Here is a 115343-nt window from a genome sequence, read left to right on the forward strand (position 1 = left end):
GTCGATTTCCTGCGCTCGACTTGCATGTATTAGGCACGCCGCCAGCGTTCGTCCTGAGCCAGGATCAAACTCTCCAAAGAATTTGATATAGCTCTTTAAAAATGACGAAGCTTGCGCTTCATTCAAACATTGTAAAACGTTTTTTGCCTCATCGTTCAGTTTTCAAAGTTCGTCTGCCGCTCTTGGCGACTTCATTAATTTATCACGTCGTCTATCTCCGCGTCAACAACTTTTTTCACAAATTGTTTTACTGAAATAATCTTTTGCCGTGACAACGTTTATAACTATAATCTCTATTTACCACTTCGTCAATAGAAATATTACAAAAAAATAAAAAAGGTCGAGCCCCCGTCATGAGGCCCAACGCTTCAATCTTTCGCTAGCGGCACATAGCCCGTCCGCTCCACCAATGTCTGCCCTTCTTCAGATGTCATCCAATCTAAAAACGGCTTATGCGTTTCATAGTTCTCTTCTGTCGTGATGGCATAAAATTCAGAAGTGATCGGATACGTCCCGTCAGCGATGGTTTCGACCGTTGGAGCGATTCCATTCACTTGAAGTAATTTAATGTCGTGATCTTCGACCATCTCGGTCGCATAGAAGCGGAAAGAGAACCCAATCGCATTTTTATGATTTGTGTATGCGGCCGTCTGTTCGATAATACCGCCCATACCTTCCGGGACATCTTCAACGGGTGCAGCCATTAATTTACGATCACCCATCACCCGCTGCAAGGCCGTCTGGCTCCCGCTTCCTTCTGGACGTTGGAAGGCTCGAATCGGATCATTCTCGCCTCCGACCTCACTCCAATTATCGATGTCTCCGGCATACACTTGTTGAATCTCGTCTAATTTAAGCGAGTCAACTAGATTGTCTTCATGTACAAAGAAGACAAACGCTTCGCGCCCGATTGGTGTCATGTTGAACTCCACACCTGCCTTCTTAGCCGCGGCCACTTGAAGATCTGATGGTCCGGCGACAAAGATGATGTCCGTTTTCCCTTGAATCAACCGATCATACGCTTCTCCCGTCGTCGTCGAGACGACAGGACTCTCCTCCGTACTATACGGATTATATTCGTCAGAAGGATAAACCGCTTCGACAAAAGACGCATACAGTGGATAGAGTGCCGTAGCACCATCGAGGCGTGGGAGATTTGAATCGATTTTAAACGAAGATGGCGCATCGAGCTTAGCTAAATCGGATTCCTCTTTAAACGGTTGATAGTCAAACAACTCAACACCGCGTTCTTCAATCCGCAAACCTTCTGTATACACGTAGTACCCTTTCACTGAACCGAAGAACACGACTCCAATCACGGTTCCAATCAATCCGACTCGTTTGAGTTGCCCCTTCGTTAACGACGAGAAGTCATATAGCGCCATAATGAGAATTAATAAAGCGGCAACGTACCAAATTGTCCAAAGGATCGGGCGTCCTCCTGCAATCGGATTGCCCATCGTAAAGAGTGCTGTAAAGACCGATATGACTGCGGTCACAAGCACAATCAACACACTACCGAATATAAACTTGACGATTTTCATCTGATTCGACTACTCCATTCGCTTCTATATAGTTAGGCGATCTCATAGGCGATGGCTTCGACCCCAACACCTTTTGTCGGTCGCGCGACCGAACGGACATATCCTTTGCGGACAAGGAACCCGACGATGCTACCTAGGTCGACTTTCAATGCTTGCAAGTTCGGGTGTTCCATTAATTCCGAGAACGGCCACGGTTCGTCGCGTTGTTGCATCGTTTGCAGTAGCAGAAGCGTGCCCGGCAACACTTTTGATTGAATCAAATGTTCCATTCCGATAATCACCAAGTGAATCCGTTGTTCAAGCGACTCATGTCCGCTCACGAGTTCCTCGTGGAGTTTATATATTTCTAAATCGAGTGTGCGTACTTGTTTCCATAATACGATTTCAGGATGAATCCCGGCCTCTAAGACCGATAATCTGGCCAAATGAGTCAAGGCATGATGAATTTGGGTGAAGGCGTCTTGGTGTTCCTCTTGCAAAAATAAGCTTCGGCCGTCTTCAAAGCGTCGCAGCAATTTCGCAAAAGCAAGCGATAGTTGCAGACGTTGCTCATCGTTTGAGAAATTACGAAGACGTTGTCGCAAGTCTAATAAAAACGTATTTCGTTCAAACAACACCATTCCATCTTCAATCCAGTGGATGGCCCGGCGATTCTCGTTCATCAAAATCCAGCGGTCCATCATCGAATCACTCACCAAATGGAGAATGATTTTTTCTTGTCCGACCTGATAGTGTTTCACTGTCCAGAACGGTTCTTCTTTGGCTTCAATCACAATCAACAACCGGTCCGATTGGTCGGTCAACGGATCGCGTGGTCGTTTCTTCTTCACTTCGATGATGCCAAGCGTCGTCTTCAAGGCTGCATATTCCGAATAGATCGTGCGTGTGGCATACTCCATAGTCACCTTGATACCTTCTTTCTATATGATGAACTTCAAACGTCCACCCAATAATCTGATACGAAAATGATTCGCCTTCTTTTAAAATTCTCCTGCCAGCGATTGTATGAACTTCTCACGATCGAGCAGATGAGCTATAGTAAAGACAGACATGGAGGGATTACGAAATGAAAAAACGGGGGAATAAAATCAACCGCGCTCGAAACCTTGCGTTGTTGCTCGTCTTTGCGGGAATCGGGGTCATGTATCTCGGCCTGTTGGCGAAAAGCATCACATGGCTGATGATTATTTTCATGTTGCTCGGCTTCGTGATGGTGTTATCGAGTTCAGCGCTCTACTTTATTATTGGGATGGCATCCACAAAAGCCATCGTCGTCACTTGCCCGAATTGTGAGAAACAGACAAAGATGCTCGGTCGGGTCGACTTATGTATGCATTGCGACGAACCGCTCACGATCGACCAATCGCTCGAAGGTAAAGAGTTCGACGAAAAATATAACAAACGCCAATCACATTCACACGAATAAAAAAACATCCTCAGGCAGAGGATGTTTTTTTAATGTTTATGCGCTTGTTCAGCTTGGCACGCCGGGCATGTCCCGTATACTTCGAGACGATGGCGGTCGACTTTGAACCCAGTCAATTGAGATGCGACCGATTCGATTTCATCGAGGACCGGGTAGTTGAAGTCAACGACTTTCCCACACGCATCACAGATGATGTGGTAGTGACGCGACGTCACGAAATCAAACCGGCTCGATGCGTCTCCGTAATTCATCTCTTGGACGAGACCGACTTCTTTAAAGACGCGCAAGTTGTTATAGACGGTAGCGACACTCATGTTCGGAAATCTCGCCGAAAGTGCCTTATAAATGTCATCCGCTGTCGGGTGACTGTGCTCCGTGACGAGGTACTCCAAAATGGCCTGGCGCTGAGGCGTCATTCTGACTCCATGTTCTCGGAGCGACTGAACAGCATGGTCAAGCATTTCGCTTCCCACGTCAATCCCTCATTTCTTCTATAGAATTCATTCGAAGTGTTAGTAGTAATTAACCTATTTCTTACATAGTAATCTTTATAAATAGTGTACTGATTTCTGGAACGGTCGTCAAACGTTGAGCTTAAGCGGTTGACGGCTGTGATACAATAAGTGCGAATTTGTAAAAGGAGGCAATACATATGGCAACATCATCTACACGCAACAATTCAGACGTTTTGTATACCGACGCCTTGACGCATATCGTCGGCGGGGTCAACAGCCCTTCCCGCTCATTCAAGGCAGTCGGCGGAGGTGCACCCGTCTATATGGAAAGAGGAGACGGCGCCTATTTCTATGACGTCGACGGCAATCGTTATATCGACTATTTGGCGGCGTACGGTCCGATTATCACGGGCCACGCCCATCCGCATATCCATAAAGCGTTAATCGCGGCTTCGTCTAAAGGACTCCTTTACGGGACACCGCATGCGCTTGAAGTCGAGTTCGCGAAAAAACTAAAGGCGGCCATCCCGTCAATGGACAAGGTCCGTTTCACCAACTCGGGGACCGAGGCGGTCATGACGACCGTACGTGTCGCCCGTGCTTACACGGGACGCGAACTCGTCGTCAAATTCAGCGGTTGCTATCATGGCCACTCGGACTTGATGCTCATCGCAGCAGGCAGCGGACCAGCCACGCTCGGCTCACCAGATTCGGCCGGCGTCACACGGGCCACGGCGAAAGAAGTCATCACCGTGCCGTTCAATGACGTCGAGGCGTTCCGAGACATGATGCGCGAATGGGGCAGTCAAATCGCCTGTGTCCTCGTAGAACCGATTGTCGGAAACTTCGGCATCGTCGAGCCGAAACCTGGATTCCTCCAGGCCATCAACGACATCACCCATGAACATGGCGCCCTCGTTATTTACGACGAAGTGATCACGGCGTTCCGCTTCACATACGGCAGTGCCCAGCAAGTATATGGCATCGAGCCGGATATGACCGCCCTCGGGAAAATCATCGGCGGAGGCTTGCCGATTGGTGCCTATGGAGGTAAAGCTGAAATTATGGAAACGGTCGCTCCGCTCGGTCCAGCTTATCAGGCCGGAACGATGGCCGGTAACCCGGCATCGATGGCAACAGGGATTGCTTGCCTCGAAGTACTCGAGCAACCGGGTGTGTATGAAAAGCTTGACGCGCTCGGTGCCCAGCTCGAGGCCGGGATTCGTGAAGCCGCTAAAACACACGGCGTGACCATCACATTGAACCGTCTAAAAGGCGCACTTACGGTGTACTTCACGGACGAGGTCGTGACCGACTATGAGGGAGCCGAGAAGTCGGACGGTGAAGTGTTCGGACGCTTCTTCAAATTGATGCTCGAGAACGGTGTCAATTTGGCCCCTTCTAAGTATGAGGCTTGGTTCTTGACGACTGAGCATAGCGAGACAGATATCGAAGAGACGATTGTTGCGGTAAACCGCGCCTTCGCCCAACTATAAGTAAAAGGAGATGCCGCGGCATCTCCTTTTTGATTACACCGAAGGTCGGATCCACAACTGGTCGTAGCGTGGATGTCCGAATATATCGACCGGCACGTCGCCTAGAAAACTCGGGAAGCTCCGCTCCCGCTCGACATGGTATAGCGGAATGACGAGCGCCGCTTCCGTCAAATAGCGTTCCACCTCCCGATGGAGCATCGGCCAAGCGCTCATATCGGTTTGACGGTAGCGGTCCATCATCGTTCGGAGGTCCGTTTCATGTGCGACGAGCTTGCCGACGAGCGACAGTTCACTCGTCAAAAAGGCGAGAAACGCCAAATCCAAGTCTTCGCTCATCATCTCCCCGCATAAAATCAAATCGGCTCGGCGAAGTGTCTCCTCTTGCAGTAAACAACTGAGCGCATACGTCTCCGTCTCGACGGTGAAACCGGCAGCCCGCAACTGTGATGCGACAAGCGCAGCGTCTTCCGTCGCCACGTCGAACGGCAAGTGTAATAGTCGAAGCGGACGCTTAGAACTCTCGCTTGGCTCGGCCAGTGAAATCGGGCGACTCGTTTCCGGGAAGAAGCCGTGGGCCACTTGATGACGTTCTCCCCCCAAATCGACGACCGCTTGTTTATCGATCGCCCGTTGAATCGCGCGTCGCGTCGCCATATCCTCTTTCAGCCAGGAGTGCTGTAAGTTGAACATGAGATAACGAGCCCCGGCCTCGGCAATCCATTTCACGACGCTATGATTGTCCCGCGCGCTCCATTTGGCGTGATCTGCTTCCGAGAACGTGACAAACTCAACCACGTCCAATGACGGACGGGGGCGCAACCCGCGCTCGAACGCCCGTAAACGCACGACGTCGTCGGATTGTTTCTCCAATTTGAAAGGCCCCGTCCCAACAATCCCTTCTGCTCCTTCATACGTAACGGATGCCGGTGTTTGAGCAAGCAAGCGCTCGATGTAGGCCCGATGTGCTTTCGTATAGAGGTCGACCACATACGGTGCGGGCGAGTCGACCCGATCAATCGGTGCGAACAACCAGACTTGTTTGCCGCGAGCCAAGAGTCGGCTCAATGAGTAGACGACGTCTTTGCCCGTTAACGTCATCCCGTTGTGGAAAGTGATCCCTTTACGGATGTAACAGCGAAATCCAAATGGCGTCTCCTCCATATGATGGGCTAGCGACGGTTGAACCGTGGTCCCGTCCCATTCGAACAGGCGGTCGAAGACGTGACGCGATAACGACGCCTCCATCGCGATGTGGATATCAAGCGGATCAAGTGACTCGAGTGTCCGCGTCCTCGGGAAAATAAAACGGTCTTCTTCCGTCTGTTCGAAACCAAATCGGTTCCAAATCCGCGCTTGGATCAGTTCCCGTAATGCGGGTGGCCAATCCCACTCCAACCATTTGGCCGCCTGCGCCATCGTAGCCTCAGAAAATGAGGTTACGACCCACGCCTGGAGCGTCTCGTCAAAGTCCGACTGAAAACGAAGCATCGATTCATGGCCGCGCCCTTTGCCGGCTTGATAGGTCACCCAGCCCATCGTTTCCCACGCCTTGATGTCGCGCTTCACTTGCTTCTCGCTATAGCCGACCACCTCGACAGCTTGCCGGAGTGTCACATCCATTCGACCCGCTTGTAACGCATGGCGATAAATGGCCACTAGTTTTGCATTCATGTCATTCCCCCTAAAAGTGGACATGTCCAAATAATTTGTCTCTTTTTACCAAGTGTAGTCCACGTTTAAAGTAGTGACAAGGAGGTGCTCACATGAAATTCAAAGATTTCCCAACTAACGTCCGACTTCGACTCGTCTGTGGATTTTTCATCCGCATCGTCGGCTCGGCCATCTTTCCATTCATGGCTTTATATTTTTCAGAAGAACTCGGTAAAATCGCTGCCGGGATCATCATGACGGCATTCGTCATCGTCGGGTATGTCACCGGCTTGTTCGGTGGGTACTTCTCCGACCGCTTTAATCGCAAGCACGTCTTACAGATCGGCCAACTCGTTCAAATCCTCTGCTTCATCGGGATGACAGTCGCGATTCACCCATCGAACAACTGGGCATTCGCCGTAGCCATTTTGTATTTCGGTCACGCCGTCGCCAACGGCTTGAACTATCCGGCGCTCGAAGCAATCGTGATCGACTCGATGGACCCATCGAATCGAAAAGCGATTTATGTATATGATTATTGGCTCGTCAATTTAGCGATCGCCGGCGGTGTCATGCTCGGCGGTGCGTTCTATCGCGACTACCGGTTTGGTTTATTTATCGGGATGACGCTCGTGTTGACCATTACAACGATCATCTTGCAACGCTATCTCGTCGATTCACATCAAGGCAACCGGTCGACGCCATCCAACCCGATCGTCGGCGTGATTCAAAACTACCGGATCGCCTTGAATGACCGACGCTGGATGCTGTTCGTGCTCGGCAGCATGCTCGTCTTCTCGACCGAGTTCCATATGGCGAACTATATCGGCGTTCATTTGGCCGAATCGTTCCAAGAACGTGCGATCATCGGTGTGCCGTTTGACGGGGTCCGAATGATGGCGTTCATGCAGCTCGAGAACACATTGCTCGTCGTCGCCATCACGTTCGCCGTCACCGCCTTTGTGAAACGGTATCGGGAGAAACACGTTTTCTTCATCGGCTTGTCGCTCTATATCACGGCGTATGCGGCCATCACATCGATGAACTCATTTCTGATTCTCGCCGTCTTGGCCGTCGTCTTCACGGTCGGCGAGTTGCTATACTCGCCAATCCGCCAAGTGAAGCAAGTCGACCTGCTCGACCCAGAGCGTCGCGCCTCGTACCTCGCTTTCGGTGGACTCACGTTCCATGGGGCCAAACTTGTGGCCGCTGCTGGCATCGTCGTCGGGGCGTTCATCGGACCTGTGTTCATGAGCGGCTACATCTTCTTGTTCGGGGCGCTCGGTGCGTATCTCTATTATGTCTCGCTCTATAAAATGGAATCGGCGCGCCAGCTCGCCGCGTGACGTTTGAACGAACGCTGGAACGGAAACAACCAAGAGTGAAGGAGGCGAACCAAATGCCAGCCATTGTCTTGTTTGATGGAGACTGTAACTTTTGTGACGCCAGCGTCCAATTCATCTTGAACCGGGACACCACCGGGAACTTCCATTTTGCCTCGCTACAAGGTGACGCCGGCAAGACGCTACGCGAACGTCACCGCATCAGCGACTCGGTCGACAGCATCGTCTTGATTCGTGACGGCGTGCCTTATATCAAATCCGACGCGGCCATCCGGATTGCAGAAGGATTGGATGGGATGTGGCGATGGCTCCGGTTCGTGAAAATCGTCCCAAAACCGATTCGCGACTTCGGCTATGATGTCATCGCCAAGCATCGTTACGAATGGTTCGGACAAAAACAGACGTGTAAACTGCCGACACCGGAAGAACGAAGCCGGTTTCTCGATCAACAACCAAAACCGCCGACTCGATGAGTCGACGGTTTTTTTAGTCCATACACGTCAAGTACGTCCAATGGCACTCCGGCATCGGATTGCCCATGAAACTGACACCGAGGTCATCGGCCCGGTGAATCGTCGTCCACGGGGCATCCCCGACTTGAAGATACACTTCATGGTGCGGCGATTGCGTATGACTACCGGACAGTTTGAACGTGGCAGTGTCCTTCAATTGTGCGACAATCGTGTACTTGATGTCCGGCGCGATGACGAGCGGATTGCCGACCGAATGGTGCAAGCGGTATGCGGTCCGCCCCCGGTCAATATCGATATCGTCAAGATACACTTGATCGACCGAAGCGACATCTTCTCCTGTTAGTTGATGACGGGCGTTGTATCCGCGCGTCACTCCGGCATCTTTTTTGATAGAGACGATCGGAATGTCGTGCATCCCTTCGACTTTCACTTCCGTCCGCGTCCGATAGTCGTTCGCATGAACGTTGTATGGTCGTCCATCCCCTTCAAAATAAGGGTGAGGCGACAATAAGTTCGGATTTTTAATCATCGGCGGACGAATGAACGTCTGGACGCGAAGCTGAATCTGATTGACCGTCTCCAAATCAGGACGGAGCGGACTGACGAGAAAATACATGACGAACAGTTCTTTGTCGCGCCGCGTGTCCGTCTTCAATTCTTTGGCGAGTGACATTGCTTTGCCGACAGCGTGAATGAGACGCGTCCCCGGTTTCGCGTCTCGCTTCACCGGGCGGAGCGCCCGAACTTCATACATCGTCGGTTCGTGTAGCGGTGTGTCGTCCAAATAGGCGTTCCCGACGACCTCGGCGATTCGTCGTCCTTGTCGATAGATCGCATACGTCTCGACGTCAGGAATCGGATCCCATTGGAGATGGGTACCGGTCGACGCGACGACGGCCGATGTGAGATGTCGATTCCAATACAAATCATCGCTCGGGTCGACGGCGGCCGTATACACTTTCGCCACTTCCCCTTGCTCATCCGTGAGACGATAGGCGACTTGCTCTCCGACGGCCGTCTCATGGTCGACATAGTGCTGGTCGGTCCCTTCATACACATACTTCCCGTTCCGCGTAAGCCGGACCTTCCCCTCCACTGACCACGTCAGCTCGAGCGCGTCCTTAAGCGGTTTTACTGTGATTAAACCTTCCCCGTTCATCATTGGACTCTCCCCCTTTTGGCATGTCGTTTCTTCATTCCCGTCTCACTGTCAAGGAAAACAAAAAAAGGCCCCGAGTCTCCTCGAGGCCGCGTCTCATTCGACGACTGCCAAATCTTGAATCATATACAAATCGTAATAGGCTCCGCGGCGACGCATCAGTTCTTCATGCGTCCCGGTCTCCATAATTTGTCCGTTATCGACGACGACAATCTTATCGGCATCGGTGATGGTCGACAATCGGTGCGCGACGATGAGCGTCGTTCTCCCTTTCGTCAAACGCGCGAGCGAATCCTGAATCATTGCCTCACTCTCAAGGTCCAGCGCACTCGTCGCTTCGTCGAGAATAATGATTGGCGGATGTTTCAAGAAGACACGGGCGATGGCAAGCCGTTGTTTCTGACCGCCTGACAGTTTGACACCTTTTTCCCCGACCGGCGTATTGTAGCCATCCTGCAAGTTCGAGATGAACTCATGTGCGTTCGCTGCTTTCGCGGCGGCGATCACATCTTCGTCACTCGCTTCCGGATTCCCCATCCGGATGTTCATCGCGACCGATTCACTGAACAGAACCGAATCTTGCATGACCATCCCGATTTGATCGCGCAGAGCCCGCAATTTGAAATCACGGACGTCGGTGCCATCAATTTTGATGCTACCCGACGTGACGTCATAAAACCGTGGAATCAAGCTGACGAGCGTCGACTTTCCGCCACCGGACATGCCAACGAACGCAACCCGCTCTCCAGAGCGAATATGCAGGTTGACGTCACGGAGGGCGCGGGTACCGTCTTTCTCGTACGCAAAGCTGACCTGATCGAGTTCGATGTCGCCTGCCGTTTTCACGGGAACGAACGCACTCGATTTTTCTTCGATGTCATACGGCTCATCGAGGAACTCGAAGACCCGGTCCATCGAAGCGACCGACTGCGTGAGCGTCGTCGCCGAGTTGACGAGACGGCCGAGCGGTGCGTAGAGACGATCGATATACGCGATGAAGGCGACGAGTGTCCCTAGCGAGACATCCCCTTGCAGGACGAGCCAAGAAGCCGATGTGAAGATTAAGATCGGGGCGATGTCCGTAATCGTCGAGACGACGACGTACGTCTTCGCGTTCCACCCTGTATGACGGAGCGCGGCCTTCAAGAAGCCACCGTTCTGTTCTTCGAACGCCTTGTTCTCATACGGTTCGAGGGCGAAGCTGCGGATGACGGCCATCCCGTTGACGCGTTCGGTCAAATGACCTTGAAGGTCCGCAAGAGCGGCCGAGCGTTCCCGCGTAAGCCGGCGCAATCTTCCGTAGAAGTAGCGGACGGCGATGGCGTAGAACGGGAGCGGCAAGACGGCGATGAGCGTCAGCTGCGGGTCAATCGTATACATGATGGCGATGGCAATCAAGATGGTTACCATGTCGAGCCAAATGTTCATCAGACCGGTGATGACGAAGTCTTTCGTCTGTTCGACATCGTTGATGATGCGCGAGATGATCTGTCCCGTCTTATTGTTCGAGTAATACCGAAGTGACAACTTTTGGACGTGGTCGAACAATCGGTTCCGGACGTCGAACAAGATCCGCGTCGCCGCCCACTGTGCCAAATATTGGCGCAAGTACTCAATCGGCGGCTTCAAGACGAGGAAGATGAAGAAGACGATGCTGAACAACCAGACGAGCTCGGTATAATCTCGCGCCGGTTCCGGATCTGTCAAATAATTATCGATGACATATTTATAGAGCAGCGGTAACCCGAGCGGAATCGAGAATTTCAAAATCCCGACGAAGATGGTCAGCGCAATCTGTTTCTTATACGGTTTAACGAACTGTAAATAACGTTTAATACTACCCATTAGTTCCTCCTTCAAGAAAAAAAGCGGAGATGAGCAATCATCTCCGGTAACGTGCTTCGTATTCGCGATACCATTCATCGACGAATGTTGGGTTGAACGGCCCTTTCCGTCCTCGAATCCAGTTAATAAGTTCTTGAACGTTCTGTTTCAAGATTCGATCAATCGCTTTCGGATAATTCATCTCGCGACGATGCCGCTCATATTCATCCTCATCTAAAATCGTGTACGACATATCCGGGAACACCTTGATGTCCAAATCGTAATCGATGTACTTGATGGCACGTTCTGCCCCATCGAACGTTGTCGGCGAACCTAGATTACAGTAGTAGTAAATCCCATCTTCGCGAATCATGCAGATGACATTGAACCAAAACTCAGATGAAAAGTAGCAAATTGCCGGCTCACGTGTTCTCCATTGCCGGCCGTCTGACTCACTGACCATGATGCGGTCATTGAATCCGATCATATCCGTTTTTGACGACTGAAGGACGAGCGTTTCTTCCCAAACGCGATGCAAAGTTCCGTTGTGCTTGTAGCTCTGTATCTCGATCTTGCTACCTGCTTTGGGAAATAAGCTCATAAGCTCCTCCTTTCCGCTATGATGCTATACAATTCTCATATTTAATTATAGCGACTTTCAGAACCAATGAAAAAGGAAATCTCTTATTTTCACGAATTTAGTGTTTTTTGGAATGCCTCGGCTCGCGCTTTGAACATCGGCCGGAGCACGAAGTACTCGACGAGGACAGTCGGCACGTAACTGTCGAACGTGACCTCATCGACCATAACGGCTTGCCCATCCACTTGTTCGACACGGTGGACGTGACTGAAACGACGGAAAGGAAACGGCAACTTTACGCCTTGATCACAAAAGGCACGGTCTCCAGCCAATGTGATGGCGCTATTCCAAGGCAAAGAGACCGGCCCAACCCCGATACGGAGCTGAACGACGTTCCCCTCGACCGAAGCCCCATCTCCAACGAGCGTCACTTTCGGGAAGGACGTCAGTTTTGATAAGAGCGAAGCGTCTTGAAGCAACGTCCATAATGTGTCCACAGACGTGTCGAATGGTGTTCGTACGTCAAACTGTCTCATCTTTCGCACCTGCCATCTGCTCTAATTTTTGTTGGGCGACCGATACCGTCACCACGTCGCGTGCCTCTTCGTCGAGCCAAGCCCACTCGCCGTCCGGTAGCGTCTCGACCTCGTATAAGTCGATGTACCAGACGATATGGGAAAACACATGTTTCACTTGTCCAATATAGGTTCCGTTTAACTGTTCCCCCGTTCCGCGGTCTGTAAGCGGATATTGCCACATTCCAGCGAGAAGACCGGCATCCGGGCGCTTCACGTATGCGGTCCGGCCGTCCTGGCGACAGTAGAGCGCATCATACATCTCAATCCGAGCCGCCCCTTTTTTCGTCTTGACCGGGAGTTCATCTTGAACGTTATGGGTATAAGCATAACAATCATCTTGAACGGGACAGAGCGAACACATCGGGTTTTTCGGCGTACATACCGTCGCCCCGAGCTCCATGATGCCTTCGTTAAAGTCTGAGGCATGCGCCGGGTCCATGAGTCGTCGCACGACTTGCTCGAACAGTTTTCGCGTTTTCGGGACGGCGATGTCGTCATAAATCCCGAATTGACGGGACATGACGCGCATGACGTTGCCATCGACGGCCGGTTCCGGCTGATTGTAGGCAATCGATAACACCGCCCCAGTCGTATACGGTCCGACACCTTTCAGTTTTTCGAACCGTTCTTTTTCCTCGGGGACAATCCCGTCGTACACGGCAACGACTTCTCGGACGGCTTGATGAAGGTTTCGAACCCGTGAGTAATAACCGAGTCCTTCCCAATATTTGACGACCTCATCGGGTTCGGCCGCTGCCAATGCCTCAATCGTCGGGAACCGCTCCATGAAACGGTTATAGTATGGGATAACGGTATCGACGCGCGTCTGTTGGAGCATGACTTCGCTCACCCAGACCCGATATGGATTTTTTCCGTGACGCCATGGCAAATCACGCTTTTCGCGATTGAACCACGTCACTAAATTTGTGTTAAATTCTTGAATATTATAATTTGTGAACAATTTATCAACATCGAGCATTTTGTTTCCCCTCGTTTTAAAAATATTGTATGATGTAGTGGATTAAAATATGCGGTTTTTCTACTTTTATGGAGGTGCTGAAGCACATTGGATACTGCTACTCACATTGGGATGGGACTAGGTTTAAGTGCAATCGCGACACTCAGCCCGGAGGTGTCAGGCGACGCACAAATGTTTCTAGCCATGACAGCGACGGCGCTCGTCGGCTCACATGCTCCGGACTTTGACACGGTCTTCAAACTAAAAGGAAATAGCACGTATTTACGCCAGCACCGCGGTCGTTCACACGGAATAACCGCACTACTCGCCTGGCCGATCATCGTCAGCGCCGTCATCGGACTCGCGCTTGGCGTCAACCCCGCTTCATTATGGGTCATGGCACAAATCGCCGTGTTGTTACACGTCACGGTCGACTTGTTCAACGCCTACGGGACGCAGGCTCTTCAACCGTTTTCAAAAAAATGGATTGGCTGGGGCGTCATCGGGACGTTTGATCCGTATTTGTTCTCTGCCTATTATGGGGCATATGTATTATGGCTTATCACAGGGGCGACTGTCCCGATTTTTGCACTGCTCATTGCGCTCGTCATCAGCTATTACGCGATTCAATTCAAGTTGCGTAACCGCGCCCTCGCCACGGTCGCCCGTCACTTCGCTGGTGCACACGAACTGTTCATCTCGCCAGGTATTGGTTGGGATGACTGGCATGTCGCCGTTCGATTCCGCAACGGTTTAGGTGCCGTCAAAGTGAAAAAAGGAACGGTCATCGAATGCGGTCGTTTCCGTGACAAGCCGATGCCAGGTGAAGATGACCTTCACTTCGTGGAAGCCCGTAAAAATGCGAATCTTCAATCGTTCCTCGAATTCTCGAAGATTCACACGTATACGGTCACGCGTCACAACGGTATGATCGAGTATCGCTTCACGAACTTGCGCTATTTCGCGAAAGATATTTATCCGTTCGTCGCCGTCGTCATCGTCGACGAAGAATCGAATGAAGTGTTGTCTTCATTCACTGGCTGGGTGTTCAGTGAAGAGAGCTTGCAAAAGAAATTGGCCTACGAACAGTAAAAAGTCGCTCACAGGAGCGACTTTTTTTTATGCCTCTGACTCCGTGAACTGGAGCTCAAAGTCAAATTTGACTTTTTTATCGACGAGAACGCCACCCGCTTCGAGCGCCTGGTTCCACGTCAATCCGTAATCTTCTCGGTTGATTGACCCGTCCCCGGTAAAAGCGTGTTTCATATTGCCCCACGGGTCTTTCGCGCTTCCCTCGTACTCGACTTCGAACGTCTCTTCCCGGGTCGTCCCGCGAATCGTTAAATTCCCGGTCAATTCGAATTCACCGCCACCCTTTGAGCGGAACGATGTCGATTCGAACACGATGTCCTCATGTTGCTCCACATCGAAGAAGTCTCCAGACCGCAAATGGTTGTCGCGGTCACTGTTATTCGTATCGATCGATGCCGCCTTGATCGTCACCTTCACGCTCGCGTTCGCGAGATCGTCCGGTTGTCCGTTCGCCTCGACGTGAAAATCTTTGAACTCCCCTTTTACTTTCGAAATCATCATATGCTTGACCGTAAATGTAATCGAACTGTGTGCCGGGTCGACTTGATATGTTTTTGCCATGAATCTGTCCACTCCTTCGATTTGGAATTGATACTAATATGATGTTTACCACAAATCTTGACTTCAAAACATTTCCGTTCAAATGTGACAAATTATTGTCGAAAAATTTTGACTTTTATCACGCCGACCCGTTACGATAAAAAAAGGGAGCTGTTGACTTACAGTAAAATGTAAGCGCATACATAGAATCCCTATACTTTACGGAAAAGGGAGGAACGACCATGATTTATGAAGTCCCAAACTCGACAGGCACGAAAGTTCACTTTAAAGACCGCTATGAGAATTACATCAACGGAAAGTGGACCGCGCCTGCAGGGGGAGAATATTTTGAGAACACCTCTCCGGTAAATGGTAAAGTTTTATGCGAAGTCGCCCGCTCAACGAAAGAAGATATCGAGCTCGCCTTGGATTCGGCCCATGCTGCCAAAGACGCCTGGGGCAAAACGTCGGTCACTGAACGCTCTGTCATTTTAAATAAAATCGCCGATCGTATGGAAACGAACCTCGAAATGCTCGCATACGCCGAGACGTGGGAAAACGGGAAAGCCGTCCGCGAGACGCTCAATGCCGATTTACCGCTCGCTATCGATCACTTCCGCTATTTTGCGGGCGTCATCCGGTCACAGGAAGGCGGCATCAGTGAACTCGACAACGACACGGTCGCTTATCATTTCAATGAACCGCTCGGTGTCGTCGCCCAAATCATCCCATGGAACTTCCCGATTTTAATGGCGGTCTGGAAAGTCGCGCCGGCTCTCGCTGCCGGAAACTGTATCGTATTGAAACCAGCCGAACAGACGCCGGCTTCGATCATGGTGCTCATGGAATTGATTGAAGACCTACTCCCGCCAGGCGTGTTGAATATCGTCAACGGGTTCGGACTCGAGGCCGGCAAACCGCTCGCGTCGAGCGACCGCGTCGACAAAGTCGCCTTCACGGGTGAGACGACGACAGGTCGACTCATCATGCAGTACGCCTCACAAAACATCATCCCGGTCACGCTCGAACTCGGTGGGAAGTCACCGAATATCTTCTTCGCGGACATCATGGATGCGGATGATGATTTCTTTGACAAGTCGATCGAAGGGCTGGTCATGTTCGCTTTGAACCAAGGCGAGGTATGCACGTGTCCATCACGCGCGCTCATTCACGAGTCGATTTATGAGCCGTTCATGGAACGGGTGCTCGAACGGGTCAAAGCCATCAAGCTCGGCAATCCGCTCGACCCTGACGTCATGATGGGTGCCCAAGCTTCGAATGAGCAGATGGAAAAGATCTTGTCGTATTTGGAGATCGGAAAGTCGGAGGGCGCGGAGTGCCTCATCGGCGGCGAACGCAACATGATGGACGGCGAACTCGCCGACGGCTATTATGTGCAGCCGACCATCTTCAAAGGTCATAACAAGATGCGCATCTTCCAAGAAGAAATCTTCGGACCGGTCTTATCGGTGACAACGTTCAAAGACGACGCCGAGGCGCTCGCCATCGCGAACGACACGTTATACGGACTCGGTGCCGGCGTCTGGACGCGTGACATGAACCGCGCCTACCGGTTCGGTCGCGAGATTCAAGCAGGTCGCGTCTGGATCAACTGCTATCACCAATATCCGGCCCATGCCGCGTTCGGCGGATACAAGATGTCTGGGATTGGCCGCGAGAACCATAAGATGATGCTCAACCATTATCAACGGACGAAAAACATGCTCGTCAGCTATAGCGAACAAAAACTCGGGTTCTTCTGAGATGGTGAACCGCGTCGAGGCCACCCCCGCCACGCTCGCGCTCCTCGAACAGCTGAAACGAAAACATGGACCGCTCTTGTTTCACCAGTCGGGCGGTTGTTGTGACGGGAGCTCCCCGATGTGTTTCCCGCAAGGCGAATTCATGATTGGAGATCATGACGTCCTGCTCGGCGAAATCGGCGGTTGTCCGTTCTATATGCACGAGAAGCAACACGACTACTGGAAGCACACCCAGCTCATCATCGACGTCGTCGAGGGCCGGGGCGGTATGTTCTCGGTCGAGGGCGTCGAAGGAAAACGGTTTTTAAGCCGTTCCCGCGTGTTCACGGACGAAGAACGGGCCGAGTTGCAACAGAGTTGATGTAGAAGACCAGCCATCTCGAGGGCTGGTCTTTTTTTAGTCAAAGGGCACCCTTTTCTCAGAAATACATTTCCAATTTAACCCAAAAACCAACCTAACAATCGACTCGATTCGATATAGTAAAAAGAGACACGAAAGGAGGTAGCCTATGTCCGAGCTTCTCACGAGCATGCTTAACGGTATGATGATTTCATTGGTCAGTCTATTCGGTCCTCTGTTCCTGGTGATGAGCGGTATATTGTATACGAAGGTCAAGCGTTATAAACGGAGCCGCTATTTCGCCCAGACCGGACACAGCTATTTCAAAGTCGTTCAAGACACCGGCTTATACGGCGAATATTTATGTGTCGCCGCCATCGAGGAGCGCGTCCCGAATCCCTTCATCTTGACGAATCTATATTTGCCCCATCCAAAAAATCGAGAGCGTACGACGGAAATCGATGTGGTGTTCATCAACCAGAGCGGTGTCCACGTGATTGAGTCGAAAAATTATAGCGGCTGGATTTTTGGACATGAACAAGAACGGCATTGGACCCAATCGATGCCGAACCGAAAGAAGTTCCGATTTTTCAATCCGATCAAACAAAATGAGTTACATATGAAAGCGATGGAACAAACGCTTGCTGTGGAGCGGAGTCTATTACACTCTTGGATCGTCTTCAGCGACCGGTCGACCTTGAAACGCATCGACGTGGCGGACGTTCCCGTGTTGAACCGGAAGACATGGAAACAACAGATTGCCTTGCCAGGTGAGGCCCGGTTGACGTTGGCGGAACAGACGGCCATCTACGAGCACCTGCTCCAATTCGCATCTGCTGACGAAGCCGTCAAGGAAGCCCATATCGCCGCCAAGCAACGGGTGACGTGATGGGCTGTCCCATCCAAAAAAGTCCCGCTCACGGTGAGCGGGACTCCTTTTATTTACTCTGCATTTTAAAGCGCAAGTATAGTTCGTTGTAGTACGCGTTCATGCGTTTGCCTAAGTTCTCATACACTTCGAGCTCATCCGTCACTTCTTTTGTCGGATAAAAACGTTCGTCTGACGTCACTTCTTCATCTAAAAATTCAAGTGCCGCTTCGTTCGGTGTCGAATATCCGACATAATCGGTGTTTCGGGCCGCGATTTCCGCGTCAAGCATAAAGTCGATGAACTGGTGCGCGCCTTCGATGTTTTTCGATGTGTTCGGAATGACGAGGTTGTCGAACCAGAGATTCGTCCCTTCTTCCGGGATGACGTACGTCAGCTCTTCGTTCTCGTACATGATTTCGGAGGCGTCACCTGACCAGACGACGGCCGCGGCCGCTTCGCGATTGGCCATGAGCATCTTGATTTCATCGCCGACGATCGCTTTAATGTTCGGCCAGAGCGTCTCGAGCTTCTTCTCCGCTTCGAGCAACTCATCTTTGTCCGTCGTGTTGAGCGAGTAACCGAGTGAGTTCAGACCGAAGCCCATCACTTCACGGGTCCCGTCTGCAAGCAAGATGTCATTCTCGAGCGGCATGTCCCATAGGTCGTTCCACGACGTAATCTCACCGTCGACGAGTTCAGGGTTATACACGATGCCGACCGTCCCCCAGAAGTAAGGGACCGAGTACGTGTTGCCCGGGTCGAACGACTTGTCTAGGAAACGTGGGTCAATGTTATCGAAGTTCTCGAGCTTGTCATAATCAATCGGCAAGAGCAGGTCTTCTTCAATCATTTTACTGATGGCGTAATCCGATGGGACAGCGATGTCGAACGCCGTACCGCCTTGCTCGATTTTCGTGAGCATCGCCTCGTTCGAGTCGAACGTCTGATAGATGACTTTCAAGCCCGTCTCTTCCTCGAACTCTCCAATCAAGTCTTCATCGATATAATCGCCCCAGTTGTAGACGACGAGCGTGTTATCGCCGCCGAACCCTTGCGCCATATTGATTTGATACACCCAGAGCAAGAGGCCGAAACTGACGACGACCGGTACCGTCAACATGATGACCAATTTTTTCATCGTCTTACCTCCTTCGCTTTACCACCGCGTTGGGCGAGCACATAATACCCAAGGACGAGAATGAGTGTGAACAAGAACAAGATGGCTGACAAGGCGTTAATCTCGAGCGAGATGCCTTGACGGGCGCGTGAGTAGACTTCAACGGCAAGTGTCGTGAAGCCGTTTCCGGTCACGAAGAACGTGACGGCAAAGTCATCGAGCGAATACGTGAGTGCCGTGAAGAACCCGGCAAAGATACCCGGTGTGATATATGGCAAGATGACTTTCGTCAAGACGTCCCACGTACTTGCCCCAAGGTCACGCGACGCATCGATGAGCGTCGGGCTCATCTCTTGCAGCTTCGGCAAGACCAAGATGACGACAATCGGTACCGAGAAGGAGATGTGCGCCAATAGCACCGAGTAAAAGCCGAGCTGAATCCCGAGCATCGTGAACAAGATGAGGAACGACGCCCCGATGATGACGTCCGGGCTGACGATCAACACGTTGTTGAGTGATAAGAGTGACGTCTTCGTGAAGCGTTGTCGCGCCGTATAGATAGCGAGCGCCCCGATGACGCCGAGCACGGTTGAAATCGTCGCCGACAGCAAGGCGATGACAATCGTGTTCAAGACGATAACGAGCAGGCGCGTGTCGGTAAAGAGCGACTTGTACCAATCGAGCGTAAAGCCTTCAAAGTTACTCATCGTCCCGCCACTGTTGAACGAGTAGACGACCAAATAGAGAATCGGTGCATAGAGGATGAAGAACACCGCCATCAAATAGAGGTTGGCTAATTTAAATTTTTTCGGTTTCATCGACGCACCGCTCCTTTCGCGCCCCAGTCACGTGTGATGACCATGACGAGGACCATCGCCAAAATCAAGAACACGGCAATCGTCGAGCCCATGCCCCAGTTTTGCGTGACGAGGAATTGTTGTTCAATCGCCGTCCCGAGCGTGATGACACGGTTCCCAGCAATCAGTCGAGTGATCATGAAGAGCGACAACGCCGGGATGAAGACGATTTGAATCCCTGACTTCACACCGTCGAGCGTAAGTGGGAAGATGACCCGGCGGAACGTCGTCCAGTTCGAGGCCCCGAGGTCGCGCGACGCATAGACGAGCGACGGCGGGAGCTTCTCGATGGCGTTATAAATCGGCAAAATCATGAACGGGATGAAGATGTAAACTGACACGAACACGAAACTAAAGTCCGTAAACAAAATCTGTTGTGTCCCGATACCGATCGCCTCTAAAAACTGGTTCGTGATGCCGTACGTCCCGAAAATGCCGAGAAACGCATAGGCTTTGAGCAATAGGTTAATCCATGATGGCAAAATGATGAGCAAAAGCCAAAGTTGCTTATGCTTTGTCTTCGTCAATAAATAGGCGGTCGGATACCCGATCAAAAGCGAGAAGAACGTAATCAAGAACGCATACCAGAAAGAAGATAACGTCATCGTCAAATACGTCGACGTGAAGAACATCTGATAGTTCTCTAAACTCAAGTTCCCTTCGATATCAAAAAACGAGTAGTAGACGACGAGCAGGAGCGGCGCGATGACGAACAGCGCAATCCATAACCAGTAGGTCGTCAAATAGACCGTCTTCGCGGTTTGACTAGTTTGATTCATGAGCGACCTCCTCATAGGACTCGAGACGACGGTCGAACTCTTCCTCCGTCTCTCCTAAGCGCATGACGTGAATCGCCTCATCATCGAACGTGAGGCCGATTTTCGAACCGACGACCGATTTTTTCGTCGAATGAACGAGCCATTCGTTGCCTTCTTGGTCATAGCAGCAAATCTCATAGTGAACGCCTCGGAACAGTTGCGAGTCGACGTCGACGACAAGTTTCGCAGATTCGACCGATGTCATCTCTAAATCTTCCGGACGGATGATGACCTCGACTTTCTCGTTGCGGTCAAACCCTTGGTCGACGCAATCGAATGTCTTCCCGGCGAACGTGACGACGTTATCTTCTGGCATGACGCCCGGTACGATGTTCGACTCCCCGATGAAATCGGCGACGAAACGGTTAATCGGCTCATCGTAAATATCAGTCGGTGTCCCGCTTTGTACAATTTTCCCGTTATTCATGACGAAAATCTCATCCGACATCGCGAGCGCTTCTTCTTGGTCATGCGTGACAAAGATGAACGTGATGCCGAGACGCTGTTGCAATTCGCGGAGCTCATATTGCATCTCGGTCCGGAGTTTCAAATCGAGCGCCGAGAGCGGTTCATCAAGCAAGATGACTTCCGGTTCGTTGACGATGGCCCGGGCGATGGCGACACGTTGGCGCTGCCCGCCTGACATCTCATCGATTTCACGTGACTCATACCCTTTCAAGTTGACGAATTTGAGCGCCTGTTCGACTTTCGTCTTCACGTCCGCTTCTTTCATCTTCTTGATGCGCAGACCGAACGCGACGTTCTCGAACACGTTCAAGTGCGGGAAGAGCGCATAGTCTTGGAACACGGTGTTCACTTGACGTTTGTTCGCCGGGACGTCGTTGATGCGTTTCCCGTTGAACTGGATATCGCCTGCTGACGCATCCGTGAAGCCGGCGATTAAGCGTAAAATCGTCGTCTTCCCACATCCAGATGGCCCGAGCAACGTGTAGAACTTGCCTTTCTCAATCTCGAAGCTGATGTTTTCTAAGACGACGGTGTCATCGTAACGCTTCGACACATTGTCAAAGCGAATAATCGTTTCTGGGTTCATTTCAGTTCCTCCCTTATAAATATGAATGGGTCGCGACGATTAAACATTCACTCTCGCCGTCGTAGTCATTGACGAGTTGATGCGAATCGGAGGCGACGTAATAGAGTGTTTCTCCGGTCTTGGCGAAGTACGTATGATTGCCAAGTTTTAGCGCGATGTGCCCCGATAGGACATAGACAAACGTCTCCGATCGCGACGGCTCATATCGTTTGAACTCGCCCTGCTTCGAGAACGTTAGTAAAATGGGTTCCATCTCTTTTTCGTTCGATTCCGGGATGAGCCATTCAGTCCGATATTTCCGCTCCTCGTCGACGTAGACGGTCCGATCGTCCTCGGTATAGATCACTTTTTGATTCACATCTTCATCAAAAAACTCTTTCGGCGAACATCCGAGCACTTCCAACAAGTCGAATAGCGTCTCAAGCGAAGGTGAACTCAAATCACGCTCGATTTGAGAAATGTAGCCTTTACTCAAATCCGTGCGCTCGGCCAACTCTTCTTGCGTCAGCCCTTTCTTGACGCGGAGCCGCTTGATTTTTTGACCGACTTCCAAGTCACAATCCCTCCTTTCAGCTTTGATTCAAGTTTAGTGAAAGATGATTCCAACTAAAGAAAGTTTATAAATACTTAACTACAAAGCGAACTAATAGCGACCTTTATTATAACGGATTGTGTGCAGTTTGCAAGTAAAAAATCACGCCGATTTCCGGCGTGATTTTTAATGGATGTCGCGCTTAGACATCAAGTGTTTGAACTTCTCATTTTTCGTTTGAAACAGGTGGAGCTGGGGGCCGTACGCATCGATTTGTTGCACGACATATTGGAACGATTTTGCTTCCCCAGGATACGGTTCACCGGCACGGGCGAGCGTCGTCTCAAAATCCTCCCACAGCACTTCAACCCACGTCAACGCCTCGAGCTCGCTCAAGACATCGTTTTTCTGTTTCAAGATTTCGGCCAAGCGCTCGTATTGTTCGGTCCGGTTCATGCTTTCACCTCCGACAACTCCGAGAGCGGAATCGCATGTTCAGCCGTCTCCCCTTCAAACGTCCCCCAGCCCATGACACCGTTCACGAACTTCAAGCGGAACGGGCGCTCGTTATAGTTGACGATATACGTCGCCCCCGGCTTGAACGATTTCGGGTCAATCAAATAACTCTCGGCAATCGCGATCCGTCGCAAGACGACCTCAATCTCACTGACCATGCCCATCTGTTCGGCTTTCCGCTTCCGTTCATGGAGCGCTCGAATTTCTTGTTCAAGCTCATATTTTGATAAATCGCTTAATCGTTTTTCCATTTCGCTCACCTCTCTTGTAGCGTATCAGATTTTTCGTGGAAAAGAAAAAGGCGAAACTGAAACGATGTTCAGTTCGCCTTGAAGTTGTAGAGCGGTTTGATGATTCGATTGATAGTGACGGCCGGCTCGATATAACGGACGATTTCCTTCATCGACTTATAGACGAACGGTGACTCGTCAATCGTCGATGGTCGGACCGAACTTGACCAGACATCTGCCATCGACTTTTTAAATTCGTTGAAGTCGACGCGTTTTCGCGCGGCCGAGCGTGACATGACGCGACCGGCGCCGTGTGGTCCCGAGAAGTTCCAGTCGGGGTTGCCCTTGCCAGTACAGATGAGCGAGCCGTCGCGCATGTTCATCGGAATGATGACCCGCTCGCCGTCCCGCGCCGAGATGGCCCCTTTTCGAAGCATCATCGCGTCGTGATCGATGTAGTTGTGGACCGTATCGAATTGATCGACGACGTTCCAGTTCATCGCCTCGACGATGACGTCGGTCATGGCGAGACGGTTGGCGGCCGCATATTGCTGTGCGATGCGCACGTCGTGCATGTAATCTTCCATCGCTTCCCCTTCGACGTAGGCGAGGTCGCGGAAACGTTTCCGTGCCTCGCGCTCCGTCTCGAGATAGGCCGAGATGTCCTGCTGCCGCCCCGTTGCCTTCATCCGTTCAATCTCGTCTCGAATGTCGACCGTGTTCATCATGTGCTCGACCGCCAACTGTTGATAATGGTCAGCGATTTGGACACCGAGGTGGCGTGAGCCGGAGTGGATGACGAGAAACGTGCGTCCGGCTTCGTCCCGGTTCACTTCGATGAAATGATTGCCCGAGCCGAGCGTGCCGACTGAGCGGAGTGCCCGGTCCAGCTTATACGGCGCCCGCACGTCCTCGAGCGGGAGCTCAGAGGCGTACGGGTGTGCTGTATCCCGGATGCTCATCCCGCTCGGTACGTATTGACGGATGACGTCATCGAGCCGTTGAAAGTCGATTCGCTTCACCTTGATTTCCGTGCAGAGCATGCCACACCCGAGGTCGACGCCGACGAGGTTCGGTACGACCTTGTCGTGAATCGTCATCGTCGTCCCGACGACCGACCCTTTGCCGGCATGCATGTCCGGCATGATTCGAATCGAGGCGCCTTGCGTGAACGGTTGGTCGACAAGCGTTTGGATTTGGGCCCGCGTCGTATCGTCAATCCGTTCATTGAATACTTTGGCCCGGTTATGCTTTCCGATAATCTCCATAAGACCTCCTCAACTGATGGCTTGTTGTTTACTTTGCAGCTCATGCATCCGGGCGTAAACGCCGCCTGCCGCGATGAGCGACTGATGGTTACCCCGCTCGATGATGTGACCATGGTCGAGGACGAGGATTTGGTCCGCTTCCCGAATCGTCGAGAGACGGTGCGCGATGACGAACGTCGTCCGGCCGTACGTGAGCGTCTTGAGCGCGTCTTGGATGAGTGCTTCCGTCTCTGAATCGACGCTTGCCGTCGCTTCGTCTAAGACGAGGATGGCCGGGTCGAAGACGAGGGCGCGGGCGAAGCTGATCAACTGGCGCTCTCCGCTCGAGAGCGAGGCGCCGCGTTCGATGACCGGCTCGTCAAGCCCGTGTGGCAACTGTTTGACGAAACGATCGGCTCCGACCGCCGTCAATGCGCGCCATACGCGGTCGTCCGAGATCGTCTCGTCGCCGAGCGTCACGTTCGTCCGAATCGAGCCAGTGAACAAGAACGGGTCTTGAAGCACGATGCCGAGATGGGCCCGGACGGCTTGGGTCGGTAGTTTCGTCACGTCCATACCGTCAATGTTGAGCGTTCCTTCTGACGGGTCATAGAAGCGCATGAGCAAGTTCATGATCGAACTCTTACCGCTGCCGGTATGTCCGACGAGCGCCACCGTCTCACCTGGTGCCGCATGGATATCGATGTGTTGAAGTACCGGTTTCCCGGCTTCATAGCTGAACGACACGTCGTCGAACACGACCTCACCTTTAAAGCGAGCGATTCGTTCCGCCGACACGTCTTCCCCTTTCTCGTCAAGCAACTGGAACATCCGGTCTGCCGAGACGAGTGCCTGTTGGAGCGGAGACAGCTGGTTCATGATTTGCGTCACCGGTTCGAAAATCCGTGACACGTAATCGATATAGGCGTACAAAATCCCGAGCGTGAGCACGCTCCCCGTTCCGAGCGTCTGCGCACCGACGACCCAGATGAGTAAGGCGAGTGCCATGTTGCGGAAGAAGTTGACCAAGTTGTGCGACATGAGTGCATCCAGTTTGAGCAGCTTCCGTCTTGTTTGGAAGTTGTCACTGTTTTTCTCGTTGAACTCGTCATAGACGAGATCTTCTTTGACGTACGACTGAATGATCGGCATCGTTTGGATGCTCTCATTCAATTGGGCGTTCATATCCGCGACGAGGGCACGGACACGAAAGTTGTTTCGGGTCGACAGGCGTTGGAACAGCTTAATCCAGACGATGACGACCGGGATGATGATGAGCGAGACGAGACCGAGGCGCACGTCCAAGAAGAACATGGCGATCAGGACACCAATCATCATGACGACGCTTTGGAAGACGCGTGCGAGCACGCCTAAATATAGGTCGCGAATCGTCTCAGTGTCATTCGTGACGCGGCTGACGATTTTCCCAATCGGTGTCTGGTCAAAGTAGCGGACCGGAATCGTCTGCAAATGCCGCATGACGTCGAGTCGCATCGTCTTGACAATCTTATGGGCCGACCGCTGGAGGAGCATCTGTTGCCCCCAGTTCAAACCGGCCGCGATAAGAAGCAAGACGACGTACAAGGCAGATAACATAAGCACGGCCTGAAGATCCGTCTCATAAAATTGAAACACATCGGTCGACGAGAGCGGCACGATGTTGTCATACGTCGCCGTCTCTTCGCTTCGTGTAATGGTGAGGACACCATCTTTGACCTCACGGACGCCACCACTCATGACGGCGTCAGGGACGAGATAATAGCCGTCTGTCGTCTGCACAATCGAGACGGGACGGACGACCGTCTCTCCGTCAATCCTCGTCTCTTTTTCATAGGAGTTTCCGTCAAAAGCGACACTCCCGCCTGACTCGACTTGTACCCAATCCCGCTCAATGGCGACAATGTGGTCGTCGATGATGATTTTGGCGATGTACGGTCCGGCCAATTCGGCGCCGACCGCTAAAAATAGTAAGGTCAAACCGAGGAAAATCGAGCGTCTCACTTGTTTGGCATAGCCGACGAGTGAACGGATCGTTTTCTTCCTGCGGACTGGATCTAATTCATATTGATCGATCATGAGAGATTCCCCCTTTCCCGGATTACTCCGACTCTCCTTGTCGAACGTATTGTTCATAATACCAACCGCGTCGTTCCATCAGTTGGTCATGCGTGCCCCGTTCCGTCACACGACCGTCTTGTAACACAAGAATCTGGTCGGCGTGGGCGACCGCGGATAGGCGGTGCGCGACGATGAACGTCGTCTGTTCGGCCCGGCTCGTCCGGACCGAATCGATGATGCGCGCTTCCGTCTTGGCGTCGACCGCTGAAAGCGAATCATCGAGCAAAAGGATCTCTGGATCTTTCAAGAGGGCGCGGGCAATCGAGAGCCGTTGTTTCTGACCGCCCGAGAGCATAACCCCTTGCTCCCCGACGACCGTGTCGAGACCGTTTTCCAAATGTTCGATATCGGTATCGAACGCCGCGAGCCGGATGGCCGTCTCGAGATCTTGTGCCGACGCATCGTTTGAGCCGAACAAGATGTTGTCGCGGACCGTCTTCGAGAACAGCAAATGTTCTTGCGAGACGTAACCGCTCCAACCGCGTACCGTATCGAGTTTGATGTCTTGAATCGGGACACCGTTGACGAGTAACGAGTCATCAATCGGATACTCCCGAAGCAATTGACGCAACAGCGTCGTCTTGCCGGCCCCGGTCGGTCCGACGACCCCAATCGTCTCACCACGCGACACGTGCAAAACGATGTCTTCGAGCGAGGCGCGGGTCGATCCTGGATATTGGAACGACAATGATTTGAACGTGATTTTCTCCGGGACGCCGACTTCGACCGTGCCGGTCGAGACGACATCCGGTGTCTCGTTCATCGTCGCTTCGATTCGTTCGAGGCTAGCCGTTCCCCGTTGTACGACGTTAATCAGTTCCCCGAACGCGTACATTGGCCAAATGAGCATCCCGAGATAAATATTGAACGAGACGAGCTGTCCGAGCGTGATGTCATTCGTGAACACGAGGTACGTGCCGAACGACAACCCGATCAAATAGCTCAAGCCGACGAGCAGTTTAATGACCGGTTCGAACAAGACGTCGATTTTGGCGACGTGCATGTTTTTGGCCATGACGTCGTCGGTGATTGTATCGAACTTTTTCGTATCCGCGTCTTCTTGGACGAACGAGCGGACGACCCGAAGGCCTGAAATCGATTCGACGACTTGGTCGTTCATCACGCCAAACGCATCCTGCGCCGCTGTGAAGCGGGCATGGATTTGGCGGCCAAGCTTATTCATCGACCAGGCAAGGAGCGGCATCGGCAGGAGTGCCGCGAGCGTCAATTTCCAATCGATGAACACTCCCATGATGGTGAGAGCGATGAGTGTCATATTGAACGAGTCGACGAGTGTCATGACACCGAATCCAGCCGTCCGTTCCACCGCTTTTAAATCGTTCGTCGCGAGCGCCATCAAATCACCCGTGCGGTGCTGTTGATAAAAGCGCGGTGTCTGCCGGAGCAGATGTCCGAAGAATCGGGCCCGCAGTTTTTTCTCGAGCAGGAACGCCGTCCCGAAGAGGCGGGCAATCCATACATACGAAAGGACGTACGATAATACCATGATGCCGAGCAATGACCCGACAATCATAACAAGCCGTTCTGTCGTCAGGCTGCCTTCGCGAATCGCATCAATCGCCTGTCCGATGATCCACGGCGGGAGCATATCGACGACCCCGGTGATAATCAACAAGATGATGGCGACGATATACGTCCGCTTTTGTCTTTTAATAAACCAATCTAATTGTTTAATCAGTTTCATGACTGATTCCCCCTTTCGTCCTTTCCGCGCACGCAAAAAAGCGCACGTCACCTGATTGTGCAACCAATCGGATGAAGTACGCTTCTGAGTCTTCAGTCTTTTGCATGGTCAGGGAAAGGACACTACCCCTATCCAGCTGCCAAATTATGCAGTCAAATACGAGTAGCCATATGATGTTGTGTGTGTGCGTTGTAGTGTTGGGATGTACTTCATCATGCTGGCTCCTCTCTGTTCATAGTTTGAAAATCTACTAAAACCTTAGCAGACTGTTCAGAAAATTGTCAATATTATTGTCGTAAATAATTTGTAACTTTTTACAAGAAGAATGCAGCGAGCATCAAACCGACAAGACCGGTCGCTGTCACGTAATAAATCATTGGCATGAGCGTATAGCGGATAATCGTTCCTTCTTTTCCGAGGAGCCCTGCCACTGAGGCGACCGCGACGACGTTCAAGACGCAAATCATGTTACCGGCGTTCGCCCCCGCCATCTGCATCGACAAGGCAAGTGTCTCGTTGACTCCAACCGACTCGGCGACATTCGTCGTTAAACTCGAGAACATCATGTTCGAGAACGTAGCCGACCCGGAAACGAACGCCCCGAGCGCACCAATCCACGGTGCGACGAGCGGCCAGACGCCACCGAACGTGTCGGCCGCAGCCGTTGCGAGTTCGACCGGCATCGAAGCGAGACCTGCCCCACCGTTTTCCGAATGAATGAAAATCCGAACCATCGGTACTGAAGCAGCGAGCGTGATCGCCGTCCCGACGACACCGAGCGTCGTCGCTTTAAACACCGAGGTCACTTGCGACCAACTCATGTTATGGAGGAAGAACGTCGCAATCATCGTCAAGATGAACATGAAGCCTGGTGAATAGAACGGTTCCCACGATGTCGAGATGCCTTCGATACTCAAAATGTTCGGCAAATCGATGCGGACGCTACGCGTCAGTTCGTTCAAGAACGGCACGGTCCGCGTCAACACGAGGAAAATCGTTAAAATCAAGTAAGGGGCCCACGCTTTCCATTGCGGAAGCTCGCGTTTGCCTTTGCCGACAGACGGCTTCTCGAGCGGTTGATCGATTTCATCGGCATAACCGTCGAACGTCCATAACCGTTTCGGCATGAGTATGCCTTTGCGTGCCATCGTGACAAGAATGATGAGACCCGTCAGTGCACCAAGCATACCCCCGAACTCGAATCCGAGGATGAGCGTCCAGATATAGGCCGGGATGCTATAGACGAGCGCCGCGACGATCGCGATCGGGAATACTTCGAGCGCCGGCTTAATCGATTTTTCTTTACTGAAGAATCGCGTCAGCATCAAGATTAAAATGAATGGGATAAAAAGACCAACGAACATATCGATGAGTACCGTCTGCAAGACGACGGTTGTCAAAAACTCAATCGTCTCGGGTTGGTTGACGTCAAGTGACAGCCCGTTCCCAATCCCGATTAAGGCCGGTGTTCCGACCGCGCCGAACGTGACGGCCGATACGTCTGCCGACAAGGCGATGACAACGGCAGCGATCGGCGGGAAGCCGAGTGCGATTAACAGTGGTGCCGCAACCGTGGCCGGTGTACCGAAACCAGATGCGCCTTCGATGAATGAGACGAACAACCAACCGACGATGAGCACTTGAATCCGGGGATCGGGCGTAATGTTGATGAAGCCGGAACGGATGGCGTTCATGCCGCCGCCCTCTTTCATCGTATTCATCATTCCAATCGCACCGTAAACAATCCAGACTGTCGTAACGGCGATGACAAGTCCTTGTAGCGTCGCCGCCATGATTCGCGTCGCGTCGAGCTGCCAGACGAAGAACGCAAGTCCAGCCGTCAAGACAAGAGATAGTGGCATCGCAACCGACGCCGGTAAACGCATAATGACCAATAAGATGAGCACTGCCACAATCGGCATCAGTGCTGTAATCCATTCAAAAATCGTCAATGTAGACCCACCTTTTCAGTTTTTTCCCCTACCGTAAAAACATCTCCCATTATGACTCTTGTTCAGCGAGCCTCTCTAACGCCCTCTCGATCACCTCATACGGAAAACCTTTGCGACGAAGCTGCATCTTCATCCGTTGTTTCCGCTCATATGGGGCGTACCCGCTAAACTTTCGATTCAGTTTTTCAGCCTGTGTCAGACAAGCTGAAAGTTCAACGTCCTCATCCTCGTTCTCCCAAAACGTGAGAATCGCCTCTGAAATGATATCAAACGAAAATCCCCTTTGCATCAGGGTTTGTTGAATTCTTTGTTGCACTTCTGTGGCGGAACGGCGATTTGTTTCCATTTGTTTCCGATTTACGAACTTTCCGGCCTTTTCAAGCTGGTCTTCGTGCGAGATGGCGGCGATGACGTCTTCGATAAGATCCGGAGCGATTTGAAGCTGAGCGAGTTCTCGTTTGATTTTCACGGGTCCGCTCGGGCTCGTATTGAACTTTGTCTGGGTGTAAGCTTTGGCGAACTCGGCATCGTTCAAATAGCGCTGTTCAATCAAGCGTTCAATGACGCGTTTGATGGCTGACTCATCTATCTCTTTCTTCACGAGGTAGTCACGCACCTCTGAGACGGCACGCATTCGATACGATAAATAGTTGACGGCCGCTTTGTACGCTTTCTGTTCTTCTTCCGCTTGAAGGACGTCCCGGACGAAATCGTCCTCGAGTTCCATCCCTTTCGTCAATTCGTATTTGATGAAGACGTCGAGGTCGATGGCAAACGCGAATTCCTCACGTCCGTCTTTTTCGACAAAGACGTTCAATCGATCTTGATTTTTCTTCTGGGTCGTAAACTTGGCGATTTTCACAAAATCCCTCCATTTCCTGCTTCTAACATATCACGTTCCCCGTTCGGGCAGGATTTTTGATAAGTTAGAAGAAGGGGTATTATCTGTATAAGACATTCCTATATTCCTCATACCCGTTTTGAAATCGCTTAAAGGATATTGGAGGGAGACCCATGAAAATAGCAATCACTGGTGGTACCGGATTGATTGGCCGACCGCTCGTACGCGCGCTCGCCGAAGCCGGACATCAAGTCGTCGTATTGACGCGCCACCCACGTCCGCGGCAAGGAGGGATCTCGTTCGTCGAATGGATGACGCCCGATAGTCATCCTGAATCCGAGCTTCAAGACGTCGATGCCATCGTCCATTTGGCAGGAGCCTCGATCAACGACGGACGTTGGACGCACAAACAAAAGCAAGCCATTCTTCAAAGTCGGATCGATGGGACGAAAGAAGTCGTCCGCATCATTAAAAATATGAAACGCAAGCCGAGCGTCGTCATCAGCGGGTCCGCCATCGGGATATACGGTGAAGATCGATCCATCACGTATTCGGAAGCGACACCGCTCCCCGACCGAACCAACTTTTTAGGCAACGTCTGCGTATTGTGGGAGAAAGAGGCGCAACCCGTTCAAGACATGGGCATCCGTCTCGTCACGATGCGGACCGGTGTCGTCTTATCGAATGACGGCGGCGCCTTCCCGCTCATGAAGTTGCCGTACACGCTTGGTATCGGTGGACGACTCGGCTCCGGCAAGCAATGGGTGCCGTGGATTCATTTAGACGACCTCGTCCGTCTGTTCGTCCATATCCTCGAGACGAGTACGATCGAGGGACCCGTCAATGGCACGGCACCGACGCCTGTCACGATGGACGAATTCGGGAAGACGCTAGGCCGGGTGATGCATCGTCCCCACTGGGCACCCGCCCCGGCGCCGCTCCTCAAGCTCGCACTCGGAGAGAAGAGCGTCATCGTCCTCGAAGGAGCGAAAGTCGTTCCGACGAAAGCCCTCAACCACGGTTTCCGGTTCCGTTATGAAACGTTAGAACCCGCCCTGAAACAACTACTTCATTTGACTTGAAAGGAGCTAGCACGTGAGTAATTTGTTAATTCGTAACGCCCATATCTATCCGATCACCGCACCACATTTTTACGGGGACCTTCGCGTCAAAGACGGCAAAATCGTCGAGATGGCGGACTTGTTGGACCCGCTCGACGGAGAGACGGTCATCGAAGCCGAAGGCAACTTCTTGTTCCCCGGCTTCATCGATGCCCACACCCATCTCGGACTGTATGACGAAGGGACGGGTTCAGTCGGGAACGATGCGAACGAGACCGTCGAGGCGATGACCCCGCACGCACGGGCCATCGATGGCGTCTATCCGCTCGATGAGGGCTTCCGGGAAGCGCTCATGGCCGGGGTGACGGCCGTCCAAGTCATGCCTGGCAGTATGAACGTCATCGGCGGCGTGACGAGTGTCATCAAAACCCATGGCCGCTTCATCGAGGACATGGTGCTCCGCCGCTATGCCGGCCTGAAACTCGCGCTCGGCGAGAACCCGAAGCGCGTCCACAGCATGGGGAAATCCGGCGAGTTGACCCGGATGGGAATCATGGGCTTGTTGCGTGAAGCGTTCCGGACCGTTGATTCGACAAAGACGATCGGCACGTTCGGTAGCCAGATGATTCAATTGGCGCTCGATCGCAAGATGCCGATTCGTGTCCACGCCCACCGCGCCGACGATATTTTATCGGTTGTCCGCTTCGCACAAGAGTTTGACCTCGATTATCGGATTGAGCACTGTACGGAAGGACATCTCGTCGCCGAAAAGTTGCGCGAACTCGGTGTCAAACATGTCACCGTCGGACCAACGTTCACACGGAAGTCGAAAATCGAGCTCCAAAACAAGACGTGGGAGACGTACCGCATCTTACATGAGCACGATATGATCGTCTCCATCACGACGGATCATCCTTATACGCCGGTTCAATATTTGAATTTGTGCGCCGGTCTTGCTGCCCGCGAAGGGCTTCCCGTCGACGTCGCGCTCCGCGCCATCACGATTCATCCGGCTGAATCGCTCGGAGTAGACGACCGCATCGGCTCGCTCGAAATCGGCAAAGATGCCGATCTTGTCCTATGGAGCCACTTCCCGCTCGACTACATGTCGAAGCCGATTATGACCATCGTCGACGGTCACATCGTTTACTCGACGAGCCGCTCGAAAACGCATCACGAGATGTGAGTGACACCAGTCGTGAAAGCGCTCTTATTATTTTTTTGTGAAGTTGCATTTTATTTACTTGCTTTTTTAAAAAAACTATATAAAATAATCTTGTAACTTCATAAAAGGGAGCAGCCAAGGCAAGTTCGAACAACGAAGCCAGAAGTATGCTTTCGTTACAACTATTCTTCAGCGGTCTGAAATAGGAGGAGGAATGTAAAGGTGCTCAAATTTCGTGAGCTTACCGACTGCGCGGAGTTGTTCGAACTGATGCAACACCCAGATGTCTTTCCATATGTCCGTCAAAAGACGGTCCACTTTGACGAGTTTTTATTTAGCACGAAGCAAATCATCGAGCTAGAAGAGCAAGGAAACATCATCTCACGTACCATCACGAACGAGTTTGGTACCCCAATCGGGACAATCAGCTTGTTCGATGTGGAATCCGGCTATGGATTCCTCGGGACGTGGCTTGGCAAACCGTATCACGGCAAAGGTTACAATCAAGTCGCGAAAGAAGCGTTCTTCTCAGAACTTTTCTTCGAACTTGACATTGAAAGTGTATTTTTGAAAATCCGTCAATCGAATGAGCGTTCAATCGCGGCGGCGGAAAAACTGCCGTACGCTTTCTGCGCCAATGAGATTCGGTCTGAATTACTAACTGAAATCAATCAAGGTGATGTCGAATACGTTCTGTATGAAGTGTCGAAGTCGAGTTTCCAACTTTACTTGCACTCACTCCATGCGCCTGAATTCGACCATACGTACGAAGCTCAGCTCGAAGCATAAGCCAATTCTGACAAAGAATTGGCTTTTTTGTGGCGTTTTTGTGTGGATTTCATGAGGACAACTTTACGACAATGAATATTTCTGTTCTAATTCGGAGAGATAGGTATGATAGAAGTATGAGGGAATTATCACACGTCCTCGTTAACCGTTTTGTAAAGGAGAATGCCCAATGTCAGAACCAACGTTTCGCATCTTAGTGACCGATGATGAAGAACAAATGCGGGATTTACTCGTTTCGAACTTAGAGAAGGAAGGATACGAGACCGTCACAGCAACGAACGGTCTCGAGGCAATCGACTTATTGAAAGAACAGTCGTTCCACCTCGTGCTGCTCGACGTGATGATGCCTGAACTCGACGGCCTCACGGCATGCATGCGCATCCGTGAGTTCTCGAACGTGCCGATCATTATGCTAACGGCCCGCTCAGAAGAACTCGATCGCATCCACGGCTTGAAGATCGGCGCGGACGACTATATCACGAAGCCGTTCAGCCCCCGCGAGTTGCTCGCTCGAATCGAAGCGACGCTTCGTCGGACGCATAATTTCTCGAAAGAACAAGAAGCGACGTTCGATACCGGAGTCTTGTCCATCGATATCGATGGCCGTGCGGTCAGCGTGAAAGGCAAAACGGTCAACTTGACCCGGAAAGAGTTCGATTTGCTCTACTTGTTCATCACGAACGAAGAGAAAGTGTTCTCGCGTGAACAATTGCTCGACCAAATTTGGGGTACCGAGTATCACGGTAACCTCCGAACGGTCGACACCCATATCAAGACACTTCGTCTCAAGCTCGGCGAAGCGGGTGGCTACATCCAAACCGTCTGGGGGATCGGCTATAAGTTCGAGGCGACCGTATGAAGCAATACACGATCCGGAAGCGGATTTGGATCACCATCTGGACCGCTAGCCTTTTCTCCGCGTTCGTGTTCATCATCATGACGTTTTACTTGTATGACAAGTTTTATATTCAGACGCAAGAAGAACTGCTCATCAACCGCGGAGAGAAGCTCGTCACCATCTATAAGGCGGACGGCTTCTCTGACGCGTTTTCCGACAGTATGACGTACACGAACGAACTGACCGAGACGAAAGTGTTTCTCTCGTCCGTCCGGGAAGACAGTCTCGGATCGGGCAAGACGTTTTTACGGGAGCAGGACCTCGCCAAGTTGCAAGACGGCTATGCGATTTCTGTTACCCGCAAGCACCCGACCGAAGACGTCGACATCCTCATGTCCGCCTTCCCGCTCATCCGAGACGGCGAACTCGATAATGCGCTCATCCTGTATATGGAGCTGAGTAAAATCAGTGAACCGTTCCAACCGATTCGGCTCATGATCACGTTCTTGCTCATCTTGATGATCGTGAACTTACTCATTTTCGGCACTCAGATTATCGATACAATCATCCAACCGCTGATTCAAATGAAACGAGCGTCCCAAGTGTATGCCAAAGGTGATTTCTCGCACCGCATCCCCATCTATTACGATGATGAGATTGGTGAGCTTGCCGAGACACTGAACCGGATGGCCGAATCGCTCGGTCTCGTCGAAGAACAACGGAAAGAGTTTTTGGCGAACGTGAGCCACGAATTGCGGACGCCACTGTCGTATATTCGCGGTTATACCGAGATGCTTCAAGACCCGTCGCTCGATGACAAAACGAAAGATCAATATTATGAGATTATCGAGAACGAGACCGAACGGTTGCAACGGCTCGTCAACGATTTGCTCGACTTGGCCCAACTCGAGCGTGATTCGTATCCGATGACGAAAGAACCAGTCGTCTATTCGCAAGTGCTCGAAGACGTTCTCTATCGCTTCGAGCCGATCGCGCGGGCGAAAGGCGTCACCATCGAGACGGACCTCGACTTCGACTTGATTATTCTCGGGGACCACGATCGACTCGAGCAAGTCGTCGGGAATTTGCTCGATAACGCGCTCCGCTATACGGAAGCCGGCAAATCGATTCATGTGAAGACGTATGCGACCGCGAACAATGCCGTCACCGAGATTCATGACGAAGGCCGGGGCATCCCGAAAGAAGACCTCGATCAGCTGACGAAACGATTCTATCGCGTCAATAAGTCACGGACACGCGAAGACGGCGGGACCGGACTCGGGCTCGCCATCGCCAAACATATTATGGAGCGCCACGGCGGCTCGATGCACTTCGCCTCAGAAGTCGGCAACGGGACGACCGTCACACTCACGCTCCCCCTTTTACCGGACGAAGATATTTAAAAAACAGACAGCCGCGATGGCTGTCTGTTTTTAGATGTCCTTCCCTTTATAGGCATCATCTGATTCATTCATGAGACGCTCCCGCTCAGCGTGCGTCTGCGGAAAGCCGTTCGCTTGCCACTCGGCCCGGTGATTCGAGTCAAGTTGAGTGAGACCCGCTTCCGCCTCGTCTTTATCTGAATCGACACTTTCCATGCGATCCATCTTGCTCCATGTATCCTCATCGTGGTCTTGCGTCAAGAGCGCTGCCACTTTCGGCGCGACGAGCGCAGCCCCGGCCACACCGAGTACGATTCCCATTAAGACTTTCTTATCCATCCGAATACCCCTCCTTAGTCACTATGTACCGATAATTCCACTGTTCCGCAAAATCGAAACCCGTTTCCTAAAGCGTTTACACAATTTAACAGAGTGGAATAACAATCAACACAAGGAGGCGATGAGGATGAAGAAATCACAGAACCCGTCAAAGCGACCGTTCGATAATCCGGATGCTGTCGATACCGACAAGGAGAGTATCTTCGACCAGGAGGGCATGGAGACCGTCGACCCGATTCCGGTGGAAGAGCTGAACCAAAAAGTGAAGGATGAAAAACAGAAACGACACTCGAAGGACGACTCGGCCAGCGAGAAAAAATATGACGGCAACAAATAAAGATGCGGACGAATTCGTCCGCATCTTTATTTCACGTTAAATCTTTTGGCGAGAAGCCGTATGGTAGCATCTCTTCTTTTGTCATCACTTTCGTCTCTCCGGCCATGTTCGCGAGAATCAACGTAAAGTCGTCACTCGCAAACTCGGCAATGACTTGACGGCAAGCGCCACACGGCGAGATTGGGCCCGCTGTGTCTCCAACGACAACGACCGTCTCGATTGCCTTGCTGCCTTCCGATACCGCTTTGAAGATGGCGGTCCGTTCTGCACACATCGACAACCCGTACGAAGCGTTTTCGACGTTGCAACCCAAAATTTCTTTGCCGGTCTCGTCAATGACGACGGCCCCGACATTGAATTTCGAATACGGTGTATAGGCACGCGACCGTGCATCAATTGCTTTATGGACAAGCTCGTTCACTTTTTCTTGTGGGATCATCTGATGTTCCTCCGCTTCTTAACGTTTATCAAAAGAAGTCTGACATCTGAACTATAGCGTGAAAACACTGTTTTTGCAAGCGTTTTCACAACCCCGTCAATACTTTTTCTTTTTCTTCTTCTCGAAGACGACGATTGACTCGACGTGCGCCGTCTGCGGGAACATATCGTACGGCTGGATATAGTTGATTTTATAGTCGGCTTTCATGAGTTGGTCCGCATCCCGTGCGAGTGTCTGCGGGTTACATGACACGTAGACGATGCGTTTCGCTTTCGATGAGATCATTGCGTTGAGGAGCTGATGATCGACACCAGTGCGCGGCGGATCGACGACGATGACATCTGGAATCCAACCGTCCTTGACCCAGCGCGGAATCCAGTGCTCGGCCCGGCCTTCAACATAGGTTGCATGGCTGAACCCGTTCTCACGCATGTGCGCATTCGCATCTTCGACTGCTTCTGGGACGACTTCCATCCCGCGAATCTCTTTTGCATGTGGCGCGAGCCATAGCCCGATTGAACCGACACCAGCGTACGCATCGATGACCCGTTCTTGACCCGTTAGGCCAGCCGCCTCGACGACTTCCCGATACATGACTTCCGTCTGAGCCGGATTGAGTTGGAAGAACGCACGCGGTGACAAGTGGTAATGGACGTCGTCAAGCTGTTCGTCCATCTTGTCTTGCCCGGCGATATGAACCGTGCGGTACCCGAAGATGACGCCTGAACGGTTCGAGTTAATATTCAAGTGGAACGACACGACGTTCGGCAACGCCATGATGCGGTCACTCAGTTCGTCCAAACGCGGGACATCTTCATTCCCGACGACGAGTACGACTTGGACGTCATCCGTCTTATAGCCCGAGCGGACGATGACGGTACGGGCAAAACCGACGTCACGGCGCGCATCGTATACAGGGATGTCGAGTTCGTTCAAAATACGGACGATGGCGTTGTTGATGTTCGTCGTGTCGCGCTGCTGCACCATGCAGTGTTCGATTGGCACGAGCTCATTCGTGTTCGGCTTGTAGAGCCCTGACACGATTTCACCGCGGCGCGTCGAGAGCGGGAATTGTGACTTGTTGCGGTAATACCAAGGGTTGTCCATCCCTTTCGTACCACGGATATCCGATTTGTCGACGTTCAATTTCGTCTTTTGACGGAAGGCGTTGCGGACGATTTCTTCTTTATAGTCCATCTGCAGGCGCGGACTCATATGTTGAATCTGGCAACCGCCACACTCGTCATAAATCGGACATGGTGGCTTGACCCGGTCCGGTGAATCATTATCGCGCTTGATGACGCGTGCCTCGGCGTAGTTCCGCTCGACGCGCGTAATTTCGACTTTCGCCTTTTCTCCAGGTAATAAGTTCGGAATGAAGATGACCATGCGATCAATCGTCGCGATGCCCTCTCCGTTAATCCCTAGCCGCTCGGCTTGGGCGCTTGTGTATTCTCCTACGATCAGTTTCAATGTGTTTCATCCTTTCGAGATACTTGTTCTAAATCTTTGGCGTAACGTACGACTTTCGCACGTAAGGAATCAATATCAGCTAACAATCGATGCAAATCCTCTGGCGTCGTGAATTCGTCCAACGTATTGACTGATAAGCACAGTAATTCCGTTCTCGATTTTAACACGTTCATTTTTCCTGCCGTATCTGTTCGTGATTTACCCATCTCGTGATCGCTCCTTTGGTTCGTGACAAAGAGTTGTTATTATAGCATACTATTTCGTGTGACTTGATGAAAAGGTGGGATTGATATGCAAAACATCTCGACAACGTTTGATCCGTGGGAAGCATACCTCGATCAAACCGAGTTCGGTCGCCTCGTCCTTTCGAACGTCGAAGTGACGACGACCAAACTATGCAATATGCGCTGCGAGCATTGCGCGGTCGGCTATATGCTCGACCAGACAGAAGAACCCGAAGTCCCGCTCGACTTATTGATTTCGCGTTTGGATGAAATCGAGCATTTACGCGCATTTTCGATTACGGGCGGCGAACCGATGCTGTCGATGAAATCGGTGCGCAACTACGTCGTCCCACTCTTGCGTTACGCTAAGGAGCGCGGCGCCCGCACGCAAATCAACTCAAACTTGACGCTCCCGCTCTCTCGCTACCATCTTATTACCCCTTACCTCGACGTTTTGCACATTTCGCATAACTGGGGAACGGACGCCGACTTCTTAGAGGGCGGTTTCGCGATGATGGACCGAAAACCGAGCGCGGAGGCACGTTTGAAGATGCTTCAGACGATGAAAGACAACGCCCGTGCGCTTACGGCCGAGGGTGTGATCGTATCGGCCGAGACGATGCTCAACAAACGGACGATTCCGCACTTGAAGGAAATCCATGAAGAGATTGTCGCACTCGGCTGTCAACGTCATGAAGTGCACCCAATGTACCCCGCCGATTTTGCCAGTGCGCTCGAGTCGGCGTCGCTCCCTGACACTCGCCAGGCGATTCACGACCTGCTCGATGTCCGGGACGAGAACGTTTGGATGCTGTTCGGAACGTTGCCGTTCTATGCTTGTTCCGAGTTACCGGAAGACCGCGCTTTATTGAAACGGCTCCACGAGGCGAAGAACGTGACCGTGCGAAACGACCCGGATGGCCGCTCACGCCTCAACACGAACATCTTCGACGGCCAAATCATCGTCACCGACTTCGGCGATGAGCTCGGCACGCTCGGGACGTTGTATGACACCTCGTTCCAAGACGCGTATGAGGCGTGGACGAACAGCAGTTTGAACGCCACACTGTCCTGCCACTGTCCGGCTGTCAAATGCCTCGGCCCGAACGCACTCGTCAAACAAGCGTACTATCCTGAAGTGAACTTCCGGGAACGTGTGGCCGAACCGTTTTAATTGCTTCGATTCGGGAAATGTTCAGTATATAAACTGAATCGAGGTGTTTGAAGATGACAGCCATCTATGTATTTATGATCACCGTCATGGCCATCATCATTTTCGGTGGTGTGCTCAGCATCTTATTGACAGCCGCATTCGTTTCAGACAAAGTAGACCGTGATGAAGTATTCAGTCAAGGCAGTTGGGACGATGAACTCTTACACTTGAACCATGTACCCCAACCGATTGACGAGCCAAAAAGCTGAGACTCTTCTCAGCTTTTTACTATGCAATCAATGATGAGGTGAACTATGCAACGCTTTCGATTTTCAATTTTATTACTTGTCGTCTTTATCTCCGGCTTGATTCAAGGTGCGCTCATCCCGCTCTTGTCGACACTCATCGAACGGGACGGCAACCCGGCCTGGTTGAACGGGTTGAACGCGACCATGCTCTATCTCGGGGTCATCGTCTCCGCCCCGCTACTCGAACGGTTCGTCCGCAAGTACGGATTTCGTCCGACCATCGTCCTTGGCATCATCTTGACGGCGCTCGCTACGTTCTTCTTGCCGCTCTGGCCGTCCCTGCTCATGTGGGCGCTCATGCGTTTCGTCATCGGCTTCGGTGACTCGGCGCTCCATTACGGATCCCAAGTGTGGGTCACGTCCGCGAGCGATAAGCGGAGCCTGGGACGAGCAATGGCGTATTACGGGATGGCGTTCAGCCTCGGTTTCGCGGTCGGTCCGCTCATCGCGCCGCTCGTCGACCTTCACTTTTGGCTGCCGTTCCTCGTCTTGATCGTCTTCTGTCTCGCATCCTTGTTCTTGATCTTCAAGGTCGACAATGAGTATCCTGAGGCCGAGAAAGTGAAGACCGACTCGAAAGGACGCATCCGACTCGTCCTCATCGGCGGCGGGTATACGCTCTTACCTGCTTTTACATACGGGTTCCTTGAAGCGAGCTTGAATGCCAACTTACCGATTTTCACAGTCCGCAACGATATCGGGCTCACGCAGACGAGCACGCTCATCACGACGTTCATCGTCGCCTCGATTGTCGTGCAATTACCGCTCGGTCGGCTCGCCGATCACTTCGGGAAAAAGCGGATTCTTCAAATCGTCCTGACACTCGGCACGCTCGTTTTTGCGATTGCCAACCTGGCCGTCGACCATTACGTCTGGCTCCTCGTCTTGTTCGCGCTCGCAGGCGCCGGGCTCGGCTCGACATATTCGCTCGGACTGGCCCATATGACGGAAGTGTTGCCGCGTTCGTTGTTACCGACCGGCAATATGCTCTATAGCATCTCGTTCAGTGTCGGTTCGATTAGCGGACCGATGATTGGCGCATTTTGGATCGCGTTACCAAAAGAAGTGTATTTCTTGATGTATACGCTCATTCTTGGGATTCTGGCCGTCAGTTTATTCACGGCGAAAGCCAAGCCGATTGACATCTAAAAGGGAGGGTCTCCGCCGAGACCCTCCCTGTTTCACGTTATTCTTTCACCGGACCGAGCCTGACATCGTTTCGTTCGAACGCCCGCATGAACACCTCATCGAGCGCGAACGGTTCCGTCTCGAGCGAGGCCAACACGTCGGACTTGAGCGTGACTTCAATGACTCGATCATTGATTTGCCATTTCGTCTGAATGTCTTCGCCATGCCTCATAGCACGCGCGTCCACTTGCTCATGATGCTCCTTCAACCCGCGACTTACGCACTTCATCACGTATTTGACATACTCGTCTCGCGGTTGTCGAGAGATGAGTATGTTTCGGACGATTGGATTTCTTGCCACGGTAGCACCCTCCTTTCTTTTCGATTCGCACGCAAGTCTTTACAACGAAGACCGATTTCAACTGAAAGAATTCAGAATTTTTAATATATTTTGCCATGGGAACAAGATTCCGTCAACCATGCCTCTCCCTCACTTTGTCATCGCACTCCCCGATTCGCTCGTCCTTGAAAATATGTGGAGAGATAAATCCCAGCGATGACGAACAACAACCCAACGAGCGCGTTCCATGGAATCGTCTCCCCGAGTAACACGCTCGATAGGACGACACCGAATAAGGGAACAAAGAACATATAGAGCGATACCCGGCTGACCGGATTATATTTCATCAGCGTATTCCATAATGTGAACCCGACCGCCGATAAAAGGGCGAGATACAACAAGAAGAAGAGGGTCGTCACGGTGTAAGGCAGGAACACATCCCCTGGCGCAAGCACGCAACCGACGATGAGTAGTCCGAGCGAGCCAATCACCATCGCCCAAGCCGTCATCGGAGCGACGTCATGCGAGCGCGAATAATCTTTGGCAATCAAATTCCCGAACGCGCCTGAGATCATCGCCATAATCAGCAGAATCTCTCCAATCCCAAACCCGACTTCCGCGCTTGCCGTCGGCCAGTTGGCGATGACGATTCCGGAGAATCCGAGCGTAAGGGCAATCCCTTTCAAGCGATTTAAGCGATCATCCTCATAACGAAAATGAGCGAGTGCCATCTGGAAAAATGACGTCGACCCCGCGATAATCGAGCCCTGCACCCCCGTCGAGATCGAAAGACCGATATAGAAGAACAAGTATTGTAAGAACGTCAGAAATGCCCCTAAATGCGCATACGCCTTTAGCTTTTCAGCAGTTAAGCGAATCGGACGCTTGAAGACGAGTCGACTGATGACGAGTAAGAGCAGACCGGCCAATAAAAAGCGTTCCCCGGCAAAAAACAGCTGTTGCCCGTATTCGTTTTCCTGGATATCGAGCGCTTCGTAGCTCAGTTTGATGAACGGAAAGGCGCTCCCCCATAAGAACGTGTTGAATAGGGCTAAGAACGTGACCGTCCAAGGGCGTTGAAATACATTCGGCATGACACAAAAACTCCTTAATCTTTTAGTTTGTGAGTGATTACGTTTGGTGCTAAAATAGACTTACACGATAATCATTATAAATAAGGTATTCACCTTTAATTCGCGTAAAACTTAATAATATCAACAATGGATAATGATAATCATCCTCATACATTATCATTTAACTGATATATATTCTCAATTAGAAAGAGGTGCTCACATGAACACATCAACCGTCACACACGAAAAAAGCCACGTCTTCAAACGGGCCAGCTGGGTCGAACATATCGAGCTCATCATGGCGCTCATCAGTGGTGTATTGATTGTACTCGCATATATCGCGGAAAGACAAGACGGAGCTCCTGCGCTCTACGTCACTCTGTATTTGACCGCCTTTTTAATCGGCGGATATGCCAAAGCCAAGGAAGGCTTGACCGATACATGGGAGACGCGCTCCTTGAACGTCGAGCTACTCATGATTATCGCCGCCATCGGTGCTGCTTCAATCGGGTACTGGATGGAAGGCGCCATCCTAATCTTCATCTTCGCGTTATCAGGCGCCCTTGAGACGTATACGATGAATAAAAATGAGCGTGCCCTTGAATCGCTCATGGAACTCCAACCTGAGCAGGCGACCCGATTGAACAGCTCGGGCGGCCTCGAGGTCGTCCATATCGACGAACTGCGCGTCGGTGACCACATCTACGTAAGACCCGGCGAGCGCATCCCGGTCGACGGTCGGATTTTGAAAGGTAGCGCCTCGATTGAGGAAGCCGCCATCACCGGTGAATCGATTCCGGTCGACCGGAACGTCGGCGATGAGGTGTATGGATCAAGCGTAAACTTGAACGGTGTCTTGACGCTCGAAGTGACAAAGCTCGCCACAGAGACATTGTTCCAAAAAATCATTCAAATGGTCCAGCAGGCGCAAGAAGAAAAATCACCGTCCGCCCAGTTCATCGACCGGTACGAGGGACGCTACGTTCAAGTCGTGCTCGCCTCCGTCACGGCAATCATCTTGCTAGGCCCGGTATTGACGTCATGGTCGCTCGAGACGAGCATTTACCGCGGGATGATCCTTCTCGTTGTCGCTTCGCCGTGTGCCCTCGTTGCCGCCATCACGCCGGCGGCACTCGCAGCCATTGCCTCGTCTGCTAAACACGGGATTTTATTCAAAGGCGGTGTCCATATCGAAAATATGGGACGTTTGAAAGCCGTCGCGTTCGATAAGACCGGTACGCTCACAATCGGTAAACCAGAAGTCCAAGCGGCGTTGATTCATCCCGATACGACACAAGAACACGTGTATCGCATTGTCAGCTTGATTGAAGAACATTCGATGCATCCGCTCGCCGAGGCGCTCGTTCAGTACACGGGCAGTTATACGGGGGCGATGGAACACTTTAAAGACGTGACTGGGTCTGGGATTGAAGCGACCATCGACGGTGTCGCTTACCGGGTCGGTAAACAGAAATTCGCCGATCGCAGCCACGACTTTTTCCGCGACGAAGTCGAACGTTTGAAAGCGGCCGGCCACACACTCGTATTCATCAGTGACGAAGAGAAGACAATTGGGGCGTTCGCGCTTCGAGACACGTTACGTCCCGAGGCCAAGCAAGCGATCGAGCGACTCAACCACCTCGGCATCGCCACCATCATGATCACGGGTGACAACGAGGCAACAGCACGCGCTATCGCCTCCGAGGCCGGCTTGACCCGCTATATTGCCGAATGTCTTCCGGAAGAGAAAGTCGAGCACATTAAACGATTGAAACAAGAGTATGGCAGCATCGGCATGATTGGTGACGGGATTAACGACGCCCCTGCCCTCGCGACGGCCGATGTCGGGATTGCGATGGGAGAAGGGACGGACGCCGCTCTCGAGACGGCCGACGTCGTCTTGATGAAGAACGATTTGAACCGCCTAAGCTCGGCCATCAAACAGTCGCGTAAGTTGAATCGGGTCGTCCTCCAAAACGTTGTGTTCGCATTAGGGGTCATCCTCGTATTGATTGCGACGAACATCTTCGAATTGCTCGTCATGCCATTCGCCGTCGTTGGGCACGAAGGATCGACCATCCTCGTCATTTTGAACGGCCTACGCTTGCTCAGCACGTCATGGGACTGACAAAAATCGACACCGTCATTGAAAGCCGTTGGCGATTTCGCTATAATTGAAACAATGTGTCTAATTAGACCGGAACTGATTAGGAAGATTGGCTAAAGGTGGTACAGTGTATGAATACGATAGCAGTAATCGGCAAAGTGTTTGTCGATATTAAAGGAACCTCGTTCGCCCCGCTCCATAAAGATGCCAAGAACGTCGGTGACATCGCGTTCTCAAACGGCGGAACCGGCCGTAACGTCGCTCAAAATTTAGGTGTCCTCGGCAATGATGTCCGTTTCGTGTCGACCGTGACGAACGATCAAATCGGGATGGGTGTCCTCGAGGAGCTCCGCGGTTTGAATGTGAACGTCGATCACGTCGATTTGCTCGATGACAACGGCATGGGCATGTGGCTGGCCGTCATGGATAACAACGGCGATCTTCAAACGTCGATCTCGAAGCAACCGGACGAGGCGATGATGGAAGAATGTATCCTTCGTCGCATCGATACGGTGTTCGCCGAAAGTCAGGCGGTCGCAATCGACCTCGACTTGTCGGTCAACGTGCTCAACGAGACGATTGAGCTATGCCGCGAGATGAAACTCCCGCTTTACGGCGTGTGCGGCCATCTGTCTGTCATCGAACGGAACCGCCATTTGCTTCAAGGCTTCACCGGCTTCATCTGTAGCCGTGAAGAAGCAGAGATTCTATCTGACATGTCGATCGTCACGGTGGACGATGCGTTACGTGTCGCTGAAGTGCTCGCCATGAAAGGTGCCCCGCTCACAATCGTCACGATGAGTGAACTCGGTGCGGTCTATGTCGACTTGCGTACGAACGAACAAGGCCACGTCCCGACGACGAAAGTGAAAGTCGCCGACTCGACCGGTGCCGGTGACTCGTTCTTCTCCGCTGTCATCTCCGAGTTGATGAAACGCCATCCGATTGAGGATGCGCTCCGACTCGGGATGCGCGTCGCCGGGAAAGTCATCGCCTCGCACGATAACGGCCTGACGCCTGATATGTATGCATCACTCGAACAACCAGCAGCAGATTAACCAAAACGCATCGGCCGCGAGTCGATGCGTTTTGTTCACGATTCGAAATCGAAAGGAACGATTCCATTGGTCAGAACGAAATTACGCAGTGCCATCATCCTCGTGAATGAACATGACGAAGTCGCGCTCATTCGCCGAGAAAAAGAGAACCTTTTGTATTATGTCTTCCCAGGTGGCGGAGTCGAATTCGGCCATACCGCCGAAGAGACGGCCGTCCGTGAGGCGTTCGAAGAGCTCGGCGTCCACGTCGAACTCGAAGGGATCGCCGCTCACGTCGCTTTCAATGGCGAGTTGAACCCGTATTACTGGGCTCGCGTGACCGGTGGCGAATTCGGCACCGGCACCGGCGAAGAGTTTCAAGCCGAACAGACGAATGGTTCATACACACCAATGTGGGTGAAACGCAGCGCGCTCAGCCATTTACCGGTACGACCGCCGTCACTCGCCGACTTGCTCGCGAACGAGGCCGAGCGCTTTTTCAATAAAACGCTGGCCGAAGACTGATTTTATGTGTAGCCTCCTGACATTTCGGGAAAGAAAGTTTCTAACGATAACGTTCAGGAGGCTCATACATGGATACTACAGAAGTGAAAGAAAAAAAGAATTGGTTCGCCTTCGGGAAAGAGTTGCTTCGTCGCTTCAAAGAACATGATGTTCAAGATTACGGCGCGACGCTCGCTTTTTTTTGGTTCTTATCGATTTTTCCGGGCATCATCTTCATTCTCGCGTTGCTCTCGTTCTTCGACATTTCCCAGGCATCGTTCCAAGAACAGTTGAACAACTTGGCGCCTGGGGCGGCCGCGACTGATTTTTTGACCGGGATTTTTGACGCGATTGGCGAACCGCGCGGCGGACTCCTCTCAATCGGTGCGATTTTGGCGATTTGGTCGGCCGCTAAAGGGGTCGAACGCTTGATTAACATGGCGATTCACGCATACGGGGAAGACAACGAACGAAACTTCTTCGTCAGCAAAGGCATCGCGCTCGGCTTGACGCTCTTGCTCGGTGTCGGCGTACTGTTGCTCATTGTCTCGAACGTGTTCGGTTCACAAATCATCGACTTTTTGATGCGCTTCATCCCCATCTCAGGGGCTGACGTCATCTTGATTAACGTGTTCCGCTACGTGTTGACGACCGTCATCTTGATTTTGACGCTCTCGATTTTTTATAAGATTGCTCCTCAACAACACGTGTTTTGGAAGAGCACGATTCCAGGCGCGATCTTCGGCGTCATCGCCTGGCAGCTCGTCTCACTCGGATTCAGCCTGTACGTCTCAAACTTCGGCAACTACGATTCGACGTACGGTTCACTCGGGGGGATTATCGTCACGTTGCTCTGGTTACAATTGACCGGCATGATCATTTTGATCGGGTCAGAAATCAATGCTACTTGGCAACGTTTCTTCAAAACGCCGAGCGAACGTGAGTACGAGAAAAACTATAAGAAAAATAAAAAGTCCAAATCGAAAGATTCGGACGAGGACGAGTATAAAGACATTCCCGTCAACACATACGGGTAACGAAAGAAAGGCGGTCTCTGCAGGAGAGACCGCCTTTTACGTTATGCTTCGACGACATCGAGACGTCCCGTCGCCGGATCGATGACGAATCCGTGGACGTTCGTGCCCGGTGGCAAGAGTGGATGGTTTTTGATGAGACTGACCGAGTTGACGACGTTCGCTTCGACCGAGTCAAACCCGTGTAACCACTTCTCCAAATCCATACCCGACGATTTGAGCGTCTGGAGCGTTTGCGGTTCGATCCCGCGACGCTCCATTTCGCCGATGACCGCGTTTGGGTCGATGGCCGCCATCCCGCAATCATAGTGCCCGATGACGATGACTTCTTCCGCTCCGAGCGCATACAGCGCGACAAGAATGGAACGCATGACCGAACCGAACGGATGTGATAGGACAGCACCCGCATTTTTTATAATTTTAGCATCCCCGTTTTTCAAACCGAGAGCTTTCGGCAGTAACGCCGTCAGACGTGTATCCATACATGTTAAAATGACAATTTTCTTATCGGGGAACTTGTCCGAGACGAACTCTTCGTATTGTTTCTCCGAGACGAATTTTTCATTGAACGCTAACATTTCTTGAACGACTGACATATGGTTCCCTCCTTTTATTTACGCGATGAATCGCGCGACCATCAAACCGATGACCATCCAAGCACCGAACAACGTGTTCACTTTTGCGGTCATCGCCATCGCTGGCATCAATTGAGCCGGTTCCTGTTTGATCCAAAAGCGTTTCACCGCCCGAATCATAATCGGAATGGTCAAGAGTGACAACAGCACCCAAGGCGTCACGCCAAACCCGACGACAGCGACGATAATGCCAATCAACGCCGCGATAAAGAATCCGGCTAAGACGAGAACCGCACGTCGATGTCCGACGAGACAGGCAATCGTTTTGCGCCCGTTCACTTTATCGTTATCTAAGTCGCGAATATTGTTCGCGAGCAAGATGGCCCCGATTAACAGCGCCATCGGGAACGACACGAGCAACAGCTCCGTCGTCACCGTTCCGATTTGGAGGTATCCTGAAATCCCGATAATGACATACCCCATGAACAGACCGGCGACGAGTTCACCGAACGGTGTATAGGCGATGGGAAGCGGACCTCCTGTATAGAGGAACCCGACGACCATCGACAACACGCCGATCCAAATCAAGTGCCAGCTCGTCGAAGCGGCGATATAAAGACCGAGCACGGCCGCTACCCCGTACATCCCAAGGGCAATCCCGAGGACTTGGCCCGGTGTGAATCCATCGCGTACGATTGAACCACCGATTCCGATTGACCCTTCATGGTCGAGCCCGCGCTTATAATCGTAATACTCATTGAATAAATTCGTCGCGATTTGAATCAAGACCGAGGCGATGAGCATCGCCAGGAACAGTCCCCATTTCAATTCGACTTGCCCGAGGACGATGAACGTCCCTAACAGCACCGGTATGAAGCTCGCCGTCAATGTGTGCGGACGAATCATGCGCCAATAGGCACCTTTCTCTCTCTTCTTCATGCACTTCCCTCCCTTCGTTAGTTTACGTCTCTTTAAAAAAATCTGTCAATGCCCGTCGCTCGAACGGTTCCCTTCACTTTCCCGAGCATTTGACGGCCAGTTCTGCCGTGAAGTCATGATACACTAAAGAATGAGAATTCCATTGGATTGAGGAGGCTTTTCTTACATGCCAGATACTCAAACACACATTAAACAACGAATCGAGCAAGCCCATAAACGGGCACGTGCTTGGCAACGGCCGGTCTTGGCCTCCTACACGTGGGAGATCCCTTCGTTCGATGCGTTTCATATCATTCAAAACACGGAAACGTCCCATTATTATTTTTCGACACCCGACCGCTCCCTCGAGATGCTCGGATGTGCCGATGCGCTCGTGTTGACGGCTTCTGGCCCGGAACGGTTCCAACGGTTGCAATATGATTGGAGCCTGCACCGCCGGGACGTCGACGCGGTCATTTATGCGTTCTCGGGCTTCTCGTTCGACACGTTCATCCGCCCCCAGAAAAATATGTGGGAAGCGTTCGGCGAAGCGTCATTGGTCGTGCCTAAATTTTTATATCGCCGTTCGGGTGACAAACACACGTTGACCGTCTCGACGCTCGTGTCGGCGAAACGTTCGGTCGAACAATATTTGATTCAACTGGCCGATCAGCTCGCCCAGTTCAACGCGTTGCACGCTCCCGACGAGCAGGCACCGACCTACTCTCAAGTGAAAGATGGCGTCGACCACTTCAAGTCGAGCTTCCAACAAGCCAAATTGAACATCTCGGAAGAACGTGTCGAGAAAATCGTCATCGCCCGTGAAGAGATTTATCAAACATCAGAAGAGCCGTTCCCGTTCGCGACGACGTTACGCCATTTGTCAGAACATCAAACGGGCAGTTACGTCTTCTTATATCAACCAAAGCGAGAAATCGGCTTTTTCGGGGCGACCCCGGAGCGCCTCGTCAAAAAACAAGGACCGTACATCGAAACGGCAGCCATCGCCGGAACAATTAAACGACCGGACACAGAAATCGAGGCGGATGTAGCCAAACAGACGCTGTTGCACGATGCCAAGAATTTAGATGAGCATCAAATCGTCGTGAAGGACATTAAAAACGCCCTCACTCCATACGCGGCTACTATCAAGGCACCCGAAACGCCGCGTATATTAGAAAATCGCTCGGTGTTCCATCTGCATACACCGATTCAAGCGACACTCGATACGAACGCATCATTGCTGTCCATCATCGAGTCGCTCCACCCGACGCCCGCGCTCGGCGGTTCACCGAAACGGACGTCTGTCCGCTTATTGCGTGAGATTGAGCGGTTCGACCGCGGTTGGTACGGTTCGCCGTTCGGCTGGTTGAATACGGAAGGAGAAGGCGAATTCGTCGTCTCGATCCGGTCCGCCCTCGTGCATCACCAATTCGTGGCGCTATACGCAGGCTGTGGAATCGTCCAAGAGTCTGAACTCGAAGCGGAACTCGCCGAGACGGAAATCAAGCTCAGTCCAATCAAGCAAGCACTCGGATTGGACAAAGTAAGCGCAGGAGGCAATCAAGCATGAATGAAACGTTAACGGATTGGGTCGCCCAGATGATGAACCGGCTCGTCGAACAAGGCGTCGAGGATATCGTCATCAGTCCCGGTTCGCGCTCGACCCCGCTGGCCATGGCCGCTTATCTTCATCCGAGCGTCCGTCATCATATCATCGTCGATGAACGTTCGGCCGCCTTCTTCGCTCTCGGCTTGACCCGCTCCACCTCATCGTTGCGACCGGTCGCGCTCATCTGCACGAGTGGCACCGCCGCGACCAACTACTTTTCCGCGGTGGCCGAGGCGAACATCTCGCAGTTGCCGCTCATCGTATTGACGACAGATCGTCCGCATGAGCTCCGGAACGTCGGCGCTCCTCAAGCAATCGATCAAGTCAGGCTGTACGGCGAGCATGTCAAAGCGAGCATCGACCTCCCTGTTCCTGAAGCCGCCAGTCAGCGCTACATGGAACAAGCGGTGAGCCGGCTCGTTCGAACGAGCATGCACGCGCCATTCGGACCAGTCCACGTGAACATCCCGTTCCGCGAGCCGTTATTGCCGGACATCGAACGCTTAACGTCACTGCTTGAAGGGGACGCCAAATTGTCTGAACCGACCTATCTCAAGCCGACAACAAGTGACGTGAACCGCTTCAAACGAGACATCGATGTTGAACGGCTCGCCTTCCTCGTCGGTCCCGGAACACCGGCGTCATGGCTTGAAGCGATTTATAAAGCGGCGCAAACGTATCATATCCCAATTTTCGCCGACCCGTTGAGCGGGATGCGCCGATTTGATCACGTGCTGACGAACTACGACACATGGCTCGCGAGCGAGCATCGGACGGAATGGACGCCTGACACGGTCGTCCGCTTCGGCGCCGCTCCTGTCTCGAAACGATTGAACCAGTGGCTCCAGGACGTCCCGTGCGTCTTGATTGAGCAACCGGGCTCGTTCCGCGACCCGTCAAATCATGCTACGGTCGTGTACGGAGATGCGATTGATTATGTAGCCGCCATCAACAAAAACTATGACGTCGACTTATTCGATCGGTTCGCGTTGTTCGAACAGATCACCGAATCCGCGAAACCTGCTTTGAGCGGAGAAAGTGCATTGACGCGTCATTTGCTAGCGTCACGTCTCGAACGCATCTTCGTTAGCAATAGCATGCCGATTCGTGATATCGATACGACACTTTCAGCCGGTCAGTCGATTGACGTCGTCGCCAACCGCGGGGCGAATGGGATTGACGGCATCATCTCGAGCGCGCTCGGTGCCTGTCACGATACGGACAAGGCTGCCCTGTTAATTGGCGACTTGGCGTTTTATCATGACAGCAACGCGCTCCAACTCGTCAAATCGCACCCAGGTACGTTCTCCATCGTCGTCGTCAACAACGACGGGGGCGGCATCTTCTCCTTCTTGCCACAAGCTTCGATTGCACCGCAAATGTTCGAGGACTTGTTCGGGACGCCGCTGCAGTTGAATCTACGTGGATTCGCTGACACGTACGGGCTCAGCTATCAACGGCTCGAGCAGCCTGAAGACGTCACGGCCGCCATCGAGGCGGGCGTCCAACTCATCGAGTTCCCATCCGACCGTACGACGAACGTGGCGGAGCACCGTCGTTGGACTGCTTCGCTCACGGACCGCTTGGCGATGGGGAATGAGTCGTGATGCGTCCGCTGCGAGGCGTCTCGTACGAGGTGCTCGAACGCGGCAACGGCCGGCCGGTCTTGCTGTTGCACGGCTTCACAGGAAACGCGGGATGGCTTTCCCGCTTCCCGGAACTACCCGTCCGACTCGTCGCCCCGACACTGTTGCAACATGGTGAAACGGGCCATCAGCCGGTCGAGCGTGCCAAGATGAGTCAACAGGTAAAAGACTTGTCGGCGCTACTCGATACGGACGAAGGCCCGTGGACGGTCGTCGGTTACTCGCTCGGCGGACGTGTCGGCATGACACTCGCCGCCTATGATGATCGGGTCACCCATTTTATCGGCATTAGCACGACGCCCGGACTCAGTGCGGCCGAACGTCGACAACGCCGGCTTCAAGACGAACAGCTCGCCGAATTCATCGAGCGAGCAGGACTTGAGGCGTTCGTTGACCGTTGGGAACAGCTTCCGCTCTGGCACCAGACTGATGAGATGCGTGCCGCACTCCGTCCTGAGCGGTTGGCCCAACATCCAGCCGCACTCGCGGACAGCCTTCGCGCTATCGGGACGGGCAGCATGCCGTCGCTCTGGCCGCTACTCGAGCGCTTACCTCGCACCGATTTGATTGTCGGAGAACACGATGTGAAGTTTCAACAGATTGCTAGGAACATGCAGTTGATCCGTCCCGATATTGAAATTCATGAAATTTCGGACGCATCTCATGCTCCACATGTCGAGAATGCCCAACAATTTGGTACAATGATAGAGAAATTGATTTTAGGGGGAATTTAAATGGAATCAGTAGCAAACTGGACATCGGTCCGCACGTACGAAGATATCAAGTACGAGAAGTGGAACGGCATCGCCAAAATCACCATCAACCGTCCGGAAGTACGGAACGCGTTCCGTCCACTCACGGTAAACGAGCTCATCGACGCGTTCGCACGCGCCCGTGACGATAAAGAAGTCGGTGCCATCATCTTGACTGGTGAAGGCGATCAAGCCTTCTGCTCAGGCGGCGACCAAAAAGTACGCGGCCACGGCGGCTACGTCGGTGACGACGAGATTCCACGCTTGAACGTCCTCGACCTTCAACGCTTGATTCGCGTCATCCCGAAACCAGTTATCGCCATGGTAGCCGGTTATGCAATCGGTGGCGGACACGTCTTGCACGTCGTCTGTGACTTGACGATTGCAGCCGACAACGCCCGTTTCGGTCAAACTGGACCAAAAGTGGGCTCGTTCGATGCCGGTTACGGTTCAGGTTACTTGGCTCGCATCATCGGCCACAAGAAAGCACGCGAAATCTGGTACCTCTGCCGTCAATACGACGCACAGCAAGCGCTTGACATGGGACTCGTCAACACGGTCGTCCCACTCGAGCAACTTGAAGCCGAGACGATCCAATGGTGCCAAGAGATCTTGCAACACTCTCCGACGGCACTTCGCTTCTTGAAGGCAGCGATGAACGCCGACACGGACGGACTTGCAGGACTTCAACAGCTTGCCGGCGACGCGACGCTTCTCTACTACACGACAGACGAAGCGAAAGAAGGACGCGACGCTTTCAAAGAAAAACGCGACCCAGACTTCGGTCAGTTCCCACGTTTCCCGTAAATCGACAAAGAGTAGCGACTTCGCTACTCTTTTTTTGGAGGTCCTGATGATGAATCGTTATGTGACACAACATCGACGTGACGCCATGGCACTCGTCACCGCGTCCGTCAGTTTGACCTGGGCCGAGTTAAGCGCGGAGAGCGCCCGTTTGGCCCACTTCTTGCAACGGGTCGCACCCGAAGCCCGCCATATCGGATTACGCGCTGCGAACAGCGCTGATTATGTCATCGCTGTCCATGCCATCCAGTTACTCGGAAAAGTGCTCATTCCGCTCAACACACGGTTGACGATGAGCGAACTGGCAGGACAAATCGAGACGGCCGATATCGATGTATTGCTCGTCGATGAACCGATTGACCTGTCAATCACCCAATTCGAGTTGACGTCACGAGATGAGGCGTCACTCGCCACACCGCACGAATGGGCAGACGATGAAGTCATGTCGCTCATGTTCACCTCAGGCACGACCGGGCGGGCCAAGGCCGTAAAGCAGACGTTCGGCAATCACATCGCGAGCGCCGAGGCTGCCAAGACGCGCCTCGGATATGGGACGCGTGACCGGATGCTCATCGTCACGCCACTCTTCCATATGAGCGGACTCGCCCAAGTGTATCGGAGCGCCCGTTTCGGTTCGACATTATACGTCGAACCGAAGTTCGATGTCGTCCGGACACTCGAGTTGATTGAGACGGCAAGAATCACCCACATCTCGCTTGTCGCCGTCATGCTTCAGCGTCTCCTCGACGCAGGTCTTTCCCGCCATCAGCTACGACTTCTGCTCGTCGGCGGTGGTCCCGTACCGCGCCCGTTGCTCGAAGAAGCCGAGCGGCGGCAGTTACCGGTCGCCCAGACGTACGGAATGACGGAGACGTGTTCGCAAGTCGCGACGCTGTTGCCATCTGAGGCGCTCGCCCACATCGGTTCGAGTGGTCAAGCAATCGCGCCGACCCAACTCCGTATCAATGCGGATGGGGAGATTGAAGTGAACGGACCGACGGTGACCCCTGGTTACTATAGACAGCCAGAGGCCGACGCCTGGACGCCCGACGGCTATTGGCAGACCGGTGATCTCGGCACAATCAAGGACGGTTACTTGTACGTCCATGACCGTCGCAGTGACTTGATTATCTCTGGCGGCGAGAACATTTATCCAGCCGAAATCGAGAGCGTGTTATTGCGTTGCCAGGGCATTCAAGACGTAGGGGTCGTCGGTCGTCCCGACCCGACTTGGGGAGCGATACCTGTCGCCTTCACGGTCGGTACGTTCGATTTCGATGAGGCAATTCAGCTGTTGCACGACCATCTGGCGTCTTATAAACATCCGAAAGCATGGATTGCCGTCGACGAGTTGCCTCGTAACGCCAACGGTAAATTGATGCGTCATCGCTTAAAGGAGGCTGACCATGATTCGTCGCGCTGAACTGTATATCGTCCCCCTCACGTTCAAACATCCGATTGTCACCGCCCACGCCGTGTTGACGACGAGACGGACGGTCATTCTCCGTCTGGAGACGGTCGACGGCGTTGTCGGCTACGGGGAAGGTGTCGCGTTCGAGACGCCATGGTATACGGCTGAGACCGTCCGCTCCGTCATCGATACGTCCGCTTTGATTATCCAACTGTTGAAAGGGAGGACGTTGTCCGCCGCCTCGTTCGGTACCCATGTCAGCTCCATCATCGGCCACCCGATGGCGAAAGCGATGTGGGAGAGCGCTCTATGGGAGGTGGAAGCGGCCCGAGCGAATCAGACATTAAAACAATACGTCCAAGCCGGCAACGCCGTGGCCTGTGGCCGGACCATCGGCATCGGTCTTCTCAGTCAAACGTTGAACGCCATCGAGTCTGCGCTCGCGTCCGGATTCGACCGGATCAAGTTAAAAGCGTCCCCGCATGAACTGCTTCCAGCGCTCAGCGAGATTCGGAACAATTTTCCGGACGCCCCGCTCATGATTGATTTGAACGGAAGTGGCTCCGAGCAACCGCTTGACTGGTTTGAGGCGTTAGATACCTACCGTCTCTTGATGATTGAGCAGCCTTATCCGAGCACACATTGGGCTGAGACAGCAGACTTGCAGGCACGGCTCAACACACCGATTTGTCTCGATGAATCGATCAGTTCGGCTCAAGACGTGGCGACGATGCATCGACTTCGAGCCGGTCGCATCGTCAATATCAAACCGGCCCGCGTCGGCGGCTGGAGCGAGGCACTCGCGATTCGCGATAGCGGCACCCCCTACTGGGTCGGGGGTATGTATGAGTCCTCCATCGGCCGTTATCACACGCTCTTATTCGCCTCAATGAGCGGAGCCGCTTACCCGGCCGATATGGCCGGGACGAGCGCTTACTTCGAGACCGATTTGCTCGATATCCCGCTCGAGGTCGAGAACGGACAGTTGATGCTTCCCGATCAAGTCGCACCGGATTGGACGACAATCGAGCAACTGAGCGAACAGACGATTCGACTCCTGTAAAAACTCCGCAAAAAAAGGCGGCAGACCTCGCGTCTGCCGCCTTTTCATCGTTAACGGAACGTGCCCGTCAACACTTCATAGCCGTCTTTCGTGACGACGACCGTGTGCTCGAATTGAGAGACGAGGCTGTTGTTCGGGGTGAACAATGACCAGCCGTCTTCTTCCGATTGATAGACAATTTCGTCTTGCGTCGAGATGAACGTCTCGACGGCAATAACTTGACCCTCTTTCAAGATGTCGTTCTCTTCACGACTATAGTAGTTCGAGATCGTCTCCGGCTCCCCGTGAAGGGTGCGCCCAAGACCATGGCCCGCCAAGTTGCGGATGACCGTGAAGCCGTTCTTCCGGGCATCGGCATAAATCGCCTTGCCGATTTGGTTGACCTTGACACCCGCCTTCACTTTGCTGAGACCCGCTTCGAGCGAGGTCAATGACACTTCGACCAAGCGCTCGTGTTTAGCCGATTTCGGTGTGCCCGCGATGACCGTTCGCCCTGTGTCGGCATAGTAACCATCCTTCACGGCCGAGACGTCGACGTTGACCACGTCCCCGTCTTGGATGACAAGCTCGCCTGGAATCCCGTGGGCTGCGACTTCATTGATGGAGATGCACGTGTAGCCTGGGAACTCATACATCGTGATCGGGGCCGAGGCGGCCCCTTCCGCTTCCAAAATACGTTGTCCAATCTCATCCAACTGTTTCGTCGTCATGCCCGGTTTGACCGCTTTCGCCATCTCGTCGCGCGCCAAGGCGACGATCCGTCCAATCTCACGCAATGCATCGTAATCATAATCTAACATCGTTTTCCCTCTCAATCTAATAGTCGATTTTGATATAAGAACTCTTCTGATAAATCCGCAAACAAGAACATGCCATCCGGTAACGGATAACTGAACGTCCGCGTCACTTCGTTCGAGCTGAAGTCACGATAATCCTCGGACAAGTAGCCTCGTCCGCGCACGTCCATCGCCGCCATCGTGCGAATGAAGTACGGCCGGAAACTCCAGTTATAGCCGCGATACGTATTGTCGACCGTCCAATTCGACTGCGCCTGATAGACGTTCGCGCTCGTCTGGAACCCGGTTTGGTCCGTCAAATAGTAACGGACGAACGTTCCTTCGAGTTTCGGCGCAATATGGAGCAACCATTCATCTTTTTTATCGCGCGACCACTTCCCGCTTTGGACGAGGTCGTGAATTTGTTTATGGAGTTCGAACTCAAGCTCATACAATCGCTTGATCCGCTCTTGATCGTGCAAGAAAAATGACGGCACTTCTTGTGTCAAGACGCTCATGCCTTTCGCTTCGCGCGGCGGTGTCGCATCACCTTGACCCAGGAGTCCACCCATATAATAACGTCCGCCATGACGCCACGCATAACGCAGCTGCCCGAGGTGATCAATTGATTTGTACAAGAGCGGAGCCCCGAGACGGGAAGCGATATATTCCATCGTCTGAAGCATTTGCGGATACGTGACCGATAACGTCTTCTTCTCGACCATCGTCGCCAAATCGACGAGTAGCATCTCAGGCGCCACCGTCATGATATCTTCAATGCTTGTCGACTCAGCGAAGTCGAGCGCGACTTTGACACCGGACGAACGATAATATTGGACGACTCGCGACAAACGTGACACGTCGACGAGATCGGTCCCTTGAAGCGTCACATAAATGCGATGGAGCGGGAAGTTCAACTCCCGCAGCGGGGCCAAAAACGCCTCGCCGCCTTGATCGAGAATCCATTCCGACCGACATCGGAACGTGACGAATTGCGTTTCGTCCCGCAACTGTTCGGCCGCAAGACGCTCCATTCGTTTAGCGATATCGAGCTGGTACTCAAGCGGAACGTCATCGTCATAAAAGAAAGGCGTGAGCGACTCGCCCCTGAACTGCCCATGCACCATATACCCCTCTACTTGAAAGGTAGCAGCCCCGAGAATCGGTTCAAATGTCACTTCGACTTCCTCTGGGTTCATCATCACATCCACTGCATCCACCTTGATCACCTCGTCTTTTTTTCTAAACACGAAAGCGAGCTGGGCTCAGCTCGCTCGTGTATGCACATACATATAGGCACCGAAACAAGCAATGAAATATACGATACTCATCACACCGTACCCGATTCCCATCTTCCCACCGACGCCGATGGCCATCACCAGCCAAATCATGGCGCCGAACAGGAGCGTGGCGACCGGGATATATCGGAAATTCGGACGCTCGGTCCGCGTTATAATCGGTTTCAAAGCCAGGACGCACGCCAATAGTATGACGAGACCAAAACCTAGTTCAATCATCCGTTGACACCTCATTTTTCTGTCTCTACTCGTTTAGTGTAGCATGACACCAAAAAAAAAACCGCAAATCCACTTAGGGAGATGCGGTTTTGGGTTATTGATTAGTCACGTGGACGGCGTGGGCCACGGTCGTCTGAACGACGACGGTCTTCTCCACCCGTGCGTTTGCCACGGTATCCACCGCCGCCACCGCTGCGTCCACCACGGTCACCGCCGCCACGACGTTCGCCGCCGCCACTGCGATTTCCACGGTATCCACCACGGTCGTTGCGTCCACCTTGACGTTTGACGCGAACTGGTTCTGCATACGAGATTTCAACCGGAGTTGAATCTGGCTCTTTCGTCAATCCACGAAGTGCCGCTGCGAGAAGCTCGACTGCTTCGTATTCTTCAAGAAGCTCAGTCGCAAGTTGCGTGTAAGCTTTGAAGTCGCCCGCTTGTACACGTTCGATCAAATCTTCAGCCGATTGCTTTTGGTTGCCCTCAAGCACTTCTGCGATTGTCGGAACGTGACGACGGTTCATCTTCTTGTTTGTTACGCGTTCGATTGCTTTGACTTGACCGAATTCACGTGGCGTGATGAACGTAAGAGCTGTACCTGTTTTACCAGCACGGCCTGTACGTCCGATACGGTGCACGTAGCTTTCCGGGTCTTGTGGGACGTCAAAGTTGTAAACGTGTGTAACGCCTGTGATATCAAGACCACGTGCCGCTACGTCTGTTGCGACCAAGATGTCAATCGTGCTGTTTTTGAAGCGACGGATGACTTGGTCACGTTTTGATTGCGTTAAGTCACCGTGAAGACCATCAGCCGTGTAACCACGCTTGATAAGTGCTTCTGTCACTTCGTCAACACGTTTCTTCGTACGAGCGAAGATGATGCTGAGTTCTGGCGAGTCGATGTCGATCAAACGGCAAAGCGTATCGAATTTTTGGCCTTCGCGCAATTCGAGGAATTGTTGGTTGATGTTCTCAACTGTCATTTCCTTCGCTTTGACTTTGATGATTGTCGGCGACTTCATGAAGCGCTCAGCAATCTTCTTGATTTGTGGTGGCATTGTTGCAGAGAAGAGAAGCGTTTGACGTTCAGCCGGAAGGCCTTTCAAAATCATCTCGATATCTTCAACGAAGCCCATGTTGAGCATTTCATCTGCCTCATCCAAGATCACTGTTTGGATCTCGTCGAGTTTGATCGTCTTGCGTTTCATGTGGTCCATGAGACGTCCAGGTGTCGCAACGACGATTTGTGGGTTCTTTTTCAAACCACGGATTTGGCGGTCGATTTGTTGACCACCATATACTGGAAGTGCGTAAACGCGCTTCGATTCACCAATTTTGTTCAATTCTTCTGCAACTTGAATCGCAAGTTCACGTGTCGGTGCAAGAACAAGTGCTTGGACTTGACGTGCCTTTGTATCGATTCGCTCAATTGTCGGAATACCGAAAGCTGCTGTTTTCCCTGTACCTGTTTGCGCTTGACCTAATACGTCCACTCCTGTGAGTGCGACAGGAATTGTCTCAGCTTGGATCGGTGTAGCTTCTTCGAAGCCCATTTTGAGTACACCTTTTACTAATACTTCACTTAACTGTAAATCTTGGAATTTTGTCAAATTATATTCTCCTTTTTTCATACAAAAAACGTCTGAGGTTTAGTTCTACAGACGTTTTTACAATGTTTCCTCGTAGTCAACTCTTACTACTATAACGCATTTGTTTCTAAAATGAAAGAAATACATTCTAAAACTTTTTATAGCCACCTGGACATGAGTTATCTTATTTCAATTTATAGCCATTGTCGAGTTTTTCAACTTGCTTTTCTTTCAGCAGTTTCCCGAGCGCCCGTTTGAACGCTGCTTTACTCATCCCGAACTCACGATCAATCACATCCGGCGCCGTCTTGTCGCCGTAAGGCATTTGGCCGCCGCGCTCTTCAATGTAGGCACGGATACTTTCCGCATCCGGGTCGATCGCCTCATAGGCCCGAGGTTTCATTGAGACGAGGACCGTCCCGTCTTGCTTCACTTGTGTCACGCGCACCGTCAATTGCTCACCGAGGCGCGGCCAACGTGTCATCTCTGCTTCATGTAGGAAGCCAAGCGACTCGTTCTCGACCCAGACGTTCACACCGACGTCGCGTCGATTGACGACGATCGCCTGCACATCTTGGTTGCCCCACTCTTCTTTGGCGGGACGCGCCAATAAGTTCAAGTACGCATAATGAGCCGGTTCGCCGAGGAGGCGGCTCTTTTGGTCGTACTTGAGACGAATGCACAACTTGTCTCCTTCTTTCGGCCAATACGACCGGTTCTCAGGAAGATCATCTAATGAGACGAGTACATCTTTTTGAATCCCGATATTGACGAACACACCCGTGTTATACCGGACCCCTGTCACTTCATACCATTCATAGTCATCGAACGTGACACTAGGAATCGTCATCGTCGAAGCGAGACGTCCTTCCGAGTCGTGATAAAGGAAGACGCGTACCGTCTGTCCGACCGCAACTTCTTCTGTTTGTTCTTTTCGATGAAGGAGTACCTCTTCGCGACCGTTTCCGATAAACACTCCAAAATCAGCTGAACGTTCCGCGACCAAGTCTACTACTTCTCCTGCACGTAATGCCATACAATCCACATCCTTTTTCATCTATTACTGTCAGTATACCTACCTACACACGTTCCTAATCATATCATGTTCGATTTCATTGCTCCGCTTAATTGTGTCTAAATTGTGAACGAGGGACGAAGACGAATATGACCGATTGGCGAGCATTCTAACGTCTTTATTTCAAATTTTGTGACGATTTTGTGAACGTGCATTTTCCATCTAGTATCCACATTTTGAAAACGTTATTATTAAGGAAGTGTTGTTTAACGAATTAGGTTTCAGCCATGGCCGAACGGGGGATAATAAATGTTTGATGTTCAATCTCGATCATTTGCGAAGCGCTTTATGAAAGGCTTATTGATTGCTTTCTTCGCGCTACTCGCTTCACTTAGCTTCATTTTCTCAAACGGAGTCGATACAAACGTATCTTCATCCGTCACGATGGTCCAAGAGTAAACGCCCTCTCCTGACAGAAGGCGTTTTTTTGTTTTGTTCCGACAAAAAAAGGGATTTTTTGTGCAGCTGTCGAACGAACATAACGTTCGGCTTTTACTATTGAATCATCTGGGAAGGGAGAGCCACTCATGCTATTTTATTTTCTCACCACGATTCTTTCGGTCGTTGGTTTGTCCGTCTCGCTCCAAACCGGTTTTTTCAAAGACCCGATCGGTACATTCCTGTTCGCCGTATTGCTCGCCATGGGCTTATCTTCATTTAAACAGTTAGTCGCACAAACGAACGTCTTATTGATTGAACGCCGCAACCAGAAAAAAATCAAACGCATCGTGGCACGTATGCATTCAAGTACACGTAAACGTTCTACATAACACTCGTCTTCACCCTCCACTTTTGTTATCCTATTGTAGACAGAGAGCAAAACGGACTCAACCCGTAGGAGGCACAAACACGTATGAATGAAATCCCTTTATCGAACGAATGGCTATTACGTTACTCACCTGTCATGGAGCTATGGCTGAAAGAAGACGGCATCTTGCTCGTCGACGATGACAACCGGATTCGACTCACCCTCGAAATCGGCACTGATCACGTCATGCAGTTCAAGAGCATCGATCAAGACGGGGCTTACTTTGCCGTGGACCCGGTGAATAAACGAATCACGTTCGAACTCGAGGAAGAAGAAGAGGAAAGCGAATCTCGCTTCTGGGAATAAGGATTCATGCCGAAGAGTCGGATTCTCGCTTAGAGAAGAAGACTCTTTCTTCGTGTCCAGACTAACAGTTGTACGATTGAAAGGAGAATGACTCATGATCCGCACCGCCATCTGGTTTATCACCTTTTTTGCCGTCTTACCGCTGACGCTTCCGTTCTATCCGAAAGCGAAACGGCTGACGCCGCCCGAACGTTACGCGTACGTTCAAACCGTCGCCTATACATGGGCAAGCTTTCTACTCCGGATTGCCGGCGCTCGCGTCCGCGTTCACGGCCAAGAGAACATTCCGAATGAACCGGTCGTCTACGTCGCGAACCACCAAGGGAACTTCGATGTCCCGATCATGATCACGGCGACGAAACATCCGAAAGCGTTCATCTCAAAAATCGAAGTTCAAAAGTTCCCAATCATCCCACGTTGGATGGAACTAATGGGTTGTATCTTCATCGACCGCAGCGACCGCCGCCAGTCGATTAAAGCCATCCGCTCCGGCGTCGAGACGATTCAATCCGGTCAATCGATTATCGTCTTCCCGGAAGGCACCCGCTCGAAAGGCGGGCCGATTAAAGAGTTTAAAGCCGGCAGCCTGACGCTCGCTACATCAAGTGGCGCCAAGATTGTCCCGGTTGCCATCAAAGGCAGTCATCATTTGCTCGAAACGAAAAACCGCATCACCCCTGGGACGGTCGACGTCACCTTTTTACCGGTCATCGATCCGGCCGACGTCCCGAACAAAGAAATCGCCGCGCTTGCGGAGACGATGATTCGCCGCGTTGTTGAAGGAGAAGAATCATGAGCTTATTAACGATTGAAGGTATCCACAAAGAATTTGCAGATAAAGTGTTATTCGATGACGTCACGATGACGATTCATCCAGGCAATCGCATCGGTGTGATTGGAGTCAATGGCTCTGGAAAATCGACGTTTTTAAAAATCGTCGCTGGCGTCGAGACGGCAGACCGCGGTTCGATGCAACATCCGAACGACTATCGGATTCGCTATTTGACGCAAACGGTCGATTTCGATCCGGGTCAAACGATTTTGGACGCCTTGTTCACGAGTGACACCCCATCCGTTCAAGCGTTGAAGCAATATGAACTGGCCCGCCAAGCACTCGAGGCAAACCCGACGAGTGAACAGTGGTTGGAACGCTTCATGAAAGCCCAACAAGCAGTCGATGCTGCCGACGCTTGGGAGACAGAGGCCAAGTTGAAATCGATTTTGAATCGGCTCGGCCTTCCGGATGTGACGGCGGAAATCAGTTCGCTCTCCGGTGGACAGCAGAAACGGGTCGCTTTGGCCGCCGCCCTGCTCGATGAAGCCGACCTGTTGTTGCTCGATGAGCCGACGAACGAACTCGACGCCGATACGATTGCTTGGCTCGAGACGGTTCTGGCCGATTATCGAGGCGCCATCTTACTCATCACCCACGACCGCTATTTCTTGAATCGAGTCACGAACCACATTCTCGAGATCGCCGACGGGACAAGTTATTTTTATGACGGGAACTATGAGCTCTTCCTTGAAAAACGCGCCGAACGAAAAGCCCGGTCGCATTCGATGGAGCAGAAACGCCAAAACATCTTGCGCCGCGAGCTCGCCTGGTTGCGCCGAGGCGCCAAAGCCCGGACGACGAAACAGAAGGCGCGTATCCAACGCGTCGAAGATTTGAAACACCAAGAGACGCTCGCCGAGGATGAGGCGCTCGAAGTGTCCGTCGGATCACGTCGTCTCGGGAAAAAAGTGATTGAAGTCGAGAACTTATCATTCGGCTACGACGACAAGTTGCTCATCCAAGACTTCACGTGGTTGTTCGGACGAAGTGAGCGGTACGGCATTGTCGGACCAAACGGTAGCGGGAAGTCGACGCTCATGAACTTGCTCGCCCATCGCCTTCAACCGACGCAAGGAACGGTCGTCCATGGCGAGACGGTCCATCTCGGCTATTACGGGCAACAAGTCGAGTTTGAGGACACATCGCGCCGCGTCATCGATGAGATTGAACGCATCGCCCAAGTCATTTATACGCCGGACGGCGAGACGATCACGGCCAGTCAGATGCTCGAACGGTTCCTGTTCACCCCGGACGCGCAATACAAACCGATTGCCAAACTATCCGGTGGCGAGAAACGCCGCCTCGTCTTGCTCCGTATCTTGATGGACGAGCCGAACGTACTGTTTTTGGATGAACCGACGAACGATCTAGATACGGAGACGCTGTCTGTTCTTGAAGACTATTTGGAGTCGTTCCCAGGTACGGTCATCGCCGTCAGTCACGATCGCTATTTCTTAGATCGGATTGCTGAGCAGCTCATCGCCTTCGAAGATGGGACGATCAACGTCTATCACGCCGAGTACAGTGATTATTTGGCCACACTCCAAGAACAGACGAAGCAACAAGTGAAGAAAGAATCGAAAGAGAAGAAAGAGCGCGTCAAAGTCGACGTCGTCAAATTCACTTTCAAAGAGCAGAAGGAATGGGAGACGATTGAGGAAGATATCGCTTCTCTCGAGTCCGAGATTGAAGCAGCGGAGTCTCGGCTCGCTATAGCCGGAAGCGACCTCGGCAAAGTGAATGAACTGTACGCCGATATCGCCGCGTTGAAAGAAGCACTCGATGCGAAGATGGAGCGTTGGGAATATTTATCGGAGATTGATGAACAAATTCAAGCACAGAAGAAATGAAAACAAGGATCACGCGTCGGCGTGATCCTTGTTTGTCGTATAGCCATATACATGCACATCGTGCGCGCGGTCGCCTTGTCGCATATAGTGACGGAGCGTCCCTTCCCGCGAGAAGCCGTTCTTTTCGAGCATTTGTTGCGACGCGACGTTCTCGGTGAAGACGATGGCCCCGACCCGTTCCATCTCGCCTGTCTGCGCGGCATAGGTTAACGCGGCCTGGAGCGCTTCGGTCGCATATCCGTGACGCCAATAGTTCGGGTGAATTTCATAGCCGACTTCGGCACGTCGATGTCGCGGCGCTCGGTTATGGAATCCAATCGTTCCAATCAAGTCGGACGACTCTTTCGTCACGATGCCCCAGCGCATCACCGCACCGGATTCAATCCCTTCGAGCATACCGGCTAGCATCTGTTGCGTCTCCACGATGGACGTGTGAGGTTCCATTCCGTAGTAGCGCAAGATGTTTGGGTCTGAAAAGATGGTAAACAGCCGTGCAGCGTCGGTCACGTCGAGTTGTCGTAATCGGAGCCGTTCCGTTTCAATCGTTGGAAGCATCCCGTTCACCCTTTACTGACGATGTTATGTTGAAATGCATAGACGACAGCTTGCGTCCGGTCATAGACGTCGAGCTTCGTCAAAATGTTGGAGACGTGCGTCTTTACCGTCTTCAACGAGATGTATAGTTCATCGGCGATGACTTGGTTCGACTTTCCTTCTGCCATCAACTGCAAAATCTCACGTTCCCGGGCCGTCAGACTCTCGTGCAACGTCTTTTCCGGGTGACGGAGCCGCTCAAGCATCTTGCCCGTCACTTGGGCGGCCATGACGGGATTGCCCGCTGCCGTTTGACGAATCGCATCAGCGATCTCATTGGCGTTTGCCGTCTTCAAGACGTAACTCATCGCCCCGGCCTCGATGACGGGATACACTTTCTCATCATCTAAGAAGCTCGTCACGACCAAGATTTTAGCGTCTTTCCAACTCGCCTTGATCCGTTTTGTCGACTCGACCCCATCGACAGGTTCCATTACTAAATCCATCAAGACCACATCCGGCTTTTCTTGGATCGCGAGTTCCGCTCCAGTCGCGCCGTCCGATGCCTCTCCGACGACTTCGATGTCAGGCTGCGTCGACAAGAACGCCGAGACTCCGGCCCGCACCATCTCATGGTCATCAATCAATACGACTCGAATCATTGTAACCCCTCCACTTGTTGTTTCACACGCACTTCAATCTGAGTACCGACGCCGGGCACACTGACGAGTCGTAACGTCCCGCCGACCTCAGCCGTCCTCTCTCTTATCGATTGTAAGCCATATGAGGCGACTTGTGTATCATCGACATTAAAGCCGATGCCGTCGTCGTTTATTTTTAAGATGACCGTCTGTTGCACGGTCCGCATTTCGATTTCGAGTCGCTTCGCTTTCGCATGTCGAAGCGTATTGCTGATCGCTTCTTGAACGATACGGAACAGTTCATTTTCGGTGTGACGCGACAACTCGACTTCTTCGAGGCGCCAGATAAGTTCGGTCGACTGTTTGCGCGACAGCTCTTCTAACAATCGCTCGATACCCGTCTTGAGCGTCATCCCTTCAAGTTCGACGGGACGAAGTTGCAATAAGAGCGAGCGCATTTCGGCCTGAGCCGTTTGCGCCATCACTTCGACTTGTTCGATTTGTTTGGCGGCCACGTCCGGCTTCGCCTCGATCGTCTGCTTGGCTGCCGTCGTCATCATCGAGATGGCGTACAGTTGCTGGCTGACCGAATCATGTAACTCTCGGGCGACACGGCGCCGCTCCTCAACGACGGCTTCACTACGTGCTTCCTCGACACTGACAGGCCGGTCACCGACCCGTTTCGCCATCTCGACCATTTCTGCGCGCTGTTTCGAGATGCGTGCAATCCGTTCGAGTGTATCGCGATAAGGCGACAGCGGACGGAACGTGATTTCTTTTTGATTCTCGAGCTTCCATAAGGCAATCGCCACTTCCCGGAAGTCACGGCGCAAATAAAAGTACGAACCGACCCCGAACACGCTACCAATCAAGACGGCGATGACGAGGATAGACACACCGAAAGGCAACCCTTCTTCACGTGTGAACAAATCTCGGAGTGAAGTCGAGTCACCTATTAAAAATGCAATCGTGACGAACAGTGCCGTCAAGAGGCTACTGAACAGTTGATGCCAGACAACGGTCCTTGGATACGAGTCCTTCTTCATACAGTCATCACCTCGACACTTCCGCTCATGAGCACGATATGAATCCGGACTTTTCGCGTCGCTGACGCGTAATCGTCCGATGCCGTATAAAAGCGACGATTGAACACGGGCGAATAATTCGATTCGTCGACTTGAATCTTGCCGAACCCGATCGAGGCGTCAATCGAGTAATCGTAACCAGCCGGAATGAGAATCCGGATATCCCCGGCGAGCCCATTCAACAGTAAGAACGTCTCTCCTTCCGGAATAATCGCGCGCGACAAGTCGAGTTCAACGTCACGCAACAAGAAAAATTCATTCGTGTCTTGGAGCACGTAGTGACCACTTTCTTTCGTCCCGAACGTAAACGCCTGTTCTTGACGGATATGCGACTTGAATCGGCTCGATTCGAGCGGACGGTTTTTATACAGCCGATAACCGAACATGAGCAATAGACCCGACAGCACGAAACCAAATGCCGCCGACGAAAAGATGAGTCCGACGAGCATGATGCCGCCAATTCCGTAAAAGATATAGCTGACCGGCTGATTGCCTTTGCGGCTGAAACGTCGTCCGATATAAAGCAACAATAACGGGACGACCATGCTGAAGAGGACGCTGTTTCCACCCGTCACGATATCGATAAATAGTCCAATGGCAAACAAAATAATCATGAATCCGATGATTTGGCGTGTGTTCCAACGTTCCACGTTGCTTCCCCCTCTCTGACAGTATGTACAATGAAGCAAAGAAGCGATGGCCCAACTCATTCGCCGGACCATCGCTGAACCGTTGCGTCAGCCTTGTTTGAAACGACGCTCAAGTTCTTTTAGTTTTGCTTCGAAATCATCTTCATCCGCTGCATCGATTTTCTCTTCAGCGGCCGGTTCTTGCTTCTTCTCTTCTTCCGTGAACGGATGAGTCTTCGACGTCTCCGCTCCGAAGATTTGATCGAGCGCACCTTTCAATAAATCCAGGTTTTCTCGCATCGCGAACTCATAGCGTTTGTTTTGCATCTCATCGAGTTTCAGTCGCATCTCGAGGGCACGGCGCTCGAGGGCGTCGAGTTCACGCGCTCCTTCGTCGAGCAACCCTTCAAAGTAACGATACTGCTCACCGTAATGCTTCGACTCGAGCGCGGCCCGCTCCGCGAGTTTTTCTTCTCCCGCTTGTTTGGCGAGCTCGGTCTGCTCGTAACGCTTATCCGCCATCAGTTTAGCGTCGTCACGTTTTGTCGCCAGCTCATCGAGGAGCGCCTTTTGACGTTCGACGAGACGTTCGACAGACATCGCTTCTTTTTCAGCACCACGTATGTGACGGTTCAACTCGGCCTCCCCGCTCGAACGCGGTGCCGAACGTGGACCCTCTTTATCTTGGAACTTCTTCATCTCTTTCGACAATTCTTTCGTCAACTCGTTAGCTAAATCACGAAACTGGTCAAATGGTGTTTTCATCATAATATCCTCCTTGTGAAGCTTAGCGACGGTTTACAAACTTCTGCCACACTTGATCAAACGATTGAAAGCTGCTCCGGTTCGCACGCGAACCGTCCGCATTCAAAATCTCGACGTCTTGTTTTTGGTTGGCATACATCATATACCCTTTAAACAATACCCATGCCACCACAATCCCGATTAACGCCCAAATATTCGATAAAATTGTGATGATCCCGATCACGGCAAGCGCGCCGTAACCGATTTTTGCGCCGACATGTGTCACGGCCATGAATCTGACTCCAGCCCACAGTGCTAAGAGCGCCCCCAAACCGAACATGATCATATTCGGTAAAAAGCCGATTAGAACGAGAACTAAAGAGATCGCGGCCACGATGAACAACACTTGTTTCACCTGGCGATTCATCTATCATCCCTCCTCGTTAAGTACACTCTTATCATAATACGTTATTTTTTATAGCGCGACGAGCGCAAGGCCCGTTTTCCCTCGGTCTGTAGACTGAGATGATAGCGTTCTCAAATCCTGTGCTATACTAGAGGCATCGAACAATGGAAGGATGATGTTTTATGAGCACCGTATTCAACGCAGTATACACCTTGTCAGCCAATCGGAGGGCGACTGTCCTCCATCACTAAGAGGAGGATTTTATTTGAATCAAACAACAATCACAACGGGACGTGTCACGGCACAGTTCCAACATATGTACACGGTCACGACCGAAAATGCAGCCTACACGTGCAGCGTCACCGGGAAATTCCGACATGAGGCTGAAAGCGAGCGCGACTATCCGGTCATCGGTGACTTCGTCGAGTTCACCGTTCGCGAACACGGTCAAGGCGTAATTCGACGTCTCCTTGAACGGCGCACTGTCCTATCACGGGCAGCCGCCGGCAACGAGACGCGCGAACAGCTGATCTGTGCGAACGTCGACTTTATCTTAATCACGATGGCGTGCGGACACGATTTCAATCTGCGTCGGCTCGAGCGTTACTCGCTCGCCGCGTGGGAAACTGGCGCCACGCCGTTCATCGTCTTGACGAAATCGGACCAAGTCGACAACGCAGATGCACTCGTCGACGAACTTACGTTGACAGTGCCTGGGGTCGACGTCTTCCCTGTCAGTTCAGTCACTGGTGACGGCGTCGAAGCGTTGCGAGCCGCACTGCCGAGCGGAAGCACCATCGTGCTCGTCGGCTCGTCCGGTGTCGGGAAATCGACGCTGACGAACGCGCTCGCCGGGACGACCGTCGCCGAGACACAGGCCGTCCGCGAGAGCGATGAACGCGGCAAGCATACGACGACGCATCGCGAACTGTTCCAGATTGACGATTTGTTCGTCATCGATACACCGGGGATGCGTGAATTTGGCCTTTGGGACGGGGCCGATCACCTCGACGATACGTTTCGGGATATCGAGGCGCTCGCCGAGGCGTGTCGGTTCCGGGACTGTTCACACCAGGCCGAACCCGGTTGTGCGGTCCGCAAGGCGATTGAAACCGGGATGCTCGACGCGAAGCGCTATCAAAGCTTCGTCAAGCTCGAGCGTGAACTCCGCTACGCCGAAAAACGACAAGCGGAAGCGGCTCGTCTCGCCGAGAAGAAGAAACGAAAAACGAAAGCTTAATCTACGAAAGGAGTCACAGAAAAACTGTGGCTCCTTTTTTGACCTTCCTGACCTAGCACCAAGTCCTATCAGCAATCCGACATTTGTGAACAACCGTTCAGAAATAGTTCGCCCAAATGCAGGTAAAACCCTCGAAAGTAAGCGGTTTCTCCGTTACAATGGACTCGTATTGTCACAGATTAAAATCGCTAATTATAGGGAGAGACTTATGAAAACATTGAACGAACGCGCACTCGAGATGCATGCCTTCCATCACGGAAAATTGGAAACGACACCGAAAGTCGACGTCGACACGAAAGAAGCACTCAGCCTCGCCTATTCGCCTGGCGTCGCCGAACCGTGCCGTCGCATCGCCGAGGATAAAGAGTTGTCGTATGACTACACGCTCCGCGCCAACACGGTCGCCGTTGTCTCGGACGGGAGCGCCGTGCTCGGTCTCGGCAATATCGGTCCAGAAGCCGCACTGCCGGTCATGGAAGGAAAAGCCGTCTTGTTCAAAAGCTTCGCTGGCGTCGATGCGTTTCCCATCTGTCTCGACACGCACAACGTCGATGAAATCGTCCGGACGGTCGAACTGCTCGCACCGACGTTTGGTGCCGTCAACTTAGAAGACATTAAAGCACCCGAGTGTTTTGAAATCGAAGCCCGTTTGAAACAATCGCTCCCGATTCCTGTCTTCCATGACGACCAGCACGGGACAGCCATCGTCGTTTTGGCCGGTCTCGTCAACGCGTTGCGCCTCGTCGATAAAACGATGCCTGAACTCCGTGTCGTCATGAACGGTGCCGGGGCCGCGGGCATCGCCATCGCCAAACTGTTGAAGCGTTTCGGTGTCGAGGACCTCGTCATCTGTGATACGAAAGGCGCGATTTACGAAGGACGCGTCGAAGGGATGAACCCGTTCAAAGATCAAATCGCCAAAGCGACGAATCGGAAGCAACACGAAGGATTGCTCGCCGACGTGCTTCAAGGTGCCGACGTCTTTATCGGTGTCTCGGCGGCCGGGGCCGTCACGGAAGACATGGTCCGCTCGATGGCCGTCGATCCAATCATCTTCGCTCTGGCGAACCCGATTCCGGAGATTATGCCAGACCTCGCGACAAAAGCCGGGGCGCGTGTCGTCGCGACCGGCCGTTCCGATTTCGCCAACCAAGTGAACAACGTCCTCGCCTTCCCAGGTATTTTCCGGGGCGCACTTGACGTTCGCGCCAGCGAAATCAATGAGGAGATGAAGGAAGCGGCCGTCCACGCGATTGCCGATTTATTGACCGAAGAAGATTTGGCGAACGGTGTCGTCATCCCGAGCCCATTCGATGAACGAATCGCACCGGCCGTGGCGGTCGCGGTCGCCAAAGCCGCCGTCGAGACCGGCGTCGCCAAACGTCCTCTCGATGAGGCCGCCATCCGTCAGCACGTCAGTCAAAAACATTTGTAATCCAAAAACTGCGCAGACCATGATGGTCTGCGCAGTTTTTTAAACGGTTCCTTGTAAAATCCCTTCCGCCCATTCGACTTCTTCCGTCGTCGGGGGTTTAATTCCTTTGAGCGGATAGTCGAGACCGAGCGCCTCCCATTTATAGACGCCCATCTCATGGTACGGCAAAATTTCGACTTTCTCGACGTGGTCGAGCTTTTGAATGAACGCTGCCGTGCGGCGGAGCGCTCCTTCATCAAGTGTCCATTCCGGGACGAGGACGTGGCGAATCCACATTTTCGTTCCGCGCTCGGATAAATGTTCAGCGAGCGCGAGCGTGTTGACGTTGCTCCGTCCTGTCAGTTTCTTACACATATCATCGTCGATATGTTTGATATCAAGCAACACGAGGTCCGTATGGTCTAAAATCGCATCCAAGTTAGGGGGACGGAGTGCACCGGACGTGTCGAGTGTCGTATGAAGCCCGTGTTTCTTTGCTTCACGCAAGAGCGCCTCTAAAAACTCTGGCTGCGCGAGCGGGTCGCCCCCAGAAATCGTGATGCCGCCTTTTGACGCTTCCATGAACGGACGATAGCTGAGCGCTTCTTGAATGACGTCCTCGGCCGAACGATGGTTATTCTTTTTGAAATCCCACGTGTCAGCATTGTGGCAATACAAGCAACGAAGCGCACAACCTTGTAAAAAGACGATAAAACGAATTCCCGGGCCGTCAACGGTTCCAAACGATTCGACCGAGTGTACATATCCCATTGTCATCGAAATGACCTCCTAACGAATGAGCGGCCCTCGAGTGAAGGCCGCCAAGCCTTTGTTTACAATGAACCGTGGAACGTCCGGTTGATGACGTCGATTTGTTGCTCACGTGTCAATTTGATGAAGTTGACCGCATAGCCAGAGACACGGATCGTGAGCTGTGGATATTCTTCCGGATGCTCCATCGCATCGAGCAACGTCTCACGGTTGAAGACGTTGACGTTCAAGTGATGTCCTTTATGCTCGCCGCCCATATAACCGTCAAGGAGTGCCGCCAAGTTGAGTTCACGGGCCACTTCTTCTTTACCGAGCGCTTTCGGTACGATTGAGAACGTGTATGAAATTCCGTCTTGTGCGTGTTCGAACGGGAGTTTCGCGACTGATGAGAGCGACGCAGCTGCCCCTTTCGTATCGCGGCCATGCATCGGGTTCGCACCAGGTGCGAACGGTTCGCCGGCGCGACGTCCGTCCGGTGTGTTCCCTGTCTTTTTGCCGTAAACGACGTTTGATGTGATCGTCAAGACCGATTGCGTATGGAGCGCATCGCGGTACGTTTTATGCTTGCGTACTTTTTGCATGAACGACTCGACAAGCTCGACGGCGATCGCATCGACACGGTCGTCGTTGTTGCCGAATTTAGGGAAGTCGCCTTCTGTCTCGAAGTCGACAGCAATGCCTTGCTCGTTGCGGACCGGTTTCACGGTCGCATATTTGATGGCTGACAGACTATCTGCTGTGACCGAGAGACCGGCGATACCGCATGCCATCGTCCGTAGGATTTCTGGGTCATGAAGTGCCATCTCGATCCGTTCATACGCATATTTATCGTGCATGAAGTGGATGACGTTGAGCGTGTTGACGTAGAGCTCGGCGAGCCAATCGAGCGTCCGGTCGAAGTCGGCATACACTTTGTCGTACGTGAGCACGTCCTCGGTGTTCATCTCCCAAACCGGCGCGATTTGGTCGCCGCTCTTCTCATCGCGGCCTCCGTTCATGCTATAAAGGAGTGCTTTCGCCATGTTGGCGCGGGCTCCGAAGAACTGCATCTGTTTCCCGATTTTCATCGGTGACACACAGCAGGCGATGCCGTAATCGTCACCGAACTCTGGAAGCATGAGGTCATCGTTCTCATATTGGATGGCAGACGTCTCAATCGACATCTTCGCACAATATTGTTTGAAGCCTTCTGGCAATTTCGTCGACCAAAGCACCGTCAAGTTCGGTTCTGGTGCTGGCCCGAGGTTCGAGAGTGAATGCAAGAAGCGGAACGAGCTCTTCGTCACGTTCGAACGTCCATCCTCACTCATCCCACCGATTGACTCGGTCACCCATGTTGGGTCACCCGAGAACAATTCGTTGTAGTCAGGCGTGCGCAAGAACTTGACGATCCGAAGCTTCATGATGAAGTGGTCGACGATTTCTTGAACGTCCGACTCGGTCAAACGACCTGCTTCGATGTCACGTTCTGCGTATACATCGAGGAATGTCGAGACACGTCCAAGTGACATGGCGGCGCCGTTCTGTTCTTTGACGGCTGCGAGATATGCAAGGTATACCCATTGGTACGCCTCTTGTGTATTTTCCGCCGGACGGCCGAGGTCAAACCCGTACGCCGCACCGAGTTGTTTCAACTCTTGGAGGGCCCGGAGCTGCTCAGACATTTCTTCCCGTGTCCGAATATCTGCCTCTGATAAGAAACCGCCACGGTTCGCCAAGTCCTTTTTACGTGCGGCAATCAAGAAGTCTAACCCGTACAAGGCAACGCGACGGTAGTCGCCGATAATCCGTCCACGTCCGTAAGCGTCAGGAAGTCCTGTGATAATCCCTGACTTCCGTGCTGCTCGCATCTCAGGTGTGTACGCATCGAAGACACCTTGGTTATGCGTTTTGCGGATTTCCGAATAAATCTTTGTGATTTCAGGGTTCGGTTCGAAGCCATACGATTCAAGTGCAGCGTCGACCATCCGGATGCCGCCGTTCGGATGAATCGAACGTTTGAACGGCTCGTCCGTTTGAACGCCGACCACTTTTTCGAGCTCTTTGTTTAAGTATCCCGGTCCGTGCGAGACGATGGTCGACGGGTTGTTTTGATCGACCGCCCAAACACCGCCGCGTTCCCGCTCTTCTTTCGTCAATTCCATCACTTGTGCCCAAAGCTGATTCGTCGCTTCCGTCGGTCCGACGAGGAAACGGTCGTCTCCTGTGTACTCATGTCGGTTTAAACGGATAAACTCACCGACGTTCACTTCGTTCGTCCACTGCCCAGGTACAAATCCTGACCAGGCTGATTTAATTTCGGTTGCCATTGTGGGTCACTCCTCATAGTTGAGATAACTGCGTGCTTTCTATAAGTTGAGTGTACGTGAAAACGTGAACATTATGTTTTACATTCTTGTGAAAGTTGTAACAATCTCATGAACGTTGGCTTAAAGCCATTTTTGTAAGCGCTTTAAAATCTGTTATAACGCATTTCTCATTCACTATGAAACAGATAATTCACGTCACGATAGGATTTACGTCGATTCTGTATCATCTCGATTCGGATGTGACGATTTATACAGTTTTTAGTGTGATGTATATCACGACTCGGGGATAGAACTTGAATTTTTGCCTTACATCGGACACAATGAAGGCAGAACATTGTAGAAGAGGAAGGGGTTCTTCCCATGACGTACGAATTATTGACAGCTGATCACGACTTGAAAGCCGGTGACCGCATCTCCCTTAAAGTAGAAGCGAACGGTGAACAACGTGATGGATTTATCACAGAATTTGAAGACGCAGGTTTTTGGATTCGGTTTGACGACGACATCGAAAACGAGGATTTCATCGACTACCGCGATAACTTGCTCGTTGCTCTCATCTCGCGCCCGATTGACGTGGCAGCGACGTATCCAGAGCTCGCTTCATACGAACGGTTGACGAAAGAATTGCAGTATCGTGTGTATCAAGGCTTCACCGTCGAAGGCGTCGAGGCGTCGGCTGACCAAATCGATGTGCACATCAAACTCATCGAGGACGGACAGACGTTCACACAGACACTCCGTTCTTCATTCGACCAAGATACTGAACATGTTCGCTATATCTAAGACAGGGAGCGCTTATGCTTCCTTTGTTTTTGCCCCACGATAAGGAGAATTGATATGAACTTTACAAAACCATTTATTAACGAAGCCTGGGATCGCCTTGGCTTTACTGAACCAATGCCGGTCCAAGCCGAAGCCTTCCCGCTTCTTCTTGACGGAAAAGACGTCACGATCGAAGCGCCCACAGGTACCGGGAAGACGCTTGCTTATTTGTTACCCGCCATTGAAAAAATCGACGCCTCGAACGACCGGATTCAAGTCGTCATCGTCGCGCCGACGCGTGAGCTCGTCATGCAGATTCAAACGGTCGCGCAACGCTTCACCGAGAAAGGTGATGTCCGCATCGCTTCATTTATTGGCGGTGTCGAATTGAAACGTCAAATCGACCGCTTGAAGAAAAAGCCCCATTTGATTGTCGGGACACCGGGCCGACTCGTCGAACTGATCGACAAGAAAAAATTGAAGCTTCATGAGACGCACACAATCGTCCTCGATGAAGCTGACCAAATCATCGATAGCGGATTAACAGAAGCTGCCGAACGCATCATCAAGCACACGGCGCACGAACATCAAATCGCCCTCGTATCGGCAACGCTCACAGACACGCTTCAAGCATGGGCTGCCCCGTTCTTGAAGGAGCCGGCACACGTGAAAATCGAACGAGCTGTGAGCAGTCAAGTGACGTACGGCTATATGTTGACGACACGCCGCTATAAGCCGGAATTGCTTCGTCGTTTGTCACATGTCAACGGCGTCAAAGCGCTCGCTTTCATCAACAACCGCTCATTCTTGCCACCACTCAGAGGCGAACTCGATAAAATGAAAGTGAATTACCGGATGCTCGACAGCCTAAAAGGGAAACGCGAACGCGTGGAGACGCTCCGTGAATTCCGGAAAGGCGACTATCCACTTCTCATCACGACGGGTCTCGCGGCCCGTGGTCTCGACATCGAAGAAGTGACGCACGTCGTCCACTTCGATTTGCCAGAATCGATTGATGACTTCATTCACCGCTCGGGCCGGACGGCACGCGGGAATGCGGCCGGGACCGTGCTCTCGCTCGTGACGGATGAAGACTTGACGCACTTGAAATCATTCGCTCGCCAGCTAGGCGTGGAATTGAAAGAACTCGAGATTTATCGTGGCGATGTCATCGAGAAACGGATCGAAGATAAACCGCCGGTCGTGAAGCGTCCTGCGAACAAACGAGGACCGCGCCGATGAAAAAAGACCGGAAAGTAATTCCATTCCCTTTGCTTGTAGAAGAGTCCGAATTGCTGGCCGAGCTGAAAAAGTTGTATGAGCAAGCCGCGCTCGCGCGCAGCACACATTGGACGAACTATATTCAAGAGATCGCCTCGGAAGGCACATGGCAGTTGAAAGACGCCGAGCTATTCCGCGACCTGTTCATCGACTGGGCCGTCTTCTTCGAGACGGACGAGGAAGGGATGACACCGCACGGCCGCTACTTGGCAGATCAAAAAGCCGACATGTCCCCTGCCTTGTATCACGCGCTCCGTGGCTTGGCAGTCCCACGTTGCTCGGTTTTTGAAGTGACCGAGGAAGGACTGCGCGACTGGGAGACGAAAGAGACGTATCGCGTCAATCTCCCGGAAAAACGTGAGGTCGGTGACATCATGCTCGGCAAGCTGCTCGATATCCGAGGCAGCTGGCGTTTCGGGTCGGCGTTCCTCGCTCTTCCGGCGAAAATGGCCGGTAACGTATCGGACCTGTATATCGACTTCACCGATGAGGTCGGTCCGGGTGCGTTCCTCGATCAGTTCCCAGAGTTCTGTGCAGAACTGATCGACATGTTGCTCGATTTAGAAGACGGGGTCATCGTCCCGAAACCATCAAAATAACCGAGAGGCGGCTGCCTCTCGGTTATTTGTTATTGTACATAATATTTCGTATTGGATAACAATGCCTTCGCCGCATCGTTCGTCGCCTTCACGACGGCGCTCGAGATGGCTTTCCCATCTTGATAGACGTCGATAACGGCCCCATCTTTCGTCGGGCGAATATGATACAGTTGGTTATCGACATACCAAGTCGTACCGACCGAACCATCGATGACTTGTCGCGTCGATTGCTTCCCTGTCTTCAAGTCGACAACGAATTCGGTCCCATCTTCCTGCAAGACGATTAATTGATCCTCATAGACGGTTGCGCCCCACATATCCCCTTCAGCTTTTAACTCGACGACACGCTTCTCTTCGGTGTCATAGGCATACACGCCTGGACGTTCCGTCTCGTTCGTGTACGTCTGACCATCTTCGGTTATCGTTTCGTATATCCCAAGACGTACCGGGAGGAAACGATTATCGGCTGCGATGGTCATCCGGTTCTCATCGTAAAACCTAGATATTCCGACAACACTAGAAATAAAGCCGTCTTCTATTGAGATTTCTTCAAGGGTGATTTCAGCCGCCCCTTCATCAAATACGGCGATTTTTGTTGCTGCCTGTCTGTCATAACCGTCACGATAAATCAAATGAACACGACCATCTTGAACGAATATGCCGTGCCAGTTCCCTTCCATGACTTCCACTGCACCGCTGACATCTGACGGGAACGTCGTCGTGGCCACGTCGTCGCCTTCGGTTCGGAAAAGAACGATTTCATCGTTTCCTTTTTGTCCGATGCCGACATAATCCTCTTTCGTGCGTAACGATTGGGTGAAACTAAGGTTTGTCATTTGACGATAGAACTTTCGCATCGTCGGATTGACCCGTTCGCGTTGTTTAAGCGCTTCTTCAACGTAATTTAAATGGGTCGTCACTTCACTACCAGACCGGGTGATTTCAAACCGTTCCTGGACCTCATCCTCGGTTTCATAAAAGGCTTGTATCTTTTGATTTTCCCATACATTTTCATTTGTTTTGACATCAAGCACCCACTTCGCCGTTGATGCTTTCGAATCAATGGCGAACGTACCGAGCCCGATGATGACGACCGCACCGAGCGCGGCCACATTCCACATTCGTTTCATCTGCTCACCTCACACACTTAATTTCTTCGTCAACTGACGATGTCCAATCCAAACGACCCCAATAAACCAAATCACTAAAATAAGAGTGAAGACGGCCAGCGTCTCTTCCATGAACAGATAGTTCTCAATGATAAAGAATCCAATCATCGGCACAACTACGACAACCCCAATCATCAATAAGGCGAGGAACGGCGCCCACACCGTCCGTTGCCACAGGCTCCGTTCAATCAACACAAATGCGAAGATGAATAAGACGGCGAGGGCAATTAATACTTGATGGACAAAGAAGTTGAACAGTGACGCCGGGAACATGACCGAAAGCGCCCCATCGTAGCCGATGGCCTGTTCGAAGGAGCCACTCATCGGAATCATTTGCGAGTCCAACCAACTCGAAAACGCTATGTACTGGAGTTTGAGCGCAATCCACTGGACGGAGAACAAGCCAAGGATCATCAACATCATCGTCACTAGCTTCGCACCGAAGACGAGCATCCGTTGTTGCGGCATGAGCAATAGGCGCATCATGAACGTCCCACGGCCTTGGAAGTCACGGTACCAAATCCAAAAACTGAAGAATACCATCGCCGTGACAGCAACCCCAATCGACAAGATGAACGGTGTGCCACCAAGATAATTCCCGAACGTCAAAGTGTAATCCGGCGTTCCAGCACGACGCATTTCTTCATACATATTCGTCTCGCTCCATAGGAAGACGCCGAGCCAGGCGAACTGGGTGACGACGAGTAACGTGATCAAGATGAGATACGGTTTCGTCAACCGCTCGACTTCCCATCCGAGTAGTTTCAACAAATTCATGCGCCATACTCCTCTCTCATGACATCGACAATCGACTTCCCATGAATGAAGCGGACGTCCTCGACGTCGAACTCGCGAACGATCCGGCCGCGGTTCAACATGACGGCCTTGTCGACCAAGTATTCGATGTCTTCAATCTCGTGCGTCGTAATCAAGACGCCGCGGTCTTCCATAATGTCACTCGAGAACAACTCGACAATTTGTTCTTTCGAGAACACGTCGATGCCCGAGAACGGTTCGTCGAGCAATAGATAGTCCGGATCTTGGGCAATCCCGAGCGCCAAATTCACTTTGGCGAGCGTCCCTTTCGACAGCTCATTCAACTTGTCCTCTGGGAACAGCTTGAACTCATCGACAAGACGGGCAAACAATTTCGGGTCGAACTTTGGATAAAAGTCGCGCATGAACGCCTCGCACTGTTCAATGGTGAAATGGATGGGGAACGTCGAATGGTCCGGTACGAACGCGACACGATTCAAATCGATCGGTTTGCCGTCGACAAGCACCGTCCCCTGGTCGAACGGCGTCAGTCCCATGATGCCTTTTAAAATCGTCGATTTCCCGGTACCGTTCAACCCGATCAAGCATGTGATTTCCCCTTTTTGGGCCGTGAACGACACCTCTTCGATGACTTGTTTTTTGCGGTAACGCTTCTTAACTCCCAGTACTTCGATCATGAATATTCCCCTCCCCGTATTGCCGTTTGATTTTATCGACGAGCTCATCCATCGTGACGTCAAGTTCTTGAATCGATTCGACAAAGACAGCGACTGCCTCATCGACGAGTTCCGTGCGGATGCGTTTCAATACATGTTCATCGGTCGTCACGCGGCTCGGACGGTTCCGTTCGGTCGTAATCAATTGTTGTTCCTCCATCTCTTTGAACGCCTTTTGGACGGTGTTCGGATTGATTTTCAGTTCGGTCGCGAGCTCACGTCGCGACGGCATCTCTTCGCCCGCCTGCAGTTCGCCAAGCGCCATCTTCTTTTTGAAGTAATCGACGACTTGAATGTAAACCGGGGCTCTCGTGTTGAATTGTATGATCATGTTGTCACCTCTCTAAGTGTATGATGCGACTAATACACTATCTAACTGTATTATCACCATAGTACACTAACCGAGTCAACAGTTTTTTCCAAAACAAAAACGCATCCCCTATAAATGGATGCGTCAACTAGATGAAACGATTTGATTGGCCTGGGCTTGCGGGTTGATCGTTTTGATGTAATGCGCTTCTCCCGGCCAATACCGGCGTTCGTACTTAGCAAGCCGCTCCGACAAGTCGCCGATATACGTATCACGATTCAAGACCCGTTCATACCGGACTTCCCGCGGACAGTCGAGATAGACGATGTAGTCAAAATAAGGACGCCACTCGTCCCGCAATAAGAAGATCCCTTCGATCAAGACAAGTGTGTTCGGAGCAATCTCAATTGTTCGCATGTTGACCGCGTCCTGGTCTCGCTCATAATACGGCAACGTCAAATTCGTCTGCCCTTCCCGAAGCGGTTTGAACAAGGTCTCCACGAGCAACTCGACGTCCCATTGGAGCGCATAATATTCCATCGCCTCTGACTGTCCCGTCGCGTAACGTCGGTGCCGCTCGACGATAAAGTCGTCGATATGTAACACCATTTCATTCGTTGCAATCCCGCGTAGTTGTTCGACCATCGTCGTCTTCCCTGCCCCGCTCAACCCGTCGATCGCGACGAGGAACGGCCGATCCGGCTCGCGTCTAACATATTCACGGTGAATATCTGCACGAAGTAGCTCCATCTTTCCATCTCCCCACATGAAAAAGTCAGCCCCGCTAGCGAGGCTGACTTCAGTTTACCAGAGCACCCAACCTTTCGCTCCCGGCGGCGCACTCTCAATCAAGTGCCAAATCGGAATCGTATAGGCGAAGGCAATTAAAACGAACGTGACCGTAATCCAAAGCTTCCAGTTCTCGAAGAAACGCGGTGTCTCCATCGCCGCCTCTTCGGTCTCGGCGAGCGGGAACTCCTCTTCTCCTTTCGGAGCGAGGAACGACAAGTTGAACATTGAATAGACGAAGATGAGGACCGAGATCAAGAGGATCGTCCCGCCAATCGCCATGGCGATGTGGTATGGAATCCATTCGCGCGTAAGCGCATCCGAGAAGTACGTTGCCGGACCGGTCCGACGCGGATTACCTTGCAGTCCTGAGATGTGCATTGCGTAAGACATGATCGACATTCCGAACGCCCACGTGCCTGCTTGAATTAATCCGATTCGATTCATCTTTTTCGTTAGGATACGGCCGCGCAATACCGGCACGAGCCAATATGCCGTTCCGAAGAACGTCAAGGCGACGGCCGTTCCGACCGTGATATGGAAATGACCTGTGACCCAAAGTGTGTTGTGGACCATCGCGTTCAATTGGTGCGATGCGTTGATGATCCCGCCGGCTCCGGCCGGAATGAAGAACAACATGCCGACAAACGGAGCGAGGAAACGGACATCCCCATATGGCATCTTCTTGACCCAACCAAATAGACCACGAGCTCCGAGTGCGCGGCCTCGCAGCTCGAACGTCGCAAACAGCGAGAACGCCGTCATAAACGACGGGATGACGACGAGGAACGTCAAGATGACTTGAACGAACTTCCAGAACGGTTCAATCCCTGGTTCCGTCAACTGGTGGTGGAATCCGACCGGGAACGAGAATAACAGGAACAACAGGAACGCCATCCGGGCGAGCGCATCGGAGAAAATCTTTCCGCCGATGACTTTTGGCACGACCGTATACCAGACGATATAGGCCGGCATGAGCCAGAAATAGACGAGCGGATGACCGAAATACCAGAACAGCGTCCGTGACAACTCGATTCCGACCGTATCTTTCCAACCGAGCGAGAGCGGGAGCAGTTGGAATAAAATCGTTCCGGCGACACCGAGCGTGGCGATGACCCACAAGAGCATCGTCATGATACTCATATACGCTGGAAGCGGCGGATGAACGCCCGGATTTTCTCGTTTATAGTCCGCATACATCCGGAACATGGCGAACGCCGATAACCACGTACCGACGACGAACAAGACGAGACCGATATAAAACACTGGGTCGGCCATGAGAGGTGCGTAGAACGTATACAAGACGGTCGCTTTATTGGCGAGCACCATGATCGTGACGAGCACGGCACCGGCGATAATCATCCAAAACCCGAGCCAAGCGACCCTCGTTGGGAACGACTCAAAGCGTCCGAACGACTTGGCGAGGAGCGCGTAAAGCAGACCGATGATGAACATTGTCGTGAAAACGAGACCGAGCATGATGCCGTGTGCAGTCAACAGTTGATAATAGCCGAACACTTCCGGGATGACACCGGTCCGGATGAGCGTCTGCATGAGGCCGGCTAGTCCACCGATTAAGACAGCGAGGACCGAGATGACGACGTGGGCATAGGCGAGGCGTGCTTCTTTGACACCGATACTCGGTACCGGTACGCCGCGTTCCATTTCCCACTGCTTTAGTTTTGAGGCTACGTCATTCATTTAGTCCACCACCTTAATTTTTGTCGACATCATGTGATGTCCGGTACCACAATATTCGTTACAAAGGATTAAAAATTCGCCCGCCTCATCGAACGTATACGTGAGCGAGTTGATATGACCAGGTACGACCATCATATTGACCGGTGTGCCCGTCAACTGGAAACCGTGAACGACGTCCGGTGACGTGACGAGAAACGTGACTTTCGCCCCTTTTGGAATCTCGACGTTGCCCGGCGTGAACGTGAACGCTTGCGCGACCATGACAAGTTCATATTCGTTGTCGTCAATTTTATGAAGTCCCGGTTTGTCGAACGGTGCGGTTTGATGCACTTTCGCCGGATCGATCAAATCCGCGTCCGAAGCCGGTTGATTTCCTGCCGCAAAGGCAGAGATACCAAGCACGGTTAAAAACACACCTAATAAAATGATGCCGAATACAAGCCAATATTTTTCAAGTTTATGAATATGCATATGTTGCTCTCCTCCTGCTCGTTATCGCGTCATAAATAGGTAAAACACTGACGACCACATGGCAATGATGACGCCCGCGACAATCATGACCGATGTGAACGTGCCTTTTAAGTTCGGTTCTTGTCCATCGTTTTTCTCCACGTGAAGGACCCCTTTCCCTGTGATTTCCACTTTTATTGTATGAAATGGGATGGGAATTAATATGTGACATTTATCACTCCAAAAGTGACAATCACATCAATTTTGCGTAGTTTCCACACATAAAGTTCACATTTGGTATAAAGGCATACAAAAAAGGCGATTGTCCCGATACGAATCGAGTCAACCACCTGTTCGGTTTCACGCGCTTTGACAAGGTGAAATGTTTCAGCCCTCTTGAAAGATTAAAGCCGACAGATACCGGCGGGACAGCCTTCGCAGTAACATAGCTCTTTCAAGAAATCGATGTCATGCAAAATCATCTCTGTCCCCGTCGTCGTCAACATGCCTTCCTTCCGCCACTGGTTCATCATCCGATTCACCGTCTCGCGAGGTGCGCCAATCAGCTGACCGAGCTCCCCGTCTGACGGATGTTTCGGCACGACGATCCCTTCTGCTGACTCGACGCCGTCCATCGCCGCCATGCGTAATAACGTGGAGGCGAGGGCACCCGGTTTCCCATATAGCAGCAAGTCACGGAGTTTCATCTCGGACTGCTTGCGCATCATCGACGTCCACCGCAATACTTCAGTGGCCAACTGCGCATCGCGCCGAACGAGTTCATCCATCTCTTGCTTCGAAATCCAACCGATGACACTGTCCGAAGTCGTCTCGATGCTATACGAACTCGGGAACACCTCGTCGATATCGAACTCCCCGAAGAAGTCGTCCGCCCCATAGATGAACATGATGAGTGCGCTCCCTTTTTTCGTCAGCTTCGTGAATTTGACGGAACCGCTCTTCAAATAAAAGAACTTGTTGCACTTCTCGCCTTCCCAACAAACGATGCTCCCTTTCGAATGATCTTGAAACGTCATCATCTCGAGCAAGAGCTGTTTCGTCTCTTGCGAAAAGACAAAGCTGTTCGGTTTGGTCGTTCCGCATTTCATAGTCATGTTATCTGCTCCCTCCACTAATCGTATATCTGATTAAGTCTCGTACGTCATGTGTATGGCTATATTATACAAGAGGTATGTAGCTAGTTTCATAAAAGTATGTGACATTTCAAACAATCTTCTTATTCTTTGCCCACAAAAAAAGACTGCAGGCTCCCTGCAGTCTAGTCTGGTCAACGGTAGACGAGTCGAATCAACTTCTCGGCCGCTTTGAAGTTCGGATAACGAATCGGTAAATCAAATTTCGTCGTGTTTCGTAAAATCGATTTGGCGTGACTAAACGTCTCAAAACTGTAACGTCCATGGTACGAGCCCATCCCGCTCTCGCCGACGCCGCCGAACGGCAGGTTCGGGTTCGTCAAATGCATGAGCACGTCATTGACACAGCCTCCACCGAACGTGAGGTGTTTCATCACGGTCTGCTCCACGGCTTTCGTCTCGGTGAACAAATAGAGCGCGAGCGGATGCGGACGCGATGACACAAACTCAATCACTTCGTCGAGTTGGCGGTACGTGAGGACTGGTAGAATCGGTCCGAAAATCTCATCTTTCATCACGTTCGCGTCCTCTTCGATATCCGTCAACACGGTCGGGGCAATCTTCAATTCGTCCCGGTCCGTCTGGCCACCAAAGAAAATGTCTCCTTCTGTCAAATATGCGGTCAAGCGGTCGAAGTGGGTCTCATTGACGATTCGTGTGAACCGTTTCGTCCCGACGCCGTTTCCGAACATCGTGAACGCCTCCCGTTTGATGGCCTCGAGGAATGCCTCTCGTTTAGATTCGTGGACAAGGACGTAATCTGGAGCGACGCATGTCTGCCCGGCATTCATCCATTTGCCCCAGGCGATGCGCTTGGCTGCAATCTCGATATTGGCATCTTCATGGACGATTGCCGGTGATTTCCCACCAAGTTCGAGCGTGACGGGCGTCAAGTGCTTCGCCGCCGCCTCCATGACGATTTTCCCGACTGGCGTCGACCCTGTGAAGAAGATATGGTCCCATTTCTGGGCAAGCAACTCGGTCGCAACGTCCTTATCTCCTTCGACGCTGACGACGTAGCGGTCGGTGAACGCCCGTTCGAGCACTTTCGTGATCATTTGGGCGACGTTCGGTGTCAATTCCGAAGGTTTCACGACAGCCGTGTTGCCTGCGGCAATCGCTCCGATGAGTGGCGCCATCGCCAATTGAAACGGATAGTTCCACGGAGCGATCACGAGTACCGTTCCGTAAGGTTCATACATGACCTCACTTTGCGTCCCGAGATGGATTGAAGCGCCTCGGACACGTTTCGGGCGCATCCAACGCTTCAACTCACGTGTCGTCCGTGTGATTTCGTCATAGACGAAACCGATCTCCGTCGTGAACGCGTCGAGTTCTGATTTGTTCAAATCCTGCTCCAACGCTTGAAGAATCTCTGCTTCATGATGCTTGATTGACTCTTTTAAAAACGTCAACATGCTGAGACGGAATGCGAGCGACTTGGTCGCTTGCGTCCGAAAGAAGCGACGCTGTTTACGAATGAGCTCTTCAATGGTCAACTGTTCGATTGGTGCGAGCATAAATCTGCCTCCCTTGGATGATAACGCTAGCTTCATCTTATCATCTTCACTCGGTCAGCGACCATTTTGAACCTTCGATATGCGTCCGTCCTATCTGACAGGCACGTCCCGTTTCTTCGTTTGTTGCATGACGACAAATATCAAACCGGCGACGAGCAGGATGCCACCCGTCAGCGCGAATTTTTGTGTCAGCGTAATCGAGAGCCAGCCTAACAATGCCGAGCCCGTCACTGTCCCGAGCGAGAAGAACGCATAAAAATAGCCGTACGACTTACCACGATTGGCCTGATTCGTCGCTTTAATCAACATCGTATTGATGGCTGGGAATAAGATAGCGAACCCGACGCCATACAAGGCGAGGACAGCGTACAAGAGGAGCGACGTCTCTGATCGGCCAATCAACAGTTGGCTCACACCGAGAATGCCGACACCGAGTGCCGCGAGCTTCGCTGGTTCGATTTGGTCGAACAGGCGATTCATCGGCAACACAAACACGAGCACCGCCATGATACCGAACGTGCTGAGCAATGTCCCGCTCAGACGAGAGTCATACCCGAGCGCCTGCACGTAAAGGGGAAGCAAGTACGCGATTGCCCCTTGCGAGAACATCAAGAGGAAGGCGCCGATATACGCTTTCACTACGTCTCGTTCCAGGCGCGACGTCCCTTCATCTGTACGATGGGAAGGTTCAAGTGTTAACTTCGACGGGCGCAAAAAGACGAGTGCGAGGAGCGCGACGGCTACCCCGAACAGCGCGACGTATGTGAAGACGATCGGCACGGTCGTCTGGCTGGCCATGATGCCGCTGAACGCCGGACCGACGATGGCTGCCAAACCAACAAAACTGCCGGTCAATGCCACTTTTTTACCTTGTCGGTTCGCGGCGGTCAGATTGGCGGACAACGTGAACGCGGCTGGGACAATCAAACCCGCTACAAAGCCGTGCACGATCCGGACAATTAATAGCGTCGTCGCTGTGTCGACGAGATGATACGACAAGAGACTGAGGCTCGACAGCGCAAGACCAACGAGCAAGATGACGATCGGACCAATCCGGTCGGTCCAAATGCCGGATAAAATGTTGCCCAACGTATTCGACAACGAGTAGATGGCGATGACGAGCCCTGCGATGAAAGGTGTCGCACCAACCGATGTCGCAAACGTGCTCATGACCGGAAGTTGGGCGAATAAATCAAAGAAGGCAAAAAAGACGATACTATAAATAACAAAAGCGGACGCTTTATTCATGGTCACAACTCCTTGATTCAGCCCGCTACGGGAACTGTTCGTTTCAGCTTCAGTCTAGCTTGCCGGTTTCACTTTGTATACATGGGAAGGCGCGCGGACACAAAAACGCCTTACAAACCAGTGGTCTGTAAGGCGTGCTCATTAGTTTGTGACTTCGACCGCTGTGTCGAGTGCGACACGGATCATCTCGTCAAATGTCGACTGACGTTCTTCCGATGTCGTCTCTTCACCTGTCAACAAGTGATCCGAGATCGTAAGGATCGTCAATGCGTTCACTTTATGTTTCGCAGCGAGCGTGTAAAGACCTGCCGCTTCCATCTCGATGGCGAGGCAACCGAAATCGGCCCACTTCTTGAAATGGTGGAAATCATCCTGATAGAACTGGTCGGCTGTGAAAATTTGCCCGACTTTGACCGGAATACCAGCTTTTTCAGCATTCATATACGCACGATGTAGGAGGTCGAACGTCGCTGTCGGTGCATAGTCCATACCGTCGAAACGAACCCGGTTTTGCCCCATCTCACTCGAGGCGCTCATCGCGATGACGACGTCGCGTACTTTGACGTCTTCTTGAATCCCGCCGGCCGTACCGACACGAATCAAGTTTTTAGCGCCGTATGACATAATCAATTCGTTCACGTAAATCGACATCGATGGAACTCCCATCCCAGTTCCTTGCACGGAAATGCGTTTCCCTTTATACGTTCCTGTGAAGCCATACATACCACGGACTTCGTTGTATAACTCGACGTCTTCGAGGAACGTCTCCGCGATATATTTCGCACGGAGCGGATCTCCTGGCAATAATACCGTTTCTGCGATTTGTCCTACTTCTGCCCCAATGTGTACACTCATGATTAAATTCCTCCTTCAAGATAGTCGCTGGCACTGCTCCCGATATTCATTCGGGGTGATGCCAATCTGTTTTTTGAAGACTTTTCGGAAATACTTGTCGTCCGAAAAGCCGACCGCTTGGGCGACTTCATAAATACGTTGTCTACTCGTCTCAAGGAGACGTTTCGCCTCGAGCATCCGGATTGACAGCAAGTATTCGGATAAGTTGACGCCGTACTGCTGTTTGAAGCGACGCGATATGTATTCGCGGCTCAAGTAAAAGCGCTCGCTCATCCCTTGTAAGCTGAGTTCTTCCGCATAATGGCGTTCGATGAATGCGCCAATCTGTAGAATCGGATCGTCCTCGTCAGGAATGACGTCGGCGAGGGCACGTGCGAGCGTCTCGTTCAAGACGTCCGGATCAATCGGTTTCAACAAGTAGTCGAAACTGCCGAGCTGAATCGCGCGCCGCATGTACGAGTATTCGTCATACCCCGTCAAGACGATCAGTTTGGCCGCCTCCGCCTCCGTATGGACCCACTCCATCAACTCGATGCCGTTACATCGAGGCATTTGCAGGTCCGATAAAATCAACGCCGGCCGTTCTTTGACGATGATCCGTTTCGCTTCTTCCCCGTCTTGCGCCTCAATCACTTTCGTGACGCCGAGCCGACCCCACTCCCCAAGCAGTTTCACCGCTTCCCGCACCGGCGACTCATCATCCACGATCAACACTTTCGTCATGACGCATCCGCCTCCTTTACGGCCGGGAAACGCATGACGATACGAAATCCGCCTGTCTCTGGTGTAGCCAACATAAACTGAGCCTCCCGATTATAGTTTAACATGAGTCGATCCCGAATGTTCTTTAAACCGGTACCTTCCGCCCCATTCAATGGCTCGGTCGATACCTCAATCCGTTCTTTCAATACCGTCAACTCCTCGTCCGAGATATCGCGTCCGCTATTCTCGCAGTGAATCACGAGATTCGGTCCCTCTTGATTGATTCGGACCGAGAAACGATTGGCCGCTGTCGCGCCATCGCGCTCGAACCCGTGTTTGAAAAAGTTCTCGGCGAGCGGCTGTAAAATCATCTTTGGCACAATCAAATCGAGGAGCGGCTCCGGCACATCGATTTCGATCTTGAATTGCTCCGGGAATCGGACTTGTTGCAGGCGAATATAAGACGTGAGGTGATCGACTTCCCGTTTGAGCGTCACGAGCGACTCGTCAGGATGCATCGTATAGCGCATCATCGAGGAGAGCTGTGTGATGAGACGGTACACCGTCTTGCCGTCACCTTTCAACGCGAGCGTCCCAATCGATTGCAAGGCGTTGAACAGGAAATGTGGGTTCGTCTGAGCTTGGAGTGCCCTCAGCTCATTCGTCCGATTCTCGAGCGCCAACCGGTACTCTCGTTGAATCAAATCATCGATTCGTTCAATCATCCGCTTGAACTGCCGTCCAAGTACGCCGAACTCATCATTTCCGAGGGAATCGAATGAAACGGTCATGTCCCCTTGTTCGATTCGCCAAATGTTCGAGGTGAGCGTCTTGATTGGAGTCGTCAAACGCATCGAAGCGTATGTCGCCCCAATCAACGCCAATATGAGCGACACCATCCCGACGACAAAGATGATGAATGACGTCCGTGACGCCGGCTCGGTCAACAGGCGATCCGGTATCGATTTTCCGACGTAGAACGTCTGGTTCTCAAACTCGAACGATTTGACGATGCGGTGATGCTTGCCATCGCTCGATAGCGAGTTCGTCGAACCATTTTGAGGAATTTCACCATCCCCGAGCTGCGCGAACACTTGATTGCCGCCCCCGACGAACCAGAGGCTCTCGCTCGGGTTGTTTTGTAGCGAGGCGAGCTGACCGATGAAGACGTCCTCCGGGATATCGATTGACAAAATCGCGAGCGGCTGATCCGTCTCGATTTTGTCGAGTCGGAAATGGAGCGTCACGACTTCTTCTTCTGAGACGAGCGGACCGAAATCATGATACGGCACGAGCGGATGCGAAGCCTCGAGCAGGACGCGGCTCTCCTCATACTTCAATAGCTGTTGCTGAATCTCACTTGGCTGCCGTTTCGAGCGCGGGGACACTTTCATCTTATAGGCGGCGAACGAATCCATATCCTCAAGCATGAGCAGCTGGATTTGGGCCACATCCTCACGGGATAAGTACATCCCGAGCAGCGCCCGTCGTACCTCGAGTTCAGTCTGTTCGAGCGACAGTCCCGGGCCGTACTCGAGAATATCGAGCACATCCCGATTCGCATACAGACTGGTCGGCAAGCGGCTCAAGTCCGAGACATACCGTTCCATCTGTAGTGTGCCTCGCTCAAGCGACCATTCCGTGAGCTGAAGCCCCCGTTCCCGCTCCCGGTCTTTGACGTACCAAAAGGAAATGATCGTCGCCAAAATGACGGGAACGATAATCGTCAATGCGATCATTCCCGTCAGCTTCGTCCGAATGCTCATCCACGTATCGCCTCCTCGCTGTCATTATATCACGGCATATGCAAGCGTTTGCAATACTGTCATGAAAAAAACTCGTCTCCCAGTTTCTCGAGAGACGAGCCAGTTGTTCATTCATAAGAACGTAGCAATTCTACAATCCCAAATTCGTGACTCCAATCTTTCGCCACATCGACTGGTGTCATCCCATCGTCATTCTCGATTGTGACATCGGCTCCGCTTTCGAGCAGCAATACTAATGAATCGTAGTCCAGTCCATCGTTATACAGCAAGTTATGGAGCGGAGTATCACCATAACTGTCTTGCATGTTAACGTCCGCGCCGTTCGCCAATTCCTCTCGAATCGCGTCCGCACCTGCATTGTCATAAACCAACTGCTGAAGCGGTTCTTCAGTCATATCACCAGCAAACCCTTCACTGAACGGTGATGAAGCGAAGCTTGTAAACCCACCGCTCGTGAACAGCCAGGCGACGATGGCTACGTTGACAATGACGCTCAACACAATCGTCCCGATAATCGACCCTTTGACATACCCTGCCGTCTTGAAGACCGGAACGTTCGCTTCACCGGCGTTCGTCGCAATGGCTGCAATCCGTTTCGGGAGCGGCGGATGCGTCGATAACAGCTCGCTCAATTTGGCGATAAATCCGTTCTCACGGCTCGCCTCATATAAGTAGTCAAACTCGCTCACTTCCTTCGCCAACTTCCCACCGATGGCAAGAATCGTGAGGGCGCGTTTTGATGCCGTCTCGTCTTGAATATGGTGGGCGGCCATGCGGTCACACGTAAACTCACATGCACGCGAATAAGCCGATCCTAAAAACGGAATCCAACCGCCGAGCAGCATCGCCCATTGTTTCTGGACATGGTTACGGCGAATATGTGCCAACTCGTGCGCGATCACAAACTCGACTTCTTTGGCGTACCCTTCACGTGACAACTCGACGACATCCGAATACAGGATGACCATATTCTTTTGGAAGAAACGGGTCGCGAAAGCGTTCAAGACGCCTCCGGCTTGAAGAATGTACACATCCGGGAGTAAGCGAATTCCCATTTCTTGTCCGACACGCTGATACGTCTGATACAGGTCGGCGAATTGACGTTCGGTCACTTTGACGCCGTTCGTGCGAATATATCCGATTTGAAGCCAGTGCGTGAATAGAGACAGGGTTATAATCGTTCCCATCACCCATAAAAAGATGCCGAGTGAGGCAATAGTGAAGATGATTCCTAGTATCACCGACAACACGCTAGCGGCGACGAGCAGGCCAAAATACAAGGTTTCGTTCTTATGTACCATGCTCGCTTGTATCTGATTGGATGGTTTCTTGCCGGATGGTTTCTTGTCCGGTAGTACCACTTCTGATTGTTTAATATCTGATTGATTCATGCAATAATCCCCTTCATTTTCCATATGAGAACCATTATACAAGATTTAAGGTTGAAGAATCCATAAAAAATAGAAACTGACAATTTCGTCAGTTTCTATTTAAGGGGTAGTCGCATCAGTTGATCATCCCCACTTTGAGGGTTGCCACGTCCGTCCGTATTGTTCGTGATAAAGTAAAGTCCTTCGTCCTCCAACCAGACGTCACGGATGCGACCTTTATCCTCGACGAGCGGGATGACCTCACGTGATTCCCGATCGATGGCGACGAGACGATTTCCACGAAGCGTCGCCATATACACGTACCGGTCATCGGCAACGATTCCCGACGGTGCCCACGACGTCTCCCCGACCTCGAACCATGGTGTTTCAAGACCATCTTGCGTCTGCTCCGCCTCGATGAGCGGCCAGCCATAATTGTTCCCCTCATCAAGGATATTCACTTCATCGTGACCGGACGCCCCATGTTCACTCGCATAGAGCGTATCTTCGACCTTCGCCAAGCCTTGAGGATTGCGGTGGCCGGACGAATAAATCCAATCGGTCGGATTGCCCGCTCCCGATAACGGCACCCGTAACACTTTTCCGGCAATCGATGTCTCGTCTGGCGCCAGTTCCGGCACGAGGGCATCTCCGGTCGTGACCCAAAGCACGTCACCATCGAGCAACAACCGTCCGCCGTTATGGAACTGGGCCCCTGGAATCTCATCGAGCACGACGCCCGTCTCTTCAAACTGATTGCCATCCCACGTCAACTCGACGACCCGGTTCTGGACGTTTCCAGGCGTCCCGTACGTATGATAGGCGTACAGTTGGCGTGACGTCGCAAAATCTTCGGTCAAGGCGATTCCGAGCAGACCGCCTTCCCCGATTTCAAGCACGTCTTCTTCCAAGATGACCGGTTGTCGGTCGAGATTCCCGGCTGCATCGATGACGGCAATCGTGCCGCCGCGTTCCGAGATGAGCCATCCATCATCGGTTCGTGCGATTGACCACGGCGCCTCTAACTGCTCGACGATCGATTCAGTTGCACCGGTCGACACGTCGCCTTCTGGCTCGGTTGCTTCCGGCTCTGGTGCCGTGTCAGACGGTGCTTCTTCGGTCGACTCCTCGACTGGTGCCTGTTCAGGTTCCGGCGTCTCGGTCGATTCCGAGGCACAACCGGCAACAAATACGAGCGACAAGATGAACATCCATCGTTTCAACGTGATCGCCTCCTTTTCACCATCATACCGTGTCTTTAGTTGTCACGTGAAGGTTCCGGTGGGCTAACCGGTAATCGCAGCGCAATCAAGAGCGCGATGAACGCGGCGAAGGCTGCGCCGATGAAGACGGTGTTCAATCCGCTGGCGATGAGTTGCTCGCCTTGGAGCCGGACGGTCGCGTTTAGCGCCTCGGTCATACTCCGATTGAAGAACGATTCGAGTGACACACCGCTTAACCCAGCCTCCTCACGGAAGCCGCTCAGGACGATGAAGTTGAACACGGCACCGAACACGGCGACACCGAGCGTCTGACCGACAGTGCTCAAGAATGAGTTCGCCGCTGTCGCGGTCCCCCGTTGACGATACGACACGACCGTCTGTAAGACGACGATGAACATCGGTTGCGACAAGCCGAACCCGACGCCGATAATGGCGACAGCGAGGTAGACGAACAGGTCTGGGCTCGATTGCGTGAGCAACGTCAAGATGATTGTCCCAATCAACAAGAGACTCATTCCCGTCACGGCCCGACGTCGTGGCGAGGCCGCGCCAAGTGTACGGCCGCCGATAATCGACGTGAACGTCCAAGCGACCGAGAGCGGCATCAGCATGAAGCCGGCTTCCGTCGCCGATTTACCAAGGACGGCCTGGGCCCAGATCGGGATATAGGCCGACATCGAGACGAGCACCCATGCTGCGAAGAAGACGGCACCATTGATGGACGCGATAATCGGTTGTTTCAACAGATCGAGCGGCAACAACGGTGTTTTCGCACGCCGTTCCGATAAAAAGAAACTAGTGAGCAGCACGACACTGAACACGGCACTGACGATAATCGATGGCGTCCAGACGTTCGTCTCGCTGAACGTGATCAATCCATATAAGAACGCCGTCGTTCCGAACGCGAACAACAGCGCCCCTTTGACGTCGATTCGCTCCGTCGTCTCCGTCACCGTCTCTTTATAGAAGACAATGATCATGATGAATGATAACAGTGCGAACGGGACGTTCAGCAAGAAGACGTAGCGCCAAGACAACGTCTCGACCAAGAACCCGCCGATGACCGGCCCGAGCACGCCCGAGACACCCCAGACCGCGCTCAAGATGCCTTGAATCTTGCCGCGCTCCTCATACTTGTACAAGTCGCCGATGATGGTCATTGAAATCGGCAATACCGCCCCGGCGCCAAGCCCTTGGAGCGCCCGGAAGATAATCAATTGCTCCATCGATGTGGCGAGGCCACATAGGAGCGAGGCAAGTGTGAACAATCCAATCCCGAACAATAGGACCCGCTTGCGCCCGAACAAGTCGGCCACTTTCCCGTAAATCGGTGTCGACACCGCCGTGAACAGCAGGAAGGCTGCGAACACCCAACTCACGAGGGCGGCCCCATTCAACTCGCTCGCGATGACCGGTGTCGCGACTGAGACGACCGTCCCTTCAATCGCCGCTAAAAAAGTCGCCAATAACAATGCGACCGTGACATTCTTTCTCATTCGTTTCATCTCCCCAATAAAATAGCGGTGCCGGAAGGTTCCGAGCACCACTTCAACTGTCTATTATTTTGTGCGAGCGACGCCCGTTTGACAAGCCTCAACTTCTGCCCGGTCTTGTCACGACTAAAAAACACAAGCGGCGAAGGGGTCATTTCGCCGCTTGTGTTGCTGTTATTTTGCCTTATCCGCCCATACTTTCGTGAAGTCTTGGAGCATCTCGTCCCCGGTCTTTTGACCGCCGACATACGCTTGCATCAACGCGCCGTACTCGTTGACCGCGCCGTCCGGATACTTGAACCAGTTCCATGAGATCGTCTTGCCTTCGTTCGAATAGGCCAAGATGTCGTCAGCAAGCGGACCGAGATCGTTCGCTTCAATCGATTTGAACGCCGGGATGAATTTAAATTTGTTGACCATGTAGTCTTTACCCGTGTCGGATGTTGCCATCCATTCGAGGAAGTCTTTCGCTTCTTCTTTATACTTCGAGTTTTTATTGACGACCCAGTTGTTCGGGACGCCGACCGGGAGACGGTCCATCTTCTCTTTGTCATCGTTGATCGGGATCGGGACGAAGCCCATCTCAATGTCCGGATTCACGTCGAGAATCATCTGTTGCGCCCAGTTCCCTTGTTGCAGCATCGCCGTCTCACCTTGAGCGAACTGTGTGACTTGCGTGTTATAGTCCGTCGTGAGCGGGTTCTTGTTGCCGTATTTGATCGTGAGATCGAACAGCTTCAAGAACTGTTGGAACTGCTCATTGTCCTCGAATTTTTCTTTATTCTCATTAAGCGCCTGGATGAACGCATCCGGGTCGTCTTGTTGTGCCATCGGAATGTTGAGCAAGTGAATCCCGAGAATCCAGAATTCGGCGTAACCGACCGAGAACGGTGTGATGCCTGCTTTATCCAACTTCTCTGCCGCATCCGTTAACTCGGACAACGTCTTCGGCAACTCGCTGATGCCCGCCTTCTCGAACAGCTCCTTGTTATAGATGAAGCCGTACCCTTCCAAGTTCATCGGCATGCCGTACAATTTCCCGTCCATCGTCATCGGTTCCTTGGCCACTTCCGTCAAATCACCGACCCACTTCTCGCCAGACAGATCTTCCAATTTGTCTTTCCAAGTCTGGGCTTCGGTGAAACCACCGTTATTGAAGATGTCCGGCTCGTTGCCCGACGCGAACTGCGACTTGAGCGCGGCCCCGTAATCGGCTCCGCCGCCGACCGTTTGAACGGTCACTTTGACGCCGGTCTCTTCCTCGTATTCTTTCGCCATCGCTTCAAGGTCTTTGGCGATTTCTGCTTTGAACTGGAAGACGTTCAACGTGACGTCTTGCTTGTCCCCGTCATCCGCGTTCGCATCGTTCGATCCTTCATTTTCCGTAAGCGACCCGCCGCCACAGGCCGCAAGTGTCAATACCATCCCCGCCGTCATGACGGCGGTTGATAATCTCCATTTACGTTTCATTTCGCTTCCTCCTAAGTATAGAGTCGATATTCCTTCAACATTCGGTACACCCTAACTTTAGATGAAAACGCTTCCATTATGTAGGTGTCAAAATTGACGTGTAGGGTGGAAAATGTTGCACAGAAAACCAGGACTTTCTTATTGAAAAGAAAGTCCTGGTTTTAGTTTCTTCTATATAATTACAACAGGCTGATTCCAGCTTCTTCACATGCTGTGATCATCTCACTCGGCCAGACCGACGATTGGACTTCACCGATATGGCGGGCACGTAGCAAATACATGGCGACACGTGACTGCCCGATGCCGCCCCCGATTGTAAGCGGGAGACGTCCTTCAAGGACCGCTTGATGGAACGGGAACTTGCGTTTGTCTTCAGCTCCAGCTGTCACCAATTGCTCGGCAAGCGCTGTCTCGTCGACACGGATTCCCATCGACGACAGTTCGAACGCCGATTCGAGTTCCGGGTGCCAGACGAGGATATCGCCGTTGAGCGACCAGTCGTCATAGTCCGCCGCGCGACCGTCGTGCTTATCGCCTGAAGCGAGTGCGCCGCCGATTTGCGAGAGGAAGACTGCGCCGTGTTCTTTACAAATCGCGTGCTCTCGCTCTTTAGGCGTGAGGTCCGGGTAAAGGTCTTCTAACTCTTGGCTCGTCAAGAAGTGAATCGACTCTGGCAAGATCGCCTCGATGCCGTACATCGATTCGACCGCCTGTTCCGTCTCGCGGAGCGCTGCGTAAATCGATTCGACCGTCGCCTTCAAGTACTCCGTCGTCCGATGTTCCCGGGCGATGACACGTTCCCAATCCCATTGATCGACGTGAAGTGAGTGTGTCGCGTCGAGTTCTTCATCACGACGGATGGCGCGCATCTGTGTGTACAAGCCTTCACCGACTTCGAATCCGTAGCGGCCGAGCGCTTCGCGTTTCCACTTTGCGAGCGACTGAACGATTTCGAGCTCATGCCCTGGATACTGTGTATCGAACTGGATGATGCGTTCGACACCGTTCAAGTGGTCGTTGACACCGCTCGCCGATGTGACGAACAGCGGGGCTTGAACTTGTGTGAGTCCGAGCGCTGTGCTGAACTTGTCTTCGAATGTCGCCTTCACTACTGTAATCGCCTGTTGTTTTTCCTTCATCTTGCTCATTGCTGTTGTTGTCATGTTTTCTTCCTCCAATTGTGGGATTTCGGGATGGAGCCATAGAAAAAAGCCCTCCAATCCCATGGACTATGGGACGGAAGGCTTCAAGCTCCGCGGTGCCACCCAAATTAGTAGACGAATCTACTCACTTTTTCGAGACGAACATCTCGTAGTTCCGATAACGGGGAACGGTCCGGCTACGTCTACTTGCAAAGCGTTCGGGTAGCGACTCCAGGAGGTTCTTCGACAGAGATTTCAGTCCGGGCTCTCACCTTCCCCGGCTCGCTTTGCTTACGTCTTCTGTGTACTCGTCCTTTCAATGTCGTTCACAATTGAATTGACCCAATTATTATCAATATTCAGACGAATGTCAACCACTTTTCCAAAAAAAAATTCTCCCCCGTGTAGCGAACGGGGGAGATCCCTTGGGCAGGGTTATTTGATCGAGCCGCTCGTAATCCCTTTGATAATATGCTTTTGCATACCGAAGAAAAAGACGAGGAGCGGAACGATCCCAAGGACTAAACCAGCAAGTGCCAAATCCCATTGTTTTGTATATTGTCCGAAGAAATAGAACGTCGCGAGCGGAATCGTCCGCAGCTCGATGTCTCGGAGGACAAGTGAAGGTAAGAGAAAGTCATTCCAAATCCAAAGGCTGTTCAAGATGACGATCGTCACCGTGATCGGTTTGAGGAGCGGGAAGACAATCCGCCAAAACACACCCCATGTCGAACAGCCGTCAATGATGGCCGCTTCTTCAATCTCTTCCGGAATCGACTTCATAAAACCATGATAGAGAAAGACGGAGATGCCGGACCCGAAGCCGAGATACATGACCATCAGTCCCCAATGACTGTTTAAAAGACCGAGCAGGCTCGACACTTTCACGAGCGGAATCATGATTGACTGAAACGGGATGACCATCGCCGCGACGAACAAGAAGAAGATGACGGTCGAAATCCAATGTTTTGTCCGGACGAGCTTCCAGGCCGCCATCGAGGTGAACAGCACGATAAGAAGGTTCGCCCCAGCCGTGATGAGAAGCGAGTTCAAGAAGACGCGTCCGTAGTTCATCGCCTCCCAGGCTTCTGTATAGTTCGACGCGAGCCAGACGCTCGGCAAGGCAGACGTGTTCGTGTAAATCTCGGCAATTGATTTGAACGAGTTGACGATGACGTAATAGAACGGGACGAGATATAACAGTCCAAGTAGAATCGCCACCAGTTCGACGAGACCGAGACCGGCCGTATATCCACCCGCCCGCAGCGGTCTTTGCGGTAGCAATCGCTGGGGAGATGAATCGACCTTCGCTTCGATGCGTTCAATTTTTTCTGTCGTCATGCCTCCACCTCCCGCTTTTTCGTCAAATAGACTTGAGTGACGGTAATCGCCGCGACGACAAGGAAGAAGATGACCGCTTTCGCCGAGCCGAGCCCGTAATTATTATTCACGAACGATTCTGTATAGATGTTCAAGGCGAGCATCTCTGTCGATTTGAATGGGCCTCCGTTCGTGAGCGACAAGTTCGTGTCGAACACTTTGAACGACCAGGAGATCGTCAAAAACAGACAGATGGTGATCGACGGCATAATCATCGGTAACGTGATGTGACGCAACATCTTCAATCGATTTGCCCCATCGATTTTGGCCGCTTCCAGCAAATCCGTCGGCACGTTTTGAAGCGCTGCGATGTAGATGACCATGACGTAGCCTCCGCCTTGCCAGATGGCGACGATGACGATGCCCCAAAAGGCTGTCTGGGCGTCACCGAGCCACGGCAGTTCGAACAAACTCCATCCGGTCAGTGCCCCAATTGATTCAAAGCCCTTCACATAGATAAACTGCCAAATGAATCCGAGAATGAGCCCGCCAATCAAGTTTGGCATGAAAAAGACGGTGCGCAGGATATTGCGTGTCTTAATGTTCATCGTCAACAGTAAGGCCAGTAAGAAACCGACGATGTTCGTCAAGATGACGGCCACAATCGTGTATTTCGTCGTAATCCAGAACGAGGCGCGGAACTGTTCATCCTCGAATAGAATCCGCTGATAATTGTCCCACCCGACTACGTTCAACTGACCCGTCACACCGTTCCAATCCGTGAAGCTGTAATAAATCCCGTTTATGAACGGTATGAGCACAATCGCCACAAACGCCAAAAAGGCCGGACCGACGAATGCAATAAAACTCGCTGGTTTCTTCCAATTTCGTCTTCGCTTGTGTTGTTTTGGTGTTTCTGTCATGTTCATCGCCTCCACTATCAACTTACCTTCAAATAACCAAAATGAAAACGGATACATTTGACGGAAAGGGTGGAATATATTGCACTCAATGGGTGAATTATACGAGACGATGCGTTATGATAAACTCAATTACAACACGAACGAGTCTTCCTGAATGAAGAATTAAACCTTGATTCTAAGTCGATTCACGAATGAAATGAAATAAACCGATTACAATGTTCGAAAGTGGAGGGATTTTATACATGACGACGATTAAACCGTTATCCGACCTAACGATTGCCCAACAAGCCGAGATGTTGCCCGTCAAAGAGATTGCGGAAAAGCTCGGTTTACAAGAAGATGACCTCGACCTATACGGGAAATATAAAGCCAAGTTATCCTTCGACGTCATCGATCGGATGGCGACTCGCGAAGACGGGAAGCTCATTCTCGTCACGGCAATCAATCCGACTCCAGCCGGTGAAGGAAAGTCGACCGTGACCGTCGGGCTCGGCCAAGCGCTCAACCAACTCGACAAACAAGCGATCGTCTGTTTGCGAGAACCGTCGCTCGGGCCGACAATGGGCTTAAAAGGCGGTGCCGCCGGCGGAGGATTCAGCCAAGTGTTGCCGATGGAAGACATCAACCTTCACTTTACAGGCGACATGCACGCTATCACCGCGGCCCACAACACGATTAGCGCCATGCTCGACAATCATCTCCATCAAGGGAACGACCTTGGCATCGATGTCCGGAAAATCGTCTGGAAACGTGTGCTCGACTTGAATGACCGGGCGCTCCGTCACGTGACGATTGGCCTTGGCGGCAGTGCCCATGGCGTACCTCGTGAAGACGGCTTTGATATCACGGTCGCGTCTGAAATCATGGCCATCCTCTGTCTCGCCGATTCGTTGACTGACCTCGAGGCACGCATCAAGCGAATCGTCGTCGCATACGATCGGGACAATGAGCCGATCACGGCCGAACAAATCGGTGCGGCCGGTGCCGCGACACTGCTATTGAAAGAAGCGTTCAAGCCGAACTTGGTGCAAACACTTGAACAGACACCAGCCCTCGTTCATGGTGGTCCGTTCGCCAATATCGCGCACGGATGCAACTCATTGATTGCGACGAAAACCGCGCTCAAGCTCGGTGAATATGTCGTCACCGAAGCTGGTTTCGGAGCCGATCTTGGCGCCGAGAAATTCTGTCATATCAAGTCACGCATCGGAAAATTGAACCCGGACGCCGTCGTTCTCGTGGCGACAGTCCGTGCTTTGAAAATGCATGGCGGTGTCGCCAAAGACCAACTCCACGTCGAGAACGTCGGAGCTGTCGGAAACGGGTTAAAACTTCTCGCCAAACATGTCGAGACGATGGGGAAACTCGGTTTGCCGACCGTCGTCGCCCTCAATCGATTCAATTCGGATACAGCCGAAGAGTTGGCGTCCGTCCTCGATTGGTGTGAAGCGAACCACATTCGAGTGGCGCTCAGTGAAGTGTGGTCGAATGGTGGACAAGGCGGTAGTGCCCTCGCCGAGGCCGTCATCGACACGATTGAGTCGAACGAGAGTTCGTTTACCCCGCTCTATGCGTTAACCGATTCCATCGAACAGAAAATTTTGACGATCGCCCGTGAAGTGTATGGAGCGGCCGACGTCACCTTTACCGCAACCGCGAAAAAACAGATGGCACAAATCGAGGCGAACGGCTGGCAGCACTTGCCGATTTGTATGGCGAAGACGCCGTTCTCGCTCTCGGATGACCCGACGAAACTCGGATACCAACACGGCTTCACCGTGACGGTGCGAGAGTTGAAACCGTCGGTCGGCGCTGGCTTTCTCGTCGCCTTGACAGGTAACGTCTTGACGATGCCGGGTCTGCCGAAACAACCGGCCGCCTTGAATATGGGGATTGATGAGACTGGGAAAGCGATTGGCTTATTCTAATCAAGACAACGGAGGGATAGGGATGGACGTCACGGAACATACGTATGCGGACGGATACCGGACACAACTATTGCACGTCAAGGCCAGACAACCGATTGGAAATTGTTTCATTTTCCATGGGATGCTTGAACATCATCAACGTTATGTCGAATTCGCTGATTTTTTGTCAGAAATTGGTTTTAATGTGTTTCTGTGCGACCTTCGCGGCGCCGGTTCTTTGGCCCGAACCCAGTCCACTTACGCTCATCTATCTCCACACGAAGGATTTGATCAAATGGTCGACGACGCCATCTCGCTCCTCGATCACTATCAAGATGAATTGCCGACCGTCGTCCTCGGCCATAGTTTCGGCTCGTTGCTCGCGCGTCGACTCGGTCAACAGTTAGGTCATCGATTGGCGGGTGTCATCGCCGTTTCCCCGCCCCCGCATTCTGGATTGATTGGACGTGCCGGACTGTATGCGATCGATTTGGCCATTCGGTTCAAAGGGAGCACCCATGAATCCCGTTTATTCGAACGCTTGTTGTTCGGGCGATATAACTTGAAATTCTTACCCGCCACGACCGAGAGCGATTGGATTTCTAGTGTCCCCGAGGAAGTGACCGCCTATATGAACGATCCGGACTGTGGTGGGATTCCGACGCTCGGATATTTACACGAGGTAGCAAAAGCGTCACTCGATGTGACCTCTGCCGCCCGGATACAAGAACATCCGAAAACACTACCAATTTTGTTCGTCGTAGGTGCCGATGACCCCGTCGTACATGACGGAGAAGGACTCTCCGGAATCGTCCGCAAACATCAGGCCGCCGACATCGAATTGACCGTGCTGTTTTATGATCAGGCTCGCCACGAAGTGCTTCGTGAGCGCCAACGCCAAGACATCTGGACGGACATCGGCGACTGGATGCATCAAACGATACGAATCGCAAAAAGAACCTCCATTTCCTAGGAGGTTCTTTTTGTTTACCAAAATCATACAATAGGATTCTAATTCATTTACCTTTTTTGTAATTTAGATTCTTCTTTCCAATTTTTAAGTGCGCTATACTTAGACCGCACACTAAAAGAATACACATATTTTGATACGTATTCACCGAAAGGGGTAACACATTGAAGCCAACGATCACACGATTGAGCACGGCCGTCCTCATCTCTAGCACGGTGTTGAGTACGCTCGTCCCCGCTCATTCATATGCAGCAACATACGAAGGAACAGTGAATACATCGATTTTAAATGTTCGTTCCGCCACATCTACCACTTCGGATATTGTCGGGAAATTGACCGAAGGCGAAACCGTTCAAGTGTATACGACGAACGACAACTGGGCTCAAATTGAATTCGAAGGTGAAAAGCGCTACGTATCGTCGACTTATTTGACACTCAAATCGACCGTCACGAAAACGGCGACGACCGCCTCGACGACGGCGACGTCTGCTTACAAAGCTGATGCGAACGTCAACTTGCGCTCATCGACATCGACGTCTGCCACCGTCTTGACGACCATCCCGAAAGGCGCGACCGTCACTTATATCTCTTCGCATGGCGCAACCGGTTCATGGATGAAAGTGACGTACGGCAAGTACACCGGTTACGTCGTAGCTCGATACTTTACGCCGTCGGCTCCTGTCGAAACACCATATTACGCGAACAAGACAGCGGTGCTATACAACTCGACCGGTTCGGGCGCGACGAAACTCGCGACGATTCCGGCTGGTGCCAAAGTGACGCATCTCGCCTCACTCGGCGCGACCGGCTCATGGTTTAAAATCCAATATGGCACGAAAATCGGCTACGCTCCATCCCGTAACTTCTCGACGTCACTATTGACTCCAGATACGTCGACGCCTGAAACGACGACGCCTTATTTTTCAATCACAAACGTCGCCCTTTATAACAGTTCGGCCTCAGGCGCGACGAAGATCGCGACCATCCCTTCGGGTGCCCAAGTCGAACAAATCGCAATGGCAGGACTCAGTTCGTCCTGGTTCAAGATTCGTTACAATGGCGTCACCGGCTATGCCGCAGCCCGTAACTTCTCGAAGACGAAGCCGGAAGTCGTCGTACGAACGCCTTATTACGCCGCTCGCGATCTCGTGTTGTATAAATCGTCTGCCTCGGGTGCAGATCGTCTCCGGACCATCCGCGCCGGCAGTAAAGTGACACAAGTATCGGATGCTGGACTCGCGAGCTCATGGTTTAAAATCGAGTATGACGGTGTCACCGGCTATGCCGCAGCTCGCAACTTCTCGACGACACCACCAGAAGTGATTGTCATCAAGCCTTATTACGCGATTCGGAACGTAGCGATGTACAGTTCGTCCGCCTCGGGCGCAACGAAAATCGATACGATTCCATTCGGTGCGAAAATCGAACAAATCTCTCAAAGCGGATTATCGAGCTCATGGTTCAAAGTCCGCTATGACGGGAAAACCGGTTATGCCGCTTCACGTCACTTCTCAGTCGAAAAACCGGAGGTGATTGTCGTGACAGATTACTACACGACGCAACGAGTCGTCCTCTATGACCGGTCGGCATCACCGAAAACAAAAATCGCAGTCATTCCGACAGGGACAAAAGTTCAGCAAATTTCTGAGGCCGGATTGACCAGCTCGTTGTATAAAATCAAGTACGGCTCGCTCACGGGCTATGCGACCGCGAGTTACTTTGCGGACAAGCCGCCAGTGCCAGAAGAACAGCTCGAATCAGAACGTGAAGTCGAGGTCGTCGTCGCGAACAACGGGACGTTGAACGTGCGCAATAAAGCAGTTGATGGCGCCGTCATCGGGACGCTCGCGAACGGGACGGTCGTCAAAGTGAAGCCAATCGTCGGTAGCGACTGGGGGGTCATCTCATATCTCGTCAACGGCTCGCTCGTGAAAGGGTACATCTCCCTCACGTATACGAAACCGTACACACCGCCTGTCGCCGGCAGTAAGGAAATGGTCATCACCGAAACGGCCTATCCATACACGCTCGCATCGATGGTGACGACGCAACGCAACGTGTTCGCCCAGTCGGACGCCTTCCGGGCTGCGAACGCCTATGTACCGAAAGCGTATATCACTCGCGCGACACCGACCGCCACGACAGGGACGATCAGTTCGACGGAACTCATGACGACTTCATTCCAATATTTGAAGGCAACCGCTTCAACAGCCGCAGCAAACTTGGGCGGCTTGTCGACGAATACGAAACTTGAGTACCTCGGCACACAAAAAGTCGGTTCGACGACTTGGTATAAAGTAAAATCGGGTCTACTGACCGGATACGTCAGCGCCGCCAACGTCGCTGGTAATGTCAAGGTATTGAAAGACGCTTCTATGACAGCTCACTCGTTCGGGGTGCTCAACCCAGGTGAGACGGTGAGCATCACTGGTGAGCTCGGTCAATATTACACAATCAGCTACTATCGCCCGAGTGGATACAACATTCGCGTCTATGACCGGTCTTGGCGTCTTGCGACGGATGAGGAAATCACACGTCACGTGTCACCGTCTTCGTTCGCCACGACGTCACGGGAATATTTCCAGTTCCTCGATTTGTCGAAGGGGGCCGATTTGACGGCGCCTGTCTTGAACAAGTCGCTCGTCGGTAAAGGGATTTTAGATGGACGCGGTCAAGCGTTCATCGATGCGTCACGTACGCACAACGTCAACGAAATTTACCTATTGTCGCATGCATTGCTTGAAACCGGTCATGGGACGTCCGCCCTCGCCACCGGGACAGTTGTCTCGAGCGTCGACGGCAAGGCCGTCACACCGAAGACCGTCTACAATATGTACGGAATCGGTGCGATTGACGGGAACGCCCACGTCAAAGGGGCTGAGCGCGCTTATAAAGAAGGTTGGTTCACACCGGAAGCCGCCATCATCGGCGGTGCCAAGTTCATCGGGGATTCGTATATTAACAACCCGAGCCGGAAACAGAACACGCTCTATAAAATGCGCTTTAATCCATCAAATCCTGGGACGATGCAATATGCCACGGATATCGCTTGGGCGACGAAACAAACCGCCAACATCTACAACATGTATCAACAGCTCGACGCCTACACGCTTTACTTCGAAGTTCCAAAATTCCAGTAAGACACAAAGAGACACGCAGCCGACGTTGGCGCGTGTCTCTTGTTATGTCCATTCAATGGAGTCGATAATCGATTCAATCTCTACTTTTTCATTCGTCACTTCATCGGCGACGTACGTCAAAAACAGGAGTCGTTTCCCGTCTGTGAGTGACCAGACGTCGAGATGCATCCCGTCCTCGATTCCGCTCGCATAGGCCGTCGTCATACCGCCTGCCTCCGTCGTGACGCTCGGGGCGACTTTGACGTCAATCGGGAACTCGCCTAAAAATGTGTTCAACTCTTGGAGAGCCGCGTCGCTCGGCGCTTGCTCTTCCTCGGCTTCATAGATGGACATCTGAAGCGTCCCTTGGGCGTCGGCTTCTACCGAATAAAAGCTGACATGGTCTTCTTCTTCATTGTATTCAAAGTGTTCTGGGTAGGATAGACGGATCCAACCGTCAATCTCGTATTCCTTCATGCTGTTTGCTCCTTCGTCTTCTTAAATGCTAGACCTGTCACCATCTTCGCTTGGAGCGCATATTTGAGGCGCTCGGTCACGTAAAGACGTTGACTGTTTTGGTCTTGGGCAATCATGTGCCCGAATAAGTTCAATCTTACGGTTTGATGTGATAAAAAATAGAGTCGGTCCGGGTCTAACGGTCGATATTCGCCTGAATCTTCGAGATGCTCAATCTCGAAGCGACGCAATACGTTGAGCGCGCAATATTGATCCGTCTTCCCGGTGCTCGTGTGCAACTCGACTCGAACAAGCTGAATATCGTATGGGCATAGGTTCATAAAAATTGGACCGATTCGTTCATGGATGAGCAACACTCCCATATCCGTCTCAATCAAATCGGGGAGTGCCTGCTTGTCTTGTGAGATGCTCAAGACGACATAAGGACGTTCAGTCGGTGCGAGCAATTCCCCTTTAAAAAAGCGGAATCGTTGGATGCCGGTCAATACACGGGCTCGCCAGGCACTGCCCCGAGCTTCCGCTTCAATCCGATATAGCCTTTCTCGACTCACGACTACTCCCCCTTCAATTGTTTGAGCGACGCGACGAATCGTTCCCACTCCTTGTCGTCACAGACGACCTTACTTTCAATTCCCCATTCTTCCTCGATCTTCAAACGTACTTCGTTCGTTTCGAGATGACGCGTGAGCTGAAGTGCCCCAATTTGAACGGATAGCGGTTCGACGATGAACTCATTCGTCGCCGGGCCGATCCATTTCAATCGTTCCGTTCGAAGAATCACCTGCCAGTCCGACTCGCGATTAATCGAGAACATCCATTGGCGAAGCTTCGTCTCGTGGTTGAGTTGTTTGGATTGTTTCATCATCCGAAACCCTTCGCTCATCATCTGTAAATAGGATTTACGCTCACTCATGCCCCATCCACTCCTCTCCTCTATTATCTTAGCAAGACGACCTAGCCGCAACAACCAATGTTTTTTCAAAAAAGGGTTTGCAAAGCTAAAATCCTGTGCTATTATATTACCGTAACGTTAAGCGTTTCGCGGGTGTAGTTTAATGGTAAAACCTCAGCCTTCCAAGCTGATGACGAGAGTTCGATTCTCTTCACCCGCTCCATTTTAAAATTTCATATGCGGGTGTAGTTTAATGGTAAAACCTCAGCCTTCCAAGCTGATGACGAGAGTTCGATTCTCTTCACCCGCTCCAATTACCGACATATACGCGAGAATTTGCTCGCACACATAACCGCACGGTGTCCCGTGCAAAAAGCAGAACGTCATTCGACGTTCTGCTTTTTTTGTTTTTCAGCATAATAGCACCGAATTCAACAACGCTTAAATGACGTTAATTCGGGAAAAGGATGGAAGACAAGAAGGAGGGATTCCTGTGATTCAAGTACGTCTTCAACCGTTCACCGTATACGAGAGTGCTTTGATGCGCACGACATCGACGTTGATTGAGACGAACGAGAGCTTGATTGTGATTGATCCGACCTGGTTGCCTGAAGAAATCGCCACGATTCGCCGGGACGTCGAATTACGACGCCGGGGGAAAAAGCTGTACGTCATCTATACGCATCAGCACTATGATCATATCATCGGGGCTTATGCGTTCCCTGATGCCACCGTCATCGCGTCTCAAGCGTTCGTCGAGACGGATGCGAGTTCTCAGCTAGATGAGATTCAATCGTTCTACGAACAGTATTACATCGATCGTCCCATTGTCAAACCTGCTGTTGATATTATGATTTCGGAAGATGGTACCCTCGCCCTCGGTTCTACGCCCATCACGTTCCTATTGACGCCCGGTCATGAGTCGACCCACATGTCTTTAATCGTCGAGCCGTTACGTCTGCTCGTGTGTGGCGATTATGCCTCCAATATCGAGCCCCCGTTCATCGAAGACGATGCCGAGGCGTATTTGACGTCGTTGCAGAAACTTCAAGCTGCCATTTACGAGTATGAGATTCGGTGGCTCATTCCTGGCCACGGCGACTTGTGTGACGACCGAAGCAAAATGATGGAGCGACTGAGCGCCGCCGAAGAATATATCCTCGCCTTGCCAGAAGAACGCGTCTGGTCTCCGCATTGGCCCGAACACGCTTTCTTCCAACGCGTCCATGAACGTAATCGGAAGCATGTCGAGCAAAAAGCAAAAGATCGCGAGTCGCGGCAACAAGATTATTAACACAAAAAAATCGCAACGTCTCCCCAAGACGTTGCGATCCCCCCCCTATTATGTAGACCTATTTCTTTGTGACGCGTTCTGAACGGACCGTGAACATACGGTCAATCCCATAAATGGTCACGCCGGTGACAGCGAGCAATCCAATCATAGCTGATGAAAACATTGACCATACCCCCATTGTTCACAAATTCGTCATAATCACCCCGTGCCTTCATTATAGAAGAAAATAATTCAAAAAGAAAGCGTTTTCTTCAAAGTTTCTTCACAATTCTGTCACGCTTCTGTTTTTACTTTTGCTTGTCTAGCCTTGCGCAAATATGTGTAGGTTTTGTGGAATGTGGGAATACACTCTATAAGAATAAAAGAGACAGAAAGCTGTTCGTTGAGGAGGAAGAGGCATGATCAAGTATGGCACGTTGGTGCGGGTCGAAGGGAAGTATGCCGTGTTACGTTGGAACAACGGCTCGAGCTTTATCCCAAGACGATTCTTGCCATCAGAAGCACGTGTTGGCGATACCATCATTCGAGATAACCACCATTACTATCTCGAAGAAGACATGACACCCAATTTCGATGCGCTGATTAAACAACATTATAAAAAGTAGACAAAGACAGACCGGTTTCTTTCCAGTCTGTCTTTGTCCGTTCATTTCGTTCGGTCATGCAGCCAGTCGAAATCGACCGGTCCGACTTGTTTGGCCGTGATGATGCCGTCTGGCCCAATTACGTAGGTGGTCGGGAGCGCGACGACACGATACGTCTTCTCCACCGTCCCCGTCTCGTCCAATAGGATCGGGAAACTGACCGGCACTTCCTGTAAAAACGCATCGACGTCTCGTTTACCGAGCCGCTCGTTTTTCGTCGCATTCACTCCGAGCACAGGGATGCCTGTATCTTCGCCGAATTCAATCAACTCTGGCAACTCTTCCCGACACGGTGGACACCACGTCGCCCAAAAGTTCAGGATGACTTGTTGCCCTTCATAGTCGGCGAGGGACACCGGCTGCCCCTCCGTCGTCTCGAGCTCGAACTGTGGCGCCCGCTGTCCGACTTCAAGACCGCCGAGCACGCCGTCGTCCGTGGCGACTTCGACCGTCGGCTCACTCGCTTGACTCGTCTTGTACTCGTCGTAACCTTTATAAGCCAATCCTCCGATGAGGCCGGCCATGATGAGACTGATTGCTAGTTTATGAAATCGCATGATTTACCCCTTGTTCTGTGGACTGTTCACTCCTAAACTTAACTTATCACATCATTCAAAGGAGAGTAACTATCTTGCAACTTCACAATGAGAAAGTTAGCCTCACCCTAAAAGCGCACGGCGCCGAAATGACAAGTTGGAAAGTCGAAGGAACGGAGCTCCTTTGGCAAGGCGACCCGACGTATTGGGGGCGGCAAGCCCCAATCCTATTCCCTTTCGTCGGAAGGCTGCTTGACGACCGCTACTTATATGAAGGACTGACATACACGATGAGCCAACACGGATTTGCACGAGACGAACTGTTCGAGGTCGCCGAGGCTTCGGACACACACGTCCGGTTCATTCTTCGTGATTCGATCGAGACCCGTAAACACTATCCGTTCTCATTCGAACTGAACGTCATCTATCGCTTGATCGGCGAAGAGTTGAATGTGACGTACCACGTCGTCAATCGGGATGATGTCGTACTCCCATTCAGCATCGGCGGACATCCGGCCTTCAACATTCCGTTTGCCGGGGGCACGTTCGAAGACTATACGATTGACTTTGGGGAGACACGAACACTCGACCGTCTCTTGCTCGAAGGACCTTACTTGACGGGTGCTTATCAACCGCTTGGGGAACGTCGTTATATCCCGTTGACGCATCATTTGTTCGACCAGGACGCCCTTATCTTTGAACAAATCGAATACGCGGCGCTCCGGCATCAGCCGAGCGGCCGGGCCATCGTCATGGAATCCCCCCAGTTCACCCACTTCGGCATCTGGTCACCTCCACATTCCGACGCCCCGTTCGCCTGTCTCGAGCCGTGGTTCGGACATGCCGACTATAAAGGGCACCGGAAAGACATCCTCTATAAGGAAGACATGCAACTGCTCGAACCAGGCGAGTCGTTCGAAGCGACTTACACCTTGTATATGGAATGAAAAACGTGCTGACCGCTATGGTCAGCACGTTTTGTTAAAAGCGACTGTCTTGCTCCGCCTCATACTCTGAAGGCGGTTTTTTCATGACGATGGCGAGGACGATATAAATCAGAAGACCTGGACCTCCAAATAGGGCGAGAACGACGAAGATGATTCGCATCAATGTCACATCGACACCTAAGTAGTTCCCGAGTCCCGAACAAACACCAGCAATCATTTGATTCGACGGATCTTTATACAGTTTTCGTTCCATCAAGACACCTTCTCCTCCAGTTTTTCGTTAACGCTGTGGTCGACGGAGCGTCGTTCTGCCACCTGTCGCCACTTCTCCACGACTGTCGAAATCGAGCGCATCGTTGATTGGTGTACTGCCTGATTTGACTTCAATCCGACGTCCGTACAAGCCTCGATTATCGAGCGAGGCGGCGATGATGGTCGCGACGTCCGTTTCAGAAATCGTTGCGTCACTCGCATCACTCAAATCTTCTGATGCCTCAATCGAACCTTTCCCTGGACCATCTACGATTGTCACTGGGCAAATGATCGTGTAGTTCAAACCGCTATGTTCGATATACTCGTCAGCCGCATTGTTAGCAGACAAGAAGTTGTAATGTTCTTTTGGTGCAGCGTCTGGTTGATCGGCGCCGTAAGCGCTGAGCAAGACGACGTGGCGGACACGTTCTTTTTTCGCAGCATCGATAGCTTTCATGGCGACGTTGCGGTCCAACAGTTCGATTTCTTTGCTCGAACCTTCTGCCCCAGCCGTTGCTGCGATGATGACGGCATCCTGTCCGGAAGTCGCCTCGTGTATCCCTTTATCTAATTCTTTCTCGACGTCGACGGTGAGCACACGCGCACCCATTTTTTCATACTCTGCCTGTAGTTCAGGATAACGAATTAAAGCGGTCACTTGATGCGTTTTCGCTAAACTTTTCAATACACGTCTACCGATCTTTCCTGTTGCTCCAATGACTAAAACTTTCATTCAAATTTCCCTCCTCAAAAGAGTAGTTCATTTGATTAAATTTCCTCTTTCGGGATGGAATCAAACCCTTTTCGCAAAATTATCTAACAGTTCCCCACATCGTTAAGTTGAGGGCATCGCGAACGGCTTGAACACTCGCTTCGGTCGGTTGATAGTAATAGACGTTATCGATGTAGGCGTCTTCCCCTTCGATTTGAAGTTTGTCCACCTGTGGTTGTAGCACCATCGTCATTCCGATTGAAGCCATTTGCAACGGGTTCATCTCAAGCCCCATCTCGTCTTTCATAAAGCGATACGTTGCCGGGATTTTTGTCCAGCCTGTTGGACTGGCCAATTTATCGGCGACGGCTGACATGACCTCGGTCTGTCGATTCGATCGCGCCCCATCCGTATCTGTTTTCCGATGACGGGCATAGGCGAGCGCCATATCTCCGTCCATGGCGTACGAGACACCTTCCGTGTATTCATACGTCTGATTGAAGCCTTTCTCACTGAACGAGTGGGTCGCCGTCACGTTGACGCCGCCAACCAAATCAATCAGTTCCATGAACGTTTCGAACGTGATGATGACTTGACCGTCGACAGACGCTTCGGTCAATCCCTCTACCGCTCCAACGGTACAGTCAGCACCGCCATAGGCGAACGCATGGGTGATTTTATCGCCTTCTCGCTCTGGTTCACAAGGAATCGCCGTATACGTGTCACGTGGAATCGAGACGTTTTGGACAGTGCGGGAACGTGGCACGAATTCCATCAGCTGTAACGAGTCGGTCCGTGATCCTGATAACGATTCTCCGACCCGGGCATCGCTGCCCATGACTAAAAACGTGACCGGACGTGTCGCCATATAGCCGGCCCCAATCATCAAGAGCAACAGGACGAGAAGCAATTTCCCTTTCCATTTGCGACGGCGTGGTTTTTCCTTCGGAGCGGCCGTCTCCCGTTTGGCGTGCGTCCGTTCCGGCTCTCGTGTTTTCTGTCTAGGCTCACGTCGTTCATCTCGGCGCGGCTTCGACTTACGCTTCTTACCGAAGGGAAGACTTAGTTTCGGTTTTTTGACGTTGAGCGATTTCTTCTTGCGTTCCGACGGCGTTTCCTCCGAACGATTTAAAAACGGATGCTCGCCCTGCCCTGTATCTGTCGGTCGATTCGAATCATTGTTAAACTTGTCTTCTACTTGCCCTTGGTGCTGGGGCGTCTCGTGTCGAGCCTCTTCATCTAGTCGAGCTTGTTCGTCTAGCCGGGCTTGTTCGGTTAATCGTTCGCGTTCAAGCTCCCGTTTCCGTCGTTCGACACGTGATAAGTGTTGATCGTCATTCATATGCTGTACCTCTAGTATGGTTAGATTTTTCTACATTATCATCGACAAACGCTATTCTGACAACGGTTAGCGCAAAAATCCGTCTTAAGCATGAGACGGAATGGTTGTTTTGAATCGAAACCGGGAAAGGAATAATAATTGGTGTCTGCCCATCTGTGGATGGATAGATTGTTCGACGTCCTCTCGAAAGGAGGGAGAGCTAATGCGTATCGGGAAGTTACGGATGTTGCTGGAACAATACGGTGAAGCCACGCTTCGCGATGTAATTGTCGAGATGTATCGCAACATCCCAAAAACCGTGATTGAAGAGAAAGACATCGACTTTATGGTCAGCCAGTTCACGCGCTATAAAGAACAAAAGTCGTCAGACGAACGTCATTCGCTCTCACAGACCATCATCCTCGCTGAGCGCTTTGTCGAATTGACATATGACCATTTATATTTAGTGCCCAATCAAGTGATGAGCGAACGGGATCAAAAAAACTGGTACATTCACGCTAAAAAGATTATTCGCGACCTCGTCCATTACGCTGACGATGAGCCCGAGGCTCGGACGATGTATGAAGAAATGTTTTTGTTGCTGTCGTCTTCAGCGGGAGAAGAACCTCTATTCACGACAAGTGACCCGTTTCGACTATTAAAATTGTCTCAAACCACGATGTTATCCCAACTGATTCAATATTATCAACTCGACGCCCCCGCCCCTGCCGTTTGGATTGATCGGTCTTTGTATACCGCGCTCCACGTCCCAAAAGATGTCGATTCCACCCGGGTCGATTTGCTCTCGACCCTCCTCGAGCAATCGTATAGTATAGCTGAATGGAACTTGCTCCACGAACGCCTCACCACGTTGTGCGACCGTACGTTAGCGAAAGCCCAGACAGACGATAATGCGCTCGCCGATTATCAAGCTTTAAAAATGCTCGAGCTAGAATTGCTCGTCGAACGTGGCTTGTTATCTGAGGCCGAACAAAAATTGTTCGCCGAATATATCCCGTTCTTCTCGCATCGTTCTGAACCGTTCAAAGTGTATGTCAATATGCTTGAAAGTCATGGACATACGAATGAAACGAAACGATTGCGTCGTCTCGCCAAAGAAAAGCGCATCCAGTTGTAACCTCATGCTGCATACGAAAAAAAGGGAGTCAATCGACATCGTCGGTTGACTCCAATACATGATATGAACGAGGGGTGTTCATCTGAAAAGGAGGGGAAGTTGGTGCAGAACTTCCTTCCTACACGTTTAGTATAAATCAGATTTGAAACCGCTTCCGTTTTAGATATTGCATTTTTGTGAACGTTTTCACTTTATTCGATGGCATTAATGATTCCAAGACCGATGACGGACAGTAACACGATCAGCACAAAAATAAAGACCATCTCATTCGGGGAGCGAAACCCCTCATATAGTTCTACCGCCTCGTCGACGATGACATTCTCGTGGACCACAATCGGTTCTTCTGTATCCGCTTGAGCCACGAGCGGCGTCCCCGCCAACAGCACTACTATCAACCACAAGCCTGTCAAATATCGCATAGTCGTCTCCTCGGTTCGTTTCTTTACATCAATTATAGCATGTCGATTTCAAAGTCATGACACGGTTTTCTTCGTTTCCCCCCCAGTTAAATAATTCTCACACCCATTTCCGTTTAAAAGATCTAGTTTTGTTTTTTTCGATTCAGTTTGATACAAACCTATTTCTGAAGCCATTCTCCTGTTCTTTTTAAACGGGACTCTCAGGAAAATGCCTTAAATTCATCCCTATTTTAACCAAATAATGTTCATCATTTTAATACAAGCATTTTAAAGTGGTAACGCTTACAATTTAAGGGTGTTCCAATAACTGTAGAAAGTAGGTTGCTTTCATGAAGCACACCTTTATCGTCAAAGAAAGCCGACAACTCAAGCCCCATGAACGGTCCATGCTCCACTCTCTCTATCCAGCAGGTCAACTTCCACATCTTTTCTGTCTGTCTGCTGACTGCTACCACTATACCGGGTGGTTTCGTAACAAGCCAGTCGCCGCTGTCACAGTTGACTGCAAGGATTTCAAAACCTCGCATTTGATTCGCTTGAGCGACACCACTTGCAAAAATCGCATGATGTTAAGTGGTTTAATCGATCAGGTCTTGTTCCAACTTCGATTAGAGGTTCGTCATAACACAACGGTTTCGGTAACTCTCCCAACTGACGCACCAGGCAATTTGTTGAATGGTTTCAAGGACATTGGATTTCTTCCCCACCTCGAGGCGACGTCGTTTGAGTTCCCTTTCGTTCCGTACACAAAAACAACTTTTGACCAATGGCAATTTTGTATAGAGTATCCCGAGACGCATGGAGATTGGTTACGAAAACGAAATCAATATTTCTGGCTCTTGCCTGGAGCCGTCC

General features: G+C 51.9%; 117 protein-coding genes, 2 tRNA genes, 1 rRNA gene and 1 other annotated feature (1 of these 121 running past the window's edge). Of the genes, 47 read left to right on the forward strand and 73 right to left on the reverse strand.

The window, feature by feature from the left end:
• The 3 genes from KNP85_RS09745 to KNP85_RS09755 all read right to left on the reverse strand — a co-directional run.
• Positions 1-80 (reverse strand): 16S ribosomal RNA (locus KNP85_RS09745); the annotation flags it as partial.
• A gap of 288 nt (positions 81-368) precedes the next feature.
• Entirely contained in the window at positions 369-1544 is a 1176-nt protein-coding gene (locus tag KNP85_RS09750; RefSeq protein ID WP_214802852.1) for a PstS family phosphate ABC transporter substrate-binding protein, read from the reverse strand.
• Between the two features lie 32 nt (positions 1545-1576).
• Positions 1577-2443, reverse strand: coding sequence for a nucleotidyltransferase-like protein (locus KNP85_RS09755; RefSeq protein ID WP_021067732.1), 867 nt, complete (start codon positions 2441-2443; stop codon positions 1577-1579).
• 167 nt (positions 2444-2610) lie between these two features.
• On the opposite strand from KNP85_RS09755, the gene KNP85_RS09760 reads away from it, so the two are divergent.
• Positions 2611-2970 (forward strand): YgzB family protein, encoded by a 360-nt coding sequence (locus KNP85_RS09760; protein WP_021067733.1) that lies wholly within the window; start codon positions 2611-2613, stop codon positions 2968-2970.
• 29 nt (positions 2971-2999) lie between these two features.
• Here KNP85_RS09760 and perR read toward each other — a convergent pair whose 3' ends face one another.
• The gene (perR, locus tag KNP85_RS09765) at positions 3000-3431 is read right to left on the reverse strand and encodes a peroxide-responsive transcriptional repressor PerR (RefSeq protein WP_029596002.1); all 432 of its coding nucleotides are present in this window, start codon (positions 3429-3431) and stop codon (positions 3000-3002) included.
• Positions 3432-3622: 191 nt separating this feature from the next.
• Here perR and KNP85_RS09770 point away from each other — a divergent pair, with 191 nt between their 5' ends.
• Positions 3623-4921, forward strand: a complete 1299-nt coding sequence (locus tag KNP85_RS09770; RefSeq protein ID WP_214802855.1) for a glutamate-1-semialdehyde 2,1-aminomutase — start codon at positions 3623-3625, stop codon at positions 4919-4921.
• Between the two features lie 33 nt (positions 4922-4954).
• Here KNP85_RS09770 and KNP85_RS09775 read toward each other — a convergent pair whose 3' ends face one another.
• Positions 4955-6592: an ABC transporter substrate-binding protein gene (locus tag KNP85_RS09775; RefSeq protein ID WP_214802858.1), complete on the reverse strand. Its 1638-nt coding sequence runs from the start codon at positions 6590-6592 to the stop codon at positions 4955-4957.
• A 92-nt stretch (positions 6593-6684) separates the two neighbouring features.
• Here KNP85_RS09775 and KNP85_RS09780 point away from each other — a divergent pair, with 92 nt between their 5' ends.
• Positions 6685-7917 carry an MFS transporter gene (locus KNP85_RS09780; protein ID WP_214802861.1) on the forward strand — a complete coding sequence of 411 codons (1233 nt, stop codon included), beginning with the start codon at positions 6685-6687 and terminating at the stop codon, positions 7915-7917.
• Between the two features lie 53 nt (positions 7918-7970).
• Positions 7971-8387: a thiol-disulfide oxidoreductase DCC family protein gene (locus KNP85_RS09785; protein WP_214756663.1), complete on the forward strand. Its 417-nt coding sequence runs from the start codon at positions 7971-7973 to the stop codon at positions 8385-8387.
• Between the two features lie 13 nt (positions 8388-8400).
• Here KNP85_RS09785 and KNP85_RS09790 read toward each other — a convergent pair whose 3' ends face one another.
• The 5 genes from KNP85_RS09790 to mutY all read right to left on the reverse strand — a co-directional run bounded on the left by KNP85_RS09790 (position 8401) and on the right by mutY (position 13507).
• Positions 8401-9549 carry a DUF3238 domain-containing protein gene (locus KNP85_RS09790; protein WP_021067739.1) on the reverse strand — a complete coding sequence of 383 codons (1149 nt, stop codon included), beginning with the start codon at positions 9547-9549 and terminating at the stop codon, positions 8401-8403.
• Between the two features lie 93 nt (positions 9550-9642).
• Entirely contained in the window at positions 9643-11391 is a 1749-nt protein-coding gene (locus KNP85_RS09795) for an ABC transporter ATP-binding protein (RefSeq protein WP_214802863.1), read from the reverse strand.
• Between the two features lie 37 nt (positions 11392-11428).
• A complete protein-coding gene (gene ntdP / locus KNP85_RS09800; RefSeq protein WP_021067741.1) occupies positions 11429-11971 on the reverse strand; it encodes a nucleoside tri-diphosphate phosphatase in 543 nt (180 codons plus the stop codon).
• 89 nt (positions 11972-12060) lie between these two features.
• Positions 12061-12486 carry an SRPBCC family protein gene (locus tag KNP85_RS09805; protein WP_029596009.1) on the reverse strand — a complete coding sequence of 142 codons (426 nt, stop codon included), beginning with the start codon at positions 12484-12486 and terminating at the stop codon, positions 12061-12063.
• Positions 12473-13507: an A/G-specific adenine glycosylase gene (gene mutY, locus KNP85_RS09810; RefSeq protein ID WP_058765751.1), complete on the reverse strand. Its 1035-nt coding sequence runs from the start codon at positions 13505-13507 to the stop codon at positions 12473-12475. The genes KNP85_RS09805 and mutY overlap by 14 nt, the downstream gene beginning before the upstream one ends.
• A gap of 87 nt (positions 13508-13594) precedes the next feature.
• Here mutY and KNP85_RS09815 point away from each other — a divergent pair, with 87 nt between their 5' ends.
• Positions 13595-14578 (forward strand): metal-dependent hydrolase, encoded by a 984-nt coding sequence (locus KNP85_RS09815; protein WP_214802865.1) that lies wholly within the window; start codon positions 13595-13597, stop codon positions 14576-14578.
• A 27-nt stretch (positions 14579-14605) separates the two neighbouring features.
• Here KNP85_RS09815 and KNP85_RS09820 read toward each other — a convergent pair whose 3' ends face one another.
• Positions 14606-15139 carry a YceI family protein gene (locus tag KNP85_RS09820; protein ID WP_021067745.1) on the reverse strand — a complete coding sequence of 178 codons (534 nt, stop codon included), beginning with the start codon at positions 15137-15139 and terminating at the stop codon, positions 14606-14608.
• 221 nt (positions 15140-15360) lie between these two features.
• Between KNP85_RS09820 and exaC the strand changes: the two genes are divergently transcribed.
• The 3 genes from exaC (at position 15361) to KNP85_RS09835 (ending at position 18110) form a co-directional block, all read left to right on the forward strand.
• Positions 15361-16881 (forward strand): acetaldehyde dehydrogenase ExaC, encoded by a 1521-nt coding sequence (gene exaC, locus KNP85_RS09825; RefSeq protein WP_029596012.1) that lies wholly within the window; start codon positions 15361-15363, stop codon positions 16879-16881.
• A 1-nt stretch (position 16882) separates the two neighbouring features.
• Positions 16883-17242: a DUF779 domain-containing protein gene (locus tag KNP85_RS09830; protein WP_214802867.1), complete on the forward strand. Its 360-nt coding sequence runs from the start codon at positions 16883-16885 to the stop codon at positions 17240-17242.
• 148 nt (positions 17243-17390) lie between these two features.
• Positions 17391-18110 (forward strand): nuclease-related domain-containing protein, encoded by a 720-nt coding sequence (locus KNP85_RS09835; RefSeq protein ID WP_021067748.1) that lies wholly within the window; start codon positions 17391-17393, stop codon positions 18108-18110.
• A gap of 49 nt (positions 18111-18159) precedes the next feature.
• Here the strand turns inward: KNP85_RS09835 and KNP85_RS09840 are convergent, their stop codons facing one another.
• The 12 genes from KNP85_RS09840 to recX all read right to left on the reverse strand — a co-directional run bounded on the left by KNP85_RS09840 (position 18160) and on the right by recX (position 31100).
• Complete coding sequence (locus tag KNP85_RS09840) at positions 18160-19230, reverse strand: ABC transporter substrate-binding protein (protein WP_021067749.1); 1071 nt, start codon at positions 19228-19230, stop codon at positions 18160-18162.
• Positions 19227-20027 (reverse strand): ABC transporter permease, encoded by an 801-nt coding sequence (locus tag KNP85_RS09845; protein WP_214802869.1) that lies wholly within the window; start codon positions 20025-20027, stop codon positions 19227-19229. The genes KNP85_RS09840 and KNP85_RS09845 overlap by 4 nt, the downstream gene beginning before the upstream one ends.
• Entirely contained in the window at positions 20024-20845 is an 822-nt protein-coding gene (locus tag KNP85_RS09850; protein WP_034780994.1) for an ABC transporter permease, read from the reverse strand. Before KNP85_RS09850 ends, KNP85_RS09845 begins: the two co-directional genes overlap by 4 nt.
• Positions 20832-21938 (reverse strand): ABC transporter ATP-binding protein, encoded by a 1107-nt coding sequence (locus KNP85_RS09855; RefSeq protein ID WP_029596016.1) that lies wholly within the window; start codon positions 21936-21938, stop codon positions 20832-20834. Before KNP85_RS09855 ends, KNP85_RS09850 begins: the two co-directional genes overlap by 14 nt.
• A gap of 13 nt (positions 21939-21951) precedes the next feature.
• Positions 21952-22491: a helix-turn-helix domain-containing protein gene (locus tag KNP85_RS09860; RefSeq protein WP_021067753.1), complete on the reverse strand. Its 540-nt coding sequence runs from the start codon at positions 22489-22491 to the stop codon at positions 21952-21954.
• A gap of 165 nt (positions 22492-22656) precedes the next feature.
• On the reverse strand, positions 22657-22926 hold the full coding sequence (locus KNP85_RS09865) for a YfhJ family protein (protein WP_021067754.1): 270 nt from the start codon (positions 22924-22926) through the stop codon (positions 22657-22659).
• Positions 22923-23237, reverse strand: coding sequence for a YfhH family protein (locus KNP85_RS09870; RefSeq protein ID WP_021067755.1), 315 nt, complete (start codon positions 23235-23237; stop codon positions 22923-22925). The genes KNP85_RS09865 and KNP85_RS09870 overlap by 4 nt, the downstream gene beginning before the upstream one ends.
• Positions 23238-23305: 68 nt before the next feature.
• Positions 23306-24484 (reverse strand): RtcB family protein, encoded by a 1179-nt coding sequence (locus tag KNP85_RS09875; RefSeq protein WP_214802872.1) that lies wholly within the window; start codon positions 24482-24484, stop codon positions 23306-23308.
• 9 nt (positions 24485-24493) lie between these two features.
• Complete coding sequence (locus tag KNP85_RS09880; protein ID WP_214802875.1) at positions 24494-26539, reverse strand: ABC transporter ATP-binding protein; 2046 nt, start codon at positions 26537-26539, stop codon at positions 24494-24496.
• 22 nt (positions 26540-26561) lie between these two features.
• Positions 26562-28286, reverse strand: coding sequence for an ABC transporter ATP-binding protein (locus KNP85_RS09885; RefSeq protein ID WP_214802878.1), 1725 nt, complete (start codon positions 28284-28286; stop codon positions 26562-26564).
• A 314-nt stretch (positions 28287-28600) separates the two neighbouring features.
• A complete protein-coding gene (locus tag KNP85_RS09890) occupies positions 28601-30238 on the reverse strand; it encodes an L-lactate permease (protein ID WP_082665790.1) in 1638 nt (545 codons plus the stop codon).
• A 49-nt stretch (positions 30239-30287) separates the two neighbouring features.
• The gene (recX, locus tag KNP85_RS09895) at positions 30288-31100 is read right to left on the reverse strand and encodes a recombination regulator RecX (RefSeq protein WP_021067760.1); all 813 of its coding nucleotides are present in this window, start codon (positions 31098-31100) and stop codon (positions 30288-30290) included.
• A gap of 152 nt (positions 31101-31252) precedes the next feature.
• On the opposite strand from recX, the gene KNP85_RS09900 reads away from it, so the two are divergent.
• The 5 genes from KNP85_RS09900 (at position 31253) to KNP85_RS09920 (ending at position 36335) form a co-directional block, all read left to right on the forward strand.
• Positions 31253-32161, forward strand: coding sequence for a TIGR01777 family oxidoreductase (locus tag KNP85_RS09900; RefSeq protein WP_021067761.1), 909 nt, complete (start codon positions 31253-31255; stop codon positions 32159-32161).
• 13 nt (positions 32162-32174) lie between these two features.
• Positions 32175-33326 (forward strand): amidohydrolase, encoded by a 1152-nt coding sequence (locus KNP85_RS09905; RefSeq protein ID WP_021067762.1) that lies wholly within the window; start codon positions 32175-32177, stop codon positions 33324-33326.
• 201 nt (positions 33327-33527) lie between these two features.
• Positions 33528-34094 (forward strand): GNAT family N-acetyltransferase, encoded by a 567-nt coding sequence (locus KNP85_RS09910; RefSeq protein ID WP_021067763.1) that lies wholly within the window; start codon positions 33528-33530, stop codon positions 34092-34094.
• Positions 34095-34263: 169 nt separating this feature from the next.
• Entirely contained in the window at positions 34264-34953 is a 690-nt protein-coding gene (locus KNP85_RS09915; RefSeq protein WP_021067764.1) for a response regulator transcription factor, read from the forward strand.
• A complete protein-coding gene (locus tag KNP85_RS09920) occupies positions 34950-36335 on the forward strand; it encodes a sensor histidine kinase (RefSeq protein WP_021067765.1) in 1386 nt (461 codons plus the stop codon). The genes KNP85_RS09915 and KNP85_RS09920 overlap by 4 nt, the downstream gene beginning before the upstream one ends.
• A 30-nt stretch (positions 36336-36365) precedes the next feature.
• Here the strand turns inward: KNP85_RS09920 and KNP85_RS09925 are convergent, their stop codons facing one another.
• The gene (locus KNP85_RS09925) at positions 36366-36653 is read right to left on the reverse strand and encodes a hypothetical protein (RefSeq protein ID WP_021067766.1); all 288 of its coding nucleotides are present in this window, start codon (positions 36651-36653) and stop codon (positions 36366-36368) included.
• Positions 36654-36774: 121 nt separating this feature from the next.
• On the opposite strand from KNP85_RS09925, the gene KNP85_RS09930 reads away from it, so the two are divergent.
• Positions 36775-36990 (forward strand): hypothetical protein, encoded by a 216-nt coding sequence (locus KNP85_RS09930; protein WP_031200364.1) that lies wholly within the window; start codon positions 36775-36777, stop codon positions 36988-36990.
• A 31-nt stretch (positions 36991-37021) separates the two neighbouring features.
• On the opposite strand, the gene KNP85_RS09935 is transcribed toward KNP85_RS09930, so the two are convergent.
• From KNP85_RS09935 to KNP85_RS09945, 3 genes are all read right to left on the reverse strand, one after another.
• Positions 37022-37429: a cytidine deaminase gene (locus KNP85_RS09935; protein ID WP_021067768.1), complete on the reverse strand. Its 408-nt coding sequence runs from the start codon at positions 37427-37429 to the stop codon at positions 37022-37024.
• A 96-nt stretch (positions 37430-37525) separates the two neighbouring features.
• Positions 37526-38902, reverse strand: coding sequence for a 23S rRNA (uracil(1939)-C(5))-methyltransferase RlmD (rlmD, locus tag KNP85_RS09940; protein ID WP_131472984.1), 1377 nt, complete (start codon positions 38900-38902; stop codon positions 37526-37528).
• The gene (locus tag KNP85_RS09945) at positions 38899-39108 is read right to left on the reverse strand and encodes a hypothetical protein (protein ID WP_016510454.1); all 210 of its coding nucleotides are present in this window, start codon (positions 39106-39108) and stop codon (positions 38899-38901) included. The genes rlmD and KNP85_RS09945 overlap by 4 nt, the downstream gene beginning before the upstream one ends.
• Before the next feature lie 85 nt (positions 39109-39193).
• On the opposite strand from KNP85_RS09945, the gene yfkAB reads away from it, so the two are divergent.
• From yfkAB to KNP85_RS09960, 3 genes are read left to right on the forward strand one after another with little or no spacing between them, the layout of a single operon-like run.
• On the forward strand, positions 39194-40300 hold the full coding sequence (gene yfkAB / locus KNP85_RS09950; RefSeq protein ID WP_021067770.1) for a radical SAM/CxCxxxxC motif protein YfkAB: 1107 nt from the start codon (positions 39194-39196) through the stop codon (positions 40298-40300).
• 53 nt (positions 40301-40353) lie between these two features.
• Positions 40354-40548: a hypothetical protein gene (locus KNP85_RS09955; protein ID WP_021067771.1), complete on the forward strand. Its 195-nt coding sequence runs from the start codon at positions 40354-40356 to the stop codon at positions 40546-40548.
• A 45-nt stretch (positions 40549-40593) separates the two neighbouring features.
• Positions 40594-41736: an MFS transporter gene (locus KNP85_RS09960; protein ID WP_021067772.1), complete on the forward strand. Its 1143-nt coding sequence runs from the start codon at positions 40594-40596 to the stop codon at positions 41734-41736.
• A 37-nt stretch (positions 41737-41773) separates the two neighbouring features.
• On the opposite strand, the gene KNP85_RS09965 is transcribed toward KNP85_RS09960, so the two are convergent.
• Both KNP85_RS09965 and KNP85_RS09970 read right to left on the reverse strand, forming a co-directional pair.
• Positions 41774-42076, reverse strand: a complete 303-nt coding sequence (locus tag KNP85_RS09965; protein WP_021067773.1) for a hypothetical protein — start codon at positions 42074-42076, stop codon at positions 41774-41776.
• 137 nt (positions 42077-42213) lie between these two features.
• Entirely contained in the window at positions 42214-43149 is a 936-nt protein-coding gene (locus KNP85_RS09970) for a DMT family transporter (protein ID WP_214802881.1), read from the reverse strand.
• A gap of 199 nt (positions 43150-43348) precedes the next feature.
• Here KNP85_RS09970 and KNP85_RS09975 point away from each other — a divergent pair, with 199 nt between their 5' ends.
• The 4 genes from KNP85_RS09975 (at position 43349) to KNP85_RS09990 (ending at position 47813) form a co-directional block, all read left to right on the forward strand.
• The gene (locus KNP85_RS09975; protein WP_021067775.1) at positions 43349-45256 is read left to right on the forward strand and encodes a heavy metal translocating P-type ATPase; all 1908 of its coding nucleotides are present in this window, start codon (positions 43349-43351) and stop codon (positions 45254-45256) included.
• A 110-nt stretch (positions 45257-45366) separates the two neighbouring features.
• Positions 45367-46293, forward strand: a complete 927-nt coding sequence (locus tag KNP85_RS09980; protein ID WP_021067776.1) for a carbohydrate kinase family protein — start codon at positions 45367-45369, stop codon at positions 46291-46293.
• 66 nt (positions 46294-46359) lie between these two features.
• Positions 46360-46797 (forward strand): NUDIX domain-containing protein, encoded by a 438-nt coding sequence (locus tag KNP85_RS09985; RefSeq protein ID WP_034797425.1) that lies wholly within the window; start codon positions 46360-46362, stop codon positions 46795-46797.
• 68 nt (positions 46798-46865) lie between these two features.
• Positions 46866-47813, forward strand: coding sequence for a YihY/virulence factor BrkB family protein (locus KNP85_RS09990; RefSeq protein WP_021067778.1), 948 nt, complete (start codon positions 46866-46868; stop codon positions 47811-47813).
• Between the two features lie 41 nt (positions 47814-47854).
• Here KNP85_RS09990 and KNP85_RS09995 read toward each other — a convergent pair whose 3' ends face one another.
• Together KNP85_RS09995 and KNP85_RS10000 are read right to left on the reverse strand one after the other, a co-directional pair.
• Positions 47855-48406 carry a beta-class carbonic anhydrase gene (locus KNP85_RS09995; protein ID WP_021067779.1) on the reverse strand — a complete coding sequence of 184 codons (552 nt, stop codon included), beginning with the start codon at positions 48404-48406 and terminating at the stop codon, positions 47855-47857.
• An 18-nt stretch (positions 48407-48424) separates the two neighbouring features.
• On the reverse strand, positions 48425-49324 hold the full coding sequence (locus KNP85_RS10000) for a 1,4-dihydroxy-2-naphthoate polyprenyltransferase (protein WP_214802884.1): 900 nt from the start codon (positions 49322-49324) through the stop codon (positions 48425-48427).
• A gap of 166 nt (positions 49325-49490) precedes the next feature.
• Here KNP85_RS10000 and KNP85_RS10005 point away from each other — a divergent pair, with 166 nt between their 5' ends.
• Genes KNP85_RS10005 through menC form a run of 6 tightly spaced genes read left to right on the forward strand, consistent with a single transcriptional unit; the run spans position 49491 to position 56591 of the window.
• Positions 49491-50876 carry an isochorismate synthase gene (locus KNP85_RS10005; protein WP_058765741.1) on the forward strand — a complete coding sequence of 462 codons (1386 nt, stop codon included), beginning with the start codon at positions 49491-49493 and terminating at the stop codon, positions 50874-50876.
• On the forward strand, positions 50873-52522 hold the full coding sequence (gene menD, locus KNP85_RS10010; RefSeq protein ID WP_214802887.1) for a 2-succinyl-5-enolpyruvyl-6-hydroxy-3-cyclohexene-1-carboxylic-acid synthase: 1650 nt from the start codon (positions 50873-50875) through the stop codon (positions 52520-52522). The genes KNP85_RS10005 and menD overlap by 4 nt, the downstream gene beginning before the upstream one ends.
• Positions 52522-53295, forward strand: coding sequence for an alpha/beta fold hydrolase (locus tag KNP85_RS10015; protein ID WP_214802974.1), 774 nt, complete (start codon positions 52522-52524; stop codon positions 53293-53295). Before menD ends, KNP85_RS10015 begins: the two co-directional genes overlap by 1 nt.
• Positions 53296-54120, forward strand: coding sequence for a 1,4-dihydroxy-2-naphthoyl-CoA synthase (gene menB / locus KNP85_RS10020; RefSeq protein ID WP_021067784.1), 825 nt, complete (start codon positions 53296-53298; stop codon positions 54118-54120). It abuts the gene before it with no gap.
• Between the two features lie 49 nt (positions 54121-54169).
• The gene (gene menE / locus KNP85_RS10025; RefSeq protein ID WP_214802890.1) at positions 54170-55540 is read left to right on the forward strand and encodes an o-succinylbenzoate--CoA ligase; all 1371 of its coding nucleotides are present in this window, start codon (positions 54170-54172) and stop codon (positions 55538-55540) included.
• Positions 55524-56591, forward strand: a complete 1068-nt coding sequence (menC, locus tag KNP85_RS10030) for an o-succinylbenzoate synthase (RefSeq protein ID WP_214802893.1) — start codon at positions 55524-55526, stop codon at positions 56589-56591. The genes menE and menC overlap by 17 nt, the downstream gene beginning before the upstream one ends.
• A gap of 50 nt (positions 56592-56641) precedes the next feature.
• On the opposite strand, the gene map is transcribed toward menC, so the two are convergent.
• The 5 genes from map to KNP85_RS10055 form a co-directional block, all read right to left on the reverse strand.
• A complete protein-coding gene (gene map / locus KNP85_RS10035; protein ID WP_029596039.1) occupies positions 56642-57391 on the reverse strand; it encodes a type I methionyl aminopeptidase in 750 nt (249 codons plus the stop codon).
• Positions 57392-57402: 11 nt separating this feature from the next.
• Positions 57403-58587, reverse strand: coding sequence for an EAL-associated domain-containing protein (locus tag KNP85_RS10040; RefSeq protein ID WP_029596040.1), 1185 nt, complete (start codon positions 58585-58587; stop codon positions 57403-57405).
• A 45-nt stretch (positions 58588-58632) separates the two neighbouring features.
• Positions 58633-58884, reverse strand: coding sequence for a hypothetical protein (locus KNP85_RS10045; RefSeq protein ID WP_021067789.1), 252 nt, complete (start codon positions 58882-58884; stop codon positions 58633-58635).
• Between the two features lie 101 nt (positions 58885-58985).
• The gene (gene cshA, locus KNP85_RS10050) at positions 58986-60494 is read right to left on the reverse strand and encodes a degradosome RNA helicase CshA (RefSeq protein ID WP_198922701.1); all 1509 of its coding nucleotides are present in this window, start codon (positions 60492-60494) and stop codon (positions 58986-58988) included.
• A 163-nt stretch (positions 60495-60657) separates the two neighbouring features.
• Positions 60658-61509 carry a CvfB family protein gene (locus KNP85_RS10055; RefSeq protein WP_029596042.1) on the reverse strand — a complete coding sequence of 284 codons (852 nt, stop codon included), beginning with the start codon at positions 61507-61509 and terminating at the stop codon, positions 60658-60660.
• A 288-nt stretch (positions 61510-61797) separates the two neighbouring features.
• Here KNP85_RS10055 and KNP85_RS10060 point away from each other — a divergent pair, with 288 nt between their 5' ends.
• The 5 genes from KNP85_RS10060 to KNP85_RS10080 all read left to right on the forward strand — a co-directional run bounded on the left by KNP85_RS10060 (position 61798) and on the right by KNP85_RS10080 (position 65347).
• The gene (locus tag KNP85_RS10060) at positions 61798-61947 is read left to right on the forward strand and encodes a hypothetical protein (RefSeq protein ID WP_021067792.1); all 150 of its coding nucleotides are present in this window, start codon (positions 61798-61800) and stop codon (positions 61945-61947) included.
• Positions 61948-62075: 128 nt separating this feature from the next.
• Positions 62076-62318 (forward strand): hypothetical protein, encoded by a 243-nt coding sequence (locus tag KNP85_RS10065; protein WP_021067793.1) that lies wholly within the window; start codon positions 62076-62078, stop codon positions 62316-62318.
• 83 nt (positions 62319-62401) lie between these two features.
• A complete protein-coding gene (locus KNP85_RS10070) occupies positions 62402-62662 on the forward strand; it encodes a hypothetical protein (protein ID WP_029596043.1) in 261 nt (86 codons plus the stop codon).
• Positions 62663-62756: 94 nt separating this feature from the next.
• Positions 62757-63458: a lysophospholipid acyltransferase family protein gene (locus KNP85_RS10075; RefSeq protein ID WP_021067795.1), complete on the forward strand. Its 702-nt coding sequence runs from the start codon at positions 62757-62759 to the stop codon at positions 63456-63458.
• Positions 63455-65347, forward strand: coding sequence for an ABC-F family ATP-binding cassette domain-containing protein (locus KNP85_RS10080; RefSeq protein ID WP_214802896.1), 1893 nt, complete (start codon positions 63455-63457; stop codon positions 65345-65347). Before KNP85_RS10075 ends, KNP85_RS10080 begins: the two co-directional genes overlap by 4 nt.
• A 9-nt stretch (positions 65348-65356) precedes the next feature.
• On the opposite strand, the gene KNP85_RS10085 is transcribed toward KNP85_RS10080, so the two are convergent.
• The 6 genes from KNP85_RS10085 to KNP85_RS10110 form a co-directional block, all read right to left on the reverse strand.
• The gene (locus tag KNP85_RS10085; protein WP_214802898.1) at positions 65357-65902 is read right to left on the reverse strand and encodes a GNAT family N-acetyltransferase; all 546 of its coding nucleotides are present in this window, start codon (positions 65900-65902) and stop codon (positions 65357-65359) included.
• Between the two features lie 5 nt (positions 65903-65907).
• Positions 65908-66543: a response regulator gene (locus KNP85_RS10090; RefSeq protein WP_021067798.1), complete on the reverse strand. Its 636-nt coding sequence runs from the start codon at positions 66541-66543 to the stop codon at positions 65908-65910.
• Positions 66540-67568: a sensor histidine kinase gene (locus KNP85_RS10095; protein WP_021067799.1), complete on the reverse strand. Its 1029-nt coding sequence runs from the start codon at positions 67566-67568 to the stop codon at positions 66540-66542. The genes KNP85_RS10090 and KNP85_RS10095 overlap by 4 nt, the downstream gene beginning before the upstream one ends.
• Positions 67565-68257, reverse strand: coding sequence for a cell wall-active antibiotics response protein LiaF (liaF, locus tag KNP85_RS10100; protein ID WP_021067800.1), 693 nt, complete (start codon positions 68255-68257; stop codon positions 67565-67567). Before liaF ends, KNP85_RS10095 begins: the two co-directional genes overlap by 4 nt.
• Before the next feature lie 87 nt (positions 68258-68344).
• The gene (locus tag KNP85_RS10105; RefSeq protein ID WP_214802901.1) at positions 68345-69001 is read right to left on the reverse strand and encodes a PspA/IM30 family protein; all 657 of its coding nucleotides are present in this window, start codon (positions 68999-69001) and stop codon (positions 68345-68347) included.
• Between the two features lie 22 nt (positions 69002-69023).
• Positions 69024-69407, reverse strand: a complete 384-nt coding sequence (locus tag KNP85_RS10110; RefSeq protein WP_021067802.1) for a lmo0954 family membrane protein — start codon at positions 69405-69407, stop codon at positions 69024-69026.
• A gap of 244 nt (positions 69408-69651) precedes the next feature.
• Between KNP85_RS10110 and rsgA the strand changes: the two genes are divergently transcribed.
• Both rsgA and KNP85_RS10120 read left to right on the forward strand, forming a co-directional pair.
• A complete protein-coding gene (rsgA, locus tag KNP85_RS10115; RefSeq protein WP_058765731.1) occupies positions 69652-70626 on the forward strand; it encodes a ribosome small subunit-dependent GTPase A in 975 nt (324 codons plus the stop codon).
• A gap of 208 nt (positions 70627-70834) precedes the next feature.
• Complete coding sequence (locus KNP85_RS10120; RefSeq protein WP_021067804.1) at positions 70835-72061, forward strand: NAD(P)-dependent malic enzyme; 1227 nt, start codon at positions 70835-70837, stop codon at positions 72059-72061.
• Between the two features lie 39 nt (positions 72062-72100).
• Here KNP85_RS10120 and pflA read toward each other — a convergent pair whose 3' ends face one another.
• Both pflA and pflB read right to left on the reverse strand, forming a co-directional pair.
• Positions 72101-72817, reverse strand: a complete 717-nt coding sequence (gene pflA / locus KNP85_RS10125; RefSeq protein WP_021067805.1) for a pyruvate formate-lyase-activating protein — start codon at positions 72815-72817, stop codon at positions 72101-72103.
• A 56-nt stretch (positions 72818-72873) separates the two neighbouring features.
• On the reverse strand, positions 72874-75120 hold the full coding sequence (pflB, locus tag KNP85_RS10130) for a formate C-acetyltransferase (protein WP_058765729.1): 2247 nt from the start codon (positions 75118-75120) through the stop codon (positions 72874-72876).
• A gap of 360 nt (positions 75121-75480) precedes the next feature.
• Between pflB and KNP85_RS10135 the strand changes: the two genes are divergently transcribed.
• From KNP85_RS10135 to KNP85_RS10145, 3 genes are read left to right on the forward strand one after another with little or no spacing between them, the layout of a single operon-like run.
• Complete coding sequence (locus KNP85_RS10135) at positions 75481-75903, forward strand: hypothetical protein (protein WP_021067807.1); 423 nt, start codon at positions 75481-75483, stop codon at positions 75901-75903.
• A gap of 54 nt (positions 75904-75957) precedes the next feature.
• On the forward strand, positions 75958-77124 hold the full coding sequence (locus KNP85_RS10140; RefSeq protein ID WP_021067808.1) for a DEAD/DEAH box helicase: 1167 nt from the start codon (positions 75958-75960) through the stop codon (positions 77122-77124).
• The gene (locus tag KNP85_RS10145) at positions 77121-77762 is read left to right on the forward strand and encodes a hypothetical protein (RefSeq protein WP_214799578.1); all 642 of its coding nucleotides are present in this window, start codon (positions 77121-77123) and stop codon (positions 77760-77762) included. Before KNP85_RS10140 ends, KNP85_RS10145 begins: the two co-directional genes overlap by 4 nt.
• Before the next feature lie 29 nt (positions 77763-77791).
• Here the strand turns inward: KNP85_RS10145 and KNP85_RS10150 are convergent, their stop codons facing one another.
• The 21 genes from KNP85_RS10150 to KNP85_RS10250 all read right to left on the reverse strand — a co-directional run bounded on the left by KNP85_RS10150 (position 77792) and on the right by KNP85_RS10250 (position 99860).
• Positions 77792-78892, reverse strand: a complete 1101-nt coding sequence (locus KNP85_RS10150; protein ID WP_214802904.1) for a hypothetical protein — start codon at positions 78890-78892, stop codon at positions 77792-77794.
• Between the two features lie 9 nt (positions 78893-78901).
• The gene (locus tag KNP85_RS10155; RefSeq protein WP_214802906.1) at positions 78902-79708 is read right to left on the reverse strand and encodes a hypothetical protein; all 807 of its coding nucleotides are present in this window, start codon (positions 79706-79708) and stop codon (positions 78902-78904) included.
• Positions 79705-80385: an ABC transporter ATP-binding protein gene (locus KNP85_RS10160; RefSeq protein WP_021067812.1), complete on the reverse strand. Its 681-nt coding sequence runs from the start codon at positions 80383-80385 to the stop codon at positions 79705-79707. The genes KNP85_RS10155 and KNP85_RS10160 overlap by 4 nt, the downstream gene beginning before the upstream one ends.
• Positions 80363-80755, reverse strand: a complete 393-nt coding sequence (locus KNP85_RS10165; protein WP_029596052.1) for a GntR family transcriptional regulator — start codon at positions 80753-80755, stop codon at positions 80363-80365. The genes KNP85_RS10160 and KNP85_RS10165 overlap by 23 nt, the downstream gene beginning before the upstream one ends.
• A gap of 123 nt (positions 80756-80878) precedes the next feature.
• Positions 80879-81484 carry a kinase gene (locus tag KNP85_RS10170; RefSeq protein WP_214802908.1) on the reverse strand — a complete coding sequence of 202 codons (606 nt, stop codon included), beginning with the start codon at positions 81482-81484 and terminating at the stop codon, positions 80879-80881.
• Between the two features lie 54 nt (positions 81485-81538).
• Positions 81539-83224, reverse strand: coding sequence for a b(o/a)3-type cytochrome-c oxidase subunit 1 (locus KNP85_RS10175; protein ID WP_035385689.1), 1686 nt, complete (start codon positions 83222-83224; stop codon positions 81539-81541).
• Entirely contained in the window at positions 83225-83695 is a 471-nt protein-coding gene (locus KNP85_RS10180; protein WP_021067816.1) for a cytochrome c oxidase subunit II, read from the reverse strand.
• A 21-nt stretch (positions 83696-83716) separates the two neighbouring features.
• A complete protein-coding gene (locus tag KNP85_RS10185) occupies positions 83717-83836 on the reverse strand; it encodes a hypothetical protein (RefSeq protein ID WP_021067817.1) in 120 nt (39 codons plus the stop codon).
• Positions 83837-84078: 242 nt separating this feature from the next.
• Complete coding sequence (locus KNP85_RS10190) at positions 84079-84789, reverse strand: Crp/Fnr family transcriptional regulator (RefSeq protein WP_021067818.1); 711 nt, start codon at positions 84787-84789, stop codon at positions 84079-84081.
• A 173-nt stretch (positions 84790-84962) separates the two neighbouring features.
• A complete protein-coding gene (locus tag KNP85_RS10195; protein WP_021067819.1) occupies positions 84963-86348 on the reverse strand; it encodes an aldehyde dehydrogenase in 1386 nt (461 codons plus the stop codon).
• Between the two features lie 90 nt (positions 86349-86438).
• Entirely contained in the window at positions 86439-87596 is a 1158-nt protein-coding gene (locus KNP85_RS10200; protein WP_214802910.1) for an MFS transporter, read from the reverse strand.
• A 141-nt stretch (positions 87597-87737) separates the two neighbouring features.
• Positions 87738-88451, reverse strand: a complete 714-nt coding sequence (deoD, locus tag KNP85_RS10205; protein WP_214802912.1) for a purine-nucleoside phosphorylase — start codon at positions 88449-88451, stop codon at positions 87738-87740.
• A 15-nt stretch (positions 88452-88466) separates the two neighbouring features.
• Positions 88467-89174, reverse strand: coding sequence for a response regulator transcription factor (locus KNP85_RS10210; protein ID WP_214802913.1), 708 nt, complete (start codon positions 89172-89174; stop codon positions 88467-88469).
• Positions 89171-90919: a sensor histidine kinase gene (locus KNP85_RS10215; protein WP_214802915.1), complete on the reverse strand. Its 1749-nt coding sequence runs from the start codon at positions 90917-90919 to the stop codon at positions 89171-89173. The genes KNP85_RS10210 and KNP85_RS10215 overlap by 4 nt, the downstream gene beginning before the upstream one ends.
• Before the next feature lie 107 nt (positions 90920-91026).
• Entirely contained in the window at positions 91027-92310 is a 1284-nt protein-coding gene (locus KNP85_RS10220; RefSeq protein WP_214802917.1) for a M48 family metallopeptidase, read from the reverse strand.
• Between the two features lie 95 nt (positions 92311-92405).
• Positions 92406-93512, reverse strand: a complete 1107-nt coding sequence (locus tag KNP85_RS10225) for a PQQ-dependent sugar dehydrogenase (protein ID WP_251128739.1) — start codon at positions 93510-93512, stop codon at positions 92406-92408.
• Positions 93513-93547: 35 nt separating this feature from the next.
• A complete protein-coding gene (locus KNP85_RS10230) occupies positions 93548-95008 on the reverse strand; it encodes an MDR family MFS transporter (protein WP_029596060.1) in 1461 nt (486 codons plus the stop codon).
• Between the two features lie 171 nt (positions 95009-95179).
• Positions 95180-96475, reverse strand: coding sequence for an ABC transporter substrate-binding protein (locus tag KNP85_RS10235; RefSeq protein WP_214719852.1), 1296 nt, complete (start codon positions 96473-96475; stop codon positions 95180-95182).
• A gap of 179 nt (positions 96476-96654) precedes the next feature.
• Positions 96655-97638: an aspartate--ammonia ligase gene (gene asnA, locus KNP85_RS10240; RefSeq protein ID WP_214802919.1), complete on the reverse strand. Its 984-nt coding sequence runs from the start codon at positions 97636-97638 to the stop codon at positions 96655-96657.
• Positions 97639-97704: 66 nt separating this feature from the next.
• Positions 97705-97946 (reverse strand) — a binding site (T-box leader).
• Between the two features lie 106 nt (positions 97947-98052).
• Positions 98053-98958 carry a carbohydrate ABC transporter permease gene (locus KNP85_RS10245; RefSeq protein WP_251136279.1) on the reverse strand — a complete coding sequence of 302 codons (906 nt, stop codon included), beginning with the start codon at positions 98956-98958 and terminating at the stop codon, positions 98053-98055.
• Positions 98955-99860 carry a carbohydrate ABC transporter permease gene (locus tag KNP85_RS10250; RefSeq protein ID WP_058765715.1) on the reverse strand — a complete coding sequence of 302 codons (906 nt, stop codon included), beginning with the start codon at positions 99858-99860 and terminating at the stop codon, positions 98955-98957. The genes KNP85_RS10245 and KNP85_RS10250 overlap by 4 nt, the downstream gene beginning before the upstream one ends.
• Before the next feature lie 242 nt (positions 99861-100102).
• On the opposite strand from KNP85_RS10250, the gene KNP85_RS10255 reads away from it, so the two are divergent.
• The 3 genes from KNP85_RS10255 to KNP85_RS10265 all read left to right on the forward strand — a co-directional run bounded on the left by KNP85_RS10255 (position 100103) and on the right by KNP85_RS10265 (position 105877).
• Positions 100103-101788, forward strand: coding sequence for a formate--tetrahydrofolate ligase (locus KNP85_RS10255; protein WP_214802921.1), 1686 nt, complete (start codon positions 100103-100105; stop codon positions 101786-101788).
• Between the two features lie 22 nt (positions 101789-101810).
• The gene (locus KNP85_RS10260) at positions 101811-102740 is read left to right on the forward strand and encodes an alpha/beta fold hydrolase (RefSeq protein WP_214802923.1); all 930 of its coding nucleotides are present in this window, start codon (positions 101811-101813) and stop codon (positions 102738-102740) included.
• A gap of 161 nt (positions 102741-102901) precedes the next feature.
• Positions 102902-105877 (forward strand): SH3 domain-containing protein, encoded by a 2976-nt coding sequence (locus KNP85_RS10265; protein WP_214756690.1) that lies wholly within the window; start codon positions 102902-102904, stop codon positions 105875-105877.
• 42 nt (positions 105878-105919) lie between these two features.
• Here the strand turns inward: KNP85_RS10265 and KNP85_RS10270 are convergent, their stop codons facing one another.
• From KNP85_RS10270 to KNP85_RS10280, 3 genes are read right to left on the reverse strand one after another with little or no spacing between them, the layout of a single operon-like run.
• On the reverse strand, positions 105920-106333 hold the full coding sequence (locus KNP85_RS10270; protein WP_021067838.1) for a hypothetical protein: 414 nt from the start codon (positions 106331-106333) through the stop codon (positions 105920-105922).
• Positions 106330-106884 (reverse strand): hypothetical protein, encoded by a 555-nt coding sequence (locus KNP85_RS10275; protein WP_021067839.1) that lies wholly within the window; start codon positions 106882-106884, stop codon positions 106330-106332. The genes KNP85_RS10270 and KNP85_RS10275 overlap by 4 nt, the downstream gene beginning before the upstream one ends.
• A 2-nt stretch (positions 106885-106886) precedes the next feature.
• Positions 106887-107246, reverse strand: a complete 360-nt coding sequence (locus tag KNP85_RS10280; RefSeq protein ID WP_021067840.1) for a hypothetical protein — start codon at positions 107244-107246, stop codon at positions 106887-106889.
• A 128-nt stretch (positions 107247-107374) separates the two neighbouring features.
• On the opposite strand from KNP85_RS10280, the gene KNP85_RS10285 reads away from it, so the two are divergent.
• From KNP85_RS10285 to KNP85_RS10300, 4 genes are all read left to right on the forward strand, one after another.
• A tRNA-Gly gene (locus tag KNP85_RS10285) sits at positions 107375-107448 on the forward strand.
• A gap of 16 nt (positions 107449-107464) precedes the next feature.
• A tRNA-Gly gene (locus KNP85_RS10290) sits at positions 107465-107538 on the forward strand.
• A gap of 180 nt (positions 107539-107718) precedes the next feature.
• Complete coding sequence (locus KNP85_RS10295; protein ID WP_131472445.1) at positions 107719-108519, forward strand: MBL fold metallo-hydrolase; 801 nt, start codon at positions 107719-107721, stop codon at positions 108517-108519.
• 398 nt (positions 108520-108917) lie between these two features.
• A complete protein-coding gene (locus KNP85_RS10300; RefSeq protein ID WP_016508383.1) occupies positions 108918-109124 on the forward strand; it encodes a DUF3006 domain-containing protein in 207 nt (68 codons plus the stop codon).
• Between the two features lie 41 nt (positions 109125-109165).
• Here the strand turns inward: KNP85_RS10300 and KNP85_RS10305 are convergent, their stop codons facing one another.
• Positions 109166-109720: a peroxiredoxin family protein gene (locus tag KNP85_RS10305; protein WP_131472443.1), complete on the reverse strand. Its 555-nt coding sequence runs from the start codon at positions 109718-109720 to the stop codon at positions 109166-109168.
• Between the two features lie 74 nt (positions 109721-109794).
• Between KNP85_RS10305 and KNP85_RS10310 the strand changes: the two genes are divergently transcribed.
• Entirely contained in the window at positions 109795-110646 is an 852-nt protein-coding gene (locus KNP85_RS10310) for an aldose 1-epimerase family protein (protein WP_251136280.1), read from the forward strand.
• A gap of 34 nt (positions 110647-110680) precedes the next feature.
• On the opposite strand, the gene KNP85_RS10315 is transcribed toward KNP85_RS10310, so the two are convergent.
• The 3 genes from KNP85_RS10315 to KNP85_RS10325 form a co-directional block, all read right to left on the reverse strand.
• Positions 110681-110899 carry a PspC domain-containing protein gene (locus KNP85_RS10315; RefSeq protein ID WP_021065279.1) on the reverse strand — a complete coding sequence of 73 codons (219 nt, stop codon included), beginning with the start codon at positions 110897-110899 and terminating at the stop codon, positions 110681-110683.
• A gap of 27 nt (positions 110900-110926) precedes the next feature.
• Complete coding sequence (locus KNP85_RS10320; RefSeq protein ID WP_214715524.1) at positions 110927-111631, reverse strand: SDR family oxidoreductase; 705 nt, start codon at positions 111629-111631, stop codon at positions 110927-110929.
• 79 nt (positions 111632-111710) lie between these two features.
• Positions 111711-112952 (reverse strand): LCP family protein, encoded by a 1242-nt coding sequence (locus KNP85_RS10325; RefSeq protein WP_214802925.1) that lies wholly within the window; start codon positions 112950-112952, stop codon positions 111711-111713.
• Between the two features lie 202 nt (positions 112953-113154).
• Between KNP85_RS10325 and KNP85_RS10330 the strand changes: the two genes are divergently transcribed.
• Positions 113155-114069: a hypothetical protein gene (locus KNP85_RS10330; protein WP_214715528.1), complete on the forward strand. Its 915-nt coding sequence runs from the start codon at positions 113155-113157 to the stop codon at positions 114067-114069.
• 191 nt (positions 114070-114260) lie between these two features.
• Here the strand turns inward: KNP85_RS10330 and KNP85_RS10335 are convergent, their stop codons facing one another.
• A complete protein-coding gene (locus KNP85_RS10335) occupies positions 114261-114488 on the reverse strand; it encodes a hypothetical protein (RefSeq protein ID WP_021065275.1) in 228 nt (75 codons plus the stop codon).
• 329 nt (positions 114489-114817) lie between these two features.
• On the opposite strand from KNP85_RS10335, the gene KNP85_RS10340 reads away from it, so the two are divergent.
• On the forward strand, positions 114818-115343 hold the 5' portion of the coding sequence (locus tag KNP85_RS10340; RefSeq protein WP_214715530.1) for a hypothetical protein. Its footprint extends 344 nt past the window's final position; only the first 526 of its 870 coding nucleotides appear in the window; its start codon is at positions 114818-114820; its stop codon lies beyond the right edge, outside the window.

Source organism: Exiguobacterium sp. s194 (assembly GCF_018618275.1).
GTDB classification, from domain to species: Bacteria; Bacillota; Bacilli; order Exiguobacteriales; family Exiguobacteriaceae; genus Exiguobacterium; species Exiguobacterium chiriqhucha.

What these genes read in the sequence shown, in the direction of transcription:
- KNP85_RS10305 (WP_131472443.1), bottom strand. Translation starts at nt 109,720, where the DNA reads ATGCGATTTCATAAACTAGCAATCAGTCTCATCATGGCCGGCCTCATC.
- KNP85_RS09805 (WP_029596009.1), bottom strand. Translation starts at nt 12,486, where the DNA reads ATGAGACAGTTTGACGTACGAACACCATTCGACACGTCTGTGGACACA.
- KNP85_RS09820 (WP_021067745.1), bottom strand. Translation starts at nt 15,139, where the DNA reads ATGGCAAAAACATATCAAGTCGACCCGGCACACAGTTCGATTACATTT.
- KNP85_RS09775 (WP_214802858.1), bottom strand. Translation starts at nt 6,592, where the DNA reads ATGAATGCAAAACTAGTGGCCATTTATCGCCATGCGTTACAAGCGGGT.
- KNP85_RS10150 (WP_214802904.1), bottom strand. Translation starts at nt 78,892, where the DNA reads ATGAAACGAATGTGGAATGTGGCCGCGCTCGGTGCGGTCGTCATCATC.
- KNP85_RS09780 (WP_214802861.1), top strand. Translation starts at nt 6,685, where the DNA reads ATGAAATTCAAAGATTTCCCAACTAACGTCCGACTTCGACTCGTCTGT.
- pflA (WP_021067805.1), bottom strand. Translation starts at nt 72,817, where the DNA reads ATGACAATGGGATATGTACACTCGGTCGAATCGTTTGGAACCGTTGAC.
- KNP85_RS10160 (WP_021067812.1), bottom strand. Translation starts at nt 80,385, where the DNA reads ATGATCGAAGTACTGGGAGTTAAGAAGCGTTACCGCAAAAAACAAGTC.
- KNP85_RS10315 (WP_021065279.1), bottom strand. Translation starts at nt 110,899, where the DNA reads ATGGAACGAAAACTGTATAAAGATCCGTCGAATCAAATGATTGCTGGT.
- KNP85_RS10120 (WP_021067804.1), top strand. Translation starts at nt 70,835, where the DNA reads ATGAAAACATTGAACGAACGCGCACTCGAGATGCATGCCTTCCATCAC.
- KNP85_RS09875 (WP_214802872.1), bottom strand. Translation starts at nt 24,484, where the DNA reads ATGGAGATTATCGGAAAGCATAACCGGGCCAAAGTATTCAATGAACGG.
- KNP85_RS09790 (WP_021067739.1), bottom strand. Translation starts at nt 9,549, where the DNA reads ATGATGAACGGGGAAGGTTTAATCACAGTAAAACCGCTTAAGGACGCG.
- KNP85_RS10180 (WP_021067816.1), bottom strand. Translation starts at nt 83,695, where the DNA reads ATGCATATTCATAAACTTGAAAAATATTGGCTTGTATTCGGCATCATT.
- KNP85_RS09840 (WP_021067749.1), bottom strand. Translation starts at nt 19,230, where the DNA reads ATGAAAAAATTGGTCATCATGTTGACGGTACCGGTCGTCGTCAGTTTC.
- KNP85_RS10105 (WP_214802901.1), bottom strand. Translation starts at nt 69,001, where the DNA reads ATGAAAACACCATTTGACCAGTTTCGTGATTTAGCTAACGAGTTGACG.
- KNP85_RS09935 (WP_021067768.1), bottom strand. Translation starts at nt 37,429, where the DNA reads ATGATCCCACAAGAAAAAGTGAACGAGCTTGTCCATAAAGCAATTGAT.
- KNP85_RS09960 (WP_021067772.1), top strand. Translation starts at nt 40,594, where the DNA reads ATGCAACGCTTTCGATTTTCAATTTTATTACTTGTCGTCTTTATCTCC.
- KNP85_RS10235 (WP_214719852.1), bottom strand. Translation starts at nt 96,475, where the DNA reads ATGAAACGTAAATGGAGATTATCAACCGCCGTCATGACGGCGGGGATG.
- KNP85_RS09750 (WP_214802852.1), bottom strand. Translation starts at nt 1,544, where the DNA reads ATGAAAATCGTCAAGTTTATATTCGGTAGTGTGTTGATTGTGCTTGTG.
- KNP85_RS10170 (WP_214802908.1), bottom strand. Translation starts at nt 81,484, where the DNA reads ATGGAGCTACTTCGTGCAGATATTCACCGTGAATATGTTAGACGCGAG.
- KNP85_RS10075 (WP_021067795.1), top strand. Translation starts at nt 62,757, where the DNA reads ATGATCCGCACCGCCATCTGGTTTATCACCTTTTTTGCCGTCTTACCG.
- pflB (WP_058765729.1), bottom strand. Translation starts at nt 75,120, where the DNA reads ATGGCAACCGAAATTAAATCAGCCTGGTCAGGATTTGTACCTGGGCAG.
- KNP85_RS10095 (WP_021067799.1), bottom strand. Translation starts at nt 67,568, where the DNA reads ATGAAGAAGGACTCGTATCCAAGGACCGTTGTCTGGCATCAACTGTTC.
- KNP85_RS10335 (WP_021065275.1), bottom strand. Translation starts at nt 114,488, where the DNA reads ATGCGATATTTGACAGGCTTGTGGTTGATAGTAGTGCTGTTGGCGGGG.
- KNP85_RS10330 (WP_214715528.1), top strand. Translation starts at nt 113,155, where the DNA reads ATGCGTATCGGGAAGTTACGGATGTTGCTGGAACAATACGGTGAAGCC.
- KNP85_RS10255 (WP_214802921.1), top strand. Translation starts at nt 100,103, where the DNA reads ATGACGACGATTAAACCGTTATCCGACCTAACGATTGCCCAACAAGCC.
- KNP85_RS09900 (WP_021067761.1), top strand. Translation starts at nt 31,253, where the DNA reads ATGAAAATAGCAATCACTGGTGGTACCGGATTGATTGGCCGACCGCTC.
- KNP85_RS09855 (WP_029596016.1), bottom strand. Translation starts at nt 21,938, where the DNA reads ATGAACCCAGAAACGATTATTCGCTTTGACAATGTGTCGAAGCGTTAC.
- menB (WP_021067784.1), top strand. Translation starts at nt 53,296, where the DNA reads ATGGAATCAGTAGCAAACTGGACATCGGTCCGCACGTACGAAGATATC.
- KNP85_RS10175 (WP_035385689.1), bottom strand. Translation starts at nt 83,224, where the DNA reads ATGAATGACGTAGCCTCAAAACTAAAGCAGTGGGAAATGGAACGCGGC.
- KNP85_RS10270 (WP_021067838.1), bottom strand. Translation starts at nt 106,333, where the DNA reads ATGAAGGAATACGAGATTGACGGTTGGATCCGTCTATCCTACCCAGAA.
- ntdP (WP_021067741.1), bottom strand. Translation starts at nt 11,971, where the DNA reads ATGAGCTTATTTCCCAAAGCAGGTAGCAAGATCGAGATACAGAGCTAC.
- KNP85_RS10055 (WP_029596042.1), bottom strand. Translation starts at nt 61,509, where the DNA reads ATGGCATTACGTGCAGGAGAAGTAGTAGACTTGGTCGCGGAACGTTCA.
- map (WP_029596039.1), bottom strand. Translation starts at nt 57,391, where the DNA reads ATGTTAGATTATGATTACGATGCATTGCGTGAGATTGGACGGATCGTC.
- KNP85_RS10155 (WP_214802906.1), bottom strand. Translation starts at nt 79,708, where the DNA reads ATGAATTTGTTGAAACTACTCGGATGGGAAGTCGAGCGGTTGACGAAA.
- KNP85_RS10300 (WP_016508383.1), top strand. Translation starts at nt 108,918, where the DNA reads ATGATCAAGTATGGCACGTTGGTGCGGGTCGAAGGGAAGTATGCCGTG.
- deoD (WP_214802912.1), bottom strand. Translation starts at nt 88,451, where the DNA reads ATGAGTGTACACATTGGGGCAGAAGTAGGACAAATCGCAGAAACGGTA.
- KNP85_RS09770 (WP_214802855.1), top strand. Translation starts at nt 3,623, where the DNA reads ATGGCAACATCATCTACACGCAACAATTCAGACGTTTTGTATACCGAC.
- exaC (WP_029596012.1), top strand. Translation starts at nt 15,361, where the DNA reads ATGATTTATGAAGTCCCAAACTCGACAGGCACGAAAGTTCACTTTAAA.
- KNP85_RS10230 (WP_029596060.1), bottom strand. Translation starts at nt 95,008, where the DNA reads ATGAGAAAGAATGTCACGGTCGCATTGTTATTGGCGACTTTTTTAGCG.
- KNP85_RS09880 (WP_214802875.1), bottom strand. Translation starts at nt 26,539, where the DNA reads ATGATCGATCAATATGAATTAGATCCAGTCCGCAGGAAGAAAACGATC.
- KNP85_RS10320 (WP_214715524.1), bottom strand. Translation starts at nt 111,631, where the DNA reads ATGAAAGTTTTAGTCATTGGAGCAACAGGAAAGATCGGTAGACGTGTA.
- menD (WP_214802887.1), top strand. Translation starts at nt 50,873, where the DNA reads ATGAATGAAACGTTAACGGATTGGGTCGCCCAGATGATGAACCGGCTC.
- KNP85_RS10195 (WP_021067819.1), bottom strand. Translation starts at nt 86,348, where the DNA reads ATGCTCGCACCAATCGAACAGTTGACCATTGAAGAGCTCATTCGTAAA.
- KNP85_RS09955 (WP_021067771.1), top strand. Translation starts at nt 40,354, where the DNA reads ATGACAGCCATCTATGTATTTATGATCACCGTCATGGCCATCATCATT.
- KNP85_RS09865 (WP_021067754.1), bottom strand. Translation starts at nt 22,926, where the DNA reads ATGAACCGGACCGAACAATACGAGCGCTTGGCCGAAATCTTGAAACAG.
- KNP85_RS09870 (WP_021067755.1), bottom strand. Translation starts at nt 23,237, where the DNA reads ATGGAAAAACGATTAAGCGATTTATCAAAATATGAGCTTGAACAAGAA.
- KNP85_RS09830 (WP_214802867.1), top strand. Translation starts at nt 16,883, where the DNA reads ATGGTGAACCGCGTCGAGGCCACCCCCGCCACGCTCGCGCTCCTCGAA.
- KNP85_RS09945 (WP_016510454.1), bottom strand. Translation starts at nt 39,108, where the DNA reads ATGGGTAAATCACGAACAGATACGGCAGGAAAAATGAACGTGTTAAAA.
- KNP85_RS09885 (WP_214802878.1), bottom strand. Translation starts at nt 28,286, where the DNA reads ATGAAACTGATTAAACAATTAGATTGGTTTATTAAAAGACAAAAGCGG.
- KNP85_RS10135 (WP_021067807.1), top strand. Translation starts at nt 75,481, where the DNA reads ATGACGTACGAATTATTGACAGCTGATCACGACTTGAAAGCCGGTGAC.
- KNP85_RS10245 (WP_251136279.1), bottom strand. Translation starts at nt 98,958, where the DNA reads ATGACGACAGAAAAAATTGAACGCATCGAAGCGAAGGTCGATTCATCT.
- KNP85_RS10140 (WP_021067808.1), top strand. Translation starts at nt 75,958, where the DNA reads ATGAACTTTACAAAACCATTTATTAACGAAGCCTGGGATCGCCTTGGC.
- KNP85_RS10005 (WP_058765741.1), top strand. Translation starts at nt 49,491, where the DNA reads ATGCCAGATACTCAAACACACATTAAACAACGAATCGAGCAAGCCCAT.
- KNP85_RS10045 (WP_021067789.1), bottom strand. Translation starts at nt 58,884, where the DNA reads ATGATTGAACTAGGTTTTGGTCTCGTCATACTATTGGCGTGCGTCCTG.
- KNP85_RS09785 (WP_214756663.1), top strand. Translation starts at nt 7,971, where the DNA reads ATGCCAGCCATTGTCTTGTTTGATGGAGACTGTAACTTTTGTGACGCC.
- KNP85_RS09915 (WP_021067764.1), top strand. Translation starts at nt 34,264, where the DNA reads ATGTCAGAACCAACGTTTCGCATCTTAGTGACCGATGATGAAGAACAA.
- KNP85_RS09990 (WP_021067778.1), top strand. Translation starts at nt 46,866, where the DNA reads ATGGATACTACAGAAGTGAAAGAAAAAAAGAATTGGTTCGCCTTCGGG.
- KNP85_RS09835 (WP_021067748.1), top strand. Translation starts at nt 17,391, where the DNA reads ATGTCCGAGCTTCTCACGAGCATGCTTAACGGTATGATGATTTCATTG.
- KNP85_RS10220 (WP_214802917.1), bottom strand. Translation starts at nt 92,310, where the DNA reads ATGAATCAATCAGATATTAAACAATCAGAAGTGGTACTACCGGACAAG.
- KNP85_RS10085 (WP_214802898.1), bottom strand. Translation starts at nt 65,902, where the DNA reads ATGCTTCCAACGATTGAAACGGAACGGCTCCGATTACGACAACTCGAC.
- KNP85_RS10070 (WP_029596043.1), top strand. Translation starts at nt 62,402, where the DNA reads ATGAATGAAATCCCTTTATCGAACGAATGGCTATTACGTTACTCACCT.
- KNP85_RS10145 (WP_214799578.1), top strand. Translation starts at nt 77,121, where the DNA reads ATGAAAAAAGACCGGAAAGTAATTCCATTCCCTTTGCTTGTAGAAGAG.
- KNP85_RS09980 (WP_021067776.1), top strand. Translation starts at nt 45,367, where the DNA reads ATGAATACGATAGCAGTAATCGGCAAAGTGTTTGTCGATATTAAAGGA.
- KNP85_RS10015 (WP_214802974.1), top strand. Translation starts at nt 52,522, where the DNA reads ATGCGTCCGCTGCGAGGCGTCTCGTACGAGGTGCTCGAACGCGGCAAC.
- KNP85_RS10200 (WP_214802910.1), bottom strand. Translation starts at nt 87,596, where the DNA reads ATGAATAAAGCGTCCGCTTTTGTTATTTATAGTATCGTCTTTTTTGCC.
- KNP85_RS10110 (WP_021067802.1), bottom strand. Translation starts at nt 69,407, where the DNA reads ATGAATCGCCAGGTGAAACAAGTGTTGTTCATCGTGGCCGCGATCTCT.
- KNP85_RS09920 (WP_021067765.1), top strand. Translation starts at nt 34,950, where the DNA reads ATGAAGCAATACACGATCCGGAAGCGGATTTGGATCACCATCTGGACC.
- KNP85_RS10260 (WP_214802923.1), top strand. Translation starts at nt 101,811, where the DNA reads ATGGACGTCACGGAACATACGTATGCGGACGGATACCGGACACAACTA.
- KNP85_RS10280 (WP_021067840.1), bottom strand. Translation starts at nt 107,246, where the DNA reads ATGAGTGAGCGTAAATCCTATTTACAGATGATGAGCGAAGGGTTTCGG.
- perR (WP_029596002.1), bottom strand. Translation starts at nt 3,431, where the DNA reads ATGCTTGACCATGCTGTTCAGTCGCTCCGAGAACATGGAGTCAGAATG.
- yfkAB (WP_021067770.1), top strand. Translation starts at nt 39,194, where the DNA reads ATGCAAAACATCTCGACAACGTTTGATCCGTGGGAAGCATACCTCGAT.
- KNP85_RS10060 (WP_021067792.1), top strand. Translation starts at nt 61,798, where the DNA reads ATGTTTGATGTTCAATCTCGATCATTTGCGAAGCGCTTTATGAAAGGC.
- asnA (WP_214802919.1), bottom strand. Translation starts at nt 97,638, where the DNA reads ATGACAACAACAGCAATGAGCAAGATGAAGGAAAAACAACAGGCGATT.
- menC (WP_214802893.1), top strand. Translation starts at nt 55,524, where the DNA reads ATGATTCGTCGCGCTGAACTGTATATCGTCCCCCTCACGTTCAAACAT.
- KNP85_RS10325 (WP_214802925.1), bottom strand. Translation starts at nt 112,952, where the DNA reads ATGAATGACGATCAACACTTATCACGTGTCGAACGACGGAAACGGGAG.
- menE (WP_214802890.1), top strand. Translation starts at nt 54,170, where the DNA reads ATGAATCGTTATGTGACACAACATCGACGTGACGCCATGGCACTCGTC.
- KNP85_RS10080 (WP_214802896.1), top strand. Translation starts at nt 63,455, where the DNA reads ATGAGCTTATTAACGATTGAAGGTATCCACAAAGAATTTGCAGATAAA.
- KNP85_RS10250 (WP_058765715.1), bottom strand. Translation starts at nt 99,860, where the DNA reads ATGACAGAAACACCAAAACAACACAAGCGAAGACGAAATTGGAAGAAA.
- KNP85_RS09925 (WP_021067766.1), bottom strand. Translation starts at nt 36,653, where the DNA reads ATGGATAAGAAAGTCTTAATGGGAATCGTACTCGGTGTGGCCGGGGCT.
- KNP85_RS10000 (WP_214802884.1), bottom strand. Translation starts at nt 49,324, where the DNA reads ATGAAGAAGAGAGAGAAAGGTGCCTATTGGCGCATGATTCGTCCGCAC.
- KNP85_RS09795 (WP_214802863.1), bottom strand. Translation starts at nt 11,391, where the DNA reads ATGGGTAGTATTAAACGTTATTTACAGTTCGTTAAACCGTATAAGAAA.
- KNP85_RS10165 (WP_029596052.1), bottom strand. Translation starts at nt 80,755, where the DNA reads ATGATCATACAATTCAACACGAGAGCCCCGGTTTACATTCAAGTCGTC.
- mutY (WP_058765751.1), bottom strand. Translation starts at nt 13,507, where the DNA reads ATGCTCGATGTTGATAAATTGTTCACAAATTATAATATTCAAGAATTT.
- KNP85_RS09845 (WP_214802869.1), bottom strand. Translation starts at nt 20,027, where the DNA reads ATGAAACCGAAAAAATTTAAATTAGCCAACCTCTATTTGATGGCGGTG.
- KNP85_RS09760 (WP_021067733.1), top strand. Translation starts at nt 2,611, where the DNA reads ATGAAAAAACGGGGGAATAAAATCAACCGCGCTCGAAACCTTGCGTTG.
- KNP85_RS10210 (WP_214802913.1), bottom strand. Translation starts at nt 89,174, where the DNA reads ATGACGAAAGTGTTGATCGTGGATGATGAGTCGCCGGTGCGGGAAGCG.
- KNP85_RS09850 (WP_034780994.1), bottom strand. Translation starts at nt 20,845, where the DNA reads ATGAATCAAACTAGTCAAACCGCGAAGACGGTCTATTTGACGACCTAC.
- KNP85_RS09975 (WP_021067775.1), top strand. Translation starts at nt 43,349, where the DNA reads ATGAACACATCAACCGTCACACACGAAAAAAGCCACGTCTTCAAACGG.
- KNP85_RS09995 (WP_021067779.1), bottom strand. Translation starts at nt 48,406, where the DNA reads ATGTCAGTCGTTCAAGAAATGTTAGCGTTCAATGAAAAATTCGTCTCG.
- KNP85_RS10065 (WP_021067793.1), top strand. Translation starts at nt 62,076, where the DNA reads ATGCTATTTTATTTTCTCACCACGATTCTTTCGGTCGTTGGTTTGTCC.
- KNP85_RS10190 (WP_021067818.1), bottom strand. Translation starts at nt 84,789, where the DNA reads ATGACTATGAAATGCGGAACGACCAAACCGAACAGCTTTGTCTTTTCG.
- KNP85_RS09755 (WP_021067732.1), bottom strand. Translation starts at nt 2,443, where the DNA reads ATGGAGTATGCCACACGCACGATCTATTCGGAATATGCAGCCTTGAAG.
- KNP85_RS09970 (WP_214802881.1), bottom strand. Translation starts at nt 43,149, where the DNA reads ATGCCGAATGTATTTCAACGCCCTTGGACGGTCACGTTCTTAGCCCTA.
- KNP85_RS09930 (WP_031200364.1), top strand. Translation starts at nt 36,775, where the DNA reads ATGAGGATGAAGAAATCACAGAACCCGTCAAAGCGACCGTTCGATAAT.
- KNP85_RS10090 (WP_021067798.1), bottom strand. Translation starts at nt 66,543, where the DNA reads ATGATTCGAGTCGTATTGATTGATGACCATGAGATGGTGCGGGCCGGA.
- KNP85_RS10215 (WP_214802915.1), bottom strand. Translation starts at nt 90,919, where the DNA reads ATGAGCATTCGGACGAAGCTGACGGGAATGATCGCATTGACGATTATC.